Origin of the sequence: Roseomonas elaeocarpi (genome assembly GCF_042433915.1) — a bacterium.
GTDB lineage: Bacteria > Pseudomonadota > Alphaproteobacteria > Acetobacterales > Acetobacteraceae > Roseomonas > Roseomonas elaeocarpi.
In genome coordinates, this window is the sequence record NZ_JBHLUN010000010.1 from 166028 (window position 1) to 276685 (window position 110658).

Annotated in this window: 107 protein-coding genes, 1 tRNA gene, 1 pseudogene and 3 riboswitches (2 of these 112 only partly in view); of the genes and pseudogenes, 47 read left to right on the plus strand and 62 right to left on the minus strand. The window is 71.4% G+C overall.

The window, feature by feature from the left end; genetic code table 11:
- Window positions 1-1167 carry the 3' portion of an ABC transporter substrate-binding protein gene (locus ACFFGY_RS15455; RefSeq protein ID WP_377045560.1) on the plus strand. The gene continues 438 nt to the left of window position 1, outside the view, so the window shows 1167 of its 1605 coding nt (coding positions 439-1605); its start codon lies beyond the left edge, outside the window; the stop codon is at window positions 1165-1167.
- A 120-nt stretch (window positions 1168-1287) separates the two neighbouring features.
- On the opposite strand, the gene ACFFGY_RS15460 is transcribed toward ACFFGY_RS15455, so the two are convergent.
- Window positions 1288-2043, minus strand: coding sequence for an IclR family transcriptional regulator (locus ACFFGY_RS15460; protein WP_377045400.1), 756 nt, complete (start codon window positions 2041-2043; stop codon window positions 1288-1290).
- A 99-nt stretch (window positions 2044-2142) separates the two neighbouring features.
- On the opposite strand from ACFFGY_RS15460, the gene ACFFGY_RS15465 reads away from it, so the two are divergent.
- The gene (locus ACFFGY_RS15465) at window positions 2143-3483 is read left to right on the plus strand and encodes a multidrug effflux MFS transporter (protein ID WP_377045401.1); all 1341 of its coding nucleotides are present in this window, start codon (window positions 2143-2145) and stop codon (window positions 3481-3483) included.
- 109 nt (window positions 3484-3592) lie between these two features.
- On the opposite strand, the gene ACFFGY_RS15470 is transcribed toward ACFFGY_RS15465, so the two are convergent.
- The 4 genes from ACFFGY_RS15470 to ACFFGY_RS15485 form a co-directional block, all read right to left on the minus strand.
- Window positions 3593-3994, minus strand: coding sequence for a hypothetical protein (locus ACFFGY_RS15470; protein WP_377045402.1), 402 nt, complete (start codon window positions 3992-3994; stop codon window positions 3593-3595).
- Between the two features lie 200 nt (window positions 3995-4194).
- Window positions 4195-4959, minus strand: a complete 765-nt coding sequence (locus tag ACFFGY_RS15475; protein ID WP_377045403.1) for a TrmH family RNA methyltransferase — start codon at window positions 4957-4959, stop codon at window positions 4195-4197.
- A gap of 307 nt (window positions 4960-5266) precedes the next feature.
- The gene (gene cuyA, locus ACFFGY_RS15480) at window positions 5267-6289 is read right to left on the minus strand and encodes a D-cysteate sulfo-lyase (protein ID WP_377045404.1); all 1023 of its coding nucleotides are present in this window, start codon (window positions 6287-6289) and stop codon (window positions 5267-5269) included.
- A gap of 258 nt (window positions 6290-6547) precedes the next feature.
- A complete protein-coding gene (locus ACFFGY_RS15485; RefSeq protein ID WP_377045405.1) occupies window positions 6548-7612 on the minus strand; it encodes an alkene reductase in 1065 nt (354 codons plus the stop codon).
- 51 nt (window positions 7613-7663) lie between these two features.
- Between ACFFGY_RS15485 and ACFFGY_RS15490 the strand changes: the two genes are divergently transcribed.
- Window positions 7664-8041, plus strand: coding sequence for an ArsR/SmtB family transcription factor (locus ACFFGY_RS15490; RefSeq protein ID WP_377045406.1), 378 nt, complete (start codon window positions 7664-7666; stop codon window positions 8039-8041).
- Between the two features lie 78 nt (window positions 8042-8119).
- Entirely contained in the window at window positions 8120-8767 is a 648-nt protein-coding gene (locus ACFFGY_RS15495; protein ID WP_377045407.1) for a LysE family translocator, read from the plus strand.
- A gap of 202 nt (window positions 8768-8969) precedes the next feature.
- On the opposite strand, the gene ACFFGY_RS15500 is transcribed toward ACFFGY_RS15495, so the two are convergent.
- Together ACFFGY_RS15500 and ACFFGY_RS15505 are read right to left on the minus strand one after the other, a co-directional pair.
- Window positions 8970-10055 carry a 2OG-Fe(II) oxygenase family protein gene (locus ACFFGY_RS15500; RefSeq protein ID WP_377045408.1) on the minus strand — a complete coding sequence of 362 codons (1086 nt, stop codon included), beginning with the start codon at window positions 10053-10055 and terminating at the stop codon, window positions 8970-8972.
- Window positions 10056-10258: 203 nt separating this feature from the next.
- Complete coding sequence (locus tag ACFFGY_RS15505; RefSeq protein ID WP_377045409.1) at window positions 10259-11272, minus strand: Ldh family oxidoreductase; 1014 nt, start codon at window positions 11270-11272, stop codon at window positions 10259-10261.
- Between the two features lie 195 nt (window positions 11273-11467).
- Between ACFFGY_RS15505 and ACFFGY_RS15510 the strand changes: the two genes are divergently transcribed.
- Entirely contained in the window at window positions 11468-11668 is a 201-nt protein-coding gene (locus ACFFGY_RS15510) for a hypothetical protein (RefSeq protein ID WP_377045410.1), read from the plus strand.
- A 108-nt stretch (window positions 11669-11776) separates the two neighbouring features.
- Here the strand turns inward: ACFFGY_RS15510 and ACFFGY_RS15515 are convergent, their stop codons facing one another.
- Window positions 11777-12226 (minus strand): DUF421 domain-containing protein, encoded by a 450-nt coding sequence (locus ACFFGY_RS15515; RefSeq protein ID WP_377045411.1) that lies wholly within the window; start codon window positions 12224-12226, stop codon window positions 11777-11779.
- A 28-nt stretch (window positions 12227-12254) separates the two neighbouring features.
- A complete protein-coding gene (locus ACFFGY_RS15520; protein ID WP_377045412.1) occupies window positions 12255-12929 on the minus strand; it encodes a hypothetical protein in 675 nt (224 codons plus the stop codon).
- A 241-nt stretch (window positions 12930-13170) separates the two neighbouring features.
- Between ACFFGY_RS15520 and ACFFGY_RS15525 the strand changes: the two genes are divergently transcribed.
- From ACFFGY_RS15525 to ACFFGY_RS15545, 5 genes are all read left to right on the plus strand, one after another.
- Window positions 13171-14034, plus strand: a complete 864-nt coding sequence (locus ACFFGY_RS15525; protein WP_377045413.1) for a branched-chain amino acid aminotransferase — start codon at window positions 13171-13173, stop codon at window positions 14032-14034.
- Between the two features lie 61 nt (window positions 14035-14095).
- Window positions 14096-14596, plus strand: a complete 501-nt coding sequence (locus ACFFGY_RS15530; protein ID WP_377045414.1) for a GNAT family N-acetyltransferase — start codon at window positions 14096-14098, stop codon at window positions 14594-14596.
- Entirely contained in the window at window positions 14596-15414 is an 819-nt protein-coding gene (locus ACFFGY_RS15535; RefSeq protein ID WP_377045415.1) for an RluA family pseudouridine synthase, read from the plus strand. Before ACFFGY_RS15530 ends, ACFFGY_RS15535 begins: the two co-directional genes overlap by 1 nt.
- A 471-nt stretch (window positions 15415-15885) precedes the next feature.
- On the plus strand, window positions 15886-16875 hold the full coding sequence (locus tag ACFFGY_RS15540; protein ID WP_377045416.1) for a sensor histidine kinase: 990 nt from the start codon (window positions 15886-15888) through the stop codon (window positions 16873-16875).
- Between the two features lie 400 nt (window positions 16876-17275).
- On the plus strand, window positions 17276-18313 hold the full coding sequence (locus ACFFGY_RS15545; RefSeq protein ID WP_377045417.1) for a D-2-hydroxyacid dehydrogenase: 1038 nt from the start codon (window positions 17276-17278) through the stop codon (window positions 18311-18313).
- 49 nt (window positions 18314-18362) lie between these two features.
- On the opposite strand, the gene ACFFGY_RS15550 is transcribed toward ACFFGY_RS15545, so the two are convergent.
- Entirely contained in the window at window positions 18363-19400 is a 1038-nt protein-coding gene (locus ACFFGY_RS15550; RefSeq protein WP_377045418.1) for a catechol 2,3-dioxygenase, read from the minus strand.
- A 1-nt stretch (window position 19401) separates the two neighbouring features.
- On the opposite strand from ACFFGY_RS15550, the pseudogene ACFFGY_RS15555 reads away from it, so the two are divergent.
- Window positions 19402-19572 (plus strand): annotated as a pseudogene (locus tag ACFFGY_RS15555) (hypothetical protein); the annotation flags it as partial.
- Between the two features lie 65 nt (window positions 19573-19637).
- On the opposite strand, the gene ACFFGY_RS15560 reads toward ACFFGY_RS15555, so the two are convergent.
- Both ACFFGY_RS15560 and ACFFGY_RS15565 read right to left on the minus strand, forming a co-directional pair.
- Window positions 19638-20969, minus strand: coding sequence for an MFS transporter (locus tag ACFFGY_RS15560; protein ID WP_377045419.1), 1332 nt, complete (start codon window positions 20967-20969; stop codon window positions 19638-19640).
- Window positions 20970-21445: 476 nt separating this feature from the next.
- Entirely contained in the window at window positions 21446-23113 is a 1668-nt protein-coding gene (locus tag ACFFGY_RS15565) for a DHA2 family efflux MFS transporter permease subunit (RefSeq protein WP_377045420.1), read from the minus strand.
- 93 nt (window positions 23114-23206) lie between these two features.
- Between ACFFGY_RS15565 and map the strand changes: the two genes are divergently transcribed.
- The 8 genes from map (at window position 23207) to ACFFGY_RS15605 (ending at window position 31583) form a co-directional block, all read left to right on the plus strand.
- The gene (map, locus tag ACFFGY_RS15570; RefSeq protein ID WP_377045421.1) at window positions 23207-24031 is read left to right on the plus strand and encodes a type I methionyl aminopeptidase; all 825 of its coding nucleotides are present in this window, start codon (window positions 23207-23209) and stop codon (window positions 24029-24031) included.
- Window positions 24028-24690 carry a carbonic anhydrase gene (locus ACFFGY_RS15575; protein ID WP_377045422.1) on the plus strand — a complete coding sequence of 221 codons (663 nt, stop codon included), beginning with the start codon at window positions 24028-24030 and terminating at the stop codon, window positions 24688-24690. The genes map and ACFFGY_RS15575 overlap by 4 nt, the downstream gene beginning before the upstream one ends.
- Window positions 24691-24796: 106 nt before the next feature.
- Window positions 24797-25447: a TetR family transcriptional regulator gene (locus ACFFGY_RS15580; protein ID WP_377045423.1), complete on the plus strand. Its 651-nt coding sequence runs from the start codon at window positions 24797-24799 to the stop codon at window positions 25445-25447.
- A gap of 159 nt (window positions 25448-25606) precedes the next feature.
- Complete coding sequence (locus tag ACFFGY_RS15585) at window positions 25607-26845, plus strand: HlyD family secretion protein (RefSeq protein ID WP_377045424.1); 1239 nt, start codon at window positions 25607-25609, stop codon at window positions 26843-26845.
- Window positions 26842-28422 carry a DHA2 family efflux MFS transporter permease subunit gene (locus tag ACFFGY_RS15590; RefSeq protein ID WP_377045425.1) on the plus strand — a complete coding sequence of 527 codons (1581 nt, stop codon included), beginning with the start codon at window positions 26842-26844 and terminating at the stop codon, window positions 28420-28422. Before ACFFGY_RS15585 ends, ACFFGY_RS15590 begins: the two co-directional genes overlap by 4 nt.
- Window positions 28423-28427: 5 nt before the next feature.
- Complete coding sequence (locus ACFFGY_RS15595) at window positions 28428-30137, plus strand: efflux transporter outer membrane subunit (protein ID WP_377045426.1); 1710 nt, start codon at window positions 28428-28430, stop codon at window positions 30135-30137.
- A 193-nt stretch (window positions 30138-30330) separates the two neighbouring features.
- Window positions 30331-31101 carry a RadC family protein gene (radC, locus tag ACFFGY_RS15600; RefSeq protein ID WP_377045427.1) on the plus strand — a complete coding sequence of 257 codons (771 nt, stop codon included), beginning with the start codon at window positions 30331-30333 and terminating at the stop codon, window positions 31099-31101.
- A gap of 134 nt (window positions 31102-31235) precedes the next feature.
- A complete protein-coding gene (locus ACFFGY_RS15605) occupies window positions 31236-31583 on the plus strand; it encodes a hypothetical protein (RefSeq protein WP_377045428.1) in 348 nt (115 codons plus the stop codon).
- A 116-nt stretch (window positions 31584-31699) separates the two neighbouring features.
- On the opposite strand, the gene ACFFGY_RS15610 is transcribed toward ACFFGY_RS15605, so the two are convergent.
- The 4 genes from ACFFGY_RS15610 to ACFFGY_RS15625 all read right to left on the minus strand — a co-directional run bounded on the left by ACFFGY_RS15610 (window position 31700) and on the right by ACFFGY_RS15625 (window position 34663).
- Window positions 31700-32314, minus strand: coding sequence for a hypothetical protein (locus tag ACFFGY_RS15610; protein WP_377045429.1), 615 nt, complete (start codon window positions 32312-32314; stop codon window positions 31700-31702).
- 35 nt (window positions 32315-32349) lie between these two features.
- The gene (locus ACFFGY_RS15615; RefSeq protein ID WP_377045430.1) at window positions 32350-33012 is read right to left on the minus strand and encodes a TerC family protein; all 663 of its coding nucleotides are present in this window, start codon (window positions 33010-33012) and stop codon (window positions 32350-32352) included.
- A gap of 599 nt (window positions 33013-33611) precedes the next feature.
- On the minus strand, window positions 33612-34274 hold the full coding sequence (locus ACFFGY_RS15620) for a TerC family protein (RefSeq protein ID WP_377045431.1): 663 nt from the start codon (window positions 34272-34274) through the stop codon (window positions 33612-33614).
- Between the two features lie 122 nt (window positions 34275-34396).
- A complete protein-coding gene (locus ACFFGY_RS15625) occupies window positions 34397-34663 on the minus strand; it encodes a DUF1127 domain-containing protein (RefSeq protein ID WP_377045432.1) in 267 nt (88 codons plus the stop codon).
- A gap of 90 nt (window positions 34664-34753) precedes the next feature.
- On the opposite strand from ACFFGY_RS15625, the gene ACFFGY_RS15630 reads away from it, so the two are divergent.
- Both ACFFGY_RS15630 and ACFFGY_RS15635 read left to right on the plus strand, forming a co-directional pair.
- Window positions 34754-36127, plus strand: coding sequence for an aminotransferase-like domain-containing protein (locus ACFFGY_RS15630; RefSeq protein WP_377045433.1), 1374 nt, complete (start codon window positions 34754-34756; stop codon window positions 36125-36127).
- Window positions 36128-36456: 329 nt separating this feature from the next.
- Window positions 36457-37479 (plus strand): LLM class flavin-dependent oxidoreductase, encoded by a 1023-nt coding sequence (locus ACFFGY_RS15635; RefSeq protein ID WP_377045434.1) that lies wholly within the window; start codon window positions 36457-36459, stop codon window positions 37477-37479.
- 84 nt (window positions 37480-37563) lie between these two features.
- Here the strand turns inward: ACFFGY_RS15635 and ACFFGY_RS15640 are convergent, their stop codons facing one another.
- Entirely contained in the window at window positions 37564-38808 is a 1245-nt protein-coding gene (locus tag ACFFGY_RS15640) for an MFS transporter (protein WP_377045435.1), read from the minus strand.
- A gap of 62 nt (window positions 38809-38870) precedes the next feature.
- Between ACFFGY_RS15640 and ACFFGY_RS15645 the strand changes: the two genes are divergently transcribed.
- Window positions 38871-39881: an AraC family transcriptional regulator gene (locus tag ACFFGY_RS15645; protein ID WP_377045436.1), complete on the plus strand. Its 1011-nt coding sequence runs from the start codon at window positions 38871-38873 to the stop codon at window positions 39879-39881.
- Between the two features lie 208 nt (window positions 39882-40089).
- Here ACFFGY_RS15645 and ACFFGY_RS15650 read toward each other — a convergent pair whose 3' ends face one another.
- Window positions 40090-40755: a hypothetical protein gene (locus tag ACFFGY_RS15650; RefSeq protein WP_377045437.1), complete on the minus strand. Its 666-nt coding sequence runs from the start codon at window positions 40753-40755 to the stop codon at window positions 40090-40092.
- Window positions 40752-41204: a RusA family crossover junction endodeoxyribonuclease gene (locus tag ACFFGY_RS15655; protein WP_377045438.1), complete on the minus strand. Its 453-nt coding sequence runs from the start codon at window positions 41202-41204 to the stop codon at window positions 40752-40754. Before ACFFGY_RS15655 ends, ACFFGY_RS15650 begins: the two co-directional genes overlap by 4 nt.
- Before the next feature lie 188 nt (window positions 41205-41392).
- On the opposite strand from ACFFGY_RS15655, the gene purB reads away from it, so the two are divergent.
- On the plus strand, window positions 41393-42736 hold the full coding sequence (gene purB, locus ACFFGY_RS15660) for an adenylosuccinate lyase (RefSeq protein WP_377045439.1): 1344 nt from the start codon (window positions 41393-41395) through the stop codon (window positions 42734-42736).
- Window positions 42737-43120: 384 nt separating this feature from the next.
- Window positions 43121-43483, plus strand: coding sequence for a hypothetical protein (locus tag ACFFGY_RS15665; RefSeq protein ID WP_377045440.1), 363 nt, complete (start codon window positions 43121-43123; stop codon window positions 43481-43483).
- A 99-nt stretch (window positions 43484-43582) separates the two neighbouring features.
- Here the strand turns inward: ACFFGY_RS15665 and ACFFGY_RS15670 are convergent, their stop codons facing one another.
- Window positions 43583-44521: a hypothetical protein gene (locus ACFFGY_RS15670; RefSeq protein WP_377045441.1), complete on the minus strand. Its 939-nt coding sequence runs from the start codon at window positions 44519-44521 to the stop codon at window positions 43583-43585.
- A gap of 39 nt (window positions 44522-44560) precedes the next feature.
- Window positions 44561-45109, minus strand: coding sequence for a hypothetical protein (locus ACFFGY_RS15675; protein ID WP_377045442.1), 549 nt, complete (start codon window positions 45107-45109; stop codon window positions 44561-44563).
- Window positions 45110-45506: 397 nt separating this feature from the next.
- On the opposite strand from ACFFGY_RS15675, the gene purC reads away from it, so the two are divergent.
- The 10 genes from purC (at window position 45507) to grxD (ending at window position 53738) form a co-directional block, all read left to right on the plus strand.
- Window positions 45507-46271, plus strand: a complete 765-nt coding sequence (purC, locus tag ACFFGY_RS15680; protein ID WP_377045443.1) for a phosphoribosylaminoimidazolesuccinocarboxamide synthase — start codon at window positions 45507-45509, stop codon at window positions 46269-46271.
- A 17-nt stretch (window positions 46272-46288) separates the two neighbouring features.
- A complete protein-coding gene (purS, locus tag ACFFGY_RS15685; protein ID WP_377045561.1) occupies window positions 46289-46564 on the plus strand; it encodes a phosphoribosylformylglycinamidine synthase subunit PurS in 276 nt (91 codons plus the stop codon).
- A 102-nt stretch (window positions 46565-46666) separates the two neighbouring features.
- Window positions 46667-46897, plus strand: a complete 231-nt coding sequence (locus tag ACFFGY_RS15690; protein WP_377045444.1) for a hypothetical protein — start codon at window positions 46667-46669, stop codon at window positions 46895-46897.
- 18 nt (window positions 46898-46915) lie between these two features.
- A complete protein-coding gene (gene purQ / locus ACFFGY_RS15695) occupies window positions 46916-47593 on the plus strand; it encodes a phosphoribosylformylglycinamidine synthase subunit PurQ (RefSeq protein WP_377045445.1) in 678 nt (225 codons plus the stop codon).
- Between the two features lie 223 nt (window positions 47594-47816).
- Window positions 47817-49196 carry an AAA family ATPase gene (locus tag ACFFGY_RS15700; protein ID WP_377045446.1) on the plus strand — a complete coding sequence of 460 codons (1380 nt, stop codon included), beginning with the start codon at window positions 47817-47819 and terminating at the stop codon, window positions 49194-49196.
- Between the two features lie 2 nt (window positions 49197-49198).
- Window positions 49199-50155: a DUF4435 domain-containing protein gene (locus ACFFGY_RS15705; protein ID WP_377045447.1), complete on the plus strand. Its 957-nt coding sequence runs from the start codon at window positions 49199-49201 to the stop codon at window positions 50153-50155.
- 44 nt (window positions 50156-50199) lie between these two features.
- The gene (locus ACFFGY_RS15710) at window positions 50200-50823 is read left to right on the plus strand and encodes a transposase (RefSeq protein ID WP_377045448.1); all 624 of its coding nucleotides are present in this window, start codon (window positions 50200-50202) and stop codon (window positions 50821-50823) included.
- Between the two features lie 115 nt (window positions 50824-50938).
- Window positions 50939-53149 carry a phosphoribosylformylglycinamidine synthase subunit PurL gene (purL, locus tag ACFFGY_RS15715; protein WP_377045449.1) on the plus strand — a complete coding sequence of 737 codons (2211 nt, stop codon included), beginning with the start codon at window positions 50939-50941 and terminating at the stop codon, window positions 53147-53149.
- Window positions 53150-53152: 3 nt separating this feature from the next.
- Window positions 53153-53386 (plus strand): BolA family protein, encoded by a 234-nt coding sequence (locus ACFFGY_RS15720; protein WP_019459690.1) that lies wholly within the window; start codon window positions 53153-53155, stop codon window positions 53384-53386.
- A 13-nt stretch (window positions 53387-53399) separates the two neighbouring features.
- Window positions 53400-53738, plus strand: coding sequence for a Grx4 family monothiol glutaredoxin (gene grxD / locus ACFFGY_RS15725; protein WP_377045450.1), 339 nt, complete (start codon window positions 53400-53402; stop codon window positions 53736-53738).
- 196 nt (window positions 53739-53934) lie between these two features.
- On the opposite strand, the gene ACFFGY_RS15730 is transcribed toward grxD, so the two are convergent.
- Window positions 53935-54717 carry a hypothetical protein gene (locus ACFFGY_RS15730; RefSeq protein ID WP_377045451.1) on the minus strand — a complete coding sequence of 261 codons (783 nt, stop codon included), beginning with the start codon at window positions 54715-54717 and terminating at the stop codon, window positions 53935-53937.
- 150 nt (window positions 54718-54867) lie between these two features.
- The gene (gene rpsD, locus ACFFGY_RS15735; RefSeq protein ID WP_377045452.1) at window positions 54868-55485 is read right to left on the minus strand and encodes a 30S ribosomal protein S4; all 618 of its coding nucleotides are present in this window, start codon (window positions 55483-55485) and stop codon (window positions 54868-54870) included.
- A gap of 217 nt (window positions 55486-55702) precedes the next feature.
- On the opposite strand from rpsD, the gene ACFFGY_RS15740 reads away from it, so the two are divergent.
- The 3 genes from ACFFGY_RS15740 (at window position 55703) to ACFFGY_RS15750 (ending at window position 58066) form a co-directional block, all read left to right on the plus strand.
- Entirely contained in the window at window positions 55703-55915 is a 213-nt protein-coding gene (locus ACFFGY_RS15740) for a hypothetical protein (RefSeq protein ID WP_377045453.1), read from the plus strand.
- A 20-nt stretch (window positions 55916-55935) separates the two neighbouring features.
- Complete coding sequence (locus ACFFGY_RS15745) at window positions 55936-56475, plus strand: gamma carbonic anhydrase family protein (protein ID WP_377045454.1); 540 nt, start codon at window positions 55936-55938, stop codon at window positions 56473-56475.
- Window positions 56476-56749: 274 nt separating this feature from the next.
- A complete protein-coding gene (locus ACFFGY_RS15750; protein ID WP_377045455.1) occupies window positions 56750-58066 on the plus strand; it encodes an MFS transporter in 1317 nt (438 codons plus the stop codon).
- 67 nt (window positions 58067-58133) lie between these two features.
- Here ACFFGY_RS15750 and ACFFGY_RS15755 read toward each other — a convergent pair whose 3' ends face one another.
- Complete coding sequence (locus ACFFGY_RS15755) at window positions 58134-58649, minus strand: hypothetical protein (protein WP_377045456.1); 516 nt, start codon at window positions 58647-58649, stop codon at window positions 58134-58136.
- A 97-nt stretch (window positions 58650-58746) separates the two neighbouring features.
- Here ACFFGY_RS15755 and ACFFGY_RS15760 point away from each other — a divergent pair, with 97 nt between their 5' ends.
- Window positions 58747-58995 (plus strand): hypothetical protein, encoded by a 249-nt coding sequence (locus tag ACFFGY_RS15760; RefSeq protein ID WP_377045457.1) that lies wholly within the window; start codon window positions 58747-58749, stop codon window positions 58993-58995.
- Window positions 58996-59740: 745 nt separating this feature from the next.
- On the opposite strand, the gene ACFFGY_RS15765 is transcribed toward ACFFGY_RS15760, so the two are convergent.
- The 6 genes from ACFFGY_RS15765 to ACFFGY_RS15790 all read right to left on the minus strand — a co-directional run bounded on the left by ACFFGY_RS15765 (window position 59741) and on the right by ACFFGY_RS15790 (window position 65486).
- A tRNA-Gln gene (locus ACFFGY_RS15765) sits at window positions 59741-59815 on the minus strand.
- A gap of 79 nt (window positions 59816-59894) precedes the next feature.
- Window positions 59895-60767, minus strand: a complete 873-nt coding sequence (locus ACFFGY_RS15770) for a 4-(cytidine 5'-diphospho)-2-C-methyl-D-erythritol kinase (protein ID WP_377045458.1) — start codon at window positions 60765-60767, stop codon at window positions 59895-59897.
- A 20-nt stretch (window positions 60768-60787) separates the two neighbouring features.
- The gene (locus ACFFGY_RS15775; protein WP_377045459.1) at window positions 60788-62491 is read right to left on the minus strand and encodes a tetratricopeptide repeat protein; all 1704 of its coding nucleotides are present in this window, start codon (window positions 62489-62491) and stop codon (window positions 60788-60790) included.
- Between the two features lie 282 nt (window positions 62492-62773).
- Entirely contained in the window at window positions 62774-63517 is a 744-nt protein-coding gene (locus tag ACFFGY_RS15780; protein ID WP_377045460.1) for a glycosyltransferase family protein, read from the minus strand.
- Window positions 63514-65106 carry a capsular biosynthesis protein gene (locus ACFFGY_RS15785; protein WP_377045461.1) on the minus strand — a complete coding sequence of 531 codons (1593 nt, stop codon included), beginning with the start codon at window positions 65104-65106 and terminating at the stop codon, window positions 63514-63516. Before ACFFGY_RS15785 ends, ACFFGY_RS15780 begins: the two co-directional genes overlap by 4 nt.
- Window positions 65103-65486: an HAD hydrolase family protein gene (locus ACFFGY_RS15790; RefSeq protein WP_377045462.1), complete on the minus strand. Its 384-nt coding sequence runs from the start codon at window positions 65484-65486 to the stop codon at window positions 65103-65105. Before ACFFGY_RS15790 ends, ACFFGY_RS15785 begins: the two co-directional genes overlap by 4 nt.
- A 280-nt stretch (window positions 65487-65766) precedes the next feature.
- Between ACFFGY_RS15790 and ACFFGY_RS15795 the strand changes: the two genes are divergently transcribed.
- Together ACFFGY_RS15795 and zwf are read left to right on the plus strand one after the other, a co-directional pair.
- Window positions 65767-66915, plus strand: coding sequence for a PA0069 family radical SAM protein (locus tag ACFFGY_RS15795; RefSeq protein ID WP_377045463.1), 1149 nt, complete (start codon window positions 65767-65769; stop codon window positions 66913-66915).
- A 123-nt stretch (window positions 66916-67038) separates the two neighbouring features.
- Window positions 67039-68619, plus strand: a complete 1581-nt coding sequence (gene zwf, locus ACFFGY_RS15800) for a glucose-6-phosphate dehydrogenase (RefSeq protein ID WP_377045464.1) — start codon at window positions 67039-67041, stop codon at window positions 68617-68619.
- A 138-nt stretch (window positions 68620-68757) separates the two neighbouring features.
- On the opposite strand, the gene ACFFGY_RS15805 is transcribed toward zwf, so the two are convergent.
- From ACFFGY_RS15805 to ACFFGY_RS15845, 9 genes are all read right to left on the minus strand, one after another.
- Window positions 68758-69267: a F0F1 ATP synthase subunit B family protein gene (locus ACFFGY_RS15805; RefSeq protein WP_377045465.1), complete on the minus strand. Its 510-nt coding sequence runs from the start codon at window positions 69265-69267 to the stop codon at window positions 68758-68760.
- Complete coding sequence (locus ACFFGY_RS15810; protein ID WP_377045466.1) at window positions 69267-69986, minus strand: F0F1 ATP synthase subunit B family protein; 720 nt, start codon at window positions 69984-69986, stop codon at window positions 69267-69269. The genes ACFFGY_RS15805 and ACFFGY_RS15810 overlap by 1 nt, the downstream gene beginning before the upstream one ends.
- 53 nt (window positions 69987-70039) lie before the next feature.
- Entirely contained in the window at window positions 70040-70249 is a 210-nt protein-coding gene (locus ACFFGY_RS15815) for an ATP synthase subunit C family protein (RefSeq protein WP_456316172.1), read from the minus strand.
- An 82-nt stretch (window positions 70250-70331) separates the two neighbouring features.
- The gene (locus ACFFGY_RS15820; protein WP_377045468.1) at window positions 70332-71087 is read right to left on the minus strand and encodes a F0F1 ATP synthase subunit A; all 756 of its coding nucleotides are present in this window, start codon (window positions 71085-71087) and stop codon (window positions 70332-70334) included.
- Between the two features lie 22 nt (window positions 71088-71109).
- On the minus strand, window positions 71110-71400 hold the full coding sequence (locus ACFFGY_RS15825; RefSeq protein WP_377045469.1) for an AtpZ/AtpI family protein: 291 nt from the start codon (window positions 71398-71400) through the stop codon (window positions 71110-71112).
- A 64-nt stretch (window positions 71401-71464) separates the two neighbouring features.
- Window positions 71465-73330 (minus strand): ABC transporter ATP-binding protein, encoded by a 1866-nt coding sequence (locus ACFFGY_RS15830; RefSeq protein ID WP_377045470.1) that lies wholly within the window; start codon window positions 73328-73330, stop codon window positions 71465-71467.
- A gap of 95 nt (window positions 73331-73425) precedes the next feature.
- Entirely contained in the window at window positions 73426-77589 is a 4164-nt protein-coding gene (locus ACFFGY_RS15835; RefSeq protein WP_377045471.1) for a chromosome segregation SMC family protein, read from the minus strand.
- A 16-nt stretch (window positions 77590-77605) separates the two neighbouring features.
- A complete protein-coding gene (locus ACFFGY_RS15840; protein ID WP_377045472.1) occupies window positions 77606-78295 on the minus strand; it encodes a DsbA family protein in 690 nt (229 codons plus the stop codon).
- A 24-nt stretch (window positions 78296-78319) separates the two neighbouring features.
- Entirely contained in the window at window positions 78320-78733 is a 414-nt protein-coding gene (locus ACFFGY_RS15845; protein WP_377045473.1) for a DUF721 domain-containing protein, read from the minus strand.
- A 312-nt stretch (window positions 78734-79045) separates the two neighbouring features.
- On the opposite strand from ACFFGY_RS15845, the gene ACFFGY_RS15850 reads away from it, so the two are divergent.
- Both ACFFGY_RS15850 and ACFFGY_RS15855 read left to right on the plus strand, forming a co-directional pair.
- Complete coding sequence (locus ACFFGY_RS15850) at window positions 79046-80206, plus strand: A/G-specific adenine glycosylase (protein WP_377045474.1); 1161 nt, start codon at window positions 79046-79048, stop codon at window positions 80204-80206.
- Window positions 80206-80730, plus strand: coding sequence for a biotin transporter BioY (locus ACFFGY_RS15855; RefSeq protein WP_377045475.1), 525 nt, complete (start codon window positions 80206-80208; stop codon window positions 80728-80730). Before ACFFGY_RS15850 ends, ACFFGY_RS15855 begins: the two co-directional genes overlap by 1 nt.
- A 136-nt stretch (window positions 80731-80866) precedes the next feature.
- On the opposite strand, the gene ACFFGY_RS15860 is transcribed toward ACFFGY_RS15855, so the two are convergent.
- The 12 genes from ACFFGY_RS15860 to ACFFGY_RS15915 form a co-directional block, all read right to left on the minus strand.
- The gene (locus ACFFGY_RS15860; protein WP_377045476.1) at window positions 80867-81112 is read right to left on the minus strand and encodes an acyl carrier protein; all 246 of its coding nucleotides are present in this window, start codon (window positions 81110-81112) and stop codon (window positions 80867-80869) included.
- Window positions 81109-82815 carry an AMP-binding protein gene (locus ACFFGY_RS15865; RefSeq protein WP_377045477.1) on the minus strand — a complete coding sequence of 569 codons (1707 nt, stop codon included), beginning with the start codon at window positions 82813-82815 and terminating at the stop codon, window positions 81109-81111. Before ACFFGY_RS15865 ends, ACFFGY_RS15860 begins: the two co-directional genes overlap by 4 nt.
- Window positions 82812-83681: a WcbI family polysaccharide biosynthesis putative acetyltransferase gene (locus ACFFGY_RS15870; RefSeq protein ID WP_377045478.1), complete on the minus strand. Its 870-nt coding sequence runs from the start codon at window positions 83679-83681 to the stop codon at window positions 82812-82814. The genes ACFFGY_RS15865 and ACFFGY_RS15870 overlap by 4 nt, the downstream gene beginning before the upstream one ends.
- 58 nt (window positions 83682-83739) lie before the next feature.
- Entirely contained in the window at window positions 83740-85035 is a 1296-nt protein-coding gene (locus tag ACFFGY_RS15875; RefSeq protein WP_377045479.1) for a hypothetical protein, read from the minus strand.
- 85 nt (window positions 85036-85120) lie between these two features.
- Window positions 85121-86203, minus strand: coding sequence for a site-specific DNA-methyltransferase (locus tag ACFFGY_RS15880; protein WP_377045480.1), 1083 nt, complete (start codon window positions 86201-86203; stop codon window positions 85121-85123).
- A 122-nt stretch (window positions 86204-86325) separates the two neighbouring features.
- Window positions 86326-86619, minus strand: a complete 294-nt coding sequence (locus tag ACFFGY_RS15885; protein ID WP_377045481.1) for a hypothetical protein — start codon at window positions 86617-86619, stop codon at window positions 86326-86328.
- A 101-nt stretch (window positions 86620-86720) separates the two neighbouring features.
- Window positions 86721-87356: a ribonuclease HII gene (locus ACFFGY_RS15890; RefSeq protein WP_377045482.1), complete on the minus strand. Its 636-nt coding sequence runs from the start codon at window positions 87354-87356 to the stop codon at window positions 86721-86723.
- Window positions 87356-88021, minus strand: a complete 666-nt coding sequence (locus tag ACFFGY_RS15895) for an NUDIX hydrolase (RefSeq protein WP_377045483.1) — start codon at window positions 88019-88021, stop codon at window positions 87356-87358. The genes ACFFGY_RS15890 and ACFFGY_RS15895 overlap by 1 nt, the downstream gene beginning before the upstream one ends.
- On the minus strand, window positions 88018-90945 hold the full coding sequence (gene gcvP, locus ACFFGY_RS15900; protein ID WP_377045484.1) for an aminomethyl-transferring glycine dehydrogenase: 2928 nt from the start codon (window positions 90943-90945) through the stop codon (window positions 88018-88020). The genes ACFFGY_RS15895 and gcvP overlap by 4 nt, the downstream gene beginning before the upstream one ends.
- Complete coding sequence (gene gcvH, locus ACFFGY_RS15905; RefSeq protein ID WP_377045485.1) at window positions 90942-91316, minus strand: glycine cleavage system protein GcvH; 375 nt, start codon at window positions 91314-91316, stop codon at window positions 90942-90944. Before gcvH ends, gcvP begins: the two co-directional genes overlap by 4 nt.
- Window positions 91317-91330: 14 nt before the next feature.
- A complete protein-coding gene (gene gcvT, locus ACFFGY_RS15910) occupies window positions 91331-92458 on the minus strand; it encodes a glycine cleavage system aminomethyltransferase GcvT (RefSeq protein ID WP_377045486.1) in 1128 nt (375 codons plus the stop codon).
- Window positions 92459-92502: 44 nt separating this feature from the next.
- Window positions 92503-92617, minus strand: a riboswitch (glycine riboswitch).
- A gap of 3 nt (window positions 92618-92620) precedes the next feature.
- Window positions 92621-92721: riboswitch (glycine riboswitch) on the minus strand.
- A gap of 200 nt (window positions 92722-92921) precedes the next feature.
- Window positions 92922-94439, minus strand: a complete 1518-nt coding sequence (locus ACFFGY_RS15915; RefSeq protein ID WP_377045487.1) for an FAD-dependent monooxygenase — start codon at window positions 94437-94439, stop codon at window positions 92922-92924.
- Between the two features lie 287 nt (window positions 94440-94726).
- Between ACFFGY_RS15915 and ACFFGY_RS15920 the strand changes: the two genes are divergently transcribed.
- Window positions 94727-95302, plus strand: coding sequence for a hypothetical protein (locus ACFFGY_RS15920; RefSeq protein WP_377045488.1), 576 nt, complete (start codon window positions 94727-94729; stop codon window positions 95300-95302).
- Window positions 95303-95386: 84 nt separating this feature from the next.
- Here ACFFGY_RS15920 and ACFFGY_RS15925 read toward each other — a convergent pair whose 3' ends face one another.
- The 4 genes from ACFFGY_RS15925 to ispH form a co-directional block, all read right to left on the minus strand.
- Window positions 95387-96589 (minus strand): MFS transporter, encoded by a 1203-nt coding sequence (locus ACFFGY_RS15925; RefSeq protein WP_377045489.1) that lies wholly within the window; start codon window positions 96587-96589, stop codon window positions 95387-95389.
- 68 nt (window positions 96590-96657) lie between these two features.
- Window positions 96658-97125, minus strand: coding sequence for a ribonuclease HI (gene rnhA / locus ACFFGY_RS15930; RefSeq protein ID WP_377045490.1), 468 nt, complete (start codon window positions 97123-97125; stop codon window positions 96658-96660).
- Entirely contained in the window at window positions 97115-98068 is a 954-nt protein-coding gene (locus ACFFGY_RS15935; RefSeq protein ID WP_377045491.1) for a homoserine kinase, read from the minus strand. The genes rnhA and ACFFGY_RS15935 overlap by 11 nt, the downstream gene beginning before the upstream one ends.
- Window positions 98069-99085 carry a 4-hydroxy-3-methylbut-2-enyl diphosphate reductase gene (gene ispH, locus ACFFGY_RS15940; RefSeq protein ID WP_377045562.1) on the minus strand — a complete coding sequence of 339 codons (1017 nt, stop codon included), beginning with the start codon at window positions 99083-99085 and terminating at the stop codon, window positions 98069-98071.
- Window positions 99086-99368: 283 nt separating this feature from the next.
- Between ispH and ACFFGY_RS15945 the strand changes: the two genes are divergently transcribed.
- The gene (locus tag ACFFGY_RS15945) at window positions 99369-99902 is read left to right on the plus strand and encodes a hypothetical protein (protein WP_377045492.1); all 534 of its coding nucleotides are present in this window, start codon (window positions 99369-99371) and stop codon (window positions 99900-99902) included.
- A gap of 214 nt (window positions 99903-100116) precedes the next feature.
- Complete coding sequence (locus ACFFGY_RS15950) at window positions 100117-100647, plus strand: ankyrin repeat domain-containing protein (protein WP_377045493.1); 531 nt, start codon at window positions 100117-100119, stop codon at window positions 100645-100647.
- Between the two features lie 135 nt (window positions 100648-100782).
- On the opposite strand, the gene ACFFGY_RS15955 is transcribed toward ACFFGY_RS15950, so the two are convergent.
- The 7 genes from ACFFGY_RS15955 to ACFFGY_RS15985 form a co-directional block, all read right to left on the minus strand.
- A complete protein-coding gene (locus ACFFGY_RS15955) occupies window positions 100783-101565 on the minus strand; it encodes an SDR family oxidoreductase (protein ID WP_377045494.1) in 783 nt (260 codons plus the stop codon).
- Window positions 101566-101572: 7 nt separating this feature from the next.
- Window positions 101573-102667 (minus strand): ABC transporter substrate-binding protein, encoded by a 1095-nt coding sequence (locus ACFFGY_RS15960; protein WP_377045495.1) that lies wholly within the window; start codon window positions 102665-102667, stop codon window positions 101573-101575.
- Window positions 102664-103410: an ABC transporter permease gene (locus tag ACFFGY_RS15965; protein ID WP_377045496.1), complete on the minus strand. Its 747-nt coding sequence runs from the start codon at window positions 103408-103410 to the stop codon at window positions 102664-102666. The genes ACFFGY_RS15960 and ACFFGY_RS15965 overlap by 4 nt, the downstream gene beginning before the upstream one ends.
- Window positions 103410-104270, minus strand: coding sequence for an ABC transporter ATP-binding protein (locus ACFFGY_RS15970; protein ID WP_377045497.1), 861 nt, complete (start codon window positions 104268-104270; stop codon window positions 103410-103412). Before ACFFGY_RS15970 ends, ACFFGY_RS15965 begins: the two co-directional genes overlap by 1 nt.
- The gene (locus tag ACFFGY_RS15975) at window positions 104260-105720 is read right to left on the minus strand and encodes an acyl-CoA reductase (RefSeq protein ID WP_377045498.1); all 1461 of its coding nucleotides are present in this window, start codon (window positions 105718-105720) and stop codon (window positions 104260-104262) included. Before ACFFGY_RS15975 ends, ACFFGY_RS15970 begins: the two co-directional genes overlap by 11 nt.
- A 116-nt stretch (window positions 105721-105836) precedes the next feature.
- On the minus strand, window positions 105837-106958 hold the full coding sequence (locus ACFFGY_RS15980; protein ID WP_377045499.1) for a LuxE/PaaK family acyltransferase: 1122 nt from the start codon (window positions 106956-106958) through the stop codon (window positions 105837-105839).
- Window positions 106959-107041: 83 nt separating this feature from the next.
- A riboswitch (TPP riboswitch) is annotated at window positions 107042-107164 on the minus strand.
- Window positions 107165-107780: 616 nt separating this feature from the next.
- Window positions 107781-109220, minus strand: a complete 1440-nt coding sequence (locus ACFFGY_RS15985; RefSeq protein ID WP_377045500.1) for an SGNH/GDSL hydrolase family protein — start codon at window positions 109218-109220, stop codon at window positions 107781-107783.
- 463 nt (window positions 109221-109683) lie between these two features.
- Here ACFFGY_RS15985 and ACFFGY_RS15990 point away from each other — a divergent pair, with 463 nt between their 5' ends.
- Window positions 109684-109887 carry a site-specific integrase gene (locus tag ACFFGY_RS15990; RefSeq protein WP_377045501.1) on the plus strand — a complete coding sequence of 68 codons (204 nt, stop codon included), beginning with the start codon at window positions 109684-109686 and terminating at the stop codon, window positions 109885-109887.
- Window positions 109888-110196: 309 nt separating this feature from the next.
- Window positions 110197-110658, plus strand: partial view of a tyrosine-type recombinase/integrase gene (locus ACFFGY_RS15995; protein ID WP_377045502.1) — the 5' portion only. 870 nt of this gene lie beyond the right edge of the window; only the first 462 of its 1332 coding nucleotides appear in the window; the start codon lies at window positions 110197-110199; its stop codon lies beyond the right edge, outside the window.

A 110658-nucleotide genomic window follows, 5' to 3' on the forward strand; every position in this document is an offset into this window, starting at 1 on the left:
CGCTTCGAGATCCGCCTCAAGCGCCCCTTCGGCCGGTTGCTGGACGGGCTGGCGAAGGCTTCCTCCTATCCTTGCTTTATCTACCCCGAGCGCTTCGCCACGCAGGACCCGACCAAGCCCTTCACCGAGGTCGTGGGCTCCGGCCCCTATCAGCTGGTGCCGGGCGAGCGCGTGTCGGGCTCGCAGATCGTGTACCGGAAGTTCGACAAGTACGTGCCGACGCCGGTGGGCACGCCTTCCATGATCGCCGGCCCCAAGCTCGCGAATTTCGAGCGCATGGAATGGAAGGTCATCCCGGATTCCGCCACCTCCGCCGCCGCGATCCAGGCCGGCGAGGTCGACTGGTGGGAGGTCGTGCCCTCCGACCTCAACACCGTGCTGGCCCAGGCGCGCGACGTGGTGCTGGAGCGCATCGACGGTTCGGGCACCTATGCCAGCCTGCGCTTCAACCACCTGCAGCCGCCCTTCGACGATCCGGCGGTGCGGCGCGCGCTGCTGGGCGCGGTGCTGCAGTCTGACTTCATGGCGGCCGCCAACGGCGACGACCGCAAGCTGTGGCGCGACGGCGTGGGCTTCTTTCCGGTGGACAGCCCGCTGGCCAGCGACGCCGGCCTCGACGCGATCACCGCGCCGCGCGACTACAACAAGGTCAAGGCGGCCCTCGCCGCGGCCGGCAAGGCGGGCGCCAAGGTCACGGCGCTGCACGCCACCGACGTCAGCAACCAGAACGCGCTGATGACGGTGGGCGTGGACATGCTGCAGAAGTGCGGCTTCGACGTCACCGACGCGACCTCGGACTGGGGCACGCTGCTGCAACGGCGCCAGAACCGCGGTCCCGTGGCGCAGGGCGGCTGGAACGCGCTGGTGGTGCTGCTGAGCGGCATGGAGCTGAACACGCCCGCCGGCCACCTGCTGCTGCGCGGCAACGGCGCGGAGGCCTGGTTCGGCTGGCCCAATGACCCGAAGCTGGAGGAGTTGCGCGACAGCTGGTTCGACGCGCCCGACCTCGATGCGCAGAAGCGGATCGGGCGAGACATCCAGACGCAGGCCTTCAGCTCCGTGCCCTATATCCCGCTCGGTCAGTATTTCGTGGACTCGGCCTATCGCCGCGGCCTGACGGGGCTGCGTCCGGGCATCCCGCTGCCCCTCAACGTCCGGCGGGGCTGAGCGACCCCGACCTGCCCCGCCCGGGCCTGCCCCACCGAACGAGGCAGGCCACGGTTCCGAGCGCGGTCCGGGGCGGAACGGGGTGCCGCCCCGAGGCAACCGGACCGGGCGGCGAGGCCCTCAGCGCAGCGCCGCCTCCATCGCCGGCCGCGCTTCCGCCAGTGCCTCGCGCAGCCGCGCCTCGCCGGCCACGAAGCGCGCGGTCGGCGCCACCACCGACACGGCGTGCGGGCGGCCGAGCTCCAGCCCCACCACCGCCGCCACGGCGCAGACGCCCGGGCTGTGGCTTTCCCGATCGAAGGCCACGCCCTCTCGCCGCACCGCCGCCAGTTCCCGCAGCAGCGCCGGCAGGTCGGCCGGCGAGCCCGGCGTCGGGCGCGGCAGATCCGGCCCCAGCAGCCGCTCCACCGCCGCGTCGGTCATCAGCGCCAGCAGCGCCTTGCCGCTCGCCATGCAGGACAGCGGCCGGCCATGCCCGGGCTGGAACACCACGCGCAGCTCGCATTCCGCCACCACCTGGTCCACCGCCGTGGTTTCGCGCCCGCGCATCCGCGACAGCACCACCGTTTCCCCGGTCCGCCGGGACAGCGCCTCCAGGGCCGGGCGCAGCCGGGGCGCGATCCCGTCGTCGAGCCCCCCGGCCAACTGGCGCACCGCCTCGCCCAGCCGGACCCCTTCGGGGCCGCCTTCCACCAACTGTTCCGCTTCCAGGGCGGTGACGATCCGCTGCACGGTGGAGCGCGGCAGGGCGCAGCGCCGCGCGATCGCACCCAGGCTGCGCGGCCCGTGCCCGTCCGCCAGCACCCGCAGGATCGTTGCGGCGCGCGCGATCACCTGGATGCCGTGTTTTTCCCCGTTGTCGGCTGACCCGGACATGTTCCTTGCTGCACCGCATCGTGGGCTGTATGTGCATCGTATCACGATCCACCAGCCGGAGACGAGGCCCCGCCGCTCGGCTCCCGGAGTTCCCCCGCCTTGCCGATCCGTCGCGACAGCGTCCTCTTCACCGTGTTCCTGGGCGCCCTCGCGGCGCTGCCGCCCCTGTCGATCGACATGGGCCTGCCCGGCTTCGCGCTGCTGGAGGCCGACCTCGGCGCCACCGCCAGCGAGGCCGCGCAAACGCTGAGCCTGTTTCTGCTGGGCTTCGCCGCCGGGCCGCTGCTGTTCGGCCCGCTGTCGGACCGCTTCGGCCGGCGCCGCATCCTGTTGATGGGCCTCGTGATCTACACCCTCGCGGGCCTCGGCTGCACGCTGGCGCCCTCGACCGGGCTGCTGCTGGCGGCACGGCTGGTACAGGGCGTGGGCGCCGGCGCGGGCGCGACGCTGCCGTTTGCCATCGTGCGCGACGTCTTCGAGGGCACCGCCGCGCGCACTCGCATCGCCGCGGTGACGCTGGTGCTCAATGTCGGGCCGATCGTGGCGCCGGTGCTGGGCAGCCTGGCGATCCAGTTCGGCGGCTGGCGGGCGATCTACGCGGTGCTCGCCGCGGCGGGCGCCCTCCTCCTGCTCGTCACGCTGCCGGGCTTCCGCGAGACCGCCCCCGACGGCCGGCACAACAGCCTCCATCCGCGCGAGCTGCTGCGGCGCTACCGCAGCGTGCTGGGCAACCGGGTCTTCCTGGGCAACAGCCTGCTGGGCGCCTGCGGCTTCGCCACGATGTTCAGCTACATCACCGCCTCGCCCACCGTGCTGATCGGGCTGTTCGGCGTGACGCCCGGGGTGTTCAGCCTGCTGTTCGGCTGTTCCGCCGTGGCGCTGATGGTGGGTTCGGCGCTGAACGGCCAGCTCGCCGCGCGGCACGTCGCGGCCGAGCGCGTCAGCGCCGCCGGCCTCGGCCTGATCATCCTGGCCTCGCTCGGGATGCTGGCGGTGACGATGCTGGGTCTCGCCCGGCCCGCGACGCTGGTGCCGCTCGCGGCGCTCGACACCTTCGGCTACGGGCTGCTGTCGCCGGGCGTCACCCACGCGGCGCTGCAGCCGATGGGGCGCATGGCGGGCGTCGCCTCCGCCGCGCTGCGGTCCCTGCAGATGCTGTTCGGCTCGCTCGCCAGCGCCCTGACGGGCCTGCTGTTCGACGGCCACACGACCTGGTCGCTGAGCGGCACCATGGCCGGCTTCGCCCTGCTGGGCCTCCTGGCGCGCCGCCTCGCCACGGCACCCGAGGACACGGCCACCGCGGCCGGGCTGCCGCCAGCCAGCGTCGCCTCGGCCTCGCCCACGGCCGCCCTCGCCGACGCGGTGACGGACCACGCGCTGCCCCCGGTGCCGGGCGCGGCACCAGGCCGCTTAGCGACGAGGCCAGTCGGCACCTCATGACGAGCTGCGGACGCCACGGAAAAGGGCGCCACCCCGGAAGGTGGCGCCCTCTAAAGAGCACCGGGCGAAAGGACCACGCCCCTCCGCCCGGCCTGAACGGTTCTGCCGCTTAGCGCACCGGCACCATGTTCGCCGGCATCTGGCCCGGCGGGGTCGGCGCCGGCATCGGCGCCGGGGCGCCCGGCGCGCCCTGCAGGATCACGCCGCCGCCCATGTAGGCCGCGTTCACGTCACCCTGCGGCGCCATGCGCTCACCCCGCATGGCGCGACGCTCCATACGCTCGTGGCGCATCGGGCGGCCGCGGTGCATCGGCCGCTCGGCCTGGGCCGAACCGCCCATCGGCATGGCGCCCTGGTTCATCGGGGCAGAGCTCATCGGCGCCGAGTTCATCGGCATCTGGCTCTGAGGGGTCGGCGTGGCACCCTGCATCGGGCTGTTGGCCGAGGGCTGGGCAAAGGCAGGGGCCGCCATCAGGGCGGCTCCCATGGCAATCACGGCGAGCTTGCGCATCGTGCTGGTCCTCCAATGGCGACACTCAGATCCGCCCAGCTTGGCGGGTCCTGGGACACCTGTCGGAGCGAACGTGGCAGGCGATGGGCGGTTGCCTCTGCTTCTGAGCAGGTGACCGACACGTCATTCATGCTCCATCCGCAACGGTATGCGGGAAGAACGTCCTCCTCCTGCCCCTCCCGCGACATCTCCCTCCCGCCTCAGTGCGACGACAAGGCGTGGATCAGCACCGCCGCGGCCACCGACACGTTGAGGCTCTGCACCCGCCCCGAACCCGGCAGCGTCACCCGCGCGGCGCAGGCCCCGGCCGTCGCCTGGCCCAGCCCCCGCTCCTCATTGCCCAGCACCAGCGCGATTGGGCGGTCGTGCGGCAGGGCCTCGGGCGGCACGCCGTCATTCGCCACCGCCGCCACGGTCAGCACCTGCTTCGACATCTGCCACAGCGCGGCCGGCAGGTCTGGCGCGCCGTAAAGGCTCAGCGCCTCGAGCCCACCCTCGGCGGTGCGGAAGGCAGCCTCGCTCAGCCCCGCGCTGCGCGGGTCGTCGGACACCACCAGCCCGATGCAGCCGAAAAACGCCGCCGAGCGCGCGATGGCGCCGAGGTTGTGCGGGTTGCCCACGCCGTCCAGCACCGGCAGCACCGGCGCGCGCAGCAACGCCGGCGGCAGCGGCACCGGCAGGATCGGCACCCGGCGCGGGATGGCCACCGCCACGATGCCGCCGTGATGCGCGGTGCCGGCGATGCGCGACAGCTCCTCGGCGCCGACCTCGCGATACGGGCGGCGCAGCTGCGCCAGCCTGCCGCAGATCGCGCCGGCCTCGCCCCGCAGCTCGGGCATGTAGAACAGCCGCAGGATGTCGCCCGGACGTCGCGCGAACAGCGCGTGCACCGCGGCGCGGCCGCAGATCCGGTCGGGCTCCGGCGGGCGCGGCGGGCGGAGCCCGGCCGGAGGCGCCCGGCGCACGGCATCCGGCGCCGCCGAGGCGCCACCCTCCGGCGCGGCCCCCTCCGGCGCAGCGGTGGCGCGTTCCTCGGGACGGCGTCCGGATTGGCGATCGGAAAGGCGCCCCGAGAGGCGCCCCGAACGCTGACCGGGTGGAAGGCGACCGAACGGCGGGCCGGAAGAATGAGACACGGCCGGAACCTTTTTCCTGATGCGGGCGGCGGATGGCGCGACGCGCCCGCTCATGCCGGGGGGCGGGAAGGCTGGCAAGGCATTCCGGCCTCCAGATTGCCCTGCCCTGCCCCACGACCGCCCGGTGCGGCAGCCCTCAGGCCTCGGGCGGCAGGCCGAAGGCGTCGGGGTAGCCGAACAGCCCCACCGCACCGCCGGTGTGGAGGAACACCACGTTCTCGTCCGGCCGGAACCTGCCCTTGCCGACGAGGTCGATCAGCCCGGCCATGCCTTTGCCCGAGTAAACCGGGTCCAGCAGGATGCCTTCCTGTTCCGCCAGCAGCCGCACCGCCCGCACCATGCCCTCGGTCGGGATGCCGTAGCCCTGGCCCACGTAGTCGCAGTTGGCCACCACGTGCTCCGCCCGCACGATCCCGGGCAGGCCCAGGTGCTCCGCCGTGCGCTCGGCCAGCGCCAGCACGTTGGCTTCCTGCTTGTCGCGCGGGGCGCGCACGCCGATGCCCAGCACGGGAATGTTGCTGTTCAGCGCCACCAGCCCCGTCACCAGCCCGGCCTGCGTCCCGGCGGAGCCGGTGGCATGCACCACGTGGTCGATGCGCAGGCCCATCTCGGCCGCCTGGTTCACCAGCTCCAGCGCCGCATTGACGTAGCCCAGCGCGCCCACGGGATTGGAGCCGCCGCCGGGGATGACGTAGGGCTTGCGGCCCGCCGCGCGCAGCTCACCGGCCAGCGCCTCCATCTCCGCCGCCATGTCGGCGCCGCCCGGACGGCGCGACACCGTGGCGCCGTGCAGCTTGTCGAGCAGCACGTTGCCCGACTGCGCGTAGGCCGCGTCGGTGTAGCCGGTGCGGTCTTCCAGCAGGATGTGGCAGAGGAGGCCCAGCTTCGCCGCGGCCGCCGCGGTCTGGCGCGCGTGGTTGCTCTGCGTGGCGCCCTGGGTGATCACCGTGTCCGCGCCCTGCGCCAGCGCCTCGGCCATCAGGTATTCGAGCTTGCGCGTCTTGTTGCCGCCGGTGGCGAGGCCGGTGCAGTCGTCCCGCTTGATCCACAGCTTCGGCCCGCCCCCGGGGCCGGCCAGGTGCCGGCTCAGCCGCTCCATCGGCTCGAGCGGCGTCGGCAGGTGACCCAGGCGGATGCGCGGAAAGCGGGCGAGGTTCATGGTTCTTGCGTCCTGGCGGTGTTGGTTTCCCCGCCAGGCAGGTTGCGTCCACCGCCGGACGATGGGAACCCCGTCACCGCATCACCGCCGGGCGAGCGGGCCGCAAGCGCCCGACCGCCCGGGAAACGGTTGAGGCTCCGACGCGCCAGGCTCCGGGGTCCAGGCTGCGACGGTCGGGCTCCGATGACCCGGGCCGTCCCCCAGCCCGCGCCCCCTGGCCCGCGCCCCCTGGCCCGCGCGCCCGGTCCGCCGCGCTCCTCAGGCCGCGCTCTGCTCCAGCGCCGGGTAGTCCACGTAGCCCTCGGGCCCGCCGCCATACATCGTTTCGCGGCGCAGCTCGTTCAGGGCCGCGCCGGAGCGCAGGCGCGCCGGCAGGTCGGGATTGGCGATGAACTTGACGCCGAAGGCGATGGCATCGGCCTCGCCGCGCTCCAGCGCCGCCGCGGACTGCTCCGTGGTGAAGCGCTCGTTGGCGACGAAGACGCCGCCGAACTCCCGCTTCAGCATCGGCGACAGGCTGTCCGGCCCCACGGCTTCCCGCGCGAACAGGAAGGCCAGCTTCCGGCGCCCGGCTTCGCGCGCCACGTAGCGGAAGGTGCCCGCGAGGTCGCTGTCGCCCATGGAATGGCTGTCGCCGCGCGGCGCCAGGTGCAGCCCGACGCGATCGGCGCCCCAGACCGAGACCGCCGCATCCACCGCCTCGAACATCAGCCGCGCGCGGTTCTCCACCGGACCACCATACTCGTCGGTGCGCCGGTTGGTGCTGTCCTGCAGGAACTGGTCGAGCAGGTAGCCGTTGGCGCCGTGCAGCTCCACGCCGTCGAAGCCGGCGCGTTGCGCGTTCTCGGCGGCGCGGCGGAAGTCGGCCACGATCCCGGCGATCTCCTCGGTGCGCAGCGCGCGCGGCACGGGATAGGGGCGCATCGGGCGCAGCAGGCTGACATGTCCTTCCGCCGCGACGGCGCTGGGCGCCACCGGCAGCTCGCCGCCCAGCAGCGAGGGATCGGAGATCCGTCCGACATGCCACAGCTGCGCCGAGATGCGCCCGCCCGCCGCGTGCACCGCGTCGGTGATGCGACGCCAGCCCTCGACCTGCGCCTCCGACCACAGGCCCGGCGTGCGCTCGTAGCCGACGGCGGATGGGCTGATCACCGTGGCCTCCGTCAGGATCAGCCCGGCCGAGGCGCGCTGCACGTAGTAGTCGCGCATCAGCTCGTTCGGCACGCGGTCCTCGCCGGTGCGGGCCCGCGTCAGCGGCGCCATCAGGATGCGGTTGGGCAGGTCCAGGTCGCCGATGCGGATCGGGTCGAAAAGCGTCGTCATCAGTGGCATATCCAGTGTCGCGGTCCGGGTGCCGGTTCCCGGCCTGTTGCGATGGGGAGTGCGAGGCGCGGCGGGCCTCGTTCGATACCCTTCGAACAATCGATATATGAGGCCCCTCCCCTGACGCAAGACAGCTACCACCACCCGGAGATCGACACGGTCACCCTGCCCGAGGTGCTGCAGGCGCTGAGCGACCCCTTGCGCCTGCAGATCCTGCGCTCGCTGGTGGAGGACGGGGAAACCGGCTGGGGCGGCTTCGAGGTGCCGGTCGCCCCTTCCACGCTCAGCCACCACATGAAGGTGCTGCGCAACGCCGGCCTGATCCGCAACCGCCGCGAAGGGGTGCGCTGCGTGGTGTCGCTGCGGCCCGAGCTGCGCGAGCGCTTCCCGGGGCTGCTCGACACGGTGCTGAAGCTGGCCAAGGACTGAGGGGCGCGGTCAGTCCTGGCCTCCCGCCTCAGGCAACGCCTGGGCATCAGCCTTCCGGTCGCGTAAGGACGCCGCGCCATGCCCGATCCGACCCAGCTCGCCCTGTTCTTCGCAGCCGCCCTCGTGCTCGCCATCACGCCCGGCCCGGGCCTCTTCTACGTCGCCGCGCGCACCCTGGCCGGCGGCCGGGCGGAGGGCGTGGCTTCCAGCCTCGGCACCGGCCTGGGCGGCACCGTCCACGTGCTGGCGGGCAGCCTGGGCGTGTCGGCGGTGGTTCTCGCGAGCGCGGAGCTCTTCACCGCGCTGAAGCTGGCCGGTGCCGCCTACCTGGTCTGGGTCGGCCTGCGCACCCTGCGTGCCGCCCGCCGCGACGCGGCCGCCGCGCTGCGCGGCGTGGCCTCGCCCCCGGTGGGCGCGCGGCGGGCCTTTCGCGAGGGCGTGCTGGTCGAGGCGCTGAACCCCAAGACCGCCGCCTTCTTCCTGGCCTTCGTACCGCAGTTCGTGGTGGCGGACGCAGCCCCCGTCGCGCTGCAGTTCGTGGTGCTGGGCTTCGTGTCGGTCGCGCTCAACACCCTGGCCGACATCGCCGTCGCCTTCGCGGCCGGCAACCTCCGCGACGGCGCGGCCGCCCGCCCCCGCCTGATCCGCCGACTGCGGGAAGCTTCGGGCGCGGCGATGATCGCGCTGGGCCTGGGCCTCGCGCTGGCGCGGCGCCCGGCGGGCTGAGGCGCCGCCGCCTTGGACGTCACCGGCTCACGCGCCGGGTGAGAGCCCCGTCACGGCCTGGATCGCGGCGGAGCGCCGCGGGACACCCTCGCGCGTGACCGAGGCGCCCGCCCCCCCCCCGCGCAAGGTGTGAACCGGCGCCTCGGTTCGGGGCGGGCGGTGCGGGTGCCGCCGCGACGGGCCATCCGCCCCCTGCCGGCCGTTACCCCACCGCGGGCGCCTCGGCCTCCGCCGGCTTCTCGGCTCCCACGAAGCGCAGGTTCTGCTCGCGGATGCGCGCCCCGCTCTCGTCGTACAGGAAGGGCAGAAAGGCGTAGCGGCGCCCCTTCGTGACCGGCATCGCCTCGTGGAGGAGGGAGCACGAGAACACCACCGCCCCGCCAGTCGGCGCGCGGTAGGAACGCGGCCCGAACTCCGGGAAGCGCAGCTCGCCGCCCTCGAACTCCTCGGCATTCAGGTTCACCGTGACCGCGAAGCGGCGGTGCGCCGTGCCGCGCGTGGTGTTGTCGCGGTGCGCGCGAAAGAAGCCGCCCTCGCCCGCGTCGTAGCAGCTGACGATGAAGCGCTCGACCCGCGTGGCCTCGAACTGAAAGGCCTGGCGCAGCGCCGGGATCAGTCGCCTGGCCAAGCGTTCGCGCAGCGCGCCCAGCACCGTCTCGTCGCTGATGTTGTGGTCCGAGCGCCGCTTGAAGGAGCTGTCGTTGACCGGCACCGTGCGCCCGTCCACCTCGCGCATGAAGCCGGAGCTCTGCGTGTCGCCGGTCTCGTAGAGCTCGATCATGCGGCGGCACAGCGCGGGCTCCAGCAGGCGCGGCAGCACCAGCACGGGGGCCGGCACCTCCGCCCCGGCATGCAGCGGCGCCGGCGGCAGCGTGGCCAGGAGGCGGAACACCTTCGGCGCCTCGCTGAAGGGACCGCCGAACACCACCCGGTGGAAGGGATCGGCCAGGATCGCGGCGCCCGTCGCGGGATCGCCGCCCAGCGCCCGCAGCGCAGCACCACCGGCATCCGACAGCGCCCGGATGCCGGGGAGGCTGTCGGGCAGCCGGGTGCCGAGATCCTCGTGCCGCGGCGTCACCACGAACAGCAGCGCGTCCTGATCGTCCAGCCGCCGCCTTGCCGCGGCGAGCGCCGCCTGCGTCTCCGCCATGACCGCGGGGTCCGGGTTTTCGGGCAGGAACAGCAGCAGGGTCCAGCGGCCCGCCACGGACGCCACGGTATAGGCCGGGTTCTGCGTGCCAGGGAGGGTGAGCGGGGGAAGCGGTTCCCCGAAGCCGACGATTGCCATGGACAGAACGCTAGCATGGGCGCCTGAGTCGGCAACCACGCTCACGTAACGGCGTGCGGCGACAGCGAAGGCATGCGCCCTTCCGCGATCCCCTCCGACGCGGCCGGGACTGACCATGTCCTGCGCGGCGGTGCCGTCACCCTCTCCGCGCGATCACGCCGAGCCCGTCCCGCGCGGCTACGCCACGACCTTTCCCCGCGCGGCTACGCCACGACCCGCCCGGCCAGCTCCTGCAACTGGTCGAGCAGCGGCCGGGGGATGTCCACGCCCTCCGCTTCGGCCCGGTGCTCGGCGTCCCAGCGGCGGTCGCCCGGCAGCCGCACGCCCTCGTCGCCGCCGATCGCCTCCACCAGCGCCTCGACCCGGTCCAGGAAGGCCGCCTGCCCGGCCATGGCCGCCGGGTCGATCGCCATGATCACCTGCCCCAGCCGCGGCTGGTTACCGGCCTCGCGGAAGAAGCTGTCGGCCTCGAAGCTCAGCGCTGCGCCGGTCAGCGCCACCGACAGCAGCTCCACCATCATCGCCAGCAACGCGCCCTTGGTGCCGCCCACCGCCAGCATCGTGCCCTCCAGGGCCATGTGCGGGTCGGTGGTGGGGTTGCCCTCGGCGTCCAGCGCCCAGCCCTCGGGGATCGGCTCGTTGTTCTGCGCCGCCTTGAGGATCTTGCCGCGCGCCACGCCGCTCAGCGCCAGGTCGATCACCAGCGGCGGCGCGTCGCGGCGCGGAAAGGCCGCGGCGATCGGGTTGGTGCCGAAGAGCGGCCGCTTGCCACCCGGCATCGGCATGGAGGCCGGGGCATGGGTGAAGGCCAGCGCCACCAGCCCTTCGCGCGCCAGCCGCGCCACGGGCAAGCCCATGGCGCCGGCGTGGTTGCTGTTGGTGACGCCGGCGACGCTGATGCCGTGCTCCTTGGTGCGGAAGCCCGCCTCGGCCTCGGCGATCTCGAGCGCCGGGTAGGCCAGGCCGTTGCGGGCGTCGATCAGCACCGCGCCCCCGCGCTCGGCCACCCTGACCGGCTGGGCCTTGCCGTCCGCGCGCCCGGTACGCAGGAAGCCCGTGTACATCGGCACCCGCGACAGCCCGTGCCCGGCCTGCCCGGCGGCCTCCGCCCCCACCAGCGCGCGCGAGGTCGCGCCGGCCATGATGCCGCTGGCCCCGTGGTCGACCAGGGACTTGCGAACGAGGAGATGGGCTTGGGCGAGTGTGATGCGCGGCATGGCGCGGAGGAGGAGCGCGCATGCTGCGCCGCGTCAAGCGCCGAGTTCCGGTGCCAGCCGCGACGCCGCAACAAGGGGCCGGGCGCAATGCCACCGAGGGGCCGCAATCCGGTGAAACGGCTGACACCTTCACGCGTGTATGTTTCCCCTGCCGACCCCGCCATCCCGGCAGGCGCCGGCGCTGGAGACACGGAGATGATGCTGAAGCACTTGGCGAAGCGGCTTCTCGGCGTGCTGGCCCTGCTGCTTTTGGCCGGCTCGCTGTCGGGTTGCTATTATGGCCCTGGCTGGGGTCCCGGCTGGGGCGGAGGCGGCTACGGCTACGGTGGCCCGGGCTGGGCCGGTCCGCATGGCGGGCCCGGCGGTGGCTGGGGCGGGCACGGCGGCTGGCGCTGAGCCGGGCCGCAAAGCTCCACCGAAGAGTGGACCGGCCGAGGGGGACCGGCCACTCGTAACTGGCAGCACCGCGACAGGCGCCGGGGCGACGAGCCCCGGCCGCCTCGCTCAGCCGCCCTCGCCTTGCGCGATCACCGACACCCGCCCGTCACGCTCCACCACCGCGTACTTCACCTGTTCCAGCCGCTCGAGCCCGCGCTGCCGGGCGGAGGCCATCACGTCCGCCTCCATGATCCGCAGCCGCCGCATCCGCTCGCGGTGGAAGTCGCCGTGCTCGAACACCACCACCGGCGTGCCGTCGACGATGCGGCCGAAGGCCGGGAAGCGCTGCTTCAGCTCCGAGACCAGCGTGTGCATGAAGCCGATGGTGAACAGCGCGCTCATTGCCCCCACGAAGGAGCGGTCCTCCGCCAGGATGGCGGTGATCGCCGTGCCCCCGAAAGTGAACAGCACGATCAGGTCGAGCGGCGCCGCCTGCCCCAGTGCCCGCCGCCCGATCACCCGCGTGACGAGCAGCAGCGCCAGGTAGGCCGCCGCGGCGCGGAGCACCGTGTTCATCGCGCCATCCTCCGATCCACGCCGCCCGTCACGGCAGCACCAGCTGGTGCCAGCTGACCTCCTGCCCGCCGACGCGGGCCCAGAGCGACACCCATCCCGCGGCGCTGGGCTGCGCCTGGAGGCGGATACGCTGCTCCAGCGCGTCGGGCGCCGCCGTGATCCGCAACTCGATCCGCCCGTCGCCCGCCGACCAGCCCGCCGGCTGCGGAATGGCGCGCTGCAGCCCGAGCGGCTCCGCCATCAGGTCCGACAGCACGAGGCGCACCTCCTCCCCGCCGCCCGTGGCCGGCGTCAGCCGCGCATCCGCGACGTGCAGCGTGATCTGCGTGGGCGTGCCGTAGCGGGCGAGCGGCTCGTAATCTACGGTGAGCGTCCCGTCGGCGGAGCTCAGGCTGTGGTGGCTCAGCGGCCCGCGTCCGAGCAGCCCGCTCAGTGCCAGCAGCAGCACCAGCGCCATCGCCGCCTGTCCGACCCGCGACCACCACCACCAGCGATCCTCGAAACGCTCGTCGTAGCCAACCTCGAAGCCACCCTCGCCGATGCTGCGCGCCGCGCCGGAATCGTGGTGCCCAGGCCTCGCGTCGCCGCCGGCGGCATCGCGCGACATCCCGTCCTGTCGGGCGGCACCCGGCCCGTCGCCGCCCCTGGTTCCGTCGGGTCCCCTGTCGGCCGGCTCCGCATCGATCGGCGTGGCACCACGCATACGCAACCCCTGCTCCGCCACGGACACCAGCCGGACTACGTCGGGGAAAACCGGTGGGCGGGGCGGGTCGTTGCGCGCCGCAGCATCACGATTGATCGTCCGGCCCCGGCGGGCAGCGCCGGCAGGGCGGCAACGGCAGCGGCGGCGCGCGCCGGTTCCAGGGAACGGCGGCCCGGTCCCTTCAACCCCGTGGCGTGCCATGCGAGGATGCGCGCCACCACAACAGGGGCGGGAGCGCGCGATGGCCGGGGTTTACTGGTACGACGGACAGTGGATGACCGAGGAGCCCAAGATCCTGGGCCCGATGGACCACGCCTTCTGGCTGGGCTCGATCGTCTTCGACGGCGCCCGCGCGATCCGCGGCACGGTGCCCGACCTCGACCTCCACTGCCAGCGCGCCATCCGCTCGGCCCGCAACATGATGATGGAACCCACGGTTTCGGCCGAACGGCTCGAGGAACTGTGCCGCGAGGGCGTCATGAAGATGCCCGCCGACGCGGAGCTCTATATCCGCCCGATGTTCTTTATCCGCCGCGGCATCGGCGCCGCCTCGCCCGATCCGGACAGCACCGACTTCATCCTGTCGATCTACGACGCGCCGCTGCCGCCGCCGACGGGCTTCTCCGCCTGCATGGTGCCCTTCCGCCGCCCCGCCGCCGACATGGCGCCCACCGACGCCAAGGCCTCGGCGCTGTACCCGAACTCGTCGCGCGCCGTGCAGTGGGCCAAGCGCAACGGCTTCGACAACGCGGTGATGAGCGACCCCGAAGGCAACGTCGCCGAGTTCGCCACCTCCAACATCATGATGGTCAAGGACGGCGTGGTGATGACGCCGGCTGCCAACGGCACCTTCCTGGCCGGCGTCACGCGCCAGCGCATCATCGCCCTGCTGCGCGAGGCCGGGCGCGAGGTGCGCGAATGCACCGTGACGCCCGCCATGCTGCGCGACGCGGACGAGATCTTCGCCACCGGCAACTACGGCAAGGTGCAGCCCTGCACCCGCTTCGAGGAGAACGAGATGCAGCCCGGCCCCGTGGCGGCGCAGGCGCGGCAGCTCTACTTCGATTGGGCCGAGCATTCGCGGATCATGCCCAAGGCCGGCTGAGACCCGTTCCGCCGGCGGCAGCGCAGCCGGCGCGGCCCGCCCCCGAGCAGCAGAGGAAGCCATGGGTCCGGCAGCCGCTTCCGGCACGGCCACGACGGGCAGCCGCGATCCGCTTGCCCGCGACGCACCGCGCCTCCTCCCCCTGACGGCGCTGCCCGAGGGCCTCGGCGTGCTGCGCGCCGAGGCGGCGGCCGAAGGCTTCCGCTTCGTGGAGCGCCTGGTCGCCGCCGGGGCCGCGGGTTTCGGGGGGCCGGGGGAACTCCTGCTCGGGGCCTTCCTGGGCGATGAGCTGGTGGCCATCGGCGGCCTCAATCGCGATCCCTATGTCGGCGACCCGGGCACGGCCCGGCTGCGTCACCTCTACGTCCGGCCGGGTTTCCGCCGCCGCGGCATCGCCTCGGCCATCGTCCAACAGCTCCTCGGCGAGGCCGGAGAGAACGTACGCCTCGTCCGGCTCAGGACCGACACCGCCGCGGGTGCCGCCTTCTACCGCCGCCACGGCTTCACGCCCGTGCGGGACGCGCAGGCCACGCACGTCCTGCCGCTGCAACGGCCGCGCTGATGCCGCCCCGCCGCCCACCCTCCGGCGCCCGGCCCGGCCGCGCCTCCCACCGCAGCGCCCCGGGGCGCCCGGCCCCCACCCCGCCGGAGCTGCGCGACGCCCCCCGCCCCGCCTGGCTCGCGGCGCGCATCCTCCATGAGGACCCGGAGGTGCTGATCCTGGACAAGCCGGCGGGCCTGCCGGTGCATCCCGGCCCCGCCGCCCGGCGCGACGGCAGCGCGACGCTGGAAGACTGGCTGCCGCTCCTCCAGGGCCGCAAGCGCCACCTGCCGCAGCCGGCGCACCGCCTCGACACCGACACCGCGGGCTGCCTGGCGATCGGCCGCACCAAGCCGGCGCTGGCGGCGCTCGGCGCGCTGTTCGCCGCGGGCGCGGCGCGCAAGACCTACTGGGCCGTGCTGCGCGGCACGCCCGCGGCCGACAGCGGCACGATCGACGCCCCCTTGCGCAAGCACAGCACCCGCGCCGGCGGCTGGCGGATTGAGCCGCATCCCGAGGGCCAGCCCGCCCGCACCGCCTGGCAACTGCTGGGCCGCACGGAGGTGGGCGCGGGCGAGGCGCTGAGCTGGATCGCCTTCCGTCCCCTCACCGGGCGGACGCACCAGCTGCGCGTCCATGCCACGCTGCTCTGCGGTCCGATCCTGGGCGACCCCTTCTACGGCACGGCCGAGGACCGCGCGGACGGCAGCGGCACGCGCGGGCTGCACCTGCTGGCCCGCCACCTCGCGCTGCCGCTGGACCCGCTGCGGGAGGCCACGGCGCCGGTGCCCGAAGCGATGCGCGCCGCCTTCCGGCGCTGCGGCTGGCCCGGCGACTGAGGAGGGCCGGCGGCGGGCCAGCATCTTCCCGGCGGAACTCGCGCGGGGCTGGCAGGCGGCGGAGACAGCCACGAGCCGTGATGGGCCGTTCGGTGGGCCTCGCCGGGGCGGCAGGCCGGAGCAGCCTATGATCCGTGTCGCGCCCTCCGGCGAACCTTGTTCGGGGCCGGCGAGCAGGGGTCGCCCACCACCCGCGGCGGGCCGCCCGACGACCCTCAGGCGCAGCTTCGCGCGCGGCAACGGTGCACCCAGCAAAATGGTTTCCACTCGCTCGCGCGGGTGTGCGATTCGGCGCCGCCACGAAGCCTCGACGCGGCCCGGCGCGCCTGTCATGCATCCCCGGTGTTGACGAGGTCCCGCTTGACGGATGCGCATGCGGCCGCCAGCCCAGCGGCCTCTTCCCTGCCCGGGACGGCCCCGGATGCGGAGGCCACTTCCCAGCCCTCCCCCGCGCCCCACCACGCCTGGACCGTGGGGGGTCGCCTTTGGCTGATCGCCGGCAGCTTCGCGCTGCTGATCCTGCTGGTCAGCCTGACCAACGCCGCCTGGCAGGGCTGGCTGGCCGGGCCGCGCGGCTGGCACGCCGCCCTGCCGGCGCTGCTGAGCGGCACGATCCTGCTGGCCGGCCTGGCCGCCGCGGCGGTTGCGCTGCGCCGGCTGGTGTTCCGTCCGCTGCAGCTCGCCGCCCGCCGGCTGGAAGCCCCGCCGCCGCCGCACCCGGGCGACGCCGCCCCCGCCGAGGCGGAGGAGGAGGACGCGCCCGGCGAGATCGCCGAGCTGATGCAGCGCCTGGGCGCCGCCCGCGCCACGCAGGACGAGGCGCTGCGCCTGCGCGACCTGCTGCTGCGGGAATCCCACCACCGGCTGAAGAACCACCTGACGCTGCTTTCCTCCTTTCTGCGGTTGCAGGAACGCCGGGTGGAGGACCCCGCGGCGGTGGACGCGCTGCGCGCGGCGCAGGGACGGCTGATGGCGATCGCCGCCACCTACGACCACGTCCACGAGATCGGGCCCGAGGAAGTGTCGCTCGACGGCATGCTGGAGCGGCTGGCCCAGGCGCTGCCGGACCGCGAGGGCAGCGGCGGCTCGGTGGAAACCGCGCTGTGTCCCGTCAGCGTTCCGGCCGACACGGCGGTGAAGCTGGCGCTGGTGGTGAACGAGCTCGCCACCAACGCCCTGCGTCACGGGCCCGCCGGCGGGCGGGTGCGGATCACCTTGCGCCGCGACGTGGCCACGCCCGACCAGCCCGAAACGCTGGTGATCACGGTGGCCGACGAAGGGCCCGGCGTGCCGGCGGATCTTCGCAAGGGTTTGGGGATGACCATCTCCGACAGCCTCGTGCGCGCCGTGGGCGCCCGCCTCGCGCGGCTGGAGGCGGGGGAAGGCTCGGGCTGGGAAATCCGCTGGAGCCCGCCCGCCGCCGCACTGGGCACGGCGGGCGCGGCGCCTCGCCCGAACTGAACGCCGTCCGCGCCGCCAGGGCACGCGCCGCGAAGGGCATCCGGTGCGAAGGCTGCGGAACCGGCTGCATCCGCCTTGCTCGCACGACCGGGCGCCCGCGAGGCGGCACCCAGGCGTTCCCCGCCAGCTTCGCGACCCGGCGCCGCTTGCGGCAGGTCCCTGGCCGTTGTGTGCTGATCCCAACGCCCCGCCGGCGAGCCGCCGGACTCGGGGCGGTGGAATCCTTGAAGGTCGTGGCGATGCTCAGGAACATGTCGCGTGATTGGCACGGGGACGGCGCGGAAGCCTGCCGGCGCCAGCCGCTCCTTTCCGTCCGGACGACCGCCCCCGGCAGCCGGGGGCCGTGGCCGCCTCGCGGTGCCCATCCCGCCGCCCGTCGCCCGCTCCGGGGCAACGCGGCGTGAGCGCCCGGCAGACCGTGGTGATCGCCTCGCCGCTGGAGGCCGAGCACGTCGCCACCTTCCGCGACGTCGCGCCCGACCGGCTTGAGGTGCTGCACGAGCCCTCGCTGCTGCCGCCCACGCGCTACCGCGCCGACCACAAGGGCGCGCCCTTCACCCGCGACGCGGCGGCGGAGGCGGCGTGGCGGACGCTGCTGGCCCGCGCCGACATCCTGTGGGACTTTCCGCCGGCGGAGCTGCTCGACGGCATGCCGCGGCTGCGCTGGATCCAGGCCACCAGCACCGGCGTCGGCCCGGCCGCGGCGAAGCTGCGCCTGGCCGAGCGCGGCGTCACCGTCACCACCGCGCGCGGCGTCCATGCCGGTCCGCTGGCCGAGTGGGTCTTCATGGCCCTGCTGCAGCACTTCCGCGGCCTTGATCACCTGCGGCAGGAACAGCAGGCCCGCCGCTGGGTGCGCTACTGCGGCGAGGACGTGGCCGGCCGCACCCTGCTGATCATCGGCGCCGGCGACCTCGCGCGCGGCTGCGCCCGGATCGGCCGCGCCCTGGACATGCGCGTGGTGGCCCTCGCCCGCCGGCCGGAGCGCGAGCGCGCCCATGCCGCGCTGTTCAACCGGGTCGCCCCCATCTCCGAGCTGCACGCCCTGCTGCCCACGGCCGACGCGGTGGTGATCACCGTGCCGCACACGCCGGAAACGGAAGGGATGTTCGACGCCGCCGCCTTCCGCGCCATGCGCCCGGGTGCGGCCTTCGTGAACATCGGCCGCGGCGCCGTGGTGGACCACGACGCGCTGCGCGCGGCGCTGAACAGCGGGCAGGTCGGCTTCGCCGCGCTGGACGTGACCGAGCCCGAACCGCTGCCGCCGGAAGACCCGCTCTGGGAGATGCCCAACGTCCTGATCTCCCCCCATTCCGCCAGCACCGTGGCGAGCGAGAACGCCCGCATCGCCGCGATCTTCCGCGACAACCTCCGGTGCTGGCTGGACGGCCGGCCCGAGGCGATGCGCAACGTGCTGGCGCCGGGCCAGCTCTACTGACGCCCCACGCGCCGGGGAAACCGGCGCGGCCGGGCCGCCACGCCCGGGCTCAGGACGCGATGCCGTCGCCCGACAGGTCGTCCTGCCCGGCCACGGTGTTCACGCCCGCGGTCGCACCCCCGGCCGCCTCCGGTTCCGGCAGCGGCGGGCTGCCGTGGGTGTGGAAGCTCTCGATGGTCTTGAGGCCCCAGGCCTGACCCTTCTTCCGCTCGGTCTCGGTCCAGGTGATGGTTTTCCAGTCCGGCGCCAGGATCAGCCGCGCACCGGCGTTGGCGACCTCGACGCGGTTGCCGCCGGGCTCGTAGACGTAAAGGAAGAAGGTCTGCTGCACCGCGTGCTTGTGCGGCCCCGTCTCGATGTGCACCCCGTTCTCCAGGAACACGTCGGCCGCCTGCAGGATGGCCTCGCGGCTGTCGAGGGCGAAGGTGACGTGGTGGAAGCGGCCGGGGATGCCGTGCGCCTCCTTGGTGAAGGCGAAGTCGTAGCTCTTGTTGGTGGCGGTCAGCCACATGCCCGCCTCCTCGCCGCTGTCGAGCTCGATGCGCTCGGTGCAGCGCAGGCCCAGGTTGCGCTCGAAGAACTCGCGGCAGGCGCGCACGTCCACGGCCAGGCAGTTGAAGTGATCCAGCCGCCGCGCGTTCACGCCGCGCGCCGGGAAGCGCTGCGCCTGGTTCTTCAGCGCGGGGCGCAGCGCCTCGGGCGCCTGGTACCACTCCGTGTCGTAGTACAGCTCGAACACGTGGCCGTCGGGGTCGCGGAAGCGGTAGCCGGTGCCGTGGCCGAGTTCGCCCTCGTGCGCCCAGACCTCGTGCCCGTCGGCGCGCAGGGCGGCGACGCGCCGCTCCAGCGCCTGCGGGGAACGGGTGCGGAAGGCGGCGTGGCCCATGCCCGAGGTGTGCGAGGCCGTGAGCTGCAGCGAGTAGCGCTCGTAGTCGTCCCAGCCGCGCAGGTACACGGAGTCACCCTGCCGGCCGCTTTCCGTCATGCCCATCACCTCCACGAAGAAGCGCAGCGATTCCTCGATCTTCGGCGTGAGCATCTCGACGTGGCCCAGGTGCGCCAGGTCGGTGATTGGTTCGTCGTGCATGATGCGGAACTCCTCAGAACTCGCACGGCACTTGCGCCGCCGTGCCCGAACGGCACCCGGGGGGAAGCTTCCCCCGGGTGCCTTGAACCCCGGATACTTCAACCCTGGGCGCTTCAACCCTGGGCGCTTCAACCCCGGCCCCTTGAACTCTGGGCCCTTGAACTCTGGGCCCTTGAACGCCGGGCGCCTCGACGCCCGGCGCCACGACCCGGTTGCCGCGCCCCGGGCCGGCCGCGATCAGTGCGCCGCCGCCTCGCGCGAGGAAGACGGCTCGGTCGGACCGGCGCGCGTCAGCAGCACCGCGATCGCCGCGCAGACGGCCGTGGCGGCCAGCAGCGAGAAGATCGGCCCGAAGCCCCAGCCCAGCCCCAGCAGCGCCCCGCCGACGGAGGAGCCGACGATGCTGCCGAAGCGCCCCATGCCCAGCATCCAGCTGACGCCCGTGGCACGCGCCGCCGTGGGATAGCAGCCCGGCGCGAAGGCGTTCAGCCCGGTCTGCGCACCGCTCATGCAGAAGCCGGCCGAGAACACCAGCGCGCCCAGCGCCGCCGACAGCACGCCCATCTGCGACACCGCCAGGATGCACAGCCCGCCGAGGAAGTAGGCCAGCGAGATCACCGGCGCGGGCTTCGCCCGGTCCATGGCCCAGCCCACGGCGATCGCACCGATCGTGCCGCCGATCTGGAACAGGGCGGTGACGTTGGCGGCGGTGGTGATCGACAGGCCGTTGTCCTTCATGATCGTCGGCAGCCAGCCGGTCAGCAGGTAGATCACCAGCAGGCCCATGAAGTAGGTGACCCACAGCGCCACCGTGCGGACGGCGTAGCCCGAGGAAAACAGCACGCCGATCGGCGTGGCGTTCTGCAAGGGCGGCTCATCGGACACGAACTGCTCGTCGCCGCTGAACCGGGTGCCGGTGACGCGACCCAGCACCCGGGCGATCTGCGCCGACGGGGCGCCGCGCAGCGCCAGCAGCCGCGCGGATTCCGGCAGGAACAGCGCCAGCACGGGCACCAGCAGCAGCGGCACGACCCCGCCCAGCAGCAGCACCGCGCGCCAGCCGTAATCGGGGATCACGGCGCCGGCGGCGAAGCCAATCAGCGCCGAGCCCAGGTTGAAGCCGGTGAACATCACGGTGATCATCAGCCCGCGGCGGCGCTTGGGGGCGTATTCCGCCAGCAGCGTCGAGGCATTGGGCATCGCGGCCCCCATGCCCATGCCGGCCAGCAGGCGCAGCACCGCCATCTCGGTCGGCGAGGACGCGTAGGCCGCGGCCAGCGTCAGCAGCCCGAAGATCAGGATTGAAAGGATCAGCACCTTCTTGCGCCCGAAGCGGTCCGAGGACGGCCCCGCCACCAGCGCGCCGATCACCAGGCCGAAGGGCGCCGCGCTGACCACGATGCCGAAGGCCGCGCGCGAGATGTCCCATTCCGCCAGGATCGAGGGCGTCACGAAGCCCATGATCGCCACGTCCATCCCGTCGGCCATCACCACCAGGAAGCACATGGCGACAAGGAACCACTGGTAGGCGGAGATCGGGCGCTCATCCAGGAAGGACTTGATGTCCACGACCCTGCCCGTTCCGGCCGGTGCCGTCCTGATCGTTCCCACCCGGGCAGGTCCCGGTGGAGCCATTCCGTTGGTGCTCGACATCGTTTCCTCGCGACTCATGGTCCGGGCCCGCGGGCCCGGCAGGGTGCGGCGTCGTTCCGGCGGCGCGAAGCAGGCCGGTCGACAGCTTCTGCGGTGTTGCCGCTTCGGACGCGTCTGACCCGGCCTCCGAAGCACCACCGGTCTTACAGCGGTCCCAATGCCGTTCGCGTATCGAATTTCGGGAAAGGATCGTGGCGATTGGTTATACCCACCCTGCGCGGGCAGCTTCGCGCCGGCCGCGCAACCCGGCCCCTCCCCCCGGCGCGCCGCCGAGGGGTTCCTGCAACCCGCCGGCGGCGGCCCGGCGGGGCGGTGGGACGCGGGCCTGAAGGTCGGGTCAGCGATCCGGTGCCGCGATACGCCCCCGGAGGCGCGCGATCTCCGCCCTGCCCTCAGGCCGTGCGGGCGCGCCCGCCGCGATGGCCCGACACCGCCTGCCCGGCGTTGCTCGGCAGCCGCAGGCAGAGCGGCAGCGACACCAGCAGAACCAGCGCCACCACCACGAAGGCCGCGGAAAAGTCGCCCAGGATCGGCTCCTCCCGGCTGTGCAGCGCCACCGACACCGACAGCACGCTCGACCCCAGCACCACGCCCAGCGCCATCGAGAGCTGCTGCGCCGTGGAATACAGGCTGGTGGCGGCCGACAGGCGTTCCTGCGGCACCTCGGAATAAGCGAGCGAGTTCAGCGAGGTGAAATGCAGCGAGCGGGAGGTGCCGTTCAGCAGCAGCACGATAAACACCGCCCAGAGCGGCCAGGCAGTGGTGAGCAGCGCCAGCAGCAGCACCAGCCCCGACTGCAGCACCGTGTTCCACAGCAGCGTGCCGCGATAGCCCAGCCGCCGCAGCGTCGGCCCCACCAGCGGCTTCATGGCGAAGGCGCCCAGCGCGCTGGCCAGCGTGATCGAGCCCGACACGCTGGCCGAGGCCCCGAAGCCCAGCTGGATCGCCAGCGGCACCAGGAAGGGGATCGCCCCCGCCCCGCAGCGGAACAGCGTGCCCGCCGTGATCGTCACCGCGAAGGCCGGGATGCGCATCAGCGACAGGTCGATCGCCGGGTGCCGGGTGCGCAGGCAGTGCCACACCGCCAGCACGCCCGACACGACACCCACCAGCAGCGCCAGCAGGGGCCAGGGGGACGGCACCAGCCCGCGCCCAAGCGTTTCGAAGCCGAACATCAGCAGCGCCAGCGACACGCCGGTCAGCACGATGCCCGGCACGTCGAGGCGCGGCGGCCGTGCCTGCTCGGGCGAGGTGATAAAGGTCCAGGCCAGCAGCAGGCCCACCAGCCCGATCGGCAGGTTGATCCAGAACACCCAGCGCCAGCTCACCGCGTCGGTCAGGAAGCCGCCCAGCGGCGGCCCCATGATCGGGCCCAGCAGCGCCGGCATGGTCAGCCAGGTGGTGGCCCGCACGATCTCCTCGCGCGAAACCCTTCGCAGCAGCAGCAGCCGCGCCACGGGCACCATCATCGCCCCGCCCATGCCCTGCACCACGCGCGCCGCCACCAGCGAGAACAGCCCCGTTGCCAGCCCACAGGCCACGGACGAGGCGACGAACACCCCGATCGCCCACAGGAACACCCGCTTGGCGCCGTAGCGGTCGGCCACCCAGCCGCTGACCGGCACGAACACCGTCAGCGCCACGAGGTAGGAGGTGATCGCGGCGGACAGGTGCAGCGGCTCCGAACCGAGGTCGCGCGCCATGGCGGGCAGCGCCGTCGCGATCACGCTGCTGTCGAGGTTCTGCATCAGCAGCGCGCTGGCCACGATGGCCGCGGTGAAGCGGGGATCGTCGCGCCAGCGGGGGCGCGCGGCGGGGGCAGCCGTGCCGGCCGGGGGTGCGGGCGGCGCCGTCACCGCATCGGTCAGCGGGTCCGCCCCGGCCGGGGCCTCGGCCGCGGCGGCGGGGGCCGTCAGGGCACCGGCGTTGGCACCGGCACCCGCCTCGCCAGGCCCGCCGGTGGTCGCCGCGCTGTCGGGTGCGCCGCCCGAAGTGCCGGCCCCGGCGGCCACCGCCGCCGCTCCGCGCCGATCCTCGTTCTGGCCTCCCGATTCCGCCAAAACCGACCCTCCAGTTTCCCTCGCCCCTGCCATCCCCCTTGCGCCGGAAGGAGGGTGCTTGCAAGCCAGGGCGTGGCGCCGCATTTTCGCCGCATGGATCAAACGACGGGCGAGGCCAAGCGCATTCCGCTGCACGGGCCGGAAGATTTCGAGGGGATGCGTCGCGCGGGCCAGCTGGCGGCCCGCTGCCTCGACATGATCACGCCTCATGTTCAACCGGGCGTGTCCACGGGCGCCCTCGACCAGCTGATCCACGACTTCATGCTGGACCACGGCTCGACGCCGGCGACGCTGGGCTACCGCGGCTATCCGAAGAGCTCCTGCATCTCGATCAACCACGTGGTCTGCCACGGCATCCCGGGCGAGCGCACCCTGGCCGAGGGCGACATCCTCAACATCGACGTCACGCCGATCCTCGACGGCTGGTACGGCGACACGTCGCGCATGTACGTGGCCGGCGAGCCCAGCCGGAAGGCGGCGCTGCTGATGGACGTCACCTACGAAAGCCTGCTGCGCGGCATCGCAGCGGTGAAGCCCGGCGCCACGCTGGGCGACATCGGCCACGCCATCCAGAGCTACGTCGAGGGCCACCGCTTCTCGGTGGTGCGCGACTTCTGCGGCCACGGCGTCGGGCGCACCTTCCACGCGCCGCCCAACATCCTCCATTTCGGCCGCCCCGGCGAAGGCCCGAAGCTGAAGGAAGGCATGTTCTTCACGATCGAGCCGATGGTGAACACCGGCCGGCCGGAGGTGAAGGTGCTCGACGACGGCTGGACCGCGGTGACGCGCGACCGCTCGCTCTCGGCGCAGTTCGAACACATGGTGGGCGTCACCGCCACGGGCTGCGAGGTCTTCACCTTCTCCCCCGCCGGCCTGCACAAGCCGCCCTACGCCACGCCCGCGGGCCCTGCCGCGTGAGGCACCGCCTGCCCAACCGCCTGGTGGAAGGCTACAGCGGCTTCCGCCAGACCCGCTTTCGCCGCGAAAAGGACCACTACGCCGAACTCGCGGCCGCCGGCCAGGCACCCGAGGTGCTGATGGTCGCCTGCGTGGACAGCCGCGTGGCGCCCGAGGTGATCTTCGACGCCGATGCGGGCGAGATGCTGGTGGTGCGCAACGTCGCCAACCTCGTGCCGCCTTACCAGCCCGACAGCAACTATCACGGCACCTCGGCGGCGATCGAGTTCGCGGTGCAGGTGCTGGAGGTGAAGCACGCCGTGGTCATGGGCCACGCCTCCTGCGGCGGCATTCGCGCCTTTCGCGACAACCACCTGAAGGGCCGCGTCGCGGCGCCCGGCGACTTCGTGGCGCAATGGATGGAGATCATCGCCCCCGCCACCGAGCTCGCCCTGGTGTGCGAGGGCTGCGACCCGCTGGAAGACCAGCACGCCATGGAGCAGGCGGCGATCCGGCAATCGCTGCGCAACCTGCGGACCTTTCCCTGGCTGGTGGAGCGCGAGCGGAGCGGGGCGCTGCAGCTGCACGGCATCTGGTTCGACATGGCCGACGGCACCCTGCGGGAGCTGGACGAGGCCTCGGGCCGCTTCCAGCCCCTCCAGCGGCCCCGCTTCACCTGAACATCGTTTAACCGGCAGGGCCCCTCCCGGGCCTTCAAGACGCTGGCCTCCGCCGCGCGCCTCCCATACATTCGCGACTGTAGGGATAAAGGGAGACCCAGGCTCTTTGGCGCGGCACACCAAGGCACAGGCGGAGCAGACGCGCGAGGACATCCTCGACGCCGCCGAGCAGGTCTTCTTTGACCGGGGCGTGGCACGCTCCACGCTGGAGGAGGTCGCGCGCGTGGCCGGCGTCACGCGCGGCGCGGTGTACTGGCACTTCCGCGACAAGCTCGACCTGTTCCTGACGCTGAGTCAGCGCGCCGAGCTGCCGCACGAGGACCTGCTCGCCCGGCTGGTGGCCGAGCCCACGCTGGACATGTTCGACGAGCTGCAGCGCGTGGTGCGGGCCACCACCGCCTGGATCGCCAGCGACCTGCGGCACCGCCGGATCCTCACCATCCTCTACCAGCGCTGCGAGTACGTGGACGAGATGGCCCCCGCCATCGAGCGCCTCCGCAAGGCCGATGCGGAGCTGGTCCAGAAGCTGACCGAGATCTTCGCGGTGGCCGAGGAGCGCAGCCTCCTCGCGCCGCCCTGGAACAAGAACACCGCGGCCCATGCCATGGCGCGGCAGTTTCGCGGCGGCATGATGCTCTGGCTGCATGACCCGGCCACTTACCCCTTGGGAGACGAGGGGCTGCGCAGCGTCTGCACCCTGCTGCGCTCCATGCGCGGCGCGGACCGCCCGTGTACGACCTCGGACCAAGCCGGCTGAACATGTGCGGCCTGCAATGCTGCTCAACGAAGCTTGTGTTCCATACATTCGCGTCGGTACGTAAACCCTGTTGCCAACGGATGAGCCGTCCCCTGGCGATTCCACCCCGCGAGGTTCCCCGTGGCTGATCACGATCAAGCAGAAACCCACACCCATCCGATGAGCGACAACCGGGTGCGTGCCGAACACCATGCGGAGCCTCCCCGCACGCGCGCCAAGGTACGCCGCAACGGCTCCGACGACGACCGTTCCGGTGACGGCAAGTCGGGTGACAACAAGTCGGGCGACAGCAAGGGGAATGGCGACAAGTCGGGGGATAACAAGGACGCCGGCAAGGACCAGAAGAACGGCAACGGCAACAAGAAGAAGAGCAAGCTGCCGATCATCATCGGCATCATCGTCCTTCTGCTCGCGATCGCGGGCGGCGCCGTTTACTGGTTCCTGACCCGCAACCTCGTATCCACCGACGACGCCTATACCGAGGGCCGCGCCATCACGGTGGCACCCCAGGTGGCGGGCTACGTGACCGAGCTCGCGGTCACGGACAACCAGTTCGTCCATGCCGGCGACGTGATCATCCGCATCGACCAGCGCGACTACATCGCGCAGCGCGACCAGGCGGCCGCCAACCTCGAACTCGCGCAGGCGCAGCTCCACTCGGCGCAGATCGACCTCGACATCGCCCGCGTGCGCTACCCGGCCGAGCTCAAGCAGGCCGAGGCGCAGCGCGCCGCGGCGCGCGCCAACCAGGCGCAGGCGCAGTCCGACTACCGCCGCCAGCGCAGCGTCGACCCGCGCGCCACCACCCAGACCAACATCGACACCGCCAACGCCGCGCTGCAGAGCAACACCGCCCAGGTCGCCCAGGCCGACGCGCAGGTGCAGGTGGCCAGCCTGACGCAGCAGAACATCCAGATGGCCGAGGCCGTGGTGCGGCAGCGCCAGGCGCAGGTGGACCAGGCCAAGGCCTCGCTCGCTCAGGCGGAGGTCAACCTCAGCTACACCGTAATCCGCGCGGCGCAGGACGGCCGGGTGACGCGCCGCAACGTCGAGAAGGGCGCCTACCTCCAGCAGGGGCAGAGCGTGATGTCGCTGGTCACCCCTGAGGTCTGGGTCACCGCGAACTTCAAGGAAACCCAGCTCGACGGCATGAAGGCCGGCCAGAAGGTCGATCTCGAGGTCGACGCCTATCCCGACCTGAAGCTGCACGGCCATGTCGACAGTTTCCAGATGGGCTCGGGCGCCCGCTTCAGCGCCTTCCCGGCCGAGAACGCCACCGGCAACTTCGTGAAGATCGTCCGCCGCGTGCCGGTGAAGATCGTGATCGACGGCGGCCTGCCCAACAACATGCCGCTGCCGCTGGGCATCTCGGTGGTGCCCACGGTCACCGTCGAATGAGCGGCTCGGCGGGTTCCTCGCGCGGCTGGAAGCCCAGCTTCAACCCCTGGCTGGTCACCATGGTGGTGACCATGGGCGCCTTCATGGAGGTGCTCGACACCACCATCGTGAACGTGTCGCTGCCGCACATCGCGGGCTCCATGTCGGTCTCCAACGACGAGAGCACCTGGGCGCTGACCACCTACCTGGTCGCCAACGGCATCGTGCTGACCATCTCGGGCTTCCTGAGCCGCTGGCTCGGCCGCAAGCGCTACTTCATGATCTGCCTCGGGATGTTCACGCTCTGCTCGCTGGGCTGCGGCATCTCCACCGAGTTCTGGCAGCTGCTGCTGTTCCGCGCCTTCCAGGGCTTCTTCGGCGGCGGCCTGCAGCCGACGCAGCAGAGCATCATCCTTGACACCTTCCCGCCGGAGAAGCGCGGCACCGCCTTCGCGGTCACCGCGCTCGCCATCATCGTGGCGCCGATCCTGGGGCCGGTGGTGGGCGGCTACCTCACCGACACCTATTCCTGGCATTGGATCTTCCTGATCAACATCCCGATCGGCGCGCTGGCGCTGTTCGGCACCGCCACCGTGGTCGAGGACCCGCCCTGGGTGACCGAGGAGTCCAAGAAGCCGGTCCGCTTCGACTATATCGGCCTGGGCTTCATCGTGCTGGGCCTGGCCGGGCTCGAGCTCGTGGCCGACCGCGGCGAGGACTACGACTGGCTCGGCTCCAACTTCATCCGCATCGCGGCCGTCTTCGCCACGATCGGTTGGGTCGGCGGCATCTACTGGTTCCTGTACAGCAAGAACCCCATCGTCAACCTCAACGTCTTCCGCGACCGGAACTTCACGCTGGGCTGCGCCCTGATCTCGCTGATGGGCTTCGCGCTCTACGGCTCGGCGGTGATGATCCCGCAGCTGGCGCAGCAGCAGCTGGGCTACACCGCCACCTGGTCGGGCCTCGTGCTGGCCCCCGGCGCGGTGCTGCTGGTGATGCTGATCCCCGTCACCGGCCGGCTGATGGGCTTCATCCCCGCCAAGTGGCTGATCGTCTTTGGCGGCCTGTGCCTGTCGGCCTCGTTCTACTACTCGCACTTCCTAGTGCCGGACATGAGCTTCCGCTCGCTGGTGATCATCCGCGCCTCGCAGACGGTGGGCCTGGCCTTCCTGTTCGTGCCGATCAGCACCATCACCTACGCCACCCTGCCGCGCGCGCTGAACGGCGATGGTACCGCGCTGTTCTCGATGTTCCGCAACGTGCTGGGCTCGCTCGGCATCTCGATCTCGACGGCGCTGATCACCGACCACGAGCAGATCCGCAACGCGCACCTGGTGAAGTACATGTCGCCGCTCTACGAGCCCTACAACACGACGCTCCAGGAGATCCAGCGCGGGCTGATCAGCAACGGCGTGTCGGCGGGCGCCGCGATGGAGCAGGCGACCTCGCAGATGTACCAGCAGCTGCAAACCCAGACCGCGGTGCTGGCCTATTCCGACACCTTCCTGATCGTGGCGGTCTTCGCGGCCCTGATCATCCCCTGTGCCCTACTGCTCACGGGCAAGAAGGTTCAGGGCGGCGGCGGAGCGCATTGAGGACCATGACCTTGCTGACCTCCTTCCGTTCGGCGCTCCTGCTGGGAACGGCGCTGGCGCTCGCGGCCTGCAGCGTGGGCCCGGACTTCAAGCCGCCGGTCGCCGACGCGCCGGGTGCCTACGCCGACGCGGCGCGCGCGAACAGCCCCACCATCACGCTGCAGGCCGATCCCGACCCGCGCTGGTGGACGCGCTTCAACGACCCCGTGCTGACCTCGTTCGTCGAGCGCGCGATCCGCGGCAACCTCGACCTGCAGCAGGCGGTGCTCCGCATCGCCCAGGCGCGCCAGAGCGAGGCCCAGGCGCGCGCCGCGGGCCTGCCCTCGATCAACGCCAACGCCTCCTACACCCGGCAGCAGCTGGGCCTTCGCGGCATTCTCGAGGACCGCGACGTCTTCGGGCAGATCAGCCGCAACGGCGGCAGCAACAGCGACACGATCAACGACGCGCTGAACGGGCTGACCCAGCCGGTCAACCTCTTCCAGGCCGGCTTCGACGCGAGCTGGGAGCTCGACCTCTTCGGCCGCGTCCGCCGTTCCACCGAACAGGCCAACGCCCAGACCCAGGCCCAGCGCGAGGCCGCCAACGACGCGCTGGTCTCGCTCGAGGCCGAAGTGGTGCAGGCCTATGCCAACGTGCGCGGCGCCCAGGCGCTGGCGCAGTCGCAGCGCGAGAACGTCGCCACCGCGCAAGGGGTGCTGGACCTCGTGCAGCGCCAGCGCCGTCAGGGCCTCGTCACCGAGCTCGACGTCGAGAACCAGCGCTCGCAGCTGTTCAACTACCAGGCGCAGCTTCCCACCTATGAGCGGCAGCTGCGGCAGGCGATGAACCGCCTGAGCCTCCTGCTCGGCCAGGCGCCGGGCTTCGTGGACCAGGAACTCGAGACCGGCGCCCCGATTCCGCCCACGCCGCCGGTGGTGGCGGTGGGCGTGCCCGCCTCGCTGGCCCGCCGCCGCCCCGACATCCGCCAGGCCGAGGCGCGGCTCCATGCCGCCACCGCCGGCGTCGGCGTGGCCGTGGCACGCTTCTACCCGGACATCTCGCTGACCGGCAGCCTCGGCACCCGCGCGGCGGATTTCAGCTACCTCACCAACTGGTCCAGCCACTTCTACGCACTGGGCCCCAGCATTTCGCTGCCGATCTTCCAAGGCGGCTCGCTCACCGCGGGTCTGCGCCTCGCCCGCGCGCAGGAGGCTGAGGCGGCGCTGGCCTACCGCTCCACCGTGCTGAACGCGCTGAGTGAGGTGGACAACAACCTCGTGGCCTACCGCACCGACCGGGCGCAGCGTGACAGCCTGCAGCAGACGGTGAACGCCTCGCAGACCGCGCTGGGCCTGGCGCGCGAACGCTACGAGCACGGGCTGTCCTCGTTTATCGACGTGCTGGATGCGCAGCGCACGCTGGTCGCGGCGCGGCAGCAGCTGCTCCAGGCGACGCTGACGCTGACCACCGACCTCGTGGCACTCTACAAGTCGCTGGGCGGCGGCTGGGAAGGCGACACCCTGCCCACCGTCACCGCCATTCCCCCGCCGGGCGGCGGCACACCGATCGAGAGCCTGTCGCCCGACAGCATCGCCGGCGTGGACAAGCCGGGGCGCCCCGTGCCGCTCTCGCCCGGCGTCGGGCCGGAAACCCCGAACGCCCCGGCGGCACCGGTCGCGACGGCGCCGGTTCCCGCCATGGGTACGGCCATCGTCCCCTACCCGACGCGCTGAAGTTTTCCGCCCGGGTCCGGACACCCGAACCGTGATTCCCCGGGCCCGTGGTCAGAGGATCACGGCCCGGGCCACGGCTGCGGGTCTGGCCCTCAGGGTCGGGCTCCGTCGTCACGGCCCATCGCCAAGGCCCAGGCCGTGGCGCAGCGCGGCGCGCCGTGGTGAGATGCTGCGGCACGGAAGGGGGACAGGCATGGCGAGGAAGCCGGGACTGGCCGAGGCAGGACCGCTGTTCCACCTCGATCCGACGCCGCCCGCGAGCTTCGCGCTCTCCCCGCAGCCCGGCCCCGCCAGCCCGGAGGGCCACCGCAAGCGCCTGCGCGAACGCCTGCTGCGCGGCGGTGCCGAGGCCCTGGCCGATTACGAGCTGCTGGAAATGCTGCTCTTCGCCGCCATGCCGCGTGCCGACACCAAGCCGCTGGCCAAGGCGCTGATCGCCCGCTTCGGCTCCTTCGGCCAGGCGGTCTCGGCGCCCGAGCCGGCGCTGCGCGAGGTCGCCGGCGTGGGCGACGCGGTGCTGGCCTCGCTGCGGCTGGTGCGCGCGGCCGCGCTTCGCCTGCTGGCCGAGGAGGTGCGCGAGCAACCGGTGCTCAGCAACTGGGACCGCCTCACCGCGTATCTCGGCGCGGTGCTGTCGCGCGAACCCGTGGAACAGTTCCGTGTGCTGTTCCTCGACACGCGCAACCGCCTCCTGGCCGACGAGGCCCAGGGGCGCGGCACCGTCAACCACACGCCCGCCTACCCGCGCGAGATCCTCCGCCGGGCGCTGGAACTCGGCGCCACCGCGATCATCCTGGTGCACAACCATCCCAGCGGCGATCCCACCCCGTCGCGCGCCGACCTCGACACCACCGCCGAGATCGCGCGCGCCGCGACGGCGCTGGGCGTGGCGCTGCACGACCACCTGATCGTGGGCGGCACCCGCACCCTGAGCTTCCGGCGCGAAGGCCTGCTCGGGCGCTGAGGCACCACGCGCCGAGGAAAACGCGCCGAGGAAAACGCGCTGGGCAAACCGCGCCGGGAACGGGCGGCAGGCCACGCCGGCGTGATCCCGGCGAAGCGTTGCTTTTGCGCGGCGCAGCGCACAACCTCGCGGCCATGCGACGCGCCCTTCCCCTCGTGCTCCTGCTGACCGCCCTCGTTGCGGCGGGTCCGGGCGCGGCCCTGGCGCAGAAGCCACCGCCGCTCGACGCCCCTGATGGCGCCGCAGGCCCGGCGCCGGAACGCCCGGCGACCCGTGTTCCCGACCTGCCCGGCAAGCCGCCGGCGCTGCCGCCCGGTGCCTCGGGCCGCGGAACACCCGCGGCGCGCACGCCGCGCAACACCCGTCCCGCGACGCCGCCTGCGCAGGGGCGCCCCGCGACGCCGACGGATCAGCCCCCGGCCGCGACGCCGCCCACCGGCAAGCCCCTGCCTGCCCCGGGACCGGGCGAGCGCGAGGCCTGAGCCCGCGGCCGCCACCCGTCACCACGGGGCATGGCAGGGAGGCGGCACCACGAGGCAACACCATCGGGCGACCCAACACCGCCCGGCCGCGCACCGCGCGCGGCGCGGTCCCCGCCTCAGGACCGCAGCGCCGCCGTGATCGCCTGGGTGAAGCGCACCGCGTCCACCGCGGCCTCGCCCTCGCCCACGGTGGTCACCTGCACCCGCAGGAACCGCCCGCCGGCCGAGGCGAGGCAGAGCTGCCGCTGCACCGGGCTGCGGCCGAAGCGGCCTTCCAGTAGGGCGCAGCGCAGCGGCCCGCCCTGCGGCGTCGGATAGGTGGCGCGCGACACCTCGCGGAAGGAACGGCCGGTGGTTTCCCGCGACAGCCCCGTGGCGTCGCGCACCGTGTTGTCCAGCTCGGCCGACAGCCGCGCGGCGTTCACCCCCGGCAAGCCACGGTCGAAGATCGAGACCTGCGCCGCCACCGTGCGCGAGGGCGTGGCGTAGTCCACGGTGCGGGCATCCTGGCCGAGTGCCGGCGCATCCACCGCCCCGCCGCGCACCATCCCCTCGGCCGAGGCCGGCAGGCGGCGCAGCAGCTCCGCCACCGCCGGGCGCGGCGTCGCGGTCGGCGTTTCGTCCGGGTCGGCGCCCGCCAGCGTGCCGGGCTGGGCGCAGCCGGCCAGCAACGCCAGCACCAGCCCCAACGCCGGGATCGCGGAGCGACGCCCATCCTGGGGGCGGACCATGTCCTGAACCCCGCGTCCCGCCGGATGCCGGCGCCTCACGGCGCGTGCCCCGTGGTGGCGGGTGCCGCGACGTGGCTGGCACCGGGCAGCGGCAGGTCGAGATGCAGCGCGGCGTTGGCGGCGATGCCGCCTTCCCACAGCAGCTCCAGCCCCACGTAAAGGATCAGCGCCACGCCGATATAGGCGATCCAGCGGAAGCGATCGAGCAGCCGCGCCAGCAGCCCGCCCAGCAGGCCCATCATCACGATGGAGATCAGCAGCCCCACCACCAGCAGCGGCAGGTTGTCGTGCGCCACCGCCGCCACGGCCAGGACGTTGTCGAGGCTCATGGACACGTCGGCGAGCACGATCTGCCACAGCGCCTGCATCAGGGTCTTCTCGGCCACGGGCTTGCCGCCACCATGTGCCTCGTCCGCCTTGCTGCGCAGTTCCCGCCAGAAGTTCCAGGCGATGTAGAGCAGCGCCAGGCCACCCACGAGGTCGATCCACCACAGCGACAGCAGCAGGCTCGCGAAGATCGAGAACACCACGCGCAGCAGCGCCGCGGCGATGATGCCGAACAGCACCGCCTTGCCGCGCTGATGCGCCGGCAGGCCCGCGGCGGCGAGGCCGATCACCACGGCATTGTCGCCGCTCAGCACGATGTTGAGCCAGATGATCTCCAGCAGCCCGGGCAGTGACCCGGTCAGCGCTTCCATGCGTCCATTCCCTCAAGCCCCGGGGCCGGAACTGGCCCCTTCCCGGCAGCGGGACGCGATGCGCGCGAAGGCGTTCGGCCGCGCGGCCGGCGCTGGGGCGCCGCCTGGCCGGACAGGCCCCCGCCCCGTCCCGTCCGCCCGCGCGGATTGGCGGCAGTCTAGGGCTTGGCCGGGAACAGGTGAAGCCGGGGACAGCTGTTGTTCATCTGCGCACCATCCCCGACCCTCGGCCCGGGATGCGAAACGACGCTGCCGGGAGGCCGCCCACCGCGCCCGGCGTCAGCGCCGGCGCGTGCCGGTGCGCCGGGTCGCGGGCCACGGCGCCAAACCCTGCCGGCGCCCCGTGGCCCTGGCCGGGCCTCGGTCGGGGGATCTCGGCGGCGGGGCCTCCGGCGGGCCGCCTTGGCGGAGAGCCTTCAGTGGCCAGCCTCCCGGTGGGTGGCCTTAGCGGAAAGCCCTCAGCGGCCAGCCTCCCGGTGGGTGGCCTCCGGTGGGCGGCCCCCGGTGGGCGGCCCCCGGTGGGCGGCCTCCGGCGGACGGCGCTGGTGGACGCCCCACGATGGACGGCCTCCAGTGCGCCATCCGTCGCGGGGCCCCGGTCAATGGGCGGCCGGCGCCGCCGCGACGGGCCCGCCGGTGCCGGTCCAGAACTGCAGGTGCGGCCAGAACTCGTGCCACCCTTCCCAGATCATGCTCACCGCCACGTACAGGATCACCAGCAGGCCCACCCAGGCGATCCAGCGGAACCGCTCCAGCATCCGGGCAATGAAGCTCGCCGCCACGCCCATCAGGATCACCGAGATGGCGAGGCCCACCACCAGCACATCGAGGTGCTCCTTGGCCGCGCCCGCCACCGCCAGGACGTTGTCCAGCGACATGGACACGTCCGCCACCAGGATCTGGATGATCGCCTGGCCCAGCGTCTTGCGCGGCGCCCCGGCGGCGGCACCGTTCTGCAGCGCCTCGGCCCCTTCCGCCTGATGCGCGCCGCCGCGCAGCTCCCGGTACATCTTCCAGCAGACCCAGAGCAGCAGCAGCCCGCCCACCAGCGTCAGCCCGGCGATCGCCAGCAGCTGCGTGGTGATCGCCGCGAAGCCGATCCGCATGATCGTGGCGGCGCCGATGCCCCACAGGATCGCCTTGCGCCGCTGGTCCGGCGGCAGCCCCGCCGCCGCCATGCCGACCACGATGGCATTGTCCCCAGCCAGCACGAGGTCGATCAGCAGCACCTGCCCCAGGGCAATCAACCAGTCCATCGTCATCGACGCTTCGCCGCTCCCAGCTCGATCACGCCCGGTTCTGCCGGGGGATCAGGCACCTTCGCTCCGCCCCTTAAACGCTATGCAATGAATCGGCAATCTGTTGCGCCGCCCGCTTCACGCTGTCACGGGCGACGCCCCACGAAGGCAGCCTGCCTGACGGCCACGACAAGGCTCTCGTCCGCCGCGTCATCCCAGAAGGGCCGCGCTGCCTCGCACCGCGCCTGCATCCGCGTCAGCCCGACGTCGCGCAGCTCGTGGTCGGCCATTTCCAGCAGGGCGCGCCGGGTCGACACGTTGCGGTGCCAGCGGCAAAGACGGAGCCAGATCGCCGGGAACGGGTTGCGGACCACCGCATTGCTCCGACCTTCAGCCCTTATTGCTCCGATCATGGCGAATCGTTCCTTATTGCTCCGAACAGCGGTTTGCCACGCTCCACATCGGGGCTTCAACGACGCGATTGCACTCGGTACAATATTCTCATGACGGACTTCCGGACCCTGGCCGACCGCCTCGCCCGCAGCCTCGCCGAGGACCTCGCCGCCGGCCGCCGCCAGCCCGGCGAGCGCCTGCCCACCAGCCGCGACTTCGCGCATCACCAGCGCATCGCCCCCTCCACAGCCTCGCGCGTGTATGCCGAGCTGGTGCGGCGCGGCGTCGCAGTGGGCGAGGTCGGGCGCGGCACCTTCCTGCGCGCCACCGCCGCGCCCGCCGCCGGCCTGCCGCCCGTGCCGGCGCGCGAAGCCCAGGCCGAAGCGATCACCGACCTCGAGATGAACTTCTGCGTCCTGCCCGGGCAGGGCGCGCTCCTGGCCCCCGCCCTGCGGCGCCTGACCGCCCCCGACGCGCTGCAATCCCTGCTGTCGCACGCGGCCGTTGCCGGCGACGAGGCCGCCCGCGCCGCCGCCGCCCGCCTCCTGCGCCGCGACGGCTGGTCGCCCGAGCCCGAAAGCCTGCTCTTCGCCGGCCGCGGCCAGCAGGCGCTGGCGGCCTGCTTCACCGCCCTGATCGCCCCGGGCGAGCGCCTGGGCTTCGAGGGCCTGACCTACTCGCTGGCCAAGGGCGTCGCCCAGCGCCTCGGCATCCTGCCCGTGCCGCTCGCCACCGACGGCGACGGCCTGCGCCCCGACGCCGTCGCCGCGGCGCATGCCGCCCACCCGCTGCGCCTGCTCTACGTGCAGCCGGACCTGCACAACCCGCTCGGCACCACCATGCCCGAGGCGCGGCGCCGCGACCTCGCCGCCCTGTGCCGCGACCTCGACATCCTCGTGGTCGAGGACGCCGTTTACGGCTTCCTGTCGGAGGACATCCTGCCGCCCCTGGCCGCCTTCGCCCCGGACCACAGCGTGCTGGTGGACAGCCTGAGCAAGCGACTCGCCCCCGGGATGACGCTGGGCTTCCTGGTGGCGCCGCCGCGGCTGCGCCCGCGCCTGGCCGCGGCGCTGCGCATGGGCGGCTGGGTCGCGCCCGGCGTCAGCCTCGCCGCCGGCACCGCCTGGATCGAGGATGGCAGCGTGGCGGAGCTCGTCCGTCGCAAGCGCGCGGATGCCCGCGCCCGCAACGCCCTGGCGCGCGAGGTCCTGGGCGGCGGCGGCCTGACCCTGCAGGGCGACCCGCGCGCCTACCACCTCTGGCTGGAACTGCCCGAACCCTGGCGCGCGGAAACCTTCGTGGCCGCCGCCGCGCGGCGCCGCATCGCCGTGTCGCCCGCGGCCGAGTTCGCCGCCGGCCCCGCCCACGCCCCCAACGCCGTTCGCCTGGCGCTCGCCGCGCCCGCCGAGGCGCAGCTGCGCCCGGCCTTCGAGACCCTGCTGGAACTGGCCCTCACCGGCCCCGACGCCGCGGCGGTGGGCTGAGGCGCGGAGCGGCCCGGCAGCCTCGGCAACATAGCCGGTCGCCCGCGGCGCGCCCGGACCACGGAACCCGCCGCGCTGCCATCGCTTGCAGGGTCAGCACGGCATCGCCGGCAGGGTCGCGCCGCCCGTCCGCCTGCGGCCTCCCTGCCCCGCCGCGCCGACCATCCACCCTCCGGCATGACCGTCATTGCCTTCGCTGATGGGGCGACGCCTCCACGCTGCCCCATATTCCCCGGCAACCGAGGCCGCTGCCCGGGCACCCCGGCCCGGACCCGCCTCCCCCTTCTCCGGCGGATCACACCCCCGCCCCCACGGACACACCCCACCTCATGAAGAAGATCGGCTTCCTTTCTTTCGGCCACTGGAACCCCTCGCCCCAGTCCGGCACCCGCTCCGCCGCCGAAGTGCTGCTGCAGTCCATCGACCTCGCCGTCGCGGCCGAAGAACTGGGCGCCGACGGCGCCTACGTCCGCGTCCACCACTTCGCCCGCCAGCTCGCCTCGCCCTTTCCGCTGCTGGCCGCGATGGGCGCCAAGACCAGCAGGATCGAGCTCGGCACCGGCGTGATCGACATGCGCTACGAGAACCCGCTCTACATGGCCGAGGACGCGGGCGCGGCGGACCTGATCAGCGGCGGCCGCCTCCAGCTCGGCATCAGCCGCGGCTCGCCCGAGCAGGTGATCGATGGCTGGCGCCACTTCGGCTACGCGCCGGCCGAGGGCGAGACCGACGCCGACATGGGCCGCCGCCACGCCGAGGTCTTCCTCGAGGTCCTCAAGGGCGAAGGCTTCGCGCGCCCCAACCCGCGCCCGATGTTCCCCAACCCGCCCGGCCTGATCCGGCTGGAGCCGCATTCCGAAGGCCTGCGCGAGCGCATCTGGTGGGGCTCCGGCTCCGACGCCACCGCCGTCTGGGCGGCCAAGCAGGGCATGAACCTGCAAAGCTCCACCCTCAAGGACGACGAGACCGGCGAGCCCTTCCACGTCCAGCAGGCCAAGCAAATCCGCGCCTACCGCGCCGCCTGGGACGAGGCGGGCCACAGCCGCACGCCCCGCGTCTCCGTCAGCCGCAGCATCTTCCCGCTGCTCGACGACCGCGACCGCGCTTATTTCGGCCGCGGCGGGGATGAGGCGGACTCCGTCGGCTTCCTGGGCGGCACCACCCGCGCCATCTTCGGCCGCGGCTACACCGCCGAGCCCGAGGCGCTGATCCGGCAGCTCCGCGCCGACGAGGCCATCGCCGAGGCCGACACGCTGCTGCTGACGGTGCCCAACCAGCTCGGCGTCGAATACTGCGCCCACGTCATCGAGGGCATCCTGAAGCACGTCGCGCCGGCGCTCGGCTGGCGGTAACCGCTCCAGCCACCGCCGCCTTCCCTGGGCGGGAGGCGGCGGCCACGTCCCCGTCCGACCCGCGCGGGCCGGACGGCGCAGCGCTCAGGCGTGAACCGCCGGCGCAGCCCCGGCACCGGGCCGGGGCGCCACCACCCGGACCCGCGCCGCCACCAGCACCGCCGCCACGAGCAGCAGCGCGCCGGCCGCGACGAACACCCCCGCGACGCCGCCGATGCCGAACACCACGCCGCCCGCCGCGGCCCCCGTGGCGATCGCGAGCTGCACCGACGCCACCACCATGCCGCCGGCACTTTCCGCCTGGTCCGGCACCGCCCGCGCCACCCAGGTCGACCAGCCCACCGGCACGCCGCCGAAGGCCGCACCCCACAGCGCCACCAGCGCCGCCTGCACCGCCACGCCCGCCGGCAGCAGCGCCAGCAGCAGCGCCGCCCCGCCGATCAGCACCGGCATCAGCACCAGCGTCCCGCGCAGAGACCGCTCCAGCAGCCAGCCCGCCAATAGCGTGCCGCCGAAGTTCGCCACGCCGAAGCCCAGCAGCATCAGCGCCAGCCCGTCGAGCCCGACGCCCGCCACACCCTCCAGGAACGGCCGGATATAGGTGAACAGCGCGAAGTGCCCGCCGAACACCAGCACCGTGCCCAGGATCCCGACGCCGATGCCCGGGCGCAGCAGCACCTCGATCAGCGTCCCCAGCCGCGCCGCCCCGCGCGGCGCCAGCCGCGGCAGCACCAGCAGCTGGAACACCAGCGTCACCACCCCGATCGCCGCCGCCAGCAGAAAGGCGCTGCGCCAGCCATAGCGCCCGCCCAGGTAGCTCCCGAGCGGCGCCGCCACGATGGTCGCCACCGAAACCCCGCTGAAGATCATCGACAGCGCCCGCGGCAACACCGCCGAGGGCACCAGCCGCATCGCGGTCGCCGCCGCCATGCTCCAGAACCCGCCCAGCGCGATCCCCAGCAGCACCCGTGCCACCAGCAGCACGGTGAGGCTCGGCGCGAAGGCCACCAGCAGGTTCGACGCGATCAGCAGCACGGTGAACCCGATCAGCACCACCCGCCGGTCGATCCCCCGCGTCAGGCTCGCCGCCAGCAGCCCCGAGAACAGCGCCACCAGCGCCGTCACCGTCACCGCCTGCCCCGCCAACCCCTCCGACACCCCGAGCTCCGCCGCCACCGGCGTCAGCAGGCTCGCCGGCAGGAACTCCGCCGTCACCAGCCCGAACACCCCCAGCGTCAGCGAGAACACCGCCGCCCAGGCGGGCACCGCCGGTTCCGCCACGGCGCCGAGGCCGACATCCGGCACGGCCTCCCCAACAAACTCACTCATCACGCGCAATCCCTGAAACCCTGTGTCACCGGGAAAGCTAGGCAACGGCGCCCGGACGATCCATGCTGGTGCATCCGCATTCGTTGACCGAAACCCCGGAAATGCCGCCGCTGGACCAACCCGCCCCCTCCCCCGACCTGATGAGCGAACTCCTCCTCGGCATGCGGCTGCGCGGCATCCAGTACCGCCGCATCCAGGCCCGCCCGCCCTTCGGCCTCGGCTTCGGCGCCCGTCCCGGCTACGCCCACTTCCACTTCCTCGCCACCGGCACCGCCACGCTGCGCACCGCCGACGGCACCCTGCACGACCTGCGCTCCGGCACCGCCGCCTTCCTCCCCCATGCCGAGGCCCACCAGCTCCTCTCCGCAGCCGATGCCCCCGTGGAGGACATCGCGAACTTCTCCACCGCCCCCCTCTGCGACACCGTCTGCGCCGTGGACGCCTGCACCTGCCCGGAGGCCGCGCCGGACACCATCCTCTTCAGCGGCTGCATGGAGTTCGAGCTCGGCGGCATGCAGAGCCTCGTCCGCCTCATGCCCGCCCTCATGCTCGTGGACGCGCTCGACAGCCGTCACCCCGGCCTCATGCCCATCCTCGCCGCCATGGAGCACGAGGCCTGCGCCGCCCGCGTCGGCTTTGCCGGCATCCTCGCCCGCCTGGCCGACGTGGTGGCCGCCGTGATCGTGCGCGGCTGGGTCGAGAGCGGCTGCGGCACCGCCACCGGCCTCGTCGCGGCGCTCCGCGAGCCCCGGCTGGCCCGCGCCATCCTGGCCCTCCACCGACAGCCCGGCCGCGACTGGACCGTGGCGGAACTCGCGCGCGAAAGCGGCACCTCCCGCTCCGTCTTCGCGGAGCGCTTCCAGGCCACCACCGGCGTCCCGCCGCTGCGCTACGCCACGGAACTGCGGATGCGCCTCGCCAGCCAGTGGCTGACGGAGGACCGCCTGCCGATCGAGGCCGTGGCCGGGCGCCTCGGCTACAGCTCCCAGGCGGCGTTCAGCCGGGCCTTCAAGCGGATCACCGGGGTGCCACCGGGGGCGAGCCGGGCGGGGGTGGCGGTGGGTGGGGTGTGATCCGTCGCACTGGGGGCGCCGGGTGGGGTGGCGTTGCGCGGGGGTGGTCGGGCGGTGCCCGCAGGGGCGCTGCCCCTGCACCCCGGCAGGAACCTGAGGTTCCTGCACCTCCCGGCATTCGCTTATCAATTTTCTCAATCGAAGTCTCGGGATTTTTACCAAATCTCACACAGCAACTATCTTATGAGAAGAATTTATAGTCAGAGTATTACGCTATTTGATCGCTAATACTTTCTATGCTCTCGATAAGCTGCTCCACATCATTTCTAGGAACACTCACGCTAAGATTTCCATGAGCAACAGAGTTCCGCACGGAACTGATCTTCTTTAGCTTTTCTGCAGCAGCACTATCAATCTGGCCATCCATGGCAAGTCGCTCAATGACAGCAGAAGAAGGTAATGGCCTTAAAGAAGTCGTTATGTTAGCTGGGTAGATGCTCCGAGCCAGCGCCTCCAAAATCGACCACCCCTCTAAAATCGCAGCTTTCGAATAACCGGAACTACTAAGGCTTTTAACTTCACCTAGAGCTTCTTTGATTTGCGATTTTGATGGCCTCGGAAGATCAATAATGTCGCTAGGATCCTGCCCAGTATAAATTAGCAGATATCTCCATCCACTTTTGTTGGCCGCAGTACTATCTATTTCCGTCAGAGGCACCTTCAACCTACGGCTATTCCTCCCCTTTATTTCAATAATGACTTTATCCTCGCCGCTCTTGCTTATAGCCAGCGCGTCAGGTCTATACGGCTTTAGGAAATCAGGTAGCTCCGCATCGGAAGGATTAATCAGAAAATCATAGCCCTTAGAAATAAAATCATTGCCAACTTTTATTAAGGTGCTGCTCTCAGCATCTTCGCGCTCGAATTCGTTCATTGCACTTCCCTCCAATCGAGATCGTCTTCAACCATGATGTAAACCACCGGCTTATCTCTATCTATAGCGTCCTGCAAAGCAGACGAGGGCGATGAAAATTTCCAGTCAATCCCAACTTCAAATTTCTGCGCCACGACTTTCTCGATCACAGCATCGTCCAAGTATACAACACCGATCATTCCATCCAGTATAGGCTTTATAATATTGTCGATATCCCCCTGCATCTTTCCGGGAGGGAAGTAATATATAGTGGCCATCAAGGGCCGGTCATCAATATCGTACCAGTCTCGCAACCTATCTATCTCAGCCTTCGCACGCTCACCAACAGTCTTCTTCCATTCGTCCTTTGCTTTGGTCCCAGAGGCTTGAGCTGACACTGGCGTTTGTGCGATCACTAGCTCCAGAGGAAATGAGATACAATAGTCTTGCTCGTCATCAACCTCGCTCAACGTCTTGATCTCCGTTCGCACGCCATGACAACAAAGCTCAAATTTGGGTAAAGAGTTATCTTCGTTGCATTGCTTGTAAAGCCTTAGTCAGTTTGAATCATTCGCAATACCTTCTAGCCAATTCCTCTTGACTCCCCCACCCCCACCCGCCACGGGAGCCCCCGAACCCTCCCGGAGCCCCCGCCCCCATGGTCCCGCGCTATTCCCGCCCCGAGATGACCGCCATCTGGTCGCCCGAGACCCGCTACAAGATCTGGTTCGAGATCGAGGCCCTGGCCGCCGAGGCCATGGGCAACCTCGGCACCATCCCCGCCGACGCCGCCCGCACCATCCGCGAGAAGGGTGACGCCCGCACCGCCGACATCACCGCCACCGACGTGGACCGCATCGATGAGATCGAGCACGAAACCCGCCACGACGTCATCGCCTTCCTGACCTGGCTGGGCGAAGGCATCGGGCCCGAGGCGCGCTTCATGCACCAGGGCATGACCTCCTCCGACGTGCTCGACACCTGCCTGAACGTGCAGCTCACCCGCGCCGCCGACCTCTTGCTGCGCGACCTCGACGCCGTGCTCGACGCCCTGCGCCGCCGGGCCGAGGAACACGCGCTGACCCCCACCATCGGCCGCTCCCACGGCATCCACGCCGAACCCACCACCTTCGGCATCAAGCTCGCCGGCCACTGGGCCGAATTCGCCCGCTGCCGCACCCGCCTCCAGGCCGCGCGCGCCGAGGTCGCCACCTGCGCCATCTCCGGCCCCGTCGGCTCCTTCGCCAGCGTCGACCCGCGCGTGGAGGCCTTCGTCGCCGAGCGCCTCGGCTTGCGCCCCGAGCCCGTCTCGACCCAGGTCATCCCGCGCGACCGCCACGCCGCCTTCTTCTGCACCCTGGCCGTCGTCGCCTCCGCGATCGAGCGCCTGGCCACCGAGGTCCGTCACCTCCAGCGCTCCGAGGTGCGCGAGGCCGAGGAATACTTCCACCCCGGCCAGAAGGGCTCCTCCGCGATGCCCCACAAGCGCAACCCGGTGCTCTCGGAAAACCTCACCGGCCTGGCGCGCATCGTCCGCGGCTACGCCACCCCCGCCCTGGAGAACGTCGCCCTCTGGCACGAGCGCGACATCAGCCACTCATCGGTCGAGCGCGTGATCGGCCCCGACGCCACCATTACCCTGGACTTCGCCCTGATGCGCACCGCCGGGATGATGGACAAGCTGACCGTCTATCCCGAGCGCATGAAGGCCAACCTCGAAAGCCTGGGCGGCGTCGTCCACTCCCAGAAGGTCCTCCTCGCCCTCACCCAGGCGGGCATGAGCCGTGAAGACAGCTACCGCGCCGTCCAGCGCGCCGCGATGGCGACCTGGACCGCGCTCGGCACCCCCAACGGCCGCACCTTCCGTGACGAACTCCTGGCCGACCCCGAGGTCTCGGCCAAGCTCGACGCCGCCGCCCTGGACACCGCGATGGACCCGGCCAAGGACTTCCGCCACGTCGGGAACACCCTGGCCCGCGTCTTCGCCACCGGCGGGCTCTAGACGCCGGGGCCCTGCGCCCCGGCCGCTCAGGCCCGGGCCGTTGCGCCCGGGCTCCGAGGCCTTTCCCCAGCGCCCTCGTGCCCGGGTCCAACGCCCCTCCTCCGGTGCCTCGCGCGGGGGCCCGAAGCCCCTTTTCCAGTGCCTCGCGCCTGGGTCCTGAGGCCCATCCTCTGTCGCCCGTGCCCGGGCCTCCACGCGCGGCCTCCAACGCTCGCGAAAACCCCTTCGAAGCACCGCCAGTCCGGACGCTGCCCCGGCCTCGCGTCGTGGCACCGGCGACGGCGGGCGCGCCGCTGCCACAGTTTGGCAGCAAGGCGGCAAACACTGCCCTCGCCCCGCCGCGACCGGGCGGCACGGTCTCCCCATTCCGGAGGAGACCACCCGATGTCTCGTGCGCCGTTTTTCCCCACCGCCCTGCTCGGCGGCACCGCGCTGGCGGTGACGCTGGGCCTCGGCCTCGCACAGCCCGCCTCGGCCATGCCCGCGGCTGTCCCGCCCGCCGCCGCCCAGCCCGGCCTCAACCTGCCCGTCCCCAACCTGCCCGAAGCGGTCCTGCCGGTGCAGTATCGTGACTGGGTGCCGCGCGATGCCTGGGGCCGCCCGCTGCCGCCGCCACCGCCCCGCGACTGGCGCTGGCGTCGCGACCACGACTGGTACGGCAGGCCGCCGCCGCCGCGTGCCTACTACGCGCCGCCACCGCCTCCGCCGCCCTACTACGGCTACGGCCGGCCGCACTGGGGTTACTGAACGCGAAAACGGCCCCGCCCCTCATCGGGGCGGGGCCGTTTCCTTCATCTGGATCGTCGGGGCAGCCGCTCAGGGCTGCCCCGGCTCATCCAAGCCGGCTCAGGTGCGGTTGCCGCCCGGGTTGGTGCCGCTGATGTTGGTGCCGGCCACGCGGTCGGTCTCGCGGCTCAGCGCCGTGCCCTTCGGGTTGGCCGGCGTGCCGTCCGACTGCTCCGGATAGGCGCCGCTCATGTTGGTGCCCAGCGTGCGGTCCGCCGCGCGCGTGGCCGCCGTACCGGGCGGGTTGCTGCCCGTATCGGAAACACCCGTGGTGCCGGTCGTGCTGGTGACGCCCGTGGTGCCGGCGGTGCTGGTGGCGCCGCTCGTGCCCGCAACACCGGTGGTGCCGTAGGTGCCAGCGGTGCCCATCGAGCCGCCCGCCACGGTGCCCGTGGTCGGGGCGGCCGGGTCACGCAGCGTGTTCAGGTCGTCGGTGTCGCTGTAGCCGGTCCAGCCGCCCGCGCGGTAGTCGGCCTCGCGGCTCGCGACGTCCACCGGGTTGTGACGGGCCAGGATGGACTCCGCCTCGGTCAGGCGGGTGTCATCGGTGCGCACGGTCACGAGGCTGCCGCCGCGGCGCACGCCCTCGGCATAGACTGGCGCCTCGGTCTCGCTCACGCCGGCGCCCGTCAGGCCGCCGAGCAGACCGCCCGCCGCGGCACCCGCGCCGGCGCCGGTCAGCGCCGCCACCAGCCAGCCCGCCGCCACGATCGGGCCGATGCCCGGGATGGCCAGGGCGCCCAGGCCCGCCGCCAGGCCAGCGCCGCCGCCGAGCACAGTGCCCAGCGTCGCGCCGATGCCGGCGCCGGATTCGCCCGCGGTCTCGTCGCTCACCGTGTCGGTGGCAGCGGTCGAGGTGCCGGAGGCGTAGCGGTCGTCGGTGTTGCTCGCCAGGATGCTGACGTCGTCATGCGAATATCCCGCGGCCTCGAGGTCCCGCACGGCCGCGAGCGCGTGCTCATGCGTGTCGAAGAGGCGGGTGATGGTACGAGCGACCATGGTTCTGGCTCCTTGTTGTGATCGTTGAGGGGGCTGGCTTCAGCGCGTCGCCGAGGCGCTGCCGGTCACCACGTCGCCCTTGAAGTCGAGGCCCACATCGACCCGCTGGCCGTTGCGCATGCCCTGGCCGCGCCACACGCCCTGCTCATCCTTCTTCAGGCCCTGCACGTCGGAATAGCCCGCGGCCTCGATGCGCGACCGCGCCTGGCCCTCGGTGAAGCTGTTGGCGCCCGAGGCCGGCGTCGCCGTGGTCGGCGGGGACTTGGTGCCCACCGCGTCCGGGCCGCTCGTGCTGGGCATCGCGGCACCCGCGTTGGCACCGTTGGTCGGGCCCGTGCGCGGCGTGGCGGTGCTGGGCATCCCCGTGTTGGGCGAGGCCGTGTTCGGCGCCGCGCCGTTGCCCGAGTTCATGCCGCCCGGGCTGGTGCCCGGCGTGCCCTGCGCCAGCGTGGTGGAACCGCCGCCGGGCGCCGTCGGGCTGCCGACGGTGCCACGGTCACTGCCGGGGTGGCCGGAGATCTGGGCGAAGGCAACCGGCGAGGCGAGCAGGGTGGCCGCCAGCGCCAGGCCGGAAATCGTGGACCGCATTGCGTCTTTCCCTCTGTCGTCGTTTCATCCGCCGCTCAAACAGGCAGCGTGCTGGCTTAACGAGGCAGGTGCGATTTCGTTGTGGGGTATCTTCACGGCACCGCCGCCCCGCCTCCGCCGCAATCACGACGCCCCGCTGGCAACCCTTTTCCCCGCCGGTCCCGTGCCTTCACTGGCGCGTTCCCCGTCCCGGCCGCCACCTGGACCCGGCAGCCTCCCAGCCCCCCCCTGCCCCCATCCACCCCCAGCGCGGATCAGCCCGCCATCCCCGGCGGTGGCCCCCACGACCCAGCCTTGCTATACCCCCACGCCAAAGCACCGCCCCGGCACCCCGGCCCTCCCGCAAGGCCGGCGCCAGGAACCGGCCCCGCACGCATTTTCTGAAACGGCAGCACCCATGGCCCGACGGCGGCAGCTCTATGAAGGCAAGGCGAAGATCCTGTTCGAAGGCCCCGAGCCCGGCACGCTGGTCCAGTATTTCAAGGATGACGCCACCGCCGGAAACGGCACCAAGAAGGGCATCATCACCGGCAAGGGCGTGCTGAATAACCGCATCAGCGAATACCTGATGACCAAGCTCGCCGATATCGGCGTGCCCACGCACTTCATCCGCCGCCTGAACATGCGCGAACAGCTGATCCGCGAAGTCGAGATCATCCCGCTCGAGGTGGTGATCCGCAACGTCGCGGCCGGCTCCCTCGCCACCCGCCTCGGCCTGCCCGAAGGCCAGCGCCTGCCGCGCTCGATCGTCGAGTACTACTACAAGAACGACGCCCTCCAAGACCCGATGGTCTCGGAAGAACACATCACCTGCTTCGGCTGGGCCGCCACCCAGGACCTCGACGACATGGTCCAGCTGGCGCTCCGCGTGAACGACTTCCTCACCGGCCTCTTCCTGGGCATCGGCATCATCCTCGTGGACTTCAAGCTGGAATTCGGCCGCTTCTACGAGAACGACGAGATGCGCATCGTCCTGGCCGACGAGATCTCGCCCGACAACTGCCGCCTGTGGGACAGCAAGACAGGTGAGAAGATGGACAAGGACCGCTTCCGCCGCGACCTCGGCAAGGTCGAGGAAGGCTACCAGGAAGTGGCCCGCCGCCTCGGCATCCTCCCCGAGGCCGGCGTGCGTGACCTCAAGGGACCGGAGCTGATGCAGTGAGCACTTCCATGAACACCATGCCCGGCAACACCGCCGCGCCCAAGACCCTCCGCGCCCGCGTCACCGTCATGCCCAAGCCCGGCGTCCTCGACCCGCAGGGCAAGGCCATCGCCCACGCGCTCGGCAACCTCGGCTACGCGGGCGTCGAGGAAGTCCGCGCCGGCAAGGTCATCGAGCTCGACCTCCACGAGACCGACCCCGCCAAGGCCCAGACCCTGGCCGAGGACATGGCCCGCAAGCTCCTCGCCAACACCGTGATCGAGAGCTTCCGCGTCGAGATCGCGGGCGCCTGACCCCCACCGGGCCCCGGGAGCGCCGCGCATGACCCGCCATCACCCGCGCCCCGGCCCCAACCGGGGCACCCGCCCGGCCCGGCACGCAGGCGAGCAGGCCGCATGATCAAGGCCTCCCTCCTCCTGATGCTCCTCCTCACCGTCGCGGTCAGCTTCGGCCTCCGCTGGCGACAGGAACGCTTCACCGCCAACCCGCCACCCCGCCGCCGCTCCATCCTGGCGCGCGGCAAGGCCGGGCTGGACCGCTGGGTCACCGCCGCCGCCGTCGGCGCCGTGCTCACCCTCCTCATCCTGGGCGGCCTCCACTGGGGCCGCGTCCTCTTCAACCCTTAAGTTCTAAGGACCGCACCCATGAAGGCCGGCATCGTCGTCTTCCCCGGCACCAACCGTGAGCGCGACATGGCCCTGGCCCTCCGCCGCGCCTCCGGCCACGAACCCCGCATGCTCTGGCACGGTGAGCACGACCTGCCCCAGGGCCTCGACCTCGTGGTCCTCCCCGGCGGCTTCTCGCATGGGGACTATCTCCGCTGCGGCGCCATGGCCGCGCAGTCGCCCATCATGCGCTCCGTCGCCGACTTCGCGAACCGCGGCGGCCATGTCCTCGGCGTCTGCAACGGCTTCCAGATCCTCTGCGAGGCCGGCCTCCTCCCCGGCGCCCTGCTGCAGAACCGGTCGCTGCGCTTCCTCGCCATGGACTGCACCCTGCGCGTCGAGCGCTCCGGCACCCCCTACACCAGCCGCTGGCAGGCGGGCGAAACCTTCCGCACCCCCATGGCCCACGGCGACGGCAACTACTTCGCCGACGACGCCACGCTGGACCGCCTGGAAGGCGAGAACCTGGTCGCCTTCCGCTACGCCGACGGCAACCGCAACGGTGCGGCCCGCGACATCGCCGGCATCCTCTCCCCCAACCTGCGCGTCCTGGGCATGATGCCCCACCCCGAGAACCACGCCGACCCGCTATGCGGCGGTGAGGACGGGCTGCCGATGTTCCAGAGCATCAGCGACGTGTTTGCGGCAGTGGGGTGACGGCGTTGTCTTAGCGTCCTCGGCTCAAATCTGCCGATGGCTTCTTATCTCGCGGCTTTGCAGATGATGTCACATCATCTGCACAGAGACTGTGCGCTTCTCATCATGCCTAGACAAGCATACATCTTTCAGTCCTAGCTTCCAGTCAAGCACGATAGTAAGTTGCTTTCGAATCGGCAAAGCGAGCCCCGCAATGTGATTCAATTACCACGAGGCTCACTTCATGGCAGCTATTACCAGCATAGATATCATAAACTTAAACGGCAGAAGCGATGTCTACCTTGAGTTTCAAGGAAGACATTGCATTATCGTTGGCCCAAATGGCACAGGCAAAAGCACTGCATTGCAGATAACGGCTTATGCCCTTGGAAGACAATGGCGAGAACTGGCAAATCTTCGTTTTGACAGCATCGAGTTTTCCTTCTCTAATGGGCAAACTGCATCTGTCACGCGCAATGCATGCCTTGCATTCACACGCGCTCCAGGCCGCCCCTCCAGATACAACCCGATAAATCGAGTTTTGAACGAGTTGGGCATCTTCACAAACTTCATTGTCGCAGATTTGGAAAACCAAGAGACAGTTCAGAAATACTCACACATGTCAGGCTTCTCAATTCCAGAGCTCAAGGCCTCACAAAGAAGCTTCCGCAGCAGCAGCGACGACAAAGATGCCCAAAGGGAGATACTGGCTTTCACCTCCCAGCTGAGGCTGCAAGAAGTTCCTCCAACACTTTACCTGCCTACGTACAGAAGAATTGAGTTGGAACTTGAAAGGGTTTTGGGAGCAATTCCAGATTACTATCGGAGCCAAGCTGCAAAGCAAGCAAAGACGGGAATATCAACCGAATTTCTAATCGAACTTATAAAGTTTGGCATGGAAGATGTCAGTTCAGCCATACAAGCTTTTGAGCGAGAGACACGAGACTTCGCAAGAAATCGGTTTAACCGCATGATGACATCTTATCTAAAAGAAATGGCAAATTCTCGCTCCCTTTCTGTTGGCGATCTCCGCTCTCACAGGATAGACGCGAAAACCATTGAAGTTGTTCTTTCGCGGATTGAAGAAGGCCTATTATCTACAAAAGAAAAGAAACAAATTTCCGATATTATTTTGGAATTGTCTGCAGGCCCTGGCGCCGGAAATCAGCCTTTTAACAAAAAGTGGCTTGCCCATTTTTTCGTAAGGCTACTCGAAGTCAACACAGAAATTGAAGATAAAGAAGCACCTATCAGAGAGTTTGCAATTTCTCTGGAGAAGTATTTTCTGCCAAAGGCAGTTTCTTACGATATTGAAAAATATCATCTATCCATTCAAGAGGCAGGCGGAGAGAATTTAGAACTTTCAGACCTTTCCTTAGGCGAAAAGCAGCTGGTTTCCATTCTTAGCCAGCTTTATCTTCAAAGCGAGAATAAGAGATTCAATGTTTTAATTGATGAACCTGAGCTATCACTATCTGTTCCGTGGCAAAGTGAATTGATACCTGACATCGTCGCTGCGCCCGCGTGCAATCAACTCATTGCAGTCACTCACTCCCCCTTCGTTTACGACAATAACATGGCTTCGATGGTTGTGGATTTTGACCCTCAACCAAGCGAGCATTGAATATGGCGGCTTTCAAAAAAGAAATTAAGCAAAGACGTGAAACTCCAGTTGCGATCTTTCATAAGTTCAGAACTGGCGCAAAGGATCTGTCAGCGGTCCACGTTTTTGTCGAAGGATATGAAGACTCCATCTTCTACGACCGAATTTTGTCGAGTGTAGATAACAACGGGACGTCTAACTGGAAATTCCATATTTGCTTTGGTAAGTTTAACATGGATGAAATAATCAAACTTTTTTATTCCTCTAAATTTTCGTCCAGCAACTCTCTTTTCATTCGCGATAGCGATTTTGATGCCTTTTTGCGAAACCTGCCTGCAGGCGATAAAGTTTTTATTACTTGCGGCTACTCGGTGGAAAACTACGTTTGCGATACCGATACAATTGTTAAATTCATGAGAACATCTTTCGGACTAGATGCAACAGAAGTGGATATTGCAGCGGAAGCGGCCATTCACGCAAAGAACATTGATACTCTGTTTAAGTGGCTCTCGCCCGTTATTGGTGCAATCTTGGAGGCCATCCAAGAAAGATTGAAACTTGACCTCAATCAAGTTAACCTAGAGCAATACTACAAAATTCTTTACAGTGGGAATCGGCTCCCCGCGAGAATCCCAAAAGCGCTCTGGAAGAATGTTGGCTTAGAAGAACGTCACTTCAATGATGAAAGTCTAGCGCGTGGATCAACGTTTTCTTCAAGTGATGCGTTGGCTTGGCTGAGAGGAAAATATGTGCTTGAATGCACAAGCATTTTTTTGAGTCTTAAGTTTGCTGAATATTATGAGAAGCACAAGGCAAGGTCAATAACTCGGTTTCATCGTAAGGCAAACAGTGATTTCTCAGCAAACTCAGTGTTTGAAAGATTGAGCGCTTGTTCTGTAGGAAGCACTAAGTTGAGAAGTAGACTTGTAGAATTGCTTAAAGGCACTGAGGCAGGCTCAGCCACAGCCTCCGAAACGTAGGAAAACTTGCCTAAATCCTTCATCCATGCTACGCCCTCCCCACCATGCCCCACGCCGCCCTCAGCTCCACCCCCTCCCGCCTCACCCCATCAACCCCCTGGACCCCACTCTCCGACGACGCCTGGGCCGCCCTCCTCCCGTATGTCCTCCCCCGTTCCGGCCCCGGCCGCCCCATCCGCGACCTCCGCGCCCGGATGGACGCCATCTTCCACCTCGCCTCCACCACCGACCCCTGGCGCGCCCTCCCGGCCGAGTACGGCAAGGCACAGACCGTTTCCCGCTACTTCCGCCGCCTCACCCATGCCGGCCTGTGGCAGCGCCTGCTCCACGCCCTTTCCGGGGACAGCCTCGCCCCCAACCACCCCCTGCGGGCGATCGAGTATCTGATCTGCCGCGCCTGCCGCCGCGCCTACCGCCTCATCGGCCTGCCGCTGGTGCTCCTCGTCCGCCGCCTCGGCCTCAGCACCGCCCTGCCCGGCCCGCCCTGGATGCTGCCCGACCCGGATTTGTCCCAAACCCTGCTTCGTTGCAGAAACCGTTGGTTCCGCCGCCCCGCGAAGCGCGGCACCCTCACCCGCTGGCGCCAGGGCCTGCGCGCCTTTCAGGCCGTTCTCCGCACCAGCCTCGGCCGTCGCGTGCGCCTGTCGCTGCGCCACGGCTGGGCCTGAACCGCCCATGCCCGCCACCACCCGCCCCGCGCCCGCCGCCGCACCGCCCCCCGCGCAACCGCCGGGCGCGAATCCCGCACTGGACAAGGCCCGCGCCGCTGTTGACAAGGCGGGCATGACGACGCCCGTCCTCCTCCCCGCCGAACGCGCCACCCAGCTTTCCGCCGAGTTCGGCCTGAAGCCGGAGGAACATGAGCGCGTCCTCGCCATCCTCGGCCGCCAGCCCTCCCTGTGTGAGCTCGGCATCTTCTCCGTGATGTGGAGCGAGCATTGCTCCTACAAATCGAGCCGCGTCTGGCTGCGCGAACTCCCCACCAAGGCCCCCTGGGTCATCCACGGCCCCGGTGAGAACGCCGGCGTCATCGACATCGGCGAAGGCCTGGCCGCCATCTTCAAGATGGAGAGCCACAACCACCCGAGCTTCATCGAGCCCTACCAGGGCGCCGCCACCGGCGTCGGCGGCATCCTGCGCGATGTCTTCACCATGGGCGCCCGTCCCGTCGCCAACCTCAACGCGCTCCGCTTCGGCAGCATCGATAACCCCCGCACCAAGCGCATCCTCGACGGCGTGGTCCGCGGCATCGGCGGCTACGGCAACTGCGTCGGCGTCCCGACCGTGGGCGGAGAGGTCAACTTCCACCCCGCCTACGACGGCAACCCGCTGGTCAACGCCATGACCGTCGGCATCGCGCCGAAGGACCGCATCTTCCTCTCGGCCGCCGCCGGCGTCGGCAACCCGGTCGTCTATGTCGGCTCCAAGACTGGCCGCGACGGCATCCACGGCGCCACCATGTCCTCGGCCGAATTCTCCGCCGACAGCGAAAGCAAGCGCCCCACCGTCCAGATCGGTGACCCCTTCGCCGAGAAGCTGCTGATCGAGGCCTGCCAGGAGCTGATGGCCACCGACGCCATCGTCGCCATCCAGGATATGGGCGCCGCCGGCCTCACCTCCTCGGGCGTCGAGATGGCCGGCAAGGGCGGCGTCGGGATCGAGCTGGTCCTCGACAACGTCCCCCAGCGCGAAGAAGGCATGACCGCCTACGAGATGATGCTCTCCGAATCGCAGGAGCGCATGCTGATCGTCCTCCGCCCGGGCGCCGAGCACATCGCCGAGCGCATCTTCCACAAGTGGGAACTGGACTTCGCCGTCGTCGGCCACATCACCGATACCGGCCGCATCGTCGTGAAGCACAAGGGTGAGGTCGAGGCCGACATCCCCCTCGCCCCCCTGGAATCCGAGGCCCCCCTCTACCGTCGCCCCACGGCCGAGACGCCGAAGCAGCCCACCCTCGACGCCGCCACGGTCCCCGACCCCGTCGGCCTCGCCGCGGCGCTCGAAACCCTGATCGCCTCCCCCGACCTCTGCTCGCGCCGCTGGATCAGCGACCAGTACGACGCCACCGTGGGCGGCCAGACCGTCCGCCGCCCCGGCGCCGCCGACGCCGCCGTGGTCCGCGTGGGCGAAGGCACCCGCGCGCTGGCCATCACCACCGACACCACCCCCCGCTACTGCTTTGCCGACCCCGAGATCGGCGGCATGCAGGCCGTGGCCGAGGCCTGGCGCAACATCACCGCCACCGGCGCCCTGCCCCTGGCGGTGACGGACAACATGAACTTCGGCAACCCCGAGAAGCCCGAGGTCATGGGCCAGTTCGCCTCTGCCGTCCGCGGCATGGCCGCCGCCTGCATCGCCCTGGACTTCCCGGTCGTGAGCGGCAACGTCTCCCTCTACAACGAGACCGAGGGCCGCCCGATCCTCCCCACCCCCGCCATCGGCGGCGTGGGCGTCCTGGAAGACGCGTCGAAGGCGACCCGCCTCGCCGCCCCCGCCGGCGCCACCCTGGTCCTCCTGGGCTCCACCGCCGGCCACCTCGGCCAGTCCCTCTGGCTGCGCGAGATCGCGGGTCGCGAGGAAGGCGCCCCGCCCCCCGTGGACCTCGCTGCCGAGCGCCGCGTGGGCGACTTCACCCGCGCCCGGATCACCGCCGGCGAGGTCCTGGCCTGCCACGACCTCAGCGACGGCGGCCTCCTGGTCGCGATCGCCGAGATGCTGATGGCCGGCAACACCGGCCTGCGCCTGCGCGACGTGGCGGGCAGCACCCCCGCCCACGCCTACTGGTTCGGTGAGGACCAGGGCCGCTACATCCTGGCCACCCGCGACCCGGCCGCCCTGACTGCCGCCGCGCAGGCCGCCGGCATCCCTGCTACGATCCTGGGCGAGACCGGCGGCGACACCTTGGTTCTCCCCGACGGCGCCGCCATATCGGTGGCTTCGCTGCGGGACGCCAACGAGGCTACCCTGCCGCGCCTGATGGAAGGGAACTGACGCATGGCCATGGAGCAAGCCGAGATCGAGGCGCTCATCCGCGCCGCCATCCCGGACGCCCGCGTGACCATCGAGGACCTGGCGGGCGACGGCGACCACTACGCCGCCACCGTCGTGTCCGAGGCCTTTCGCGGCAAGTCCCGCGTCCAGCAGCACCAGCTCGTCTACGCAGCACTCCGCGGCCGCATGGGAGGGGAGCTCCACGCCCTCGCCCTGCAGACCTCGGCGCCCGATTGAAAGGAACACAGCGATGAGCGACGCCACCAGCGCCCGCATCCAGGGCCAGATCAACGAGAACCCGGTTGTCCTCTACATGAAGGGCACACCGAGCTTCCCGCAGTGCGGCTTCTCCGCCCGCGTGGTGCAGATCCTCAGCCACGTCGGCGTGCCCTTCAAGGGCGTCAACGTCCTCGAGGACCCCGAGATCCGCGAAGGGATCAAGGCCTTCACCAACTGGCCGACCATCCCGCAGCTCTACGTGAAGGGCGAGTTCGTGGGCGGCTGCGACATCGTCATGGAGATGTTCCAGAGCGGCGAGCTCCAGACCCTCTTCGCCGACAAGGGCATCACGGCGGGCCAGGCGGCCTGACCCCTTGCCCCTGACCGCCACCCGGTCAGAGCTTCCGACGCCCGCGCCCCTTCACGGCGCGGGCGTCGTCGTTTTCAGGATTTGTCCCAAAGGCGCCGGAACGCGGAAAACCGCCACGCGCCAACCGGCGCCATTCAGAGCCCGGGAAACGGGGCCGGAAACGGGCTTCACCCACCCCGCACCCGATCCGCGGGGCTCAGGCCGGCAGCACCCCGGCCGCCTTGCGGCGGCTCCAGGCCACGCCCACCACCAGCGCCAGCATCAGCGCCGCCACGATCGCCGCCACGATGTTCACCTGGTTCACGCCAAGATTCGCCACCACGACCGCGAGCAGGCCCCACCCCACCCCACCCAGGTACCAGGGGCTCCCGCGCGAAGCCCAGGTGACCCCGGCCGCGAAGCCGCCCGCCGCCAGCAGCAGCAGCACCGCGGTGGCGGTGGCGGTGAAGCCCTCGGCCGGCACCATCCCCACCGCGCGCGCCGCACCCGACAGGTTGGCGAACAGCGCCGCCGTCAGCCAACCCGCCAGCAGCCCCGTCAGCGGCCGCACGAGCCAGCGCGCCACGGCACCACTGTCCTCGGTCCAGCGCCGCGCCAGCAGGAACGCCGTAAGCGCGCAGCCGAGGTCGAGCAGCATCACCACCACCAGCCCGAAGCCGTTGGAGCCGGTGCCCTGCGCCACCGCCTCCCACAGGGTGTTCAGCGCGAAGCAACCGGCGAGCGGCCAGCCGACGCGGGCCAGGATCGGGTGTCGGTCGGCCGCGGGCAGGAACTGCCAGATGCCGTACACCGCCGAGAGCAGGAAGATCACGCCCCACATCACCGGAAAGGCGTAGCCCGCCGGGATCACCGGCGTCTGGCTCGCCCCCGAGACCTGCGCCATCGAGGTGCCGATGCCCCACATCGGCAGCAGCCCCATCAGGATCTGCGCGAAGGGCAGGCTGAGGCAGAGCCAGCGTCGCAGGTCATGGATCGGCACGGTGAACTCCTGGCTCGGCACGGGACGCCCAGGCACGGGGCGCCCGAACGCGAAACGCCGCCCCAGGGAGTTTGTTCCCGGGGGCGGCGTTCGAAACTTGGCCTCGCGCGGCGACCATCCAGGGGACGGTCCGCCGCGGAAGTCCGGAGATCAGCGCGAGTAGAACTCAACCACCAGGTTGGGCTCCATCTGCACCGGGTAGGGCACGTCGCCCAGCTTCGGCGCGCGGACGTAGGTGCCCTTCATCTGGCGGTGGTCCACCTGGATGTATTCCGGCACGTCGCGCTCACCCGACTGGGCTGCGTCGAGCACGGCGGTGAGCTGCTTGCTCTTCTCCTTGACCTCGATCACGTCGCCGTCCTTCACCAGGAAGGAGGGGATGTTGACCTTGCGGCCGTTGACCGTGATGTGGCCGTGGTTGACGAACTGACGCGCCGCGAAGGGCGTCACCGCCAGCTTCATGCGGTAGATCACGGCGTCGAGGCGACGCTCCAGCAGCTCGATCAGGTTCTCGGAGGTGTCACCCTTACGGCGCACGGCCTCCTCGTAGTACTTGCGGAACTGCTTCTCGCCGATGTTGCCGTAGTAGCCCTTGAGCTTCTGCTTGGCCATCAGCTGGATGCCGAAGTCGGTCGGCTTCTGCTTGCGGCGCTGGCCGTGCTGGCCGGGGCCGTACTCGCGCTTGGCCAGCGGGGACTTGGCGCGGCCCCACAGGTTCACGCCGAGGCGGCGGTTGATCTTGTACTTGCTTTCCGCGCGCTTGGTCATGCGACGGGTCCTTGCACTGTCTTCGGCACCATGCGGCACCTGTTTTGTCCCGGTAGTCCCACCCGTGCCGAGGGCACAGGCAAGCGGGCGCACGGCCGGATGCCGCGTCCACGTTCCCAGGAAGGAGGGCGCGCCATACCCGCCACCGCCCCGGATGTCAAACCCGCTCAGCCCGCGCCACCTTGCCACCGCCGCGGCGATCTGCGACTGCCGCGGAATGATCCGGCGCGAAGAGATCCTGGTGCTCGGCCTGACCGCGGGGGTCGTGGGCTGCCTCGTGGGCGGCACGATGCTGGCGATCGGCCTGGGCCTCGCGGTGCAGGGGGCGAATATCGGCTGGCTGCTGGCGCTGCCGGCGGCGCCGGTCTCTGGCCTGCTGGGCTACGGCTTCGCCCGGCGGCTGGCCCGCCGCGTCGACCCGGCGGCCTGACGCGCGGCGGAGGCAAGCGGATGCCCATCTACGCCCTGGACAACCATGTCCCCCAACTCCCGGCCCAGGGCTGGATCGCCCCGGACGCGCAGGTGATCGGCCAGGTGGAGCTGGGCGAGGACACCAGCCTCTGGTTCGGCGCCGTGCTGCGCGGCGACAACGCGCGCATCACCATCGGGGCGCGCAGCAACATCCAAGACGGCGCGGTGCTCCACGTCGACCCGGGCTTTCCTCTCATGATCGGGGAAGACGTGACCGTGGGCCACCGCGCGATCCTGCACGGCTGCACCGTGGGCGACGGGTCGCTGATCGGCATGGGCGCCACGGTGCTCAACGGGGCGCGGATCGGCCGCGGCTGCCTCGTGGGCGCCGGCGCGCTGGTGACCGAGAACAAGCACTTTCCCGACGGCGCCCTGATCCTGGGCAGCCCGGCGCGGGTGGCACGGATGCTCGACGAGGCGGCGGTGGCGCGGCTACGCGACAGTGCCGCGCGCTACGTCAGTAACTGGCGGCGCTTCGCTGGCGGGCTGCGCCGGGTGGAGGAACCTCGCGCCCCCTGACCGGCGGCCCTTGACCGGCGGCCGAGCGGGCCGCAGTGCCCACGGCGGATCGCGCGCACTGCGTTGCGCGGGACATTGCCACCGCAGTTCGGCGTCGTGCCGCCAGCCTTTTTCACCGGTCATCCGAACATTGGTGGCAGAACGGAAGCAGGCTGCCCCCCGGCACGATCCTTACAGTTAGGACATGTGCCCTTCCGGCACGCCGCCGGATCGCCGCTGAAGCGTTGGAAGGGCAGCGAAGGAACGGTGCTCCAGAAGCGCGGGCGGGGGAAGAGTGGCAACTGCGGTTGAAACCAGCACGATCCGCCGCGTCTACTGGCGGGTTATCCCACTGTTCTTCCTGGCCATGTTCTTCAACTACCTCGACCGCATCAATATCGGCTTCGCCAGCCTGAGGATGAACGGGGACCTGGGCTTCAGCCCCGCCGTGTTCGGCTTCGGCGCCAGCATCTTCTTCTTCGGATACATGCTGCTGGAGGTGCCGAGCAACATCATGCTCTACCGACTGGGCGCCCGCCTGTGGCTCGCACGGATCCTGTTGAGCTGGGGTCTGATCGCGGCGCTGATGGCTTTCGTATGGAGCGACACCAGCTTCTATGCCCTCCGCCTGCTGCTGGGCATCGCCGAGGCCGGCTTCCTGCCCGGGCTGGCGCTGTACCTGACACTCTGGTTTCCGGCGGCCTACCGGGCCCGAGCCGTGGCCGGCTACATCATTGCGGGCCAGATCGCGGCGGTGGTGGGCGGCCCGCTTTCCACGATGCTGATGACCTATGGCGACGGCCTCGGCGGGCTGCATGGCTGGCAGTGGATGTTCATCATCGAGGGCGTGCCGACGATGGTGCTGGGCGTGGTGTTCCTGCTCGTGCTGACGGACCGGCCGGAGGATGCCCGCTGGCTCACGCCGGAGCAGCGGCAATGGCTCACCCAGCAACTGGCCTCGGAACGCTCCGCCATCCGGCAGGACCCCCATACCGGCTTTGCCCAGGTGGTGCGCAGCGGGCGGGTCTGGGCGCTGGCGGCACTGTTCGGTTGCGCGCTGGTGGGGATCTACGGCCTGCTGATCTGGATGCCGCAGATCATCAGCGCCATCGGTGGCCTGTCGGACATCCAGGTCGGGCTGCTGTCGGCCGTGCCGCCGCTGCTGGGGGTGATCGCCACCGTGGTGGTCAGCCGCTCCTCCGATCGCACCGGCGACCGCAAGTTCCACCTGGCCGCCGTGTACGGCATCGGCTTCCTGGGCCTGGCCGGCAGCGCCCTGACCGGCAATGCCACGGCCGGCTACCTGCTGCTCTGCCTGGCGGGGCTCGGCCTCAACTCCGGCAACGCCCTGTTCTGGAGCCTCAATGCGTCGATCATGACCGGTGCGGCGGCCGCGACCTCGATCGCCTTCGTCAACACAGTGGCGCAGTTCGGCGGGCTGATCGGGCCGTGGATGATCGGCTTCGTCAGGTCCAGCACCGGCAGCTTCACTCTGGCACTGCTGACCATCGCGGGCTTCCTGCTGCTGGCCGCCGTGATCGCCGCCCTGTACCCGGCACCACGCACCGCGCCGGAGCACGCGCCGGCAGGGGATCGCCCTGCGCCCGTCTGACCCGCGTCGCCCGGACAGGTGGCCCGGAGTGGGGCGGGGTGGCTCAGCGGGAAGCGGTGAACGGCTGTCAGCAGCGATGCCTGTTCTCCATTGCGCCCATCGCTCCCCACCATCGCAGCACGAAGGTGCGGAAGCCCCCTCCCGTTACTGGCGGGTCAGCGGCCTGCATTGAAGACGGCTCAGGTGTTTCATCATGAGGCTCCTGAGCCTCCTCCGGCGACCTGATGAAGTCGAAGACCTCCTGCCGCTCGTCTGCTTCCCTGGCCTCATCTTGGGTGTCCTCAGGCAACCACGGCGTCACGAGTGCCAGCCTGAGCCCACGGCTGGGCGGGCTGATGCGAAGCTGAAGACCTGGCTGTTCCCTGCTGAGCTTCAGCATGGCTAAGCCACCAATCACCCGCGCCGCCTCCCGCTCCACCATCGGCTTCGGCCACGCCGGGTGAAGACAGCCGAACGCTTCTACCGCCGCGGACCATGCGGCTCCCTCAGCAATACCCTGCGCCACCTCAGCGGCGTAGGCGGCTGCCAGGGCGCGTGTCGCGGGCAGGTCCAGGGAATCGGGAGGGGGCAAGGCGTCGCTCATGGGCTGGACGCTAGCAGGAGAGAGAACATATTGAGAACATGGTTCCGGCAATCTTCACGCATCCGTGCCGCTGCTCCACCACATACGGGAGGCCGCGATGATCCAGATGCCCTACACGCCTCTCGGCCTGACACGCTTCGAGTTCGACGGCTCAGGCATCGCCTTCCGCATCTGGACCCGCCCGGTCGTGAGCGATGGCGGGAGGGCTGTAGCTCCGGTGACGCTCCTGTGGCGGCATCCGGATGGCACGGCAGGCAAGCGCCCATGCAGTGGCTTCGTGGAAGCCACCGAGTACGCGGCGAGGGTCGTGGCAGATGCGGCGATGGGAACCGTGCTGACGCGGTAATTGATGCACGGCAGCAACCGGGGGCTCCCCCGAAGCGCGGCTCCGTACCCGCCCCTTCCTTCAGTGCGGAGCCATGCCGCTCGTCACCTGCTGTGGTGGACCGTCCTGAACAAGAGCTGATCCCCGACAGGTCGACGAGGAGAGCTTCGTTGACCGGAGAGCCCCCGATCTCGGCCGATGCCCCTCCGGCGCACTGGCACGATCATCGTGCCCACAAATGACCATCGTGTAGCCTGGAGGTGCCTCCCCGGCGTCTCAGGCAGGCCACATCTTTGGAGCGTTTACGCCCTCCCTTCGTCGGTGTTGCCCCAGCACACCTCCGACCTAGCGAGGATTTCGCCCCATGATCTCCGACGCTTCTTCCATCATCATTGACATCACGCCTGAGGATCGAGCGAAGGCAGAAGCATTCACGACGTGGAACCCTTCTTGGCGAGTGGAGGAAGCACGCGCCGAAGGAGGCACCGCCTACTTTTCTGTTACCCCTCCGGGCACCCGCTGCCCCTGGTGCATTTGCCGCACGGCTTCGTTCTGGGTGACTGCACTCTCGCCCTCCGGCGCAGAGGTCATTCGCTCCACGGATGTCGCGGCAGCACTCGCAGGGGTTTGGGAACGTCTCAGCTAGGCGGCTGGCCGCCCTGTAGAGGGGGAGCCGAGGAGACCCGTCGCTGTATCGCAGCCGCCAGGAAGCGAAGTAGCTGCGACCGCCTCACAACATGATGATTTTACGGAAGAACCGGACCGCTGGTTGGGGCGCCAGGATTCGAACCTGGGAATGGCGGTACCAAAAACCGCTGCCTTACCACTTGGCGACGCCCCAGCGCGGCTGACGGCAGATAGTCGGAGCAGAGCGCCCTCGTAAAGCCCGAAGACTGCTTTTTCCGCGCTCCTTGCGCGGCTCAGGCCACCGCGCGGTGCAGCGCCCCGCCCCAGCGCCACCAGGCAGCCGGCAGGCCGCGCGCGGCGGCCTCGGCGGCGGCGGCGGTGGGGAACAGCCCGAAGCAGGTGGCGCCGGAGCCGCTCATGCGCGACAGCAGGCAGCCGGGCTGGGCCGCGATGGCCCGCAGCACCTCGCCGACCGGGGCGCACAGGCTGAGCGCCGCCGCTTCCAGGTCGTTGGTGCAGCGGCGCAGCGCCTCGGCCATGGCCCCGGCCTCGTGCCACCGCTCCGGCAGGGTCGCGGGCGGGGTGAAGCCCGGCGCCCGCGCGCGGAACACGGCCGGGGTGGAGAGCGGGATGCGCGGGTTGGCCAACAGCAGCCCGCATTCCGGCAGCGCGGGGGCGTCGTGCAGCACCTCCCCCACGCCGCCCATGCGCGCGGCCTCGGAGCGCAGGCAGACCGGGACGTCGGCGCCCAGGCGGGTGACGGCCGCGTTGCCCGGCAGCGGCAGCTCCCAGTGGCGCGACAGCAGCCGCAGCGCCGCCGCCGCGTCGGCCGAGCCGCCGCCGATGCCGGAAGCCACCGGCAGGTGCTTGCGCAGCCGCAGCGCAGCGCCGGGCCCCTCCCCTTCGGGGCGCAGGAGGCGTGCCGCGCACAGCACGAGGTTGTCGGGCTCCACAGCGAGCGCCGCCGCCTCCGGCCCCTCGACGGCCAGGCTCAGCGCCGCGCCTGGCTGGAGCGAGAGCTCATCCCCCACGCCCGCGAAGACCGCCAGGCTGTCGAGGAGGTGGTAGCCATCCTCCCGCCGGCCGGTGACGTGGAGGAACAGGTTTACCTTGGCCGGGGCGAACTCCGCCGCCGGCGCCGGGCTGGGCGCGCGCGCAGCCGTCATGGTCGCGGGTTCCACGCGGCTCAGCGCGTCGCGGCGGCGGTGGCGGCGGAGGGCTGCAGCCCGTCGCGCAGCTTGGCGTCCAGCCGCGCCGCGTCCTGCGCGGAAGGGTCGAGGTCGAGCGCGCGCCGCCACTGGTAGCGTGCCTCGGTGCGGCGGTTCACCGACCAGTAGGCGTCGCCCAGGTGGTCGTTCACCGTAGCGTTGCGCGGGTCGATCTCGGCCGCGCGTTCCAGCGCCTTGACCGCGCCGGACAGGTCGCCCTGCCGGAACATCACCCAACCCAGGCTGTCGGCGATGTTGCCGTCGGTGGGCCGGGCTTGCGCCGCGCGCTCGAGCATGCGGCGCGCCTCGGGCAGGCGCTCGCCACGCTCGGCCCAGGTATAGGCCAGGTAGTTCAGGACGTAGGGCTGGTCGGGCGAAAGCGTCAGCGCCTGCTGAAAGGCCGCCTCGGCCTCCGGCCACTGGCCCGCGCGCTCCAGCGCGATGCCGCGCGCGTAGTACAGCGACCAGCCATTGCCGGAACCCGGCCGCAGCCGCTGCAGCGCCTGCCCGTAGGCGGCCACCGCCTCGTCGTAGCGGCCGGCGGCGCGCATCATGTCGCCCAGCCGCGCGTAGGGCTGCACCGCGTCGGGCCGGGTTTCCGCCAGCCGGCGCAGCAGGGCCTGCGCCTCGTCGGCGCGGCCGGCGGCGTTGAGCAGGCTGGCGCGGCGCAGCGCCACCAGCGGCGCGAAGCCGTCATCGGCGGGCGCCGTGTCCAGCGTCGCCAGCGCGGCCTCGGGATGGCTCTGGTCCGCCAGGGCATCGGCGGCCAGGAGGATCGCCGGCGTGAAGTTGGGCCGCAGCCGCAGCGCCAGGCGCGACAGCATCAGCGATAGTTCCGGCGCGCCCTGCGTGCGTAGCGCCGCCCCCAGCGTCACCTCGGCCTCGGCCATGCCCTCGGTGGCGCTGGCCACCGCGCGGCCGCGCAGCGCCGCCTGCCGCACGGCCGGGGTGGCCACGATGGCGATGTCGTCCTGGCCGGCGGCCATCACGTCGAACAGGCGGGCGCCGTCGGCCTCCTGCCCCGCGCGCGCGAAGATGCCGGCGGCGATCTGCACGAGGCGCAGGTTGGGATCGCGGCTGTCCGCCAGGGCGGCGCGGGCGTAGCGCAGGGCTTCCGCGGGCCGGCCGCCGAGATCGGCGATCATCGCGGCGTGCAGCGAGGCCAGCCCGCGCAGGCGCGGGTCCTCGATAAAGGGCCGCAGCAGGCCCAGCGCGTTGTCGGTGTTGCCGTGGCCGGCCTGGGTCCAGGCGATCAGCAGCGGCTGCAGGATCTGGGCCGCACCGCGCCGCGGCAGGGTACGCAGGCGCTGCTCGGCGCGGTCCCAGCGGCCGGCCTGGGCATCGCTGCCGGCCAGCAGCAGCTCGGCCAGCTGGTCGGAGGGCAGGCGGCGGGCCAGGCGACTGGCCTCGGAGCCGCCGCCCATCACCGCGGCGCCGAAGGCCTGCGCCACCACCTCGGGCTGGTCAGGGTCGCGGTCCAGCGCTTCGGAGAACTGTTGCGTGGCGGCGGCGGCATCGGCCTGCGAGGCCGCGAAGCGACCGGCAAGGTAGGGGCCGAAGGCGCCCGCCGGCTCGGCGGTGGAGGAACCGCCGCCCGGACTGCCGCCAGCGGCGCAGCCGGTCAGCAACGCGGCCCCCAGCAGGATGGAGCGGGGCGCCGACCGGAGGGGAAGACGGATCATGGGGGCAGCCTATGCGGCGAATTGATGGCACGCCAGGGGCAGTGCGAGGGCGGGAGCAGGTTTTCGCCGCAGTGCCGCAGGACGGCACGGCGGGAAGCGTAACCCGGATGCTTCAACGGGCCCTTGGGTGCCCTGCAGAGGAGGTTCGGTGGAGGGCAGCCAGGAGCCTCGATGGGAAAGCTCAGGCAGCCCAGACGCGCGATCGCCGCCCGTGATCGGGGCGACTGCCGTGCCCGGCCCCTTCGGCGCGACGCGGCTGGAGCGGTCCGGCGCGGCGGCGGTTCAGTCCGGAAAGGCGCGCCTCAGGGCTTCAGTGTTCTTTAAAGCCGCCTGGTACTCGTCGGGCGTGCCGCTGAAGAAGATCTCGTCGGGGCCGATCACGCCGTAGCGTACGTCCTGCCCCGCCTCGATCATGTGCTGGTACATCGGCGCGACGTAGAGTTCCTTGGCGCTGGGCTTGGCTTCCTCGGCGGCGAGCGCGTCGCGGAAGGTTTTCACCGAGCCGAAGTAGTACAGGCCGGTGCAGCAGAAGGACGACACGCGCACCTTCTCCGTCACCTGGGCCGCCCGGTCGGCGGAGCCCTCGACGGGCTTCACGAAGGACCAATGGTCCCCCTCGCCGTCGAAGCACTCGAGCCAGCCGTCACAGGAACCCAGCACCGCCGGCGGGTGGTAGCCGGGGCGGATGGTGTCGATGTTGAAGATGGTCAGCGGCTCGGCCGCGTCGGGCTTCGCGGCGTCGAGGCCCAGCGCCACGGTGTCGGCCTGGCCGCGCGTCGGGTTGGCCAGCGGCACCAGCTCGGCCCGGCGGATGCCCAGGGCGGCGATCCGCTCGCGCACGAACTCGGCCACGCCCGGCATGTCGAGGTGGATAATCAGGAAAGCCTCGCGCTCGAACATCTCGCGGAAGCCCAGCAGCGACCAGTCCAGCAGCGGCCGCTCGGCCAGCGGCAGCATCCATTTCGGCCGGTCGTAGCCCGCGCGGGTGAAGCGGCTGCTCAGCCCGGCCATGGGGAAGACGATCACGCGGCGTTCTCCAGGTTCGCGTACAGGCGCAGCGCGTTGGCCAGGAAGGCCTGCTGCCGGTCGGGCCGGTCGGCGTGCAGCGGCAGCATCGACAGGAACAGGTGAACCGTCAGCGCCGCGATGCCGCGGTCGCTGACGCGACGGCCTTCGAGCTCGAACTCCGAGGCCACTTGCGGCAGGAAGGCGGCGGCGCCCTCGCGCGACAGGTTCAGCGTGACCGAGCGCGTGCCGGCCCCTTCCAGCATGTACCGTCCCGCGAGGATCAGGTCGTAGCCCTCGATCGAGTGGTTCATCTTGGCGAGGTCGTAGCGCAGGTCGCCGAACACGGTGTGGGTGCCGTCGCGCACGCTGCCGCGCGGGTCGATCACCTTCACCAGCCGCTGGCGGAAGTCGAAGAAGGCGTTGGGGAAGCAGAAGTCGCCCTGCATCACGCCCGCGATCGGCCGGCTGTCGGCGGCCAGCCGCCCGGCCTCGGCGGCGATGCGGCGCAGCGAGGGCAGCGGCCTGCCGTTGTACTGCCACTCGTCGTCGAGGCTGACGCCGGCGGCCGCGGCCCAGGTTTCCAGGCGCGCGCCGGTCTTGTCGAGCGCGAGCGCCCGCAGCGCGTCGGGGGCGACGGCGGCCGCCCCTTCCCCGCCGTTGCGCACGCAGGCGCCGAGGTAATCGAAGCAGCCTTCCATGATCTGCCGCCAGGCCGCGGGCTCCAGCGCGCCGAACACGAAGAGCTCGTGCAGGGTGGGCGAGAACTCGTAGCCGATGCGGTAGCCGCCGTTCTCGTGGCCCAGGAAGGCGGGGGTGTGCAGGCGCATCGGCGGCGGCACGTTGGCGAACCAGTTCGCCTCGGCCGCGAGCTTGTCGGGCTTCTCGCCGGTCTTGAGCACCGAGCGGTTGCTGATGGCAATGGAGTTGAAGCTCCGCGCCGTGGACACGCGGGCCCGCGCCCGGTGAAAGGTCTGCAGGTGGCCGAAGTCGAGCCAGCCGCCGACCTCGCGCGACTGCAGCGGGTGTTCCGCGGAATAGGCGTCCAGGGCACCCAGGAAGTCGCCGCGCGACAGCGTCAGCGCGCGCAGGAAGGCGGGGGCGGAGCGGAACGAGAACCAGCCGGTCAGCACGCTCTCGCCCAGCTCGGTGGCGGCGGGGCGGCGGTTGACGAAGCGGCGGCCGGTCGCCTCCACCGCACCCCAGGCATAGGCGTCCTGGGTGGTGGCGACGCCCACCACGTCGGTTTCCTCGGGCAGCGGGTCGAGGAACAGCGTGTCGCCATGGAGGATGCTGACGGTCCCGCGCGCGTCGCACAGCGTCAGCGCGTACTGGATGCTTTCGCCCAGGCTGAGGCCGTCGGGGATGGAGATCACCTCCACCCCGTCCTCGCGCAGCCGGGCGAGCTCCCAGGAGCCGGGCTGGAAGCTGGCCGGCAGCGTCAGCACCGTGCGGGCGGCGCGGCCGGCGAGGCTGGCCACCTGGGCACCGAAGAGGCGCTTGTGGCCGAAGGGCAGGAAGCAGGGGGGCAGCTGGCCGAACTCGGCCGCGAGCTCGGCATTGACGTAGGCGGCCGAGGTGATGAGGGCGAGTGAGGTGTCGTCGCTCATACGGCGTTGCGTCCCAGGTTCAGGAGCTGCGAGATCTCGGCGTAGGACATGCGGGCGAACTCGTCGGGCCGCAGGGACTTGTCGTCGATGTGGAAGCCGTCATGGCCGCACCAGGGCTTGCCGACATGCACCTCGTCGTAAGGCACGTCGTGCTTGCGCAGCCAGTCGAGGATCACCGGCAGGGTGTTGGCGTTGATCTTGCCGACATTGCCCTCATAGGTCCGCATGTTGCGGGCCGTGGCGATGACGATCTCGAAGCCTTCACGCTTGTATTCGCGGAGCCGCTCGATCACCGGCAGGTTCGGCTCCTTGTCGGGGTAGGATCGCCCGGGATCGTCCACGGTCAGCGTGCCGTCGAGATCCACCACCAGTCGCTTCATCCCAGGCCCGGACCCCGCTCATCTTTGTTGCGACGCGACACGCGCTGCGCCGCGACCTTAGCCAAGCCCGCCCCGGGGCGAAACCCTGTGCACCGCAGCGAAACCAAGGTGTCACCGGTGCCGGAACACGGCACGCCGGAACGAGGGGTACGGGAACACGGGGATGGTTGATGTTCCCTTAATGTTCTTGACCCGGCTTCCGCGCATCCCCATAGTCTGCAGGAACGAAGAAAGAACGACCACGTACCCCCCGTGGTCGTCCCGGATGGAGCTTCGTACCATGCCCGATGGCAGCCTGGGCTTTTCCCCCGCCCCCCGCGGGAACCCGACCGGGACTCCCCTCCCCGGTGTTCGCAAGGGCCGCGGCGCCCTTTCGAACCCTGCCAACCGGTACGAACGCTCCGTCCGGGACCCCTTCGACGACGGCTGGAGCACGCTGGAAGCGGCGCTGGCCGACCTGCCGCCGCTCGCCACCACGCTGACGCGCGACAATGCCCGCCGGGCGCTGAGCTGGAACGACAGCCCCGACCTCGGCTTCGACCGCAGCATCAACCCGTACCGCGGGTGCGAGCACGGCTGCATCTACTGCTACGCCCGGCCGACCCATGCCTGGCTGGGCCTGTCGCCCGGCCTCGACTTCGAAACGCGCCTCGTCTTCAAGCCCGAGGTCGCGGCGATCCTGGAGCGGGAGCTGCGCCGGCCGGGTTACGTGGCGCGGCCGATCGCGCTGGGCTCCAACACCGACCCCTACCAGCCGGTGGAGCGCACGCTGAAGCTGACGCGGCAGGTGCTGGAGGTGTTGGACCGCTTCAACCACCCGGTGACCATCGTCACCAAGTCGGCCGGGGTGCTGCGCGACCTCGACATCCTCGGCCGCATGGCCCAGCGCAACCTCGTCCATGTCTGCCTGTCGATCACCACGCTGGACGACCGCCTCGCGCGCGTGATGGAACCGCGCGCGGCGGCCCCGACCCGGCGGCTGGCGGCGGTGCGGGCGCTGGCGGAAGCGGGCATCCCGGTCGGCGTGCTGGCGGCGCCGATGATCCCGGGCGTCAACGATGCCGAGATGGAGCGCATCCTCGGGGCGGCACGCGATGCCGGCGCGACCCGGGCGGCCTACGTGCTGCTGCGCCTGCCGCTGGAGATCGCGGAAATGTTCGAGGGCTGGCTTCACGCGCATTTCCCGGAGCGCGCGGCAAAGGTGCTCAAGCTGATCCGCGAAACGCGCGGCGGCGGGATGTACGACAGCCGCTTCGGCACGCGCCAGGTCGGCACCGGCGCCTATGCCGAAACGATCGCGCAGCGCTTCGCCCTGGCGCTGCGGCGGCACGGTTTCGAGCAGGCCGGGCAGAACAACCGCCTGGACTGCGCGAGCTTCGCGCCGCCCCGCGACACGGCGCTGGAGCCGGAGCAGCTGGCCCTGTTCTGAGGCGGCTGCCTGCCGTGGGGAGCGGCTCAGGCACATCGTGGACAATCACGGCCGGAAGCTTCGCGGCGCACCATGCGTTGCGCTCGCGCCGGGTCCCGTCATCCATGAGAAAGCGAGCCTGCCTTGAACCTCGTTGCGCAGAAAACGGCTCCATCCTGCACGCTGGTGATCTTCGGCGCCGCCGGGGACCTCACCAAGCGCCTGCTGATGCCGGCTCTCTACAACCTGGCCTCCGAGGGGCTGCTGGCGGAAGGCTTCAGCGTGGTGGGCGTGGATCGCGCCGCGCTGGATCGGGATGGCTGGGCCAGGGGCCTCACCGCCACCATGAACTCCTTCACCGAGGACCCCACGGCCGAGTTCTACACGCCGCAGCTGGACGCGGCGTCATGGGGCTTCGTGGAAAGCAGGCTCGACTACCTCCAGGGCGACTTCACCGATGCCGCCCTGTTCGGGCACCTCAAGGAGCGGCTCGGCGGGGGGAACGTGATCTTCTACCTCGCGGTGGCCAGCCGCTTCGTGGGGGATCTCGTGGACCGTCTCGGCACCGCCGGGCTGCTGGACCAGTCGGCCGGGGGATTCCGACGGCTGGTGGTGGAGAAGCCTTTCGGCAGCGACCTGCCGAGCGCGCAGGCGCTGAACCGGCGCATCCTCCGGCAGGCCCAGGAGGAGCAGGTCTTCCGGATCGACCACTTCCTCGGCAAGGAAACCGTGCAGAGCATCATGGCGGTGCGCTTCGCCAACGGCATGTTCGAGCCGACCTGGCGGCGCGAGTACATCGACCACGTGCAGATCACCGCCGCCGAGACCGTCGGGGTGGAAGAGCGGGGCGCCTTCTACGAGACCACGGGCGCGCTGCGCGACATGGTGCCGAACCATCTGTTCACCCTGCTCTGCATGGTGGCCATGGACCCGCCCAACTCCTTTGCCGCCGAGGACGTGCGGACCGAGAAGTTCCGCCTGCTACAGGCCATCCGCCCGGTGCCGCCGGAGGACGCGGTGCGGGGGCAGTACACCGCGGGCGAGGAAGTGGGACACCCGGTTCCCGCCTATCGCGACGAGCACGGCGTCGACCCGGCCAGCGCGACCGAGACCTACGTGGCGATGAAGCTCCGCATCGAGAACTGGCGCTGGGCCGGCGTTCCCTTCTACCTGCGCACCGGCAAGCGCCTCACGGGACGGCGCACCGAGATCTCGGTCCACTTCAGGCCCGCCCCCTATCGCCTGTTCCGCGACACGCCCGCCGATCACACCACGCCCAACGTCGTGCGGCTGCTGATCGACCCGGAGCGCGGGTTCGAAACGCAGTTCGATGCCAAGCTGCCCGGGCCTTCCATGCGTCTGGGGCGGGTTTGCACCAGGATGCGCTACGACGACTTCTTCGAGCAGAAGCCCTCGGTCGGGTACGAAACGCTGCTCTACGACTGCATGCGGGGTGATGCGACGCTGTTCCAGCGCGCCGACGCGATCGAGGCGGCCTGGGCGGCGGTGCAGCCCGTGCTCGACGACTGGGGAGGCCGGACGGATGCGGGGGCGACCTACGCCGCGGGCAGCGAGGGACCGGCAGCGGCCGACGCGCTGCTGGCGCGGGACGGACGATCCTGGCTGCCGCTGCACGAGGAGCGTTCTGCCCCGAAGACCGCCGAAACGGCCGGCGCCCTCACCTCCTCCGTGACGCAGAAAGTAGGACGGCCGCGGGAGGGCTGATGCGATCCCTCCTCCCAGCGGCCTGCCGGGTGAGCAGGCCGGTGGGAGGAAGGGCGCGCCCGAAGCGGCTTGGCGAAAAACGAAAAACCCCTCCGCACCGGGATGCGGAGGGGTTTTCCTGTCGGAGATGCGGGGGACTCAGGCGGCGCGCAGGGCCTTGGGCAGGTCCGCGACGGCGCGGTCCACCATGGCGGCGTCGGTGCCGGCGTCGAGCTTGCTCGCGATCACGTCGCGCGCCGCCGCGGTGGCGATCTCGGCGGCGGCGGTGCGAACCTCGGCCAGGGCGCTGGCCTCGGCGGCGGCGATGCGGTCCATCGCCATGCGCTCACGCCGGGTGGCGCTCGCCTCGGCCTCGGCGGTGGCAGCGGCCGACAGGCGCTCCGCTTCCAGCCTGGCGCGGGCGATCAGCGCCTCGGCCTCGGCCGCGGCGGCCGTGCGGTCGGCCTCAGCCTGCTTGCGCAGCGCCTCGGCCTCGTCGCGCAGGCGGCGGGCTTCCTCCAGCTCCGCCCGCACGGCGGCGCCGCGGGCGTCGAGCATGGCACCGAGCTTGCTCCAGATCGTGCGGCCGAGCAGCACCACGAAGATGATGACCGAGACGGCGACCCAGAACTTCGGGTCGAGCCAGAAGTGTTCGTAATGATGTGCCATCAGGCCCTCCCTCGGGCGGCGAGTTCGCGGCTCACGGCGGCGGACACGGCGGCCTGGTCCTTGATGCCCACGAGGCGGTCCACCAGCGAGGTGGCGGCGTCGGTGGCGACCTCGCGCAGCGCGCCCATGGCGGCGTCGCGGGCCTGGCCGATGCGGGCCTCGGCGGCGGCGATCTGGCTGTTGAGACGCTCGTTCAGCACGGCGGCCTTGGCGGCGGCATCGGCGTTGGCGGCGTTCACCGCGGCGGTGATGGCGGCCTGCGCCTCGGCGTGCGAGCGCTGGGTGGCGGCGCGGTGCGCGGCCTGGGCGGCGTCGGCCTCGGACTTGGCGCTGCGCGCGGCTTCCAGGTCGTCGCTGATGCGCTTGCGGCGGTCCGTCAGCACGGCGCCCACCGGCGGCAGCAGCCACTGGTAGCTGATCAGCACGAAGAGGCCGAAGATGATCAGGAGCCAGACAACCTGCGCGATGGTCAGCGGGTTGTTGAAGTCCAGCTGCGGCATGCCGCCCTTGTCGTGCGCCTGCTGGGCGGCCGCGGCGTAGTCCTCGGCGGCGGCCTCGGTGCGGGCGATGGCCTTGGCGCGGTCGGCATCGAGGAGCGGGGCGCTGCTGGGGGCGACCGGAAGGGGCGCGGGGTCGTGCACCGGTGCCTGGGCAAAACCCAGCATCGGCAGGAGAACCAGGGCCGCGGCCAGCGCGGTGGTCTTGCGGCGGATCATCATGGCTCCCGGAAGAACCGGTGCCGCGGGCGCTGCGGCCCGCGGCACCAGGGGTGTCAGGTGAAGAGGATCAGGAAGGCGATCAGCAGCGCGAAGAGCGCCACGGCTTCCGTCAGGGCGAAGCCCAGGATGCCGATCGGGAAGACGGTGTCGCGGGCGCCCGGGTTGCGAGCCACGGAGGTGACCAGCGCCGAGAAGATGTTGCCCAGGCCAAGGCCCACGCCGAGCAGGGCGACCACGGCGATACCGGCGCCGATGGCCTTCATGGCGCCAAGATAGGCGACAGGATCGTTCATGAAGTCAGCTCTTTCCTTGCTGTTTCGAGAGAGGTCTGCGGCCGGCCGGCGCTCAGTGCAGGTGCACCGCGTCGTGCAGGTAGATGCAGGTGAGGATCGCGAACACGTAGGCCTGCAGGAACGCCACCAGCAGCTCGAAGCCGATCAGGAGCACGTTCACCGCGAGCGGCAGTGCGGCGATGAAGGGGCCGACGACGCCGAGGCCGCCGAGCAGGACGACGAAGGTGGCGAACACCTTCAGCAGCACGTGCCCGGCCACCATGTTCGCGAACAAGCGGATGGACAGGCTGATCGGGCGGGAAAGGTAGGAGAGCACCTCCACCGGCACGATGATGGGAGCCAGCCAGATCGGCGCGCCTTCGGGAAAGAAGTAGCCGAAGAACTTCCGGCCATGGAGCACCAGGGCCACGATCGTGGTCGTGAGGAACACGATCAGGGCCAGGCCCAGCGTCACCGCGATATGGCTGGTGTAGGTGAAGGCGTAGGGGAACAGGCCCAGCAGGTTGCCGAACAGCACGAACATGAACAGCGCGAACACGAAGGGGAAGTAGCGCTTGCCCTCGTGCCCGACCTGGGCCGTGACCAGTCCCTCGACGAACTCGTAGAAGATCTCGGCGGCCGCCTGGAAGCGGCCGGGGATCAGGGCCCGCTTGCGGATGCCCACCAGCATCAGCACCGTGACCAGCCCGATGGCCAGCAGCATATGGGCGTTGGACTGGCTGAAGCCCGTGGCACGGCCGATGGGGCCCAGCATGGGAATGAGCTCGAACTGGCTCAGCGCGTCGATCGATTTGCCTTCGGCGGCCAAGTCACTATCCCTCATCCAGCGGTCAGCGTGCGCGCCCCGGGGCCAGGAGACGATACAGGTTCAGAACCCCGGCAGCACCGCCTGCAAAGAAGAACACCAGCAGGAGCCAGGGGGAAGTCCCGAGCCAGCGATCCAGCGCCAGCCCGATGATCAAGCCAACGGCCAGCGCCGAGACGAGCTCGGTACCGATCCGGAGGCCCAGACCCCATGAGCCTGCTGGCAGCCCCCCATCTCCCTTGCCGGGAGGGGGTTCGAGGCCCTGTTGGACCCGGGCCTTGCGCAGCCGCTCGTCGAAGTCGCTTCGCTGATCCACCCTTGCTCCCTGCGGGTTTTACCCTCGGAAGGCATCGGGCTCGTAAGGAACCGTTCACGTTAAGTCAAGCCGAGACAAAGCCGCCGGACTGCCGGTTCCACAGCCGCGCGTAGGCGCCGCCGGCCTTCAGCAACTCCGAGTGCGTGCCGAGTTCGACGATGTGGCCTCGTTCCAGCACGACCAGCCGGTCCATGCGCGCGATGGTAGACAGGCGGTGCGCGATGGCGATCACGGTTTTGCCGCCCATTAACTGTTCCAGCTGTTCCTGGATCGCGGCCTCGACCTCCGAATCGAGGGCGCTGGTGGCCTCGTCCAGCACCAGGATCGGCGCGTCCTTGAGCAGCACGCGGGCGATGGCCACGCGCTGCCGCTGCCCGCCCGACAGCTTCACGCCGCGCTCGCCCACATGGGCCTCGAAGCCCTTGCGGCCGCGCCAGTCTTCCAGCCGCTCGATGAACTCCTCCGCCTGGGCCTGGCGGGCGGCGTCACGGATGTCGGCGTCGGTGGCGCCGGGGCGGCCGTAGCGGATGTTGTCGCGAATCGAGCGGTGCAGCAGCGCGGTGTCCTGCGTCACGAGGCCGACCGCGCCGCGCAGCGATTCGGCGGTGACGCCGGCGATGTCCTGGCCGTCGATCAGGATGCGGCCCGCCGACGGCTCGAAGAAGCGCAGCAGCAGGTTCACCGCGGTGGTCTTGCCGGCCCCGGAATGGCCGATCAGCCCGATCCGCTCGCCCGGCGCGATGGTGAGGTCGAAGCCGTCCAGTACCGGGCGGCCTTCCGCGCCGTAGCCGAAATGGACCTTTTCGAATCGGATCTCGCCGCGCGGCACGCGCAGGGTGCGGGCATCGGGCGGGTCGGGTGCGGTGGGCGGCACGGCGATGGAATTCATGCCTTCCTGCACCACGCCGATGTTCTCGAAGATCGAGGACACGTTGAAGGCGACCCAGCCCGAGATGTTCACGATCTGCCAGGCCATCGGCAGCGCCGTCGCCACCACCGCCAGCGGCACCGCGCCCTGCGTCCAGAGCCAGATCGCCAGCGCCCCCATACCCACCATCAGGCAGGCGTTGAGGGATGCCAGCAGCACGGTGTTGAGCGTCACGATCCGCGTTTGCCGCTGGAAGCGGTCGGTGAGCTGGTCGAGCCCCTCGCCCACGAACTGATCCTCGTCCGCCGCGCGGGCAAACAGCTTGACGGTCAGGATGTTGGTGTAGCTGTCCACCACCCGGCCGGTGAGCAGCGAGCGCGCTTCCGAGGCCTTGCGGGCACGCTCCCGCAGGCGCGGCACCAGGATGCGCAGCAGGGCGGCGTAGAAGCAGAACCACAGCAGCACCGGCAGGGCGAGGCGCCAGTCCGCCGTGGCCAGCCACAACACCGCGCCGCTGGCATAGACCAGGATGTACCAGACGGCATTGACGCCCGAAACCACGCTTTCGCGCAGCGCCGGGCCCGCCTGCATCACGCGGGTGGCGATGCGGCCGGAAAAGTCCTCCTGAAAGAAGCTCCAGCCCTGGCGCACCACGTGCCAGTGCGCCTGCCAGCGCACCATGCCGGTGACGTTGGGCACGATGCACTGCTGCACCACGAGATTCTGCAGCAGGATCGAGGCCGGGCGCAGGATCAGCAGCACCGCCGCCATGCCCAGCAGCGGCATCCAGGCGTCGTGCAGCAGGTTTTCCGGCGCGTGCGTGCCCAGAAGCGCCACCACGCGGCCGATGAAGATCGGGATCGTGGCGTCGAGCAGCGCCACCCACATGCCCAGCACGAAGAGCAGGATGAAGATGAACTTCGCCTGCCGGGCATAGTGCCAGTAGAAGCCGAGCAGGCTGTGCGGCGGCGGGGTGTCCGGCACGGGCACGCCCAGGAAGCGCGACGCCTTCTCCCCCGGCGCGGCCGAGGGGTTCACCAGGCTCTCGAAGAAGCGGAACATCGGGCGGGAGCCAACGCCCGCCGCCCGCACCCGTCAACGCACGAAAGCGTTCCGGCCTGGCCGCGCCGCCGGGTCCGCCAGAACGCCCGGCGGGATCAGGCCGCCGCGCCCTCCCCCACCAGCTCCGCCGCGCCCGACAGGTCGACGCTCAGCAGCCGCGACACGCCGCGCTCCTGCATGGTGACACCGTAAAGGCGGTGCATCCGCGCCATGGTCAGCGGGTGATGCGTGACCACCAGGAAGCGCGTCGGCCGCCCGGCGCCGTCGTCCTTGGCCATGATCTCGAGGAGGTTGCACAGGCGCTCGACATTGGCGTCGTCGAGCGGCGCGTCCACCTCGTCCAGCACGCAGACGGGCGCGGGCTGGCAGCGGAACACCGCGAAGATCAGCGACAGGGCGGTCAGCGCCTGCTCGCCGCCCGAGAGCAGCGAGAGGGAGGACAGCTTCTTGCCCGGCGGCTCGGCAAACAGCTCCAGCCCCGCTTCCAGGATGTCGTCCGAGCCCACCAGCGCCAGTTGCGCCTGACCGCCGCCGAAGAGCGTGGTGAACAGGTTGCGGAACTCCGCATCCACCCGGTCGAACACGGCGCGCAGACGTCCCCTTGCCTCGCGATTCAGGTGGCCGACCGAGCCGCGCAGGCGGTTGATCGCGGTGGCGACGCTGTCGCGCTCGGCGTCCAACCCCGCGAGCCGCGCCTCGATCTCCGCCACCTCGGTGTCGGCGCGCAGGTTGACGGGGCCCATCTCCTCGCGCTCGCGCGCCAGGCGCTCGGCCTTGCGGCGGGCGCGTTCCTCGGCCGCCTCGCTGAGATCCTCCGGCGCCGCGGGCAGGGCGGCGTCGGGACCCAGGCGCTCGGCCACGCGGGCCATCAGCGCCCCGGCCGCGTCCTCGGCACGCTGCCGCGCCGCGTCGGCGGCGAGGCGGTTCTCGCGCGCCGCGGCATGGGCGGCCTCGGCGGTGCGACGCGCCTCGGCGGTGTCGCGGAGCGCGGTCTCGGCAGCCTCCATCGCGGCCACGGCGGCGGCATGGGCGGCCTCGGCCTCAGCCAGCACGCGCCCGGCGGCCTCGCGGCGGGCCGCGGTGCTGTCGGGCGCCTCGGCAGCCAGGCGGCAGGCGGTGCGGGCGGCCTCGGCCCGCGCTTCGAGCTCCGCCAGGCGGGCATTGGCGTCGCGGCCGCGCGTGGCCCAGGTGTCGCGCTCGGCATGCAGGGCGTTGCGGCGGGCGCCGATGCGGCCGCGCTCCCCCAGCACCGCGGTCACGGCGGCGCGGGCGGAGCCTTCCCGGTCGCGCGCCGCACCCACGGCGGCACGGGCGGCCTCGGCGGCGGCCCGCGCTTCGGGGAGCGAGGCCGCAGTGGCGTTGCCGGTGGCCTCGGCGGAAGCCTGGGCGTCGCGCTGCTCGGCCAGGGCGCGCTCGATCTCGGGCAGGATGGCGGCGAGGCGGCTTTCCGCGCGCGAGGTCGCGGCCAGGAGCCGGTCGCGCGCCGTGCGGGCCGCGTCCAGCCGCGCCACCACGTCCCGCCGGCCGGAGCGCAGGTTGCCCTCGGCGGCCACGGCCTCGGCCTCGGCGGCGCGGGCCGCGTCGCGGGCGGCGGCCACGGCCGCGAGGTCGGGCAGGTCGCGCAGCGCGGTTTCGGCGGCCAGCAGGGCGCGGGTGGCCTCGGCGTCCTCGCGCGCGGCGGCCTCGACCCGGGGGGCGAGCGCCGCTTCGCGCGCGGCCAGCGTGGCGGCCTCGGTTGAAAGGCGGGCGGCCTCGGCGCGGGTGCGGCCCAGATGGGCTTCCGCCGTGCGGCGGGCCTCGCGGGCGGCGATGCCGTCGGCGGCGGCGCGCTTTTCCGCCGCCTCGGCTTCCGCGGCGTCGTCGCGGCCGCGGCTGATGGCGGCCTCGGCGGCGGCACGCTCGGCGGCCAGGGCGCGCAGGCGGTTGCGGCGCTGGAGGCGGATGGCGCCGGCGCTGGGCTGGCCGGGGCGCACGGCATGGCCGTCCCAGCGCCACAGACCGCCGTCGCGCGACACGATCGCCTGACCGGGCAGCAGGGCGTGGTGCAGGTGTTCGCCCGTCTCGCCCTCGGGCAGGAGGCCGACATGCGACAGGGCGCGGCTCAGCGCCGGCGGGGCGTCCACCAGGGTGTTCAGCGCCTCGACGCCCGGCGGCAGCGGGGCGGTCTCGGCGAGCCTGGGCAGGAGGCGCCAGTGGCGGGCGGCGGTGTGTTCGGCGGCAGCCTCCAGCGCCTCGCCCAGCGCGGCGCCGATCGCGGCTTCCAGGCCCGGCGGCACCATGGCGGCGTCCAGCAGCGGCGCGTCGTCCGCCCCAGCCTCGGCACGGAGGAGGGCTTCCAGGCCCTGCGCCTCGCCGTCGAGGCGGGCACGCTGAGCCATGGCCTCGGCCACCGCGGCGCGGGCGGCCGCCAGCGCGGCGCGGGCGGCGTCGGCCGCAGCCTCGGCCGCGGCGCTGCGGGCGGTGGCGGCTTCCAGCGCCTCCTCGGCCGCGGCGGCGGCGCGGTCGGCGGCGTCCAGCACGCCTTCGGGCAGCCGGGCGGCGACGAGCTTGTCGCGCTCCGCCGCGACGGTGCGGGATTCCCGGCCGGCGCGCTCGGCGCGGGCGGCGGCGGTGTCGCGGTCGGCCACGGCGCGGTTGCGGGTGGCGGCGGCGGAATCGGCGCGCAGGCGGGCGGCGACGTGCGCGTCCTGCGCCGCCACGCGGGCGAGGCCCGCGGCTTCCAGCGCGGCATCGGCGGCCAGGCGAGCGGCCTCGGCCTCCTGCAGCGCGGTTTCGGCGGCCGGCAGAGCTTCGGGCGGGGGCAGCACCGCCTCGGCCTCGCGGCGCTCGGCTTCGAGGCGGGCCAGGGCGCCGGCGGCGCGGTGAAGGCGGGCCTCGGCGGCCTCGGCGGCGGCGCGGCGGCTCGCCTCGTCGGCGGCGGCGGTGGCGGCGGCCTCGGTGGCGCGCTCCGCTTCGCGCTCGGCCTCGCGCAGGGCGTCGCGGGCCTCGGCATGGGCGGCCTCGGCGGCCTCCAGCCGGTCCGGCAGGGCGTCGAGCTCGGCCACCAGCGCCGCGTCCTCGGCGGCGAGGCGGTTCGCGGCGGCCTCGGCCTCGGCGGCGATGCCGGCCGCGTGGGCGCGGTCCTGTTCCACCTGCGCGAGGCGCGCTTCCGCGGCCTCCAGCGCTTCGCGGGCGCGGGCTTCCTCGGCCGAGAAGTTCTCGGCCTCCACCCGGCGGCGTTCCAGCAGGGCGCGCGCCAGGCCTTCCGCCTCGCGCGGGGCGGCCACGGCGTTCGCGGCACCATGGGCGGCGACGGCGGCGCGGGTGGCCTCGTTCTCGGCCGCCTGCAGCGCCGCCTGGGCGCGGGCACCGTCGTTGCGCGCGGCGATCAGCGCGGCCTCGGTGCGGGCGGCGAGCAGGCTCAGCCACTCGGCCTCGGCGTCGCGCGTCAGGCCGGACAGGTTGCGGTAGCGCGCGGCCTGCTTCGCCTGACGGCGGAGGCCGTCGCGCTGGCGCTCCAGCTGGGCGCGCAGGTCCTCGGCGCGGGTCAGGTTGGTTTCGGCCTGGCGCAGCTTCAGCTCCGCCTCGTGGCGGCGGGCGCGCAGGCCGGCGATGCCGGCGGCTTCCTCCAGGACCTGCCGCCGTTCCTCGGGCTTGGCGCCGATCAGCGCCGCGACCTTGCCCTGGCTGACCATGCCCGAAGACCGCGAGCCCGAGCCCAGGTCGGCGAACATCGTGGACACGTCGCGCCCGCGCGCTTCGCGCCCGTTGATGCGGTAGCCCGTGCCCTCGCCGCGCTCGATGCGGCGCACGATCTCGAGCTCCGTCGTCTCGGCATTGGGCGGTGGCGCGAGGCCGGCCGCGTCCTCCAGGCTCAGCGCCACCTCGGCATGGTTGCGCGCGGCGCGGCTGGCGGTGCCGGCGAAGACCACGTCGTCCATGCCGCCGCCGCGCATGGCGCGCGCGTTGCTCTCGCCCATGGCCCAGCGCAGCGCCTCGACCACGTTGCTCTTGCCGCAGCCATTGGGGCCGACGATGCCGGTCAGACCGGGCAGGACCTCGACGGTCTGGGGTTCGGCGAAGGATTTGAAGCCGGCGATGCGCAGCCGGGTGAGCGTGGCGGTGCGCAGCCGCGGCGACGCGTCGCCCGTGGCGGCATCCCCGGACGGGTCTTCCGGCGCGCCCGCCGGCAACCCGTCCCCGTACCCGTCGGGGCGCACCGTGGCGGTGTTCTGCCCGTCTTCCTCACCGGGCAGGCGGCCCGGCGGCAATGCATCCATCAGAGGGTCTGATCCGTCAGGACGGGGTGGCCTGCTTCACCAGCTCGGCGAAGCGCTCGTAGGGGATCTCGCCCGGCACGGCCTTGTTGCCGAAGATGAAGGTGGGCGTGCTGTTGACCTTGAACTCGGTCTCGCCCCCCTGCCGCATCTCCAGGATGGCGCGGCGCAGCGCCACGTCGTTCTGGGCGGCGTCGAAATCGGCGCGCGACAGGCCGGCCAGGGCGGCGATCTTGGCGATCTCGCCCAGGTTGTCCACGCCGCGCGCGAAGGCCCAGCGGTCCTGCGTCTGGAACAACGCCGACACGAAGCCCTCGTAGCGGTCCACCGGCAGGGCGCGGGCGGCGCAGGAAGCGGCGAGCGCCAGCTGGTCCAGCGGGAACTCGCGCCACACCATGCGGACCTTGCCGGTGTCCACGAGGTTCTTCTTCACCTCAGGCCACACCTCGTTGTGGAAGCGGGCGCAGTGCGGGCAGGTCAGCGAGAAGTATTCCAGCACCGTCACCGGCGCGTCGGCCTTGCCGGCGGAACGCTCGGCCAGGCGCGGGTCGTTCGCGGCCGGCGCGGCGGCGGGCGGCGTGGCGGGGGCGGGCCCGGCGGGCGTGGCGCCCTGCGCCGCGGCGGGACGGAGGCCCAGCAGCGCCGGCGCGCCGAGCGTGGCGCCCAGGGCTGCGGTGGCGACGATCAGGTCACGGCGGGAAATGGTCATGGCGGGCGGGCCTCGCTTCAGCGCTCAGCGCTTCCGATAAACGCCCTTGGCCATCTTTTCCAGCGCGGCCCGCAATTCAGGATGTTGCACGCCCGACAACCGGTCCGCCACGGGCTCCGGCAGCGCGACCGGCTTGGGCGCCGGGCGGGGCACGGGACGGGAGGCCGGGGCCTGCTGCACGAAGCGCAGCGCTTCCACCACCACGGCGCCGGACGCGCCGTTGATGCGGGCCATCAGCTGCGGCCCCAGGTGCTGCAGCTCCATCGCCACGGGGCCGGAACAGGCAACCGTCAGCGTGCCGCGCACCAGGCGCAGCGGTTGCGTCACCGCCGCCAGCGCCGGGCCGACCAGCTGCGGCCAGTCGGTCATCAGCGTGGCACCGGCCGGCGATCGCTTGCGGAACACCGGGCGGGTGAAGCGCGACAGGAGCGCTTCCATCGGGCGCAGGCCGAGTTCGGGCCGCCGCGGCGCTTCCGGCAACGGCGCGGGCGGGCGGGGCGGGGCGGCGGGGTTCGCGCGCTGGGCAGCAGGTCGGGCCGGCCCCGGGCGCGGTGCGCCGGGCGGGGCGTCGGCCCCGACACGCGCCTGGGCACCCGCCCGGCCACCGGCCCCGCCATCGGTCCGGTTGCCGGCTCCGGCCCGGACAGCGCCCCCCGCACCGACGGAAGCACCTGCCGCGGCGGAATTTGCGCGCGACCGGGTGGCGCGGGGGCTTGATCCGCGCGGCGTCTCGCCGTCCTGTGCCGCCATATGCATCCCCCCGCTTCCGAACTGCTCGGCTGGTACGACCGCCACCGGCGCGTGATGCCGTGGCGCGGCGCCCGCGATCCATACCGCATCTGGCTGTCGGAGGTGATGCTCCAGCAGACCACCGTGGCCGCGGTCGAGCCGCGCTACCGCCGCTTCCTCGATCGCTTCCCCGATGTCGAGGCCCTGGCGGCCGCCCCCTGGGAGGCGGTGGCGGCAGAATGGGCCGGGCTCGGCTACTACGCGCGGGCCCGCAACCTCCATGCCGCGGCGCGGGCGGTGGTGGCGCGCGGCGGCTTCCCCGGGGACGAGGCGGGGCTGCGCGCCCTGCCCGGCATCGGCGCCTATACCGCCGCCGCCGTGGCGGCGATCGCCTTCAACCAGCCCGCCGTGCCGGTGGACGGCAACGTGGAGCGCGTGACGGCGCGGGTGTTCGATGTTCGCGATCCGCTGCCCGGCAGCCGTGCGCGCCTGGCGGTGCTGGCGCGCGGCTTCCTCGACCAGGCCCTGGTGCGGGAACGTCCGGGCGATTTCGCGCAGGCGCTGTTCGACCTCGGCGCCACGCTCTGCACGCCGCGCCGGCCGGCCTGCGCGCTGTGTCCCTGGAACGCGCACTGCGCCGCCCGCGCCGCCGGGGTGCAGGACAGCCTGCCGGCCAAGGCCCCGAAAGCGGCGCGAGCGCAGCGCTTCGGCCTCCACTTCCTCCTGCGCGACCGCGAGGGCCGGATGCTGCTGCGGCAGCGGCCGCCCAGCGGGCTGCTCGGCGGCATGGCCGAGATCCCCGGCACGCCCTGGCGCCTCGAAACACCCTGGACCCTGGCGGAGGCGCTGCCGCAGGCGCCGGTCGCGGCGGCGTGGCGGCTGCTGCCGGGCACTGCGCAGCACGGCTTCACGCATATGGAGCTGCTGATGCGGCTGGCCGTCGCGGAGGCCAGCGTGGCGGCGCCCCCGGGCTGCTTCTGGCTGCCGGCCGAGGAAGCCCGCGCGACGCTGCCCACCGCGATGCGCCGCCTGCTGGCACTGGCCGAGGGCGGCGCCGGAGCCAGGGATGACGCCGGCGCGAACGGCCCTCTGCTTGCGGAGCCCGCCTCCCCCGTGGCACCCAGCGGCGAAACCACGGCCCCCGCCGCGCGGCGGGGCGGCCGAACACGGCGGACCGCTTGATGCAGATCTCTCTTTCTTCCCGCTCCTCCGCCCGCGAGGCGATGCGCTTTCTGGCCCTGGCCATTCTCGGCTCGGCCGTGATCGCGGCCTCGGCGCGGATCGCCCTGCCGATGTGGCCGGTGCCGGCCACGCTGCAGTCGCTGGCGGTGCTGGCGCTGGGCGCCCTGGGCGGCGCACGGCTCGGCGTGGCCAGCGTGCTGTTCTACCTGGCCGAGGGCGCGATGGGCCTGCCGGTCTTCGCCGCCGGCGCCGCGGGACCCGCCGTGCTGGCTGGGCCGACCGCGGGCTTCCTCCTCGGCTTCCTGCCCGGCGCCTGGATCGCGGCGCAGGCGCGGGGCGGCTGGCTGCGCGCCGGCGCCACGCTGCTGGCGGCGCACCTGTCCATGTTCATCCCCGGCGTGCTGTGGCTGAGCGGCTTCGTGGGCCTTGAGCACGCCTGGGCGGTGGGTTTCCTGGTCTTCGTGCCGGGCACGGTGGTGAAGACCGCGCTGGCGCTGGCCGGCCTGCAGCTGGCGCGTCGCTGAAACGCTGCCGGAGGGCGGTTTCGGTAGGGACCGCCCCTCCCCCTGTGCGCGGGCCTGTGCCGCCGCCCCGTGTCGCGGTCGTCCCACCCGACCCGGCGGAACTCCGGCCCTGCGCAACAGGGCGCCGGGCCGCGCTTTAGGCGGCCATGCGGTCGCGGATGATGCCGATCAGCCCGCCCACGTCGGGGATCTCGGCGGCGGCCTCGGGCGGGATCTCGATCCCGAACTCGTCTTCCAGGTCCATCAGCAGGTTGACGTGCGCGACCGAGTCCCAGCCTGGGACATCGGCCGCCGTCATCGATTCACGGAACGACCCGGTGAAACGCGGAAAGGCGCGGCGCAGCACCGCCTCGAACCGGGCCGGCACGTCATGGTCGCTCATGGGGTGGTTCCATCCTGATCCGCGAGGAATGCGGCACGGTTGAGAACGCGGCTGACCTTGCCGCTCGTGGTCTTGCGCAGCGAACCGGGCTCGACGCAGCCGACATGCACCGGGTTCACGGCGAAGCGCTCGCCCAGCAGCGCGCGGACGGCGCGCTCGGCCTCGGCCGCTGCCGCCGCGTCGAGCGGCTCTGACGGTTCGTAGAGGACCACGATCTGGTCGCTGCCCACGCGCTCGTCGGGTATGGGAAACACCACGGCGCGGCCGGGCTTCACCGCCGCCACGTCGCTCAGCGCGGCCTCGAGGTCCGGCGCCACGAGGTTGCGGCCGCGATAGATGACGATGTCGTCGAGGCGGCCGAGCACGAAGACCTCGCCTTCATGAAGGAAGCCGAGGTCGCGCGTGCGCAGCCACCCATCCTCCAGCCGCTCGGCGGTGAGCGTGGGGGAGCCGAGATAGCCGTCGAACAGGCAGGGGGAGCTGAGCAGGATCTCGCCCACCTCCCCGGCATAACCCTCGGCCGGGCGAAACCGTATCCGGCAGCCGTCGACGGGCGCGCCGCTCGACACCAGCGCCACCGAAGCGGGCGCGCCGGCCTCCACCGCGACGAGGCGCCCCGCGTCCAGGGCGGCGCGGTCGAGCACGAGGCGCTTCGGCGGCACGCCGGGCCGGCTCTGCGTGGCGGCGAAGACGTTTTCTGCCAGGGCGTAGCAGGTCGCCGGCGCCGCGGAGTCGAGCCCGTGCGCGGCGTAGGCGGCGGCGAAGCGGTCCATTGAGGCCGGGCGGCAAACCTCGGAACAGTTCACCACCGCGCGCAGCGTGCCCAGGTCGAGCCGGGTGTTGCGAAGCCGCCGCGCGGCATTGGCCAGGTGCTCGAAGGCGAAGTTGGGCAGCCACGCCAGCGTGGCGCGCTCGCGCTCCGCCAGGCGCAGGATCAGCAGAGGGTCGGTGAGCCACTCGAAGGGATCGACGCCCACCACCGGCATCGCGGCGATGAAGGGCAGCACCGTGCAGGCGATCAGCCCCATGTCGTGGTACAGCGGCAGCCAGGTCGCCACCACGTCGTCCGGGCGCAGTGCCAGCGCTGCGCCGTAGCTGTCGGCCTGACGCACCAGCGCGCCGTAGCCCAGCATCACGCCCTTCTTGAGCCCGGTGGTGCCGGAGGAATGTTGCAGCAGCGCCGGCCCGTCGTCGCCCGCGGCGACCTCCGGCACGGCGCCGTCCGCCACGACCTCCCGCGCGCCCAGGGCTGCGAAGCTGATCGCGGGCACGCCGGTGTCACCCAGCGCGTCCAGCGCGGGCCCGACGCCGCAGAGCAGGCCGGGACCGATATGCCGCACCAGCGCGCGGTGGCTGTCGCGCCAGTGCGCCTCGTCCTGCTTGGCATTGGGGGGCGGCATGATGGCGGGCACCGCCCCCAGGAACTGCGCCGCGAAAAAGGTGACGTGCAGGTCCACCCGCGTGTCGGAAAAGATCAGCAGAACCTGCCCGGGGCCGAGGCCCGCCGCGTGCAACGTTGCCGCGCGGGCCGCGATGCGCGCCCCCATCTCGCGGAAGCTCAGCGCTTCCCGCGCCCCGCCGCGCTCCAGCACGAGGCAGCGCTCCCCGGGCCGGTCGCGCAGCGCGTCGAGGAAGCGCGCGAAGTAGCGCGCGCGGTCGGACGCCGGATCAGCGGGGGTCGGTGTGGCGGCAGGCCCGCTCACGAGGCGTAGGGCCGCCAGCGGATGTAGTTCACGACGTAGTCGCGAAAGGTCCAGCTGTTGTTGTTCAGCCGGATGCGCGAGGCCGCGTCGCCGTAGTGCAGACCGAAGGCCTCCGCGACCAGCGGGTTGATCGGCATCTGCGAGTAGGTTTGCCCGTCATGGCCCGACAGCAGCACGTCCAGTTCCCGGCAACTGACCTCGGCGTCGATGCCGAGCCTGTCGGCCGAAGCGCGCAGCAGCATCCGCAGGGCTTCCCGCAACATCGGGCCGGCGATGTGGCGCGGGTCGTGGAACAGGCGCTGTTCACGGAAGTTCTCGAACACGAAGGGCGTGAAGGCGATGTCGCTGTCGCGGTCGCGCGCTTCGGCGCGGGCGCGGTCGAAGCCCAGGCGCCGTTCCAGGCGCGGGACCTCCGCCGCGCAACGCCCGAGGTAGAGGTCGTAGAGCGCGTCGTCTGGCAGGCGCAGCGCTTCGGCGTCGTGAAGCAGCTCCAGCGCGATCCGGTCGCCCATCCCGTAGCGCGCGTTCCCGCCGTAAGGCGCGTCCGCCTCGCCACGCAGGTCCGGCGCCTCGAAGGGCCAGAGCGCGGTGCAGGCGAGCGGCGGGAAGCGCAGAACCGATACGTCGCGGGGCAAGCGTTGTCGGAGCAGTTCCTGGCTTCCCCCCTCCCCGCCCACCTGCTCCCACAGGACCACGCGGGACGCTGCGAAGTCCGGCATGTCCTCCCAACGGTGGCCCGGAAGCTTGAGCAGGTGCCAGGCCACGTAGTTCACCTCGTAGCGGCCGCTCAGGCAGGGCAGGCGCTGCAGCGCTTCGGCCATGTCGATGCTCTGGCAGTTGCCATAGATTACCAGGCGTTCGGTCATGCGGTGTCAGCCCCTGGTGCTCATTCGCGGCGCGTCGCGCCGCCCTGCCGTAACCGCTTCACGTGGCCCAGGGAGCCCGGCGGATGCCGCGGAGCACGGCCTCACGGAAGGTCCACTCGTTGTTGTGCCAGAGGTAGCGCGTCTCGCTGTTGTACCAGGCGAGACCGAGATGGCGCGCGACCTCGGGATGCACGGGCACCTGTTCCAGCGGCCTGATGCCGAGCCAGTTGCGCGTGATCTCCACCAGCTCGATCAGCGCGGCGTCGCGCGTGGCCGGGTCGATCAGCGTCGTGCGGCGCAACAGCTCAGCCGCGAGGAAGCGCATCAGCGGCGCCTTCGGATCCTGCGGCGCGTTGAACAGCGGCACTTCCGTGAACAGGGCGGCGAAACGCTCGGCGAGCCTGACGTCGCAGCCCTCGTCGCGCCGCCGCCATGCCGTGAGCTCCGCAGCGAGGCTCGGCGGGGCGTTGTCGAGCATGGCGCGGGTGTCCAGCAGGTACTGCCGGAACAGGGCACTGTCCGACAGGTCCGCCGCCCGGGGCGCCAGCGCCTCCATCACGGCATCGGTCATGCCGTAGCGCGGGCTGTCGCCCTGGGCGGTTTCCGGCAGCGCGGGCGGGTCCTGATCGAGGAGCGGCCAGAGCAGGTCGCAGCGCAGCTGGGGAAACGCCAGAACCTCCGCCGCCGTGCTGGTGGGTGCGCTGGCCAGCGGGACCTGCCGCCACACTCCGACGGGGCCAGCCTCGCGCGCTTCGCGCAACGCGGCGTCCAGAGTTTCGCCCGGCTCGACATGGCGGGGCGTGAGCCGCCCGGCCAGGGTGGTGAGGCGCCCCAGCAGGCTGGCCAATTGGGCCGCCTGATGGTCGCCGGATATCAGCACCGTGGCGGCTTGTCCGCCGGCAACCTCGCTTTCCGGCACCAGGAGCCGCATCGAGAACCAGGCAAGGGCCAGCTCGCGATGGTCGAAGTCGGGCCGCCGCGCCGCCACGGCCGGCGCAACGCCATCGGGGTGGTGGAAGCGCAGCGTGTTCGGCGCGTCGCCACGCAAGGCCGCCGCCGGCACGTCGAAGCTGATGTCGCCGAGGGCGTCAACCAGGATCTCGCCGCAGTTGGCCTCGTTCACCCGCAGGGCGAGACGTTGGCCAGCGAGGTCGTAGGCCAGGTTGCGGTGCGGGTTGACCCGGCCCTGGATCCGCAGCGTGCCCACGAGGTCTGCCGGCATGGGCGGCAGTTCCAGCACGCTGTCATGGCCGACGCTCCAGACCATGTCGCGTTCCTGGCCCGACCAGCCTTCGCGCCGATAGCGGTCGCTGCCGCCGTCCTCGTTGAAGTTGAGATGGAAGACCTGGCGCATCAACACCGTTCCGTGGCGGGGCGCATCATCGTGGAGCCTTCCAGCGCGGGCAACCCGGGGCCGGGCTTTCCCGCTCCTTCAGGCCTCAGCTGCCCGCGATCTCGGCGCGCAATTCGTCGAGCAGGCGCAGCGAGCCGTTCGGATGTTCGACGTGCCAGAACAGCCAGCCGTTGCAGCTGGGGGCTTCCTGAACCGCGGCGCCGACCTTGTGGATCGAGCCCACGGCCTTGCCGCAGCGGAGCGTGCCGTCGGCGCCAACCTCGGCCTTCCAGCGGCGGTGCCGGTCCACGAGGCGCGAGCCCGCGGGAACCAGCCCGCGCTCCACCAGCGTGCCGAAGGGAACGCGCGGTTGTTCGCGCTTGGCGGGCAGGCTCAGCGCCGCGCTTTCCGGCATCGGCGTGATCGCGTCGATGCGGGCCTGGGCGGCGGCGGCGTAGGTTTCGTCGCGCTCGATGCCGATGAAGCGGCGGCCGAGGCGCTTGGCCACCGCGGCGGTTGTGCCGCTGCCCATGAAGGGGTCGAGCACGACCTCGCCCGGCGAGGTGCAGCTCAGGATCACGCGGTGCAGCAGCGCCTCGGGCTTCTGGGTCGGGTGGACCTTCTTGCCGTCCTCGTCGCGCAGCCGCTCGGCGCCGGTGCAGAGCGGGATCAGCCAGTCGGAGCGCATCTGCACATCGTCGTTCAGCGACTTCATGGCGGCGTAGTTGAACTTGTAGCGGCTCTCCGGCCCGCGCGAGGCCCAGATCATGGTCTCGTGCGCGTTGGTGAAGCGGCGGCCGCGGAAGTTCGGCATGGGGTTGGACTTGCGCCACACCACGTCGTTGAGGATCCAGTAGCCCAGGTCCTGCAACGCCGTGCCGAGGCGGAACACGTTGTGGTAGGCGCCGATCACCCAGATCGTGCCGTCCTTGCGCAGGACGCGGCGGCACTCGGTCAGCCAGGCGCGGGTGAAGGCATCGTAGGCCGGGAAGCTGTCGAAGCGGTCCCAGGCGTCGTCCACCCCGTCCACGCGCCCGCCCTCGGGGCGCACGAGGCTGCCCTTCAGCTGGAGGTTATAGGGCGGGTCCGCGAAGATCGCGTGCACCGAGGCCGGGGGCAGTTGCCGCAGCATGTCCAGGCAGTCGCCGACCATCACCTGGTCAAGCGGCAGGTCGATCCCCGTCCCCACGCAGCAGTCCCCCGTCTTCGAGTCGGCAAAGTGCGGAAGCCGAGTCGTGCCGTCAAGCGAGGTTCAGAGGGTTGCTCAGGCGACGCGGGGCGCAACCCAAGGATGTCCTTAGGTCAAGGGGATCAAACGCCGAACAGCGTCGCGGCGATCGCGTGTCCCTCGCGTTCCGTGGCGAGGTCGGCGGGCGGCACGGCGCGATTCGCGCGGCGGTACCAGTAGCGGGCATTGGGCAGGTCGCCCTCGACCCGGTGCAGCCAGGCATGGACCCAGGCCTCGTCACCGCCCTCGGCATCCTGGACGATCCGGTGCGAAGCGTCCCACTCGCCGCGCAGGCCGTGCCAGAGGGCCAGCAGGGCGGGCGAAAGGCCGGGCGGCGGCGCGGCACCGGTCAGCGAGCGCGTGAAGTTCTCGGACATGTTTGAGACCTCTTCCCGGTTCCGCCGATCTATCTGGGTCGTGGGCGGGGCGCCTGCCAGTCGGGAGGAACGCCGTCGGGAGATGCGCCCACGCCCCCGTTTCAGCCGAACAGCAGCGCTGCCTGATCCACCGGCGCGAAGCCGCGCCGGTGCTGCGGCGTGGGGCCGAGGCGCCGCAGCGCCTCACGATGTGAGGGCGTCGGGTAGCCGGCATGGAGCGCGAAGCCATAGCCGGGATAATGCCGGTCGAAGCGCAGCATGGCGCGGTCGCGCAGCACCTTGGCCACGATCGAGGCCGCGGCGATCGAGAGCGAGGTGCCGTCGCCCTTCACCACGCAAGCGGTGCGGCACGGCAGGAGGTGCGGCGCCCGCGGCGCCATGTTGCCGTCGATCAGCGCGAGGTCCGGCACCGGGCCCAGCCGTCGCACGGCGCGCCACATCGCCAGGTGCGTGGCGCGCAGGATGTTCAGCTGCCCGATCTCGGCGGCGGTGGCGGCGCCCCAGCCCACGGTGGCGCGGCCGCTGCGCGCGGCCTCGCGCAGGGCGGCGAAGGCCTGTTCCCGGCGCACGGGGGTGAGCTTCTTGCTGTCGTCCAGCAGCCTCGCCAGCGCGGCGTCGGGGGCGCCGTGGAACACCACCGCCCCCGCCAGCACGGGACCGGCGAGCGGCCCTCGCCCTGCCTCGTCCACGCCGGCGACGCGGCCGCCGGCGGCGAGCTCCAGGCTGTAGTCGGGCATCAGAGCGCCTCGAAGCGCAACCGGCCGGCGGCTTCCAGCGCGATCAGCAGGCCGGCGACGTGCATCGCCTGCGGCAGCACGCCCGCGCGCAGCCCCGCCACCACCTCGCGCCAGGGGTGAAGCTCCACCGTGATGTCCTCGCCGGGCTCCAGCGCCGGCTCGGCCACGCGGTGCGCACCCAGGGCCAGCACGGTGTGGCAGGTGTTGCGATGCAGCGCCGTGTTGGGACTGAGCGACGACACCAGCCGCCATTCCCGCGCGGCGTGACCGGTTTCTTCCAGCAGCTCCCGCCGCCCCGCCGCCACCGGGTCGGCGTCGCCCGGGTCGATCGCGCCGGCCGGCAGTTCCAGCGAGGACGCCGCGAGGCCGTGGCGGTACTGGCGCACCAGCACCAGCCGGTCATCCTCGGTGAGCGCGGCCACGCTCACCCAGTTCGGCCCGTGCAGCGTGTAGTAGGGGTCGAGCAGGTTGCCCCGCGCGTCCTCCACCGCGTCGGCCTGGACGTGCAGCCAGCGGTCGCGCAGCACGGTGCGGGACTGCCGCACCGTCCAGGGCTTCGTCCTGCCTTGTCCGGCGGGCGCGGTGCCCGCCGGGTGCGCCGCGCCGTCCGCCGAAGCGTCCGCCTCCGGCACGGTGCCGTAGGCTTCCACGTCGCCGCCGCTCACTCCGCCGCCACGCGCATGTCCTGCGCGTAGGCTTCGAGCGGCGCGCAGGTGCAGGCGAGGTTGCGGTCGCCGTACACGTTGTCGACGCGCTTGACCGGCGGCCAGTACTTGTGCGCCGCCACCCAGGGCAGCGGGTAGGCGGCCTGCTGGCGCGAGTACGGGTGCGACCACGCGTCGCCCGTGACTTCCTCGGCCGTGTGCGGCGCGTTCTTCAGCGGGTTGTCGGCACGGTCGAGCTGGCCTTCCTCCACCGCGCGGATTTCCGCGCGGATGGCGATCATGGCCTCCACGAAGCGGTCGAGCTCGGCCTTGGGCTCGCTCTCGGTGGGTTCCACCATCAGCGTGCCGGTCACCGGCCAGGACATGGTCGGCGCGTGGAAGCCGAAGTCCTGGAGGCGCTTGGCGATGTCCTCGACCTGGATGCCCGCCGTCTGCGCGAAGCTGCGGCAGTCGAGGATGCACTCGTGCGCCACCATGCCCTGCCGGCCGCGATAGAGCACCGGGAAGTGCCCTTCGAGGCGCCTGGCCACGTAGTTGGCCGACAGGATCGCGACCTGCGTCGCGCGCCGCAGTCCCGCGCCGCCCATCAGCCGGATATAGGCGTAGGGGATCGGCAGGATCGAGGCGGAGCCGAAGGGCGCCGAGGACACGGGGCCGAAGCCGGTCTCGGGTCCCGCTTCCGCCAGCAGCGGATGGTTCGGCAGGTGCGGCGCGAGATGCGCCGCCACGCCGATCGGCCCGATGCCCGGGCCGCCGCCGCCGTGGGGGATGCAGAAGGTCTTGTGCAGGTTCAGGTGGCACACGTCCGCGCCGATCGTGGCCGGGCTGGTGAGGCCGACCTGCGCGTTCATGTTGGCGCCGTCCATGTAGACCTGGCCGCCCTTCTCGTGGATCAGCGCGCAGATGTCGCGGATGCCTTCCTCGAACACGCCGTGCGTCGAGGGGTAGGTGATCATCAGCGCCGCGAGGCGGGAAGCGTGTTCCTCCGCCTTGGCGCGCAGGTCGTCGAGGTCGACGTTGCCGTCGGCATCACAACGCACCACCACCACGCGCATGCCGGCCATCACGGCCGAGGCCGGGTTGGTGCCATGGGCGGAGGACGGGATCAGGCAGACGTCGCGCGCCTCATCCCCGCGCGAGCGGTGCCAGGAGCGGATCGCCAGCAGCCCGGCGTATTCGCCCTGGGAACCGGCGTTGGGCTGCAGCGACACGGCGGCGAAGCCGGTCACCGTGCAGAGCCACCCTTCCAGCCGGCGCACCAGCGCGAGGTAGCCCGGAACCTGGTCCACCGGCGCGAAGGGATGCACGTTGGAGAAGCCCGGCAGCGTGACCGAGGCCATCTCGGCGGTCGCGTTCAGCTTCATGGTGCAGGAGCCGAGCGGGATCATGCTCCGGTTCAGCGCCACGTCGCGGTCTTCCAGCGACTTCAGGTAGCGCAGCATCCCGTGCTCGCTGCGATGCGCCGAGAAGACTTCGGCCGTGAGGATCGGGCTCTTGCGCAGGAGAGCCGGCGGCAGGCGGTTGCGGTCCGCCAGCTCGTCCAGCCCCATCGGCTGGCGGCCGGCGGCCTCGCAGATCGCCTCGTCGAGGCAGATCAGGTCGGCGCGCCGGATCGTCTCGTCCAGGGCAATGGCGACGCAGGTGTCGTCCACGCGGCGCAGGTTGAAGCCGCGCTTGAGCGCCGCCACCATCAGCCGGTCGGACGCACCGCCAGCCTCGATGGCGACCGTGTCGAAGAAGCGCTCGTGCCGCAGCTGGAAGCCGGCCTTGCGGGCGCAGTCGGCGAGCAGCCGCGCCTGCAGGTGGACGCGCTCGGCGATGCGGCGCAGGCCCTCGGCGCCGTGCCAGATGGCGTAGAAGCCCGCCATCACCGCCAGCAGCACCTGCGCGGTGCAGATGTTCGAGGTCGCCTTCTCGCGCCGGATGTGCTGTTCGCGCGTTTGCAGCGCGAGGCGCATCGCCGGGCGGCCGGCGGCGTCCACGGAAACACCAACGAGGCGGCCGGGGATCAGGCGCTTGAGGCCGTCCTTCACCGCCATGAAGGCGGCGTGCGGTCCGCCCCAGCCCATCGGCACGCCGAAGCGCTGCGAGGAGCCGACCACGATGTCGGCGCCCATCTCGCCCGGCGGGGTCAGCAGCACCAGCGACAGCAGGTCCGCCGCCACGATGGCGGTGACGCTGTTCTCGCGCGCCACGGCGATGTCGGCGGCGAGTTCCGCGCGGACCTCGCCGGTGGTGCCGGGATAGCTGAACACCGCGGCGAAGGGCGCGTCGTGGCGGATCGCCTCGGCCATGTCGGCGGCGGCGTAGACGCGCACTTCCACGTCGATCGGATCGGCGCGCGTTTGCAGCACGGCGATGGTCTGCGGGTGCAGGTCGGCGGCGGCCAGGATCACGCGGCGGTTGGTGGCGCGCGGCCCCTTCACCGAGGACAGCGCCAGCGCCATGGCCTCGGCGACCGCGGTGCCTTCATCCAGCAGGGATGCGTTGGCCACCGGCAGGCCGGTGAGGTCGCAGATCATGGTCTGGAAGTTGACCAGCGCTTCCAAGCGCCCCTGCGCGATCTCGGCCTGGTAGGGCGTATAGGCCGTGTACCAGCCCGGGTTCTCCAGCACGTTGCGCAGGATCACCGGCGGCACGTGGGTGCCGTGATAGCCCATGCCGATCAGCGAGCGGGTCGGGCGGTTGCGGCCCGCGAGCTGCGCGAGCTCGGCCATCACCTCGGCCTCGCTGGCCGCGGCCGGCAGGGCGTCGAGCGTGTCGGCCATGATGGCGGCGGGCACGGTGCGCGCGGCCATGGTGTCGAGGCTGTCGGCGCCGACAGCCTCCAGCATCGCCGCGATCTCGCTCTCGGAGGGGGCGATGTGGCGGGCGATGAAGTCGCTGTGGTCCTCGAGCGAGGCGAGGGTTTCCAGTGCGGTCATTCCGCGGCGACCTTGGCCTCGTAGGCGGCCTCGTCCATCAGGTTGCCGAGATCACCCATGTCACGCGGCTTGATGCGGAAGAACCAGCCCTCGCCGGTGGGCGCACTGTTCACCAGGCCGGGATTGTCGCTCAGCGCCTCGTTGTTGCCGATGATCGTGCCGGCCACGGGGGCGTAGATGTCGGAGGCGGCCTTCACGCTCTCGACCACCGCGACGGACTCGCCGGCCTCGACCTCGCGGCCAGCCTCGGGAAGGTCCACGAACACCACGTCGCCCAGGGCTTCCTGCGCGTGGGAGGTGATGCCGACCACGGCTTCCTCGCCCTCGGGGCGGATCCACTCGTGGCTGGCGGCGAAACGGGTTTCGGACATGCGGGCGATCTCCTTCAGGCGGCCGCGGCGGCGCGCTTGTAGCGGTGGGGAACGAAAGGCGTGGGCGCGACGCGGGCGGCGATCGCCCGGCCCCGCACCATCAGGTCGAGGGCTGTGCCATCCACCGCGAGGTCGGGGCGGACGTAGCCCATGGCCATCGGCGCGCCGAGCGTGGGGCCGAAGCCGCCGCTGGTGACCTCGCCGACGGTGGCGCCGCCGCTCTGGATCTCGGTATGGGCGCGGGCGGGCTGGCGGCCTTCCACGGCGAAGCCGACGCGCAGCCGCTTGGGGCCGTGGTCCAGCTCCTCGCGCACGCGCTCGGCGCCCAGAAAGTTCCACTCGGTGCGGCGGCGCTTGCCGATGGTCCAGTTCAGCGCGGCCTCGACCGGGCTCGTGGTCTCGTCGATGTCGTTGCCGTAGAGACAGAGGCCTGCCTCGAGGCGCAGGCTGTCGCGCGAGCCCAGGCCCGCGGGCGTGACGCCGGCGCCGTCCACGAGGGCTGCGGCCAGCATCGCCGCGGCCTCGGCCGGGATGCTGATCTCGTAGCCGTCCTCGCCGGAATAGCCGGAGCGGCTGATCACCGCGGGCGCGCCCACCAGCGTGGTTTCGGCCACGCCCATGAAGGGCAGCGAGGCCACCACGGGTGCCAGCGGCGCCAGCGCGGCCTCGGCGCCCGGGCCTTGCAGCGCCAGCAGCGCGCGGTCGCGCAGCGGGTGCAGCGTCACGCCGGGCGGCAGGGCGGCGGCGACCGCGGCCTCGTCCAGTTCCTTGCGCGAGGCGTTGAACACCACCAGCATCCGGTCGCCCATGTTGGTGAACATGAAGTCGTCGAGGATGCCGCCCGCCGCGTTCATCAGCACGCCGTAGCGCTGGCGGTTCACCTTCAGCCCCTGCACGTCGGCCGGCGTCAGCGCTTCCAGCGCGCGGGCGGCCTCGGCCACCGGGCCGCGCAGCTCCGCCTGGCCCATATGCGACACGTCGAACAGCGCGGCCGCGGTGCGGCAGGCGGTGTGCTCGACGATGATGCCGGACGGGTACTGCACCGGCATCAGGTAGCCCGCGAAGGGCACCATCCGGGCGCCCTGCGCGCGGTGCCAGTCGGCCAGCGGGGTTTCGAGCAAGTTATCCTGGGCGTCAGCCACGCATCCTCCTTCGCCGCGGGGTGCGGCGGCTGGAACGTGGCCCCCCTCTGTCCATGGACCTGAGAGATTCGGTTCCAGGCCATCCCGAACACGGGGACCGGTCGCCTTACTCCGTCGGTGCCGTGACACGTTTGTGGCGCATCGCGGGCTTTCCAGAGGCCCCTTCCCCGCGCGGTCCATGGGCCTGAGCGTTTCCGGGGGCCGGTTGCGCCTTCGGCGGGGGCCGTCGCATCCGGGCGGCCCCACTCTCCCGCGCAGGATCAGCGGGTACGGGGCGTTATGGCACCCGGGCGGGGGCGCTGGCAACGCGGCCCGGTGGCGGCGCGCGGCGCAATTCCGGCGCCGTTTCGCGCGGCGGCCGGCGAAGGGGCCAGCCGCGATCCGCCCCGCGGTCACGGCGCACAGGAAATGGGCACGGCCGGTATTCGGTGGCGGCCGCCCAGCCCACCGGACGCACCCGCCGTCAGCCCAGGACGAGGCCCCGCACGTCGCAGTATTGCGCCAGCGCGGCGGGGGAGGCTTCCGGGTCGGCGAGGGCCACGTAGCTGTCCGGCCGCAGCAGGTAAGCGGCATCCTGCCCGAAGCCGGCCTCCCTGTGGGCGGGTGTCCAGGCGATGGAACGCAGCGGCAGACGGTGCTGCTCACACCAGCGCCGCAGCTCCGCCCTGGCCGTGCCGTAGAGGTGGACCTGCCAGCCGATCGCGGGCAGCGGGTCGTGGTTGTCGGATCCCCCGGACCGCACCCAGGGCAGGCGGTCGCCTCCCTTCACCGTGCCGGCCCTGCCCTCGCTCAGCGGGCTGTCGTGGTAGTGCAGCATCGTCTGCGACACGACCCTGAACATGAACTCGCGCACGCTGCCGAACTCGTAGGCAACGCTCGCGAAGCTCGGGAAAAGCCGCGTGCGCACGAAGTCCGCGACGCTGCCCCCGGCGGTGGCGAAGGTGAAGAAGCGGTCCGTCGTGTCCACCAGCGTGCGGGCAAAGCCCTGCCGCTCCACCTCGTAGCTGTCGAGCAGGCTGTCCGGCGCCCGCCCCTTCACCGCGGCCGCCAGCTTCCAGGCCAGGTTGATCGCGTCGCTGATGCCGGTGTTCATGCCCTGGCCGCCGGCGGGGCTGTGCACGTGGGCCGCGTCGCCGAGCAGGAAGGCGCGCCCCTGGCGGAAGTGGTCGGTGACCCGGTGATGGACCCGGTAGGTGGAGAACCAGTTCACCGCCTCGACCCCGAGGCCCAGGCTCGCCATGGACTCGTGGCTGACGTCCTCGAAGCGCAGGGTTTCGGCATGCTCCGCCCGTTCGTCCTGGACAGTGCCGATCAGCCGGCACTGCCTGCCTTCGCCGTAGGGCAGCACGAGCAGGAGGTCGCCGCGGTCGAGGGCGACATGCGCCTCGCCGGGATCTCCCAGCGGGGCCGCCTCGGCATCGGCGACGTAGAAGACCTGCCGGTAGGTCCCGCCGTCGAAGCCCGTGCCGAGCTGGTGGCGGACGGTGGAGCGGGCCCCGTCGCAGCCCGCCAGGTAGCGCGCCTCGCAGCGCTGCTCCGTGCCGTCGGGCATCCGCAGGCGGGCGGTGACGTGGTCCGCCTCGTCCTCGAAGGACAACAGCTCGGTGCGCCGCTCCACCGTGACGCCGACAGAGGCCAGGCGCTCGATCAGCAGCCGCTCGTGATGGTCCTGCGGGTAGGTCAGCACGAAGGGATAGGCGGTGAGGTCGGACCCGGCGTTTCGAAAGGCGATGCGCGCCCTGTGCCGGCCGCGGGCCCAAAGGTTGATGGCCGGAACCGGGTGCCCCGCCGCGACCACCGCCTCCGCCAGGTCGAGCTGGCGGTAGAGTTCGAGGGTGCGGGCCTGCACGGCCATGGCGCGCGAGGTTTCCCCCGGCCCAGCGCTCCGGCCGATGATGCGGACCTTGACCCCCTGGCCGGTGAGCCAGAGTGCCAGCACCAGGCCGGTGGGGCCGGCCCCGACGATCAGGACGTCCTGCATCCGCACGGCCTTTCCACGCCACCGATGGTGCCGGAATCGTTAGCGGCCCGGCGAGCGCCGGGTCAAACAAAAGGACGGCCGGTCCGGGATTGCGAAGGTCGGTGGGTTCCGGGATGCGAACCCCTGCGCAGCCGGAGATGCCGGGTGGGGGATCATGCCGCGCTGGTTCCTGGGGTGGAGCGCCGGCGGCCGGGCGCGCAACGGCGCTCGACCCACCGGTCGCGGCGGCCGGTTGCCGCCCCCCGCCGCTTTCGGGCATCACGAGGCATCACGGACGGGGACGCAGGATGCAGGAAAGGCCGAGGTTTCCCGAGAACAGCCTGCTGGTCGCCATGCTCGGCGAGCAGGCGGCGGTGGAAGCGCGGCGCGCGGCGCGGCGCCTGCGGGCGGAGGGCGCGCCCATCCTGGCGGTCGACGACGAGATCGCCGCGCTGGCACGCGGGCTGGCCGGTTCCGAGGTGTCGCGCTCGCCCGCCGTGCCCGACGCCCTGCCGCCGCTGTTCTGGCTCGAGACCGGGCGGGAAGACGATGCCGGTGTCCGCCGGATCGCGGGATGGGTCGTGGAGAAGAAGCGGGGCGGGCTCGCGGCCCACGGCTTCGGCATCGCCCCCGGCCCCGGGGCCCTGCCCGAGCCGGAGGGAAGCGCGACGGTGTTCTTCGGCGCCGGTGCCGGGGAGGAGGACGAGGAAACCCGCACCGTGCGGGGCCTGGTCACCGCCGTTGCCCTGCCCGAGATGCTGGCGCAGATGGGCGAGAGCTCCCCGGTCGTGCTGATGCCGGCCGATCCGTCCGCGCAGGATGCGGCGCTGCTGCGTGGCCTCCGACTGTCGGTGGCGATGTCGCCGGACTCCGCGCCGGACTGAACCCGCCCTTGCGCGGCCGACCCTGCCCGCCGGTTTCCGGAGGGCTTTCCGCAGGGATGCGGGCAGGATCGTCCTCCCCTGGCCTCACGCGGGCCGGCGGATGCTCAGCCAGGTCAGCGGGATCAGCGCCAGCAGGGTGATCGCGGCGTTGAGCATGAAGGCGGCGCCCATGCCCCCCGCCAGGAGGGCCACCGCGCCGAAGAGCGGCGGGCCGATGATGTAGCCCAGGAAGATCAGGATGGTTCCACCCGCCATGGTTTCGGCGATCATGCCCGGCGGGGCGCGGTGCGCCATCTCGGCATTCTGCACGCCGTTCCAGCTGGACACGGCGATGCCGGCAATGGCCGCGAGGAGAAAGAGGCTCCAGACGGGCCAGTGCGTGCCGCTCAGCGCCAGCGTGGCGGTGGCGGCGGCCGAGGCCAGGCAGCAGAGGCGGAGCACGACGAGGCCGGGCACCACCCGGTCGGACAGGTAGCCCAGCAACATGCGGCCGCCGATGGAGATGGTCTGCATCGTCGCGAACAGGGCGCCGGCGAGCGGCAGCGGGAAGTTCAGCTCGATCACCGCGTAGGTGACCAGAAAGGCGAACCAGGCGCCCTGCCCCACCGCCATGAAGCTTCCGGCGAGGCCCACGGCGAAAAGCCCTGGCGCCTTGCCGAGCACGCTCAGCGGGCGGGTGAGGTTGGCGGGCGACAGAAAGCTGGCCGCGCTCAGCCGGCGGGTGCTGTCGCGCCCGGCATCCAGCCGCCCGCGCATCGGCTGCACCACGAGGATCGTCAGGACGGGGACCAGGGCCACGGCGGCGATGGCGCCCTGCCAGCCGAGGCTCGCCGCGGCGAGCGGGAGGCCGATGCCGGCGAGCACGCCGCCCAGGGGCACGCCCGCCTGCTTGATGGAAAAGATCAGGTTCCGGTGCTGGGGCGGGGAAAGGCGCTGCAGGATGTCGCCCCCGCCCGAAACGGAGGGCCCGTAGCACAGGCCCATCAGGAAGCTGCCCGCCAGCGCCGCGAGGTCCAGAGGCAGGGTGAGCATCAGCGCACCGACGACGCCCACGGCCATGCCCGACTGGAGGCTCCGGATGGAGCCCAGGCGGTAGATCAGCGGGGTTCCGGCCATCAGGAAGGCGACCGACCCCGCCGTGTTGAGGGCCGAAAGCCAGCCGATCATGTCGGGGGACCAGCCATGGGCCGCCAGCATGGGCGGTGCGAGGGTGGCGACGATGCGGGACAGGATGGTGGCCGTGGTCTGAATAACCAGCACGGCGGCGAGGGGTGCAATCCAGGACATGCTGGCCGCCATTCTCGGTGCCTAGGAGAGAAAGGAAAGCAGCGCTGCCCGAGTCACCGGGCGGAAAACTACCGCCCCAGCGCCATCCTTGCCGCGGTGGCGAGCACGTCGGCACGCTCGTTCATCGGATCGCCGGAATGGCCGCGCACCCAGCGCCACTCGATCGCGTGCGGCTTGGCGGCGGCGAGGAGGCGCTGCCACAGCTCGTAGTTCGCCACCGGCTCCTTGGCGGCGTTCTTCCAGCCGTTGCGGACCCAGCCGTGCACCCAGCGGGAGATGCCGTTGCGCACGTATTCGCTGTCGGTGTGCAGCACGACCTTGCAGGGCCGCTTGAGCGCCTCCAGCGCTGAGGCGGCGGCGGTCAGTTCCATGCGGTTGTTGGTGGTGGCGGGCTCGCCGCCGCTCAGTTCCCGCTCATGGCCCTCGTAGCGCAGGATCGCGCCCCAGCCGCCCGGGCCGGGATTGGGCTTGCAGCCGCCATCGGTCCAGATCTCGACCTCGCGCAGCGCGGCGCCGTCGGCGGTCTCATCCGACATGGGCGGGCTCGGCGCGGAAGTGTTCGAGGCGGGCGAGGTATTCCATCGGGTCCTTGCGGGTGACCAGCGCGCCGGGCGGCGTGTGGGTCCAGTCAAACAGGCGCGTCAGCAGGAAGCGCAGCGCGGCGCCGGCGCAGAGCACGGGCAGCGCCGCGTGCTCCTCGGGCGAGAGGGGACGCACGGCCTCGTAGGCGCGGATCATCGCCGCGGCGTGCTCCGGCCGGAAGCGCAGCTGCGTGTCGAAGCACCAAGCGTTGAGGCTGACCGCCAGGTCATAGGCCAGCAGGTCGGTGCAGGCGAAGTAGAAGTCGATGATCCCGCTCAGCCGCTCGCCCTGGAAAAAGGCGTTGTCGGGAAACAGGTCCGCGTGGATGTGGCCGCGCGGCAGGTTTGCGGCGGGCCAGTCGCGCAGGATCGCCTTCAGGTGACCCTCCAGCGCGTCGCACAGGCCGGGGCGCAGCGCGTCGCCGCCGGCGCGGCACTCGTCCAGCAGAGGCGCCCAGCTTTGCGGGCCCAGCGCGTTGGGGCGCTCGGCCGCGAAACCCTGCCCGGCCGCGTGGAGGCCGGCCATGGCGGTGCCGAGCTCGGCGCACTGCGCCAGCGTGGGCTCCCGCAGGCCCTGCCCGTCCAAGAAGGTGCAGATCGCCGCCGGGCGGCCGCAGAGCTCGCGCAGCGCCTCGCCGTCGCGCGCCGCGACCGGCAGCGGGCACGCGACGCCCCGTGCCGCCAGGTGGCGCATCAGCCCGATGAACCAGGGGAGTTCGGCCGGGTTCACCCGGCGCTCGTACAGGGTGAGGACGTAGCGGCCCGCGGTGGTGTCGAGCAGGAAGTTGCTGTTCTCGACGCCCTCGGCGATGCCGTGCAGGGCCACGGGCGCGCCGAGGTCATAGTCGCCCAGGAAGGCGGCGAGCGCCGCCTCCGGGACCTCCGTGTAGACCGCCATTCAGTCCTGCAGGGCGGCAGGAAGCTTGAAGGTGATGTTCTCGCGCGCCACCACGATTTCCTCGATCTCGAGCTCGAAGCGGGTGCGCAGCCGGTCCAGCACCTCGTCCACCAGGATCTCGGGCGCGCTGGCGCCGGCGGTGATGCCCACCGTCGCCACGCCGTCCGCCAGGGCGGGGTCGAAGTCGCGGCCGCGCTGCACCAGCACGGCCCGCGGGCAGCCGGCGCGCTCGGCCACCTCACGCAGGCGGACCGAGTTGGAGGAGTTGGGCGCACCCACCACCACCATCAGCTCCGACCGCGGCGCGATCGCCTTGACCGCCGCCTGCCGGTTGGTGGTGGCGTAGCAGATGTCTTCCTTGGTGGGGCTGGCGATGTCGGGGAAGCGGTCCTGCAGGATCGACACGATCTCGATCGTGTCGTCCACCGACAGCGTGGTCTGGGTCGTGAAGGCCAGCTGCACGCCGGCCGGCGGCTGCACGGTGCGCGCCTGGGCGGCATCCTCCACCAACGTCACTGAACCCTCGGGCAGCTGGCCCATGGTGCCGATCACCTCCGGGTGGCCGGCATGGCCGATCAGCAGGATGTGGCGCCCGGTGGCGGAATGGCGCTCGACCTCGCGGTGGACCTTGCTCACCAGCGGGCAGGTGGCGTCGAGAAAGAACATCTCGCGCGCCCGGGCCTCGGCCGGCACGGACTTCGGCACGCCGTGCGCCGAGAACACCACGGGCTGGCCGTTGTCGGGGATCTCGTCCAACTCCTCGACGAAGACGGCGCCGAGCGTCTCCAGGCGCTCCACCACGAAGCGGTTGTGGACGATCTCGTGGCGCACGTAGACGGGCGCGCCGCGGCGGGCGAGCGCTTCCTCCACGATCTTGATGGCCCGGTCCACGCCGGCGCAGAAGCCGCGGGGGCCGGCCATCAGCACCTTCAGGCGCTGCTTGGCGCCGGGCGCCGGGCGGGGCGGGTCACCGCCGGAAACGGCGGGGCGGGCGAGGTCGGTCTCGGTGCTGAGCATGTCGTGGGGCATGTTGGCGTCGGGCGTCTCTCGTGCCAGTTGGGGCGTGCCGTCAGTAGGGCTTACCGCGTAGGGCGTGTCAGGCACCGGGAGATGTTACCCGGCCGGGCTCGCCGCAACCTAGCGGTCCGCGGGCTGCGGGGACAGAGGGAGTGTTTGCATGGCTTATCGCGCGTTGCCCAGGGGGAACTCGCTGGGGGTGGTGCCGGGGGTGTCTTCGGGGGCTCCTTCGAGGGTTCGGGCCGGGGAAGCCCGGGTCGGCTCCCGCCCGCGCAAGGGGCGCATGGCCGGGCTGCTGGCCCTGATCGCCCTTGGCCTGGCGGGCTGCGGGTCGAACCCCAAGGATCCGCTGGCCAATGTTCCCGCCCCCTGCCCCAACGTGGCGCTGCTGGGCGACGCGGCCGACCTGTCCCGCTACGCCGGCGGCCGCGAGGACCTCACCACCATGGTGCTGGACGCCAGGCTGACCGGCTTCCAGGCCAAGTGCGACTACGCCCCCAACCATGCCGGGCTGGACGTGACGCTGCGCCTGGCGATGTCGGCCGAGCGCGGGCCTGCCGCCACCGGCAACACCGCACAGCTGCCCTACATGGTCGCGGTGGTCTCGGCCGATGAGTCGGCGGTGCTGGCCCGCGCCACCTACACGGCCCAGGTGGAGTTCCCGGCCAATGTCAGCCGCGTGCAGACGCAGGGCGAGGAGCTGTCGATCCGCATCCCCGGCGGGGTCGAGCAGGCCAGGACCCGGCGCGTGCTGCTGGGCTTCGTGCTGACGCCCGAGGAACTGGCCGTGAACCGGCGCCGCGGCCCGCGGGGGTGATCCGCGGAAACGATTTCCGGGGGTGATCCCTTGAGGATTGTCCCTGGGGGATTGTTCCGGGGAACTATTCTGGGGGGATCATCCCTGGGACAGGCCCCAGGGCTGCTTTCCCAAGCCGCAGGGCGACATCCCGGCGCGCCGGGGTGCCGGTGCCGGATGCCGCCCTCCGACGCGCACGCTTGCCTCCCCTCCCCCAGGTCCCGAAGCTGGGTCCATGACCGAATCCGCGACGCCACATGGCAGCACCATGTCCCAGGAACAGATCGAGATGCTGTTCTACGGTGCTGCGCGTGACGGGCGGCTGGAGATGCTGGGCGCCTTCCTGGACGCCGGAGCGGACCCGAACCGGCCGGACGCGCGCGGCTTCCCGCCGCTGATCCTCGCTTCCTATAACGGGCAGCTGGAGGCCACGGAGCTCCTGCTGCGGCGCGGCGCGGCGGTGGACGGGCGCGACAGCAAGGGCTCCACCGCCCTGGCCGGCGTCGCCTTCAAGGGCGAGGTCGCCGTGGCACGCTGCCTGCTGGACGCGGGTGCCACCGTCGATGCCCCCAACGAGGCCGGGCGCACGCCGCTGATGTTCGCGGTGATGTTCGGGCGGCTGGAGATGGCCGAGCTGCTGCTCGCGGCCGGGGCCGACCCGGAGCGCGCGGATGCCGAGGGCCGCACCGCCCTGACGATCGCCCAGGCGAGCGGCAGCGCGGCGCTGCTGGAATGCCTGTACAGGGCCGCCGGCCGGAAGGGCTGAACCGGTTGCCGCGCGCGCTCCGCGCCGCGTGGCTTCCGTGGTGACCGGCAGCTTCCTGGCGCCTGCCGCCCGTGCATGTCCGGACCGAGCCCGGAACACAGGGCGCGGCTGAGCCCGGCCGGGTCCTGTGGCGGCTCAGCCCGCGCCGCCCGCCATGACCAGGCCGCCATCGACGAAGATCGTCTGCCCCGTCACGAAAGCGCTGAGGTCCGAGGCCAGGAACAGCGCCGGGCCGGCCACGTCGGCCGGTGCCGCGAGGCGGCGCAGCGGCGTGGCGGCGGTGATCGCCTCGCGCAGGTCCTCACGCGTGACCCGGCTCGCCTCCGTGGGCCAGACCAGCCCCGGCGCGATGCAGTTCGCCCGCAGGCCGAGCGGCCCGAGGTCGGCGGCCAGGGCGCGGGTGAAGCCGATCAGCCCGGCCTTGGCCGTGATGTAGTCGTGGTAAGGCACCGCCGGCCGCGCCACGAGGTCGCTCGCCACCGTCACGATGCTGCCGCCCGGCTGCCGCTCCAGCAGCGGCATGAAGGCCTGGCACACCGTGAAGGCGGCGCGCACCGAGCCGTCGATCTGCCGCTGGTAGTCGTCCCAGGCAAGGTTCCGGAACGGCGTGCGCGCTTCCGCGTCGAAGAGGTAGGGCGCGAAGGCGTTGCAGACCAGCACGTCGAGACGGCCGAACTCCCCTTCCACGCCGCGCGCCATCGCCGCCACCGCCGCCGCGTCGGTCACGTCGGCCTGCCAGACCAGCGCGTCTCCGCCCGCCGCGCGGCAGCGTTCCGCCGTGGCCTCGGCGGCGTCGGCGTCGCGCCGGTAGTTGACCACCACCGCCGCCCCGGCCGCGGCGAAGCTCTCGGCGATCGCCCGGCCGATGCCGCGGCCACCGCCGGTGACCAGCGCGACGCGCCCCGCGAGATCCGTCATCGCCGCCTCAGCCGCCCAGCAGGTCGGAGCGCACCACGGCGGGCACGTCGATGGCGTTCTTCAGCAGGCCCAGCTCGCGCATCATGTCGGCACCCCGCTGCAGCACCGCGAGGTCGAAATGCCCCAGTCCTTCGCGGCGGGTGGTGTCCGACACCGAAGAGGCGTTGCGCAGGTCGATGATCCCGCGGTTGATCGCCTCGTCGCGCCCGTTGATCGCCCGCGTGACAGCGAGGCGCGCCGCCTCGTCGGGATGGTCGATCATCCACTGGGCGCTGTCGCGATAGGCGGCGAGGAAGTCGCGGATCAGCGCCGGGCGTTCCCGAAAGGTCTTCTCGGTGACCACGAACACGTCGCTGGGCAGGTTGATCGTGTCGCGCACCTCGATCACCGTGAAATCCTTCAGGCCCCGGGCCTGCGCGACCTGCAACCCGGTGTCGGTGGCCGCGGCGACGTCGATCTGCCCCTGGATCAGCGGCCCGAAGTTGAGCGGACCTGCCACCTCGACCGTGACGTCGGCTTCCGTGAGGCCGGCCGCGTGCAGCAGCAGCATGAGGTGGATCCAGGTGCCGCTGCCGCGCGCGTAAACGCTCACGCGCTTGCCGCGCAGATCACGCGGCGTGCGGATGCCGCTGCCGGCGCGGGCCACGAGGTTGAACACGTTCTGCGGGTAGATGTTGTAGACCGCCACCAGCTTCTCGCCGGCATCCAGCGCCAGGAAGAACGAGGCGGGGTCGGTGAAGGCGATGTCGGCCTGGCCCGTCAGCATGTTCTGGATCGCCGCGGCGCTGCCCTGCCCCGGCAGGTAGTCGAGCGCCACGCCGTGGGCCTGGAAGAAGCCTTTGTCGGGTTCTGCCAGCATGTTGGTGATCTCGCTGATCGGCGGGCCCCAGCCGGCGACCGTCACCTTGCGGAGTGCTCCGCCCCCACCCGCCCCCTGCGCCGTTCCAGGGCGCGCGTCCTGCGTGGCACCACCGCGCGCTTCCTGCGTGGCACCACCGCGCGCTTCCTGCGCGACGCCACCACGCGCCTCCTGCGCAATACCACTGCCCATGGGCAGGGTGGCCAGCGCACCCAGCAGGGCGGCACGGCGGGACATGGTCATGGCAGGAACCTTTCGGACAGGATCAGTCGCTCCGCCAGCAGCGTGGCGCCGTAGGCGGCGCTGCCCAGCGCGACGATGGCGAGCAGCAGGGCGAACATCAGCGCCGTGTCCATCATTCCCTGCGCCGCCATCACCGCGGCGCCCAGGCCGTCGCGGCCCATGATGAACTCGCCTACCACGGCGCCCACCAGCGCCAGCACCACCGCGACCCGGAAGCCGGCCAGGATCACCGGCAGCCCGGCCGGCAGCCGCAGCCGCAGCAGCGTCTGCCAGCGGGTGGCCCGCAGCATCCGGAACAGCTCCAGCCGCGCCGGGTCCACGCGCGCGAGGCCGGTCACCGTGTTTTCCAGGATGGGAAAGAAGCAGACCAGCGCCGTGATCACCACGATCGAGCGCATCCCGAAGCCGAACCACAGGAGGAACAGCGGCGCCAGCGCCAGCTTGGGCACCACCTGCATGGCGATGAGGTAGGGCTGCGCCAGCCGCCGCAGCGCCGTGCTCTCGGCCAGCGCGGCGCCCACCGGCAGCGCGAAGCCTGTCCCGAGTGCCAGGCCCAGCCACATCTCGCCCGCCGTGACCAGCAGGTGATGCAGCAGCCGGCCGCTCGCCGCTTCCTCGAACAGCACGAGGGCGACATGCGCCGGGCGCGGCAGCACCAGCTCCGACAGCGGGACGAGGCGGCAGGCCAGTTCCCAGCCGCCGAGCAGCGCCGCGAGCAGCAGCAGCGGGACCGCGCGCCGCATCACCGCGCCGATCCTGTGCGGTCCAGCGCGGCGCGCAGAACCCGGCAATGCTCGTTGAAGGCGGCGTCGTAGCGGATACCCGGCGGCCGTGGGCGCGGCAGTTCCACCGCGACCTGTTCCACGATGCAGCCCGCCGACATCAGGGCAACCCGGTCGGCCAGGAACACCGACTCCGCGATGTCGTGCGTCACCAGCAGCGCGGAAATGCCATCGCGCGCGCAGAGGGCGGCCAGGTCTTCCTGCAGGGCTTCGCGCGTCAGGGCGTCGAGCGCCGCGAAGGGCTCATCCAGTAGCAGCACGCGCGGCGCCGCCACCAGGGCACGGGCGACCGCGACCCGCGCCTGCTGCCCGCCCGACAGCTGCCGCGGATACCGCCCCGCGAGGCCGCCCAGGCCCAGCGCGTCGAGCAGTTGCAGCGCACGGTCGCGCCCCCGGTCTCGATCCCCGCGCAGCGACAGCGGCAGCAGCACGTTGTCGAGCGCGGTGAGCCAGTCCAGCAGGGTCGGCGCCTGGAACACGAAGCCCAGCCCCTCGGCCGGCCCCTGCAGTGCCCGTCCCTCGACGCGTACCCGGCCCTGGCTCGGCACCAGCAGCCCCGCGGCCAGCTTCAGCAGCGTGGTCTTGCCGCAGCCGCTGCGGCCCAGCAGGACGTGGAAGCGGCCCGTCGGCACGGTCCAGTGGATGCCGGACAGGATCGGCGGGTGCTTCGGCGGCGCGTAGCCCACGCCGTCCAGCACGATCGCCGCAGTCGCCGGCGTCAGCCCCGCATCCGCGGCCGGCGCGACCGTCACCGGCGCGGGTGCGGGCGCCGAGGCGCCTGCCCCGGGCTGCGTCGCGGTGGTGGCGCCTTCAGTCGGCATAGGGCGCGTAAAGCTCCGCCTGCGCTTCGGCCGCCGGGTCGATCTCGGTGATGGTCAGGAGGTCGAGCAGGTTGAAGCGACCGTCATTGTGCCAGCCGGCATCGGGCGCGGTCATCGCGCCCAGCGCCGCGATGCGCGTCACCCCGGCGGCACTCAGCGCCTCGGCCAGCGCGTGCAGGCGTCGCGGCGGCGCGGCGACGCCTGCGGCCTGCAGCAACTCGCGGAAGGGGGCCACCAGCGCGGCCGCCTCTTCCAGCGCGTCGAGCGCCACCACCGTGACGCTGCGGTTCAGCGCCGCCGGGCGCAGCGGTTCGGCCGCGTCCGCGTAGGACACGCACCAACCGAGGTCGGGCGCGGACACCACCGCCCGGCCCGGCTGCGCCACCGCGCGCGCTTCCTCGCGGTCGCGCCATTCGGCCAGCGCGGCGGCCTCATCCAGGGGCAGCAGGCGACGCGGGTGGCGCGCCTCCGCCGCCGCCAGCGCCGCCGCCAGGTGCCGGGCGAAGCCGGCGGGGTCCACCGCGCCGCCGCGCTCGGCAAAGATCATCTGCGGCGCGAAGCAGCCCTGCTGCTCGAAGCGGGCGATGTCGCGCGCGACGAGGTTTGCCGCCGCGGGAGCCCGCCCGGGCGTCAGTGCCTCGCGCCCCACCATCCCGAAGCTGAGCTTATGGCCGTGGCCCACGAAGCGCGTGCTGCCCGGCAGGCGATTGCGGATCGCGGCGAGCGTCCGGTTGCCGCCAAAGGCCACCACCGTGTCGGCGGCGTCGAAGGCCGCCTGCTCGGCCGGGTCGGCGCCACCCTTCCAGCACAGGATGGCGAGGCAGCCCGCCAGGCGCGGCTCCGCCTCGGCCAGGAGGGTGGCGAACCAGCCGGCCAGCAGCGGTTCCGCGGCCGACACCTTGCCGATCGTGCCCGCCTTGACCAGCAACCCGCGCACCAGACCCCAGACCGGCAGGCCGGGCACGTTGCCGGCCCAGACATGGAGCAGCAGCGCCGGCCCCCGGGCGCGCGCCAGCCCACCCCGCGCCTGCGGGCGGAACCCGTCCAGCACGCCGGGGTCGGCGAGGTCGGCGGCCAGGAAGCGGCGCAGCTGCGGCAGTCGGAAGTTGCGGAAGGTGGCCGTGAGCCCCAGCCGCACGCTCTCGCCGTCGTAGCCGGTGACGATCGGCAGCAACTGCTCGGCCCGTTGGCGCAGCGGGTGCGCGCGGTCGAGCATGCGTTCCGCGGCGGCGTCCACCGCGGCGGCGATCGCGTCCACCGGCATGCTGCGCAGGGTCGCGGCGGCCTCGTCGCGGATGCGGCCGGCCAGCGCCGTCATCGCGGGGGCGTCCAGCGCCGGCAGCGCGACCTCCAGCCGCTGGCCGCCGCGCTCGAAGTGTTCCGTGCGCCAGCCGTGTTCGGGCGCGGCGCCGTCGACGGACGGGGGAAGGTAGCCTCCCACCTCCCTCACGGGGCGAGCCCCACGGAACCGGGTCTCACTAGGCCGAGCCTCACCACGTCCAGCCTCACTGGGCTCAGCATCACCGAGCCGAGCATCACAGGCCGGGCCTCACCGGACCGGCTTCCTCACCCGGCCGCCGGGGCACGCGCGGCGCCGAGGAACTCTTCCAGCGCCAGCGAACACCCTTTGGCCTCGGCGCCGCCCACCCGGCCCAACAGCACGAAGCCGTCCTCCTGCATCACGCCCAGGTCCTCGGTCAGGATCGCCGAGACCACGCCGAGATGGGCGAGGTCGTGGTGCGCCAGCACGCCGGGCGTGCCGTGCGGGGCATCGCGGCCGGTGAGCGGGTCCACCACGCGCGAGCGCAGCCAGGGCATCGCGCGCTTGACCGAGGGCTGCCGCGCGTTGCCGTCGTCGTAGAACTGCGAGCTCAGCTCGGTCATGCCGTACATGTTGATGCAGAGCTCCGCCGGCACGCCGAAGGCGGCGGTGAGGCGCGCGTAGAAGAGCTCCGGCGGGACTTCGCGCGACTGGCCTTTGAAGCCACCGGTGTCGAAGATGCGGCTGCCCGGCGGCAGCCGGAAACGGCGCCCGCCCGCCTCCAACTGGTCGAGCAGCTGCACGAAACTGTAGCTGGCACCCAGCAGCGCGAAGGGTTCGCCCGACGCTTCCGCCCCGCGCAGCGCCGTCAGCAGCGCCGGCAGGTCGATCCCGTCGGCATCCATGAAGACGCGGCTGCCGGGCGCGCCGTAGTGCCGGATCGCGAGCGCCAGGTAATGCGCCAGCGAGGAGTTCGGCAGCGCCGCCTCGTCCGGAAACAGCACCGCCATGGGCATGCGCGCCGCGCCGCGCATGAAGAAGTGCTCGAAGCCCAGGCGCATCGAGCGGTCGTAAAGGTCGAGCGAGCGGTGGAACACGCGCCCGCGCCGGCCAGCCCGCGTGGTGCCGCTGGTCATGAAGGTACGGGCCGCTTCCCCGGGCGGGGTGCAGCCCAGGTCGAGGTCCTTGAAGGCGTTGATCGGCACGGCGGGGATTTCCCGCCAGGAGCGCACGGTGCGGGGCGAACGGCCGCGCTGCCGGGCGAAGCGGCGATAGGCCGGGTCGTGCTCGAACTGAAAGGCGAAGATCGCGAGCGCCAGCGCCTCGAAGGCGGCCTCGTCGGGCGCCGGCAGGTCCATCAGGGCTTCCACGCGGGCCCGCAGCGCCGTCTCGGCCCCGAGCGGGGTGGCCTCTTCCACCACGGTCATCTACCCCCTCCTTCCGCGCGGCCCTGCCGCAGCCGAACAGAGATGCCGGGACGAGCGTCAGATGGGAGAAGAGGGCGCCGATCCGGCACCCGGTTTCCGCATCCCTCCGCCGGTACGACCCGGATCAGGTTCAAAGGGTCACCGCGCTGTCCCGGGTGGGACGGTCGGACTCTCAGCCTCCTGTCGAGGCCCCCCTGCGAAGATCGGAGCAGTAGGCAGGCCGCCGCGCCGTGTCAATCAAACGGCTGCGCAGCGCCCGGGTAGGCGCCCGGGCAGGCAAATGCCGCGACGGGCGAATGGCCGGGCCATCGTCGTGGCGGCAGCCGGCCGGAATGGCCATGCGGAGGTGCCGGGATGCGCGCGGCAGCTTCAGCGCATCGTCCAGGCCGCGCCGGGCGCCGCGCCGTTCCTGGCATTACCGATCGCTTCGGCCTCCAGGCGGTTCTTGCGGCGGCCGTTGATCTTCCACCAGGCCTTGCGCGGCTTGCAGCAGGGTCGCCGGCTTCGCGCCCGGCCGCGCCTGTGATGCGCCAGCCCGTTCCCGCGGCGCAGAACCGCCCGGCAGCAGAGTGTGGTAGTGCGCTGCCGGGCGGCTAGCCTCCGCGAGGAGGCCGGTCGCCACGCTACAGCGACGTTCTGTCCAGCGCAACGAAGAACAGGCCGAAGGTCCGGTAGGTATGTCCCGGACTATCCGACCGGCCGCTTCGCCGGCAACGGGCGTGCCCGCCCGTGATGGAAACACTCCGGCAAGCCGCGCATGGCGGCGGAACTTCGTTCAGATGGCCGCGGCGGTCGTCGAGGCTGCCGGGCGACGTGCGATCGTCAGGCCGCGTTCACCTTGCGCAAGGTGGCCTGGCCGGCCTTCACGGTGACGGAAGCGCCTGCACCGCCCGTGACGAGCGACATGGCGACCCGGAACCGGATGAGCTGGTGCCCCTCGGAGGCGGGCGCACGCACGGTGATGCGGGCTGCCTCGGCGCCGAGGATGCCCGACCAGGCATCGGCCGGGCCGGCCTGGAAGCGGTTGGTGAGGAGAGGATCGATCGTGGCCACCGGCGGCGTGCCGGTTCCGGCCTCCTCCCGCAGTTCCAGGTAGACGCCGGATACGCCGGTGGAGGCGCTGACCTCGATGTCGAGGCAGCCTTCCAGCACGTCGCCCGGGGCATAAACGCCACTGCTGAACCGGATGAGCTGGTCCAGCGCCACCACCTCCACGAAGTCGGCCGCCACCGCGCCGTTTGGATTGACGCGGTCGGTGATGGTGACGACCTGCCGTTCGCCCCTGCTGCCCCAATTCTCCTTCGAGCCGACGATCGTTCCGGAGTTGCCGGGAGCAGCGGTGCTCAGCGTCCAGGACGTGGCCACGCTGCCGGAAACGCCGGCCACCGCCCTGCCGTCGCTGCCCTGCAGGAGTCCGTTGGCCAGGAGGTTGCCGCCGGGATTGTCCTCGGCGTCGTAGGTGTCGAGGACCGACCTGATCAGGTGCGGCTCGTTGCCGGCGTTGAGCATGGGCGCGAGCATCGCGAGGTGGACCGCGCCCTCGGCGAAGCCGCCGATCGCGCTGGGATGGGTCAGGTCGGGCGTGGGAAGGTAATCCTCCGTGACGCCGGCGCGCGGTCCGCCCGTGAGCGGATCAACCCACTGCAGCCAGGGATCGATCACCTGGATGCCGTCGCGCCTGCGCTGCTCTGCTAGGATCCAGCGGTTGACGCGCAGCATCAGCCGCTGCGCACGCAGGATCTGTTCCTCCGTGAAGGCGCCGAAGCCGCCGTTGGGCCGCACCGTCACGAGGTTGACGAAGGCACCGATGGCGGCACAGCGGTCCAAGATCTTTCCCAGCCGTTCCGTGATGCCTTCGTAGCTGACGTCGAGGGCACCGCCAGGCAGTGTCCTGCAATCATTGGTGCCGACAGCGAGTGTGATGACGTCCGGCTTGAACGGCACCACGTCCCGGTCGAAGCGCGCCAGCACGTCGGCGGTCGTGTTGCCGGAGATGCCTTTGTTGAGCGACTGGTTGAAGAAGAACCGCTTGCGGCTGCGGATGTGCGCCCAGACCATGTAGCTGTTGGAACTGGCCCGCGCGGTGATGCTGTCGCCCAGGGTCAGCATGGTCAGGCGGGTGTTCGGCACCCGCGGCAGGCTGGTGAGCAGGCCGCCACGGAAGGCGAGGTTGCGACCGAGACCGGCCGTCGCCGCAGCCCTGACGGCAATGCTGTCCGCCCCGTTCGGCGTCGCGGCAGCACCATCGTGGCCATCCATCATTCCGGCGCCCGTGACAGGCGCAATGTCCGCAACGATGCCCGAGGATGACGGGGAGCCGCTCGTACCGGGCGGCGTGCCCGTGTCTCCGATCCGGCCGACGACCCGAAGAACCCTGCGGTCAGCACCGGCGGGCAGCACGGCCAGCAGAGGCGACCGTCCACCCTCCCCATCGTTGCCCGCTTCATCATCACCCGGAGGCACGATGGGAAGAATTGGCGCCACGCTGTGGTTTCCCGTCTGACCGGTGACGGGGTTACCGCGCGGATGGTTACCCAATCCATATACCTGCGGTTGTCCACTGCGGGTGATCGAGCTGAGCCCGCAGGTGGTGCGAGACCTACGGCGGTTCCCGAAAGCTCCAGCATGTGCTGACGGCAAGCCGGTGCGGTTCGTCTTCTGGTAGGCTTTCGGGACTGGTGGAGCAGGCCGCTATCGGCAACCGGCAACCCTGTTCGCGCGGCTGGTGCGACAGTTGGAGGCTGAGCAGGGCGCGCGGTTCCGGGCCTTCCGATGTCGCGATCTACGGCACACCTTCTCGGTCCGGTGGCTTGAACAGGGCGGCAATGTGTACGCCCTGAGCCACCACTTGGGGCACAGCCCAGTCGACACGACGGATCGGGTCTATGGCGCTTGGCTGAGAAAGGAGCGGCGGCGCGCGAGGGCCTGAAAGCACCCCTGGCGCAAAAACCGGGACAGCGGCCTATTTGAACAACCCTGTGCGGGTCGGGGATGCGAGCAACAAACCATTGTAATCACTGGCGGAGAGGGTGTCCGCCTGGAATGTGGTTCTCACCGTTTCCAGCCGGTTCCGAGGTTACAAATAAATCCAATATTTGCAGCCACTTGCAGGATATACTGTGTCCGGCTGCTTCCAGCCGACTCCAGCCAACCCAGCTCACAAGTAGGGACCAAAGTAGGGACCGATTGAGCCGCGTTTGGTTGGGCGGAGGCGGCCACGGATGGAGGGATAGCGGTAGTGGCAGGCAAGCTGACAGCACTCGGAGTGAAGGCCCTGGCAGCTGGCAGCAGAACTGCCCGCTTCAACGACGGTGATGGGTTGTACCTGCGTGTCCGGGCACCCGGCCGCGCCGATTGGGTGTTGCGATACCGCGTCGCGACGAAGCTGAGGGACATGGGGCTCGGCCCCTATCCTGAGGTCCCCCTCGCTCGGGCGCGAGAACTCGCTGCGGACGCCCGCCGGCAGAGGCGGGGCGGGTATGACCCTATCGATGCCCGCAAGGCTGCAAAGCAGGCCAAGGCTGCCGTTCACGAGCCCACGTTCCGTGAAGTGGCGAAGATCTACATCGCGAATCACTCTCCTTCCTGGCGGAACAGCAAACACGCCGCACAATGGAAGAGCACGCTCGAGGCCTACGCCTATCCCTTCTTCGGGGATCGCCGCGTCAGCAAGGTAGACCGTGAAATCGTTCTGGAAGCA

Bases quoted from the DNA above. Each gene is read 5' to 3' on its own strand.
- ispH (WP_377045562.1), bottom strand. From the start codon at position 99,085: ATGCTCAGCACCGAGACCGACCTCGCCCGCCCCGCCGTTTCCGGCGGT.
- ACFFGY_RS15630 (WP_377045433.1), top strand. From the start codon at position 34,754: ATGACGGACTTCCGGACCCTGGCCGACCGCCTCGCCCGCAGCCTCGCC.
- ACFFGY_RS15830 (WP_377045470.1), bottom strand. From the start codon at position 73,330: ATGTTCCGCTTCTTCGAGAGCCTGGTGAACCCCTCGGCCGCGCCGGGG.
- ACFFGY_RS15635 (WP_377045434.1), top strand. From the start codon at position 36,457: ATGAAGAAGATCGGCTTCCTTTCTTTCGGCCACTGGAACCCCTCGCCC.
- ACFFGY_RS15460 (WP_377045400.1), bottom strand. From the start codon at position 2,043: ATGTCCGGGTCAGCCGACAACGGGGAAAAACACGGCATCCAGGTGATC.
- ACFFGY_RS15760 (WP_377045457.1), top strand. From the start codon at position 58,747: ATGATCCAGATGCCCTACACGCCTCTCGGCCTGACACGCTTCGAGTTC.
- ACFFGY_RS15710 (WP_377045448.1), top strand. From the start codon at position 50,200: ATGCCCCACGCCGCCCTCAGCTCCACCCCCTCCCGCCTCACCCCATCA.
- ACFFGY_RS15795 (WP_377045463.1), top strand. From the start codon at position 65,767: ATGCCCGATGGCAGCCTGGGCTTTTCCCCCGCCCCCCGCGGGAACCCG.
- ACFFGY_RS15805 (WP_377045465.1), bottom strand. From the start codon at position 69,267: ATGGCACATCATTACGAACACTTCTGGCTCGACCCGAAGTTCTGGGTC.
- ACFFGY_RS15640 (WP_377045435.1), bottom strand. From the start codon at position 38,808: ATGAGTGAGTTTGTTGGGGAGGCCGTGCCGGATGTCGGCCTCGGCGCC.
- ACFFGY_RS15720 (WP_019459690.1), top strand. From the start codon at position 53,153: ATGGCCATGGAGCAAGCCGAGATCGAGGCGCTCATCCGCGCCGCCATC.
- ACFFGY_RS15700 (WP_377045446.1), top strand. From the start codon at position 47,817: ATGGCAGCTATTACCAGCATAGATATCATAAACTTAAACGGCAGAAGC.
- ACFFGY_RS15550 (WP_377045418.1), bottom strand. From the start codon at position 19,400: ATGCACGACGAACCAATCACCGACCTGGCGCACCTGGGCCACGTCGAG.
- purB (WP_377045439.1), top strand. From the start codon at position 41,393: ATGGTCCCGCGCTATTCCCGCCCCGAGATGACCGCCATCTGGTCGCCC.
- purC (WP_377045443.1), top strand. From the start codon at position 45,507: ATGGCCCGACGGCGGCAGCTCTATGAAGGCAAGGCGAAGATCCTGTTC.
- ACFFGY_RS15845 (WP_377045473.1), bottom strand. From the start codon at position 78,733: ATGGAAGCGCTCCTGTCGCGCTTCACCCGCCCGGTGTTCCGCAAGCGA.
- ACFFGY_RS15970 (WP_377045497.1), bottom strand. From the start codon at position 104,270: ATGCCGACTGAAGGCGCCACCACCGCGACGCAGCCCGGGGCAGGCGCC.
- ACFFGY_RS15615 (WP_377045430.1), bottom strand. From the start codon at position 33,012: ATGGAAGCGCTGACCGGGTCACTGCCCGGGCTGCTGGAGATCATCTGG.
- ACFFGY_RS15690 (WP_377045444.1), top strand. From the start codon at position 46,667: ATGATCAAGGCCTCCCTCCTCCTGATGCTCCTCCTCACCGTCGCGGTC.
- ACFFGY_RS15530 (WP_377045414.1), top strand. From the start codon at position 14,096: ATGGGTCCGGCAGCCGCTTCCGGCACGGCCACGACGGGCAGCCGCGAT.
- ACFFGY_RS15785 (WP_377045461.1), bottom strand. From the start codon at position 65,106: ATGAGCGACGACACCTCACTCGCCCTCATCACCTCGGCCGCCTACGTC.
- rpsD (WP_377045452.1), bottom strand. From the start codon at position 55,485: ATGACCAAGCGCGCGGAAAGCAAGTACAAGATCAACCGCCGCCTCGGC.
- ACFFGY_RS15610 (WP_377045429.1), bottom strand. From the start codon at position 32,314: ATGGTCCGCCCCCAGGATGGGCGTCGCTCCGCGATCCCGGCGTTGGGG.
- ACFFGY_RS15925 (WP_377045489.1), bottom strand. From the start codon at position 96,589: ATGTCCTGGATTGCACCCCTCGCCGCCGTGCTGGTTATTCAGACCACG.
- ACFFGY_RS15955 (WP_377045494.1), bottom strand. From the start codon at position 101,565: ATGACGGATCTCGCGGGGCGCGTCGCGCTGGTCACCGGCGGTGGCCGC.
- ACFFGY_RS15855 (WP_377045475.1), top strand. From the start codon at position 80,206: ATGCAGATCTCTCTTTCTTCCCGCTCCTCCGCCCGCGAGGCGATGCGC.
- rnhA (WP_377045490.1), bottom strand. From the start codon at position 97,125: ATGTCGGATGAGACCGCCGACGGCGCCGCGCTGCGCGAGGTCGAGATC.
- purS (WP_377045561.1), top strand. From the start codon at position 46,289: ATGCCCGGCAACACCGCCGCGCCCAAGACCCTCCGCGCCCGCGTCACC.
- ACFFGY_RS15645 (WP_377045436.1), top strand. From the start codon at position 38,871: ATGCTGGTGCATCCGCATTCGTTGACCGAAACCCCGGAAATGCCGCCG.
- purL (WP_377045449.1), top strand. From the start codon at position 50,939: ATGACGACGCCCGTCCTCCTCCCCGCCGAACGCGCCACCCAGCTTTCC.
- ACFFGY_RS15595 (WP_377045426.1), top strand. From the start codon at position 28,428: ATGACCTTGCTGACCTCCTTCCGTTCGGCGCTCCTGCTGGGAACGGCG.
- ACFFGY_RS15775 (WP_377045459.1), bottom strand. From the start codon at position 62,491: ATGATCCGTCTTCCCCTCCGGTCGGCGCCCCGCTCCATCCTGCTGGGG.
- ACFFGY_RS15665 (WP_377045440.1), top strand. From the start codon at position 43,121: ATGTCTCGTGCGCCGTTTTTCCCCACCGCCCTGCTCGGCGGCACCGCG.
- ACFFGY_RS15490 (WP_377045406.1), top strand. From the start codon at position 7,664: ATGGGGAGTGCGAGGCGCGGCGGGCCTCGTTCGATACCCTTCGAACAA.
- radC (WP_377045427.1), top strand. From the start codon at position 30,331: ATGGCGAGGAAGCCGGGACTGGCCGAGGCAGGACCGCTGTTCCACCTC.
- ACFFGY_RS15885 (WP_377045481.1), bottom strand. From the start codon at position 86,619: ATGTCCGAGAACTTCACGCGCTCGCTGACCGGTGCCGCGCCGCCGCCC.
- ACFFGY_RS15470 (WP_377045402.1), bottom strand. From the start codon at position 3,994: ATGCGCAAGCTCGCCGTGATTGCCATGGGAGCCGCCCTGATGGCGGCC.
- gcvP (WP_377045484.1), bottom strand. From the start codon at position 90,945: ATGACCGCACTGGAAACCCTCGCCTCGCTCGAGGACCACAGCGACTTC.
- ACFFGY_RS15835 (WP_377045471.1), bottom strand. From the start codon at position 77,589: ATGGATGCATTGCCGCCGGGCCGCCTGCCCGGTGAGGAAGACGGGCAG.
- ACFFGY_RS15585 (WP_377045424.1), top strand. From the start codon at position 25,607: ATGAGCGACAACCGGGTGCGTGCCGAACACCATGCGGAGCCTCCCCGC.
- ACFFGY_RS15495 (WP_377045407.1), top strand. From the start codon at position 8,120: ATGCCCGATCCGACCCAGCTCGCCCTGTTCTTCGCAGCCGCCCTCGTG.
- ACFFGY_RS15840 (WP_377045472.1), bottom strand. From the start codon at position 78,295: ATGACCATTTCCCGCCGTGACCTGATCGTCGCCACCGCAGCCCTGGGC.
- ACFFGY_RS15650 (WP_377045437.1), bottom strand. From the start codon at position 40,755: ATGAACGAATTCGAGCGCGAAGATGCTGAGAGCAGCACCTTAATAAAA.
- ACFFGY_RS15870 (WP_377045478.1), bottom strand. From the start codon at position 83,681: ATGACCGAACGCCTGGTAATCTATGGCAACTGCCAGAGCATCGACATG.
- ACFFGY_RS15675 (WP_377045442.1), bottom strand. From the start codon at position 45,109: ATGCGGTCCACGATTTCCGGCCTGGCGCTGGCGGCCACCCTGCTCGCC.
- ACFFGY_RS15965 (WP_377045496.1), bottom strand. From the start codon at position 103,410: ATGCGGCGCGCGGTCCCGCTGCTGCTGCTCGCGGCGCTGCTCGGCGGC.
- ACFFGY_RS15485 (WP_377045405.1), bottom strand. From the start codon at position 7,612: ATGACGACGCTTTTCGACCCGATCCGCATCGGCGACCTGGACCTGCCC.
- ACFFGY_RS15500 (WP_377045408.1), bottom strand. From the start codon at position 10,055: ATGGCAATCGTCGGCTTCGGGGAACCGCTTCCCCCGCTCACCCTCCCT.
- purQ (WP_377045445.1), top strand. From the start codon at position 46,916: ATGAAGGCCGGCATCGTCGTCTTCCCCGGCACCAACCGTGAGCGCGAC.
- ACFFGY_RS15605 (WP_377045428.1), top strand. From the start codon at position 31,236: ATGCGACGCGCCCTTCCCCTCGTGCTCCTGCTGACCGCCCTCGTTGCG.
- ACFFGY_RS15590 (WP_377045425.1), top strand. From the start codon at position 26,842: ATGAGCGGCTCGGCGGGTTCCTCGCGCGGCTGGAAGCCCAGCTTCAAC.
- ACFFGY_RS15875 (WP_377045479.1), bottom strand. From the start codon at position 85,035: ATGCGCCAGGTCTTCCATCTCAACTTCAACGAGGACGGCGGCAGCGAC.
- ACFFGY_RS15740 (WP_377045453.1), top strand. From the start codon at position 55,703: ATGATCCGGCGCGAAGAGATCCTGGTGCTCGGCCTGACCGCGGGGGTC.
- ACFFGY_RS15860 (WP_377045476.1), bottom strand. From the start codon at position 81,112: ATGAGCGACCATGACGTGCCGGCCCGGTTCGAGGCGGTGCTGCGCCGC.
- ACFFGY_RS15815 (WP_456316172.1), bottom strand. From the start codon at position 70,249: ATGAAGGCCATCGGCGCCGGTATCGCCGTGGTCGCCCTGCTCGGCGTG.
- ACFFGY_RS15920 (WP_377045488.1), top strand. From the start codon at position 94,727: ATGCAGGAAAGGCCGAGGTTTCCCGAGAACAGCCTGCTGGTCGCCATG.
- ACFFGY_RS15525 (WP_377045413.1), top strand. From the start codon at position 13,171: ATGGCCGGGGTTTACTGGTACGACGGACAGTGGATGACCGAGGAGCCC.
- gcvH (WP_377045485.1), bottom strand. From the start codon at position 91,316: ATGTCCGAAACCCGTTTCGCCGCCAGCCACGAGTGGATCCGCCCCGAG.
- ACFFGY_RS15915 (WP_377045487.1), bottom strand. From the start codon at position 94,439: ATGCAGGACGTCCTGATCGTCGGGGCCGGCCCCACCGGCCTGGTGCTG.
- ACFFGY_RS15505 (WP_377045409.1), bottom strand. From the start codon at position 11,272: ATGCCGCGCATCACACTCGCCCAAGCCCATCTCCTCGTTCGCAAGTCC.
- ACFFGY_RS15960 (WP_377045495.1), bottom strand. From the start codon at position 102,667: ATGACCATGTCCCGCCGTGCCGCCCTGCTGGGTGCGCTGGCCACCCTG.
- ACFFGY_RS15985 (WP_377045500.1), bottom strand. From the start codon at position 109,220: ATGATGGATGGCCACGATGGTGCTGCCGCGACGCCGAACGGGGCGGAC.
- ACFFGY_RS15980 (WP_377045499.1), bottom strand. From the start codon at position 106,958: ATGACCGTGGTGGAAGAGGCCACCCCGCTCGGGGCCGAGACGGCGCTG.
- ACFFGY_RS15770 (WP_377045458.1), bottom strand. From the start codon at position 60,767: ATGACGGCTGCGCGCGCGCCCAGCCCGGCGCCGGCGGCGGAGTTCGCC.
- ACFFGY_RS15790 (WP_377045462.1), bottom strand. From the start codon at position 65,486: ATGAAGCGACTGGTGGTGGATCTCGACGGCACGCTGACCGTGGACGAT.
- ACFFGY_RS15620 (WP_377045431.1), bottom strand. From the start codon at position 34,274: ATGACGATGGACTGGTTGATTGCCCTGGGGCAGGTGCTGCTGATCGAC.
- ACFFGY_RS15945 (WP_377045492.1), top strand. From the start codon at position 99,369: ATGGCCGGGCTGCTGGCCCTGATCGCCCTTGGCCTGGCGGGCTGCGGG.
- ACFFGY_RS15510 (WP_377045410.1), top strand. From the start codon at position 11,468: ATGATGCTGAAGCACTTGGCGAAGCGGCTTCTCGGCGTGCTGGCCCTG.
- ACFFGY_RS15705 (WP_377045447.1), top strand. From the start codon at position 49,199: ATGGCGGCTTTCAAAAAAGAAATTAAGCAAAGACGTGAAACTCCAGTT.
- ACFFGY_RS15625 (WP_377045432.1), bottom strand. From the start codon at position 34,663: ATGATCGGAGCAATAAGGGCTGAAGGTCGGAGCAATGCGGTGGTCCGC.
- ACFFGY_RS15515 (WP_377045411.1), bottom strand. From the start codon at position 12,226: ATGAACACGGTGCTCCGCGCCGCGGCGGCCTACCTGGCGCTGCTGCTC.
- grxD (WP_377045450.1), top strand. From the start codon at position 53,400: ATGAGCGACGCCACCAGCGCCCGCATCCAGGGCCAGATCAACGAGAAC.
- map (WP_377045421.1), top strand. From the start codon at position 23,207: ATGGATCAAACGACGGGCGAGGCCAAGCGCATTCCGCTGCACGGGCCG.
- ACFFGY_RS15520 (WP_377045412.1), bottom strand. From the start codon at position 12,929: ATGCGTGGTGCCACGCCGATCGATGCGGAGCCGGCCGACAGGGGACCC.
- ACFFGY_RS15535 (WP_377045415.1), top strand. From the start codon at position 14,596: ATGCCGCCCCGCCGCCCACCCTCCGGCGCCCGGCCCGGCCGCGCCTCC.
- ACFFGY_RS15745 (WP_377045454.1), top strand. From the start codon at position 55,936: ATGCCCATCTACGCCCTGGACAACCATGTCCCCCAACTCCCGGCCCAG.
- ACFFGY_RS15670 (WP_377045441.1), bottom strand. From the start codon at position 44,521: ATGGTCGCTCGTACCATCACCCGCCTCTTCGACACGCATGAGCACGCG.
- ACFFGY_RS15950 (WP_377045493.1), top strand. From the start codon at position 100,117: ATGACCGAATCCGCGACGCCACATGGCAGCACCATGTCCCAGGAACAG.
- ACFFGY_RS15850 (WP_377045474.1), top strand. From the start codon at position 79,046: ATGCATCCCCCCGCTTCCGAACTGCTCGGCTGGTACGACCGCCACCGG.
- ACFFGY_RS15755 (WP_377045456.1), bottom strand. From the start codon at position 58,649: ATGAGCGACGCCTTGCCCCCTCCCGATTCCCTGGACCTGCCCGCGACA.
- ACFFGY_RS15935 (WP_377045491.1), bottom strand. From the start codon at position 98,068: ATGGCGGTCTACACGGAGGTCCCGGAGGCGGCGCTCGCCGCCTTCCTG.
- cuyA (WP_377045404.1), bottom strand. From the start codon at position 6,289: ATGAACCTCGCCCGCTTTCCGCGCATCCGCCTGGGTCACCTGCCGACG.
- ACFFGY_RS15890 (WP_377045482.1), bottom strand. From the start codon at position 87,356: ATGCCCGACTACAGCCTGGAGCTCGCCGCCGGCGGCCGCGTCGCCGGC.
- ACFFGY_RS15810 (WP_377045466.1), bottom strand. From the start codon at position 69,986: ATGATGATCCGCCGCAAGACCACCGCGCTGGCCGCGGCCCTGGTTCTC.